General features: G+C 35.7%; 104 protein-coding genes and 1 tRNA gene (1 of these 105 only partly in view). 55 read left to right on the top strand and 50 right to left on the bottom strand.

Annotated features, from left to right (window positions below):
• The first annotated feature begins 146 nt into the window (after positions 1–146).
• From DSM00_RS01520 to DSM00_RS01530, 3 genes are all read left to right on the top strand, one after another.
• Positions 147–638 carry a GNAT family N-acetyltransferase gene (locus DSM00_RS01520; protein ID WP_128756256.1) on the top strand — a complete coding sequence of 164 codons (492 nt, stop codon included), beginning with the start codon at positions 147–149 and terminating at the stop codon, positions 636–638.
• A gap of 6 nt (positions 639–644) precedes the next feature.
• Complete coding sequence (locus DSM00_RS01525) at positions 645–1,901, top strand: aspartate kinase (RefSeq protein ID WP_128756257.1); 1,257 nt, start codon at positions 645–647, stop codon at positions 1,899–1,901.
• Positions 1,902–2,040: 139 nt separating this feature from the next.
• Positions 2,041–3,852: a lysophospholipid acyltransferase family protein gene (locus tag DSM00_RS01530; RefSeq protein ID WP_128756258.1), complete on the top strand. Its 1,812-nt coding sequence runs from the start codon at positions 2,041–2,043 to the stop codon at positions 3,850–3,852.
• An 82-nt stretch (positions 3,853–3,934) separates the two neighbouring features.
• On the opposite strand, the gene DSM00_RS01535 is transcribed toward DSM00_RS01530, so the two are convergent.
• The 14 genes from DSM00_RS01535 to DSM00_RS01600 form a co-directional block, all read right to left on the bottom strand.
• The gene (locus DSM00_RS01535) at positions 3,935–4,282 is read right to left on the bottom strand and encodes a TM2 domain-containing protein (protein ID WP_128756259.1); all 348 of its coding nucleotides are present in this window, start codon (positions 4,280–4,282) and stop codon (positions 3,935–3,937) included.
• Positions 4,283–4,314: 32 nt separating this feature from the next.
• Positions 4,315–4,710 (bottom strand): VOC family protein, encoded by a 396-nt coding sequence (locus tag DSM00_RS01540; RefSeq protein WP_128756260.1) that lies wholly within the window; start codon positions 4,708–4,710, stop codon positions 4,315–4,317.
• A 67-nt stretch (positions 4,711–4,777) separates the two neighbouring features.
• Positions 4,778–5,710 (bottom strand): 2-hydroxyacid dehydrogenase, encoded by a 933-nt coding sequence (locus DSM00_RS01545; RefSeq protein WP_128756261.1) that lies wholly within the window; start codon positions 5,708–5,710, stop codon positions 4,778–4,780.
• Positions 5,711–5,731: 21 nt separating this feature from the next.
• Positions 5,732–6,139 carry an acyl-CoA thioesterase gene (locus DSM00_RS01550; protein WP_128756262.1) on the bottom strand — a complete coding sequence of 136 codons (408 nt, stop codon included), beginning with the start codon at positions 6,137–6,139 and terminating at the stop codon, positions 5,732–5,734.
• 89 nt (positions 6,140–6,228) lie between these two features.
• On the bottom strand, positions 6,229–7,578 hold the full coding sequence (gene mgtE / locus DSM00_RS01555; RefSeq protein ID WP_128756263.1) for a magnesium transporter: 1,350 nt from the start codon (positions 7,576–7,578) through the stop codon (positions 6,229–6,231).
• Between the two features lie 197 nt (positions 7,579–7,775).
• Positions 7,776–8,633: a 16S rRNA (adenine(1518)-N(6)/adenine(1519)-N(6))-dimethyltransferase RsmA gene (gene rsmA, locus DSM00_RS01560; protein ID WP_128756264.1), complete on the bottom strand. Its 858-nt coding sequence runs from the start codon at positions 8,631–8,633 to the stop codon at positions 7,776–7,778.
• A gap of 29 nt (positions 8,634–8,662) precedes the next feature.
• A complete protein-coding gene (locus DSM00_RS01565; RefSeq protein WP_128756265.1) occupies positions 8,663–8,989 on the bottom strand; it encodes a DUF4286 family protein in 327 nt (108 codons plus the stop codon).
• A gap of 35 nt (positions 8,990–9,024) precedes the next feature.
• A complete protein-coding gene (locus DSM00_RS01570; RefSeq protein ID WP_128756266.1) occupies positions 9,025–10,809 on the bottom strand; it encodes a tetratricopeptide repeat protein in 1,785 nt (594 codons plus the stop codon).
• Between the two features lie 63 nt (positions 10,810–10,872).
• A complete protein-coding gene (gene serS / locus DSM00_RS01575) occupies positions 10,873–12,141 on the bottom strand; it encodes a serine--tRNA ligase (protein WP_128756267.1) in 1,269 nt (422 codons plus the stop codon).
• Between the two features lie 91 nt (positions 12,142–12,232).
• Complete coding sequence (locus DSM00_RS01580) at positions 12,233–13,588, bottom strand: HTTM domain-containing protein (RefSeq protein ID WP_128756268.1); 1,356 nt, start codon at positions 13,586–13,588, stop codon at positions 12,233–12,235.
• Positions 13,581–14,516: a bifunctional riboflavin kinase/FAD synthetase gene (locus DSM00_RS01585; protein ID WP_128756269.1), complete on the bottom strand. Its 936-nt coding sequence runs from the start codon at positions 14,514–14,516 to the stop codon at positions 13,581–13,583. The genes DSM00_RS01580 and DSM00_RS01585 overlap by 8 nt, the downstream gene beginning before the upstream one ends.
• 1 nt (position 14,517) lies before the next feature.
• Complete coding sequence (gene pth, locus DSM00_RS01590; protein ID WP_128756270.1) at positions 14,518–15,141, bottom strand: aminoacyl-tRNA hydrolase; 624 nt, start codon at positions 15,139–15,141, stop codon at positions 14,518–14,520.
• Between the two features lie 229 nt (positions 15,142–15,370).
• Complete coding sequence (locus DSM00_RS01595) at positions 15,371–15,994, bottom strand: 50S ribosomal protein L25/general stress protein Ctc (protein WP_128756271.1); 624 nt, start codon at positions 15,992–15,994, stop codon at positions 15,371–15,373.
• Between the two features lie 26 nt (positions 15,995–16,020).
• Positions 16,021–16,962, bottom strand: coding sequence for a ribose-phosphate pyrophosphokinase (locus DSM00_RS01600; RefSeq protein ID WP_128756272.1), 942 nt, complete (start codon positions 16,960–16,962; stop codon positions 16,021–16,023).
• A 134-nt stretch (positions 16,963–17,096) separates the two neighbouring features.
• On the opposite strand from DSM00_RS01600, the gene DSM00_RS01605 reads away from it, so the two are divergent.
• Positions 17,097–17,176: transfer RNA gene (locus DSM00_RS01605), tRNA-Leu, on the top strand.
• A gap of 53 nt (positions 17,177–17,229) precedes the next feature.
• Here DSM00_RS01605 and DSM00_RS01610 read toward each other — a convergent pair.
• Positions 17,230–19,380, bottom strand: a complete 2,151-nt coding sequence (locus DSM00_RS01610; RefSeq protein ID WP_128756718.1) for a TonB-dependent receptor — start codon at positions 19,378–19,380, stop codon at positions 17,230–17,232.
• Positions 19,381–19,436: 56 nt separating this feature from the next.
• Positions 19,437–19,748, bottom strand: coding sequence for a hypothetical protein (locus tag DSM00_RS01615; protein WP_128756273.1), 312 nt, complete (start codon positions 19,746–19,748; stop codon positions 19,437–19,439).
• Positions 19,749–19,901: 153 nt separating this feature from the next.
• Between DSM00_RS01615 and DSM00_RS01620 the strand changes: the two genes are divergently transcribed.
• The 12 genes from DSM00_RS01620 to DSM00_RS01670 all read left to right on the top strand — a co-directional run bounded on the left by DSM00_RS01620 (position 19,902) and on the right by DSM00_RS01670 (position 29,845).
• The gene (locus DSM00_RS01620; protein ID WP_128756274.1) at positions 19,902–21,005 is read left to right on the top strand and encodes a formylglycine-generating enzyme family protein; all 1,104 of its coding nucleotides are present in this window, start codon (positions 19,902–19,904) and stop codon (positions 21,003–21,005) included.
• 196 nt (positions 21,006–21,201) lie between these two features.
• Positions 21,202–21,807, top strand: a complete 606-nt coding sequence (locus tag DSM00_RS01625) for a hypothetical protein (protein WP_128756275.1) — start codon at positions 21,202–21,204, stop codon at positions 21,805–21,807.
• A 60-nt stretch (positions 21,808–21,867) separates the two neighbouring features.
• Positions 21,868–23,169 carry a Na+/H+ antiporter NhaA gene (gene nhaA, locus DSM00_RS01630; protein ID WP_128756276.1) on the top strand — a complete coding sequence of 434 codons (1,302 nt, stop codon included), beginning with the start codon at positions 21,868–21,870 and terminating at the stop codon, positions 23,167–23,169.
• An 89-nt stretch (positions 23,170–23,258) separates the two neighbouring features.
• Positions 23,259–24,338, top strand: coding sequence for a sensor histidine kinase (locus tag DSM00_RS01635; RefSeq protein WP_241652337.1), 1,080 nt, complete (start codon positions 23,259–23,261; stop codon positions 24,336–24,338).
• Positions 24,339–24,344: 6 nt separating this feature from the next.
• The gene (locus DSM00_RS01640) at positions 24,345–25,670 is read left to right on the top strand and encodes a sigma-54-dependent transcriptional regulator (protein WP_128756278.1); all 1,326 of its coding nucleotides are present in this window, start codon (positions 24,345–24,347) and stop codon (positions 25,668–25,670) included.
• A 217-nt stretch (positions 25,671–25,887) separates the two neighbouring features.
• Entirely contained in the window at positions 25,888–26,040 is a 153-nt protein-coding gene (locus DSM00_RS15595) for a hypothetical protein (RefSeq protein ID WP_206633777.1), read from the top strand.
• A 33-nt stretch (positions 26,041–26,073) separates the two neighbouring features.
• Positions 26,074–26,436 carry a hypothetical protein gene (locus tag DSM00_RS01645; protein WP_128756279.1) on the top strand — a complete coding sequence of 121 codons (363 nt, stop codon included), beginning with the start codon at positions 26,074–26,076 and terminating at the stop codon, positions 26,434–26,436.
• A gap of 10 nt (positions 26,437–26,446) precedes the next feature.
• On the top strand, positions 26,447–27,760 hold the full coding sequence (locus tag DSM00_RS01650) for a Glu/Leu/Phe/Val family dehydrogenase (protein ID WP_128756280.1): 1,314 nt from the start codon (positions 26,447–26,449) through the stop codon (positions 27,758–27,760).
• A gap of 14 nt (positions 27,761–27,774) precedes the next feature.
• Complete coding sequence (locus DSM00_RS01655) at positions 27,775–28,191, top strand: GreA/GreB family elongation factor (RefSeq protein WP_128756281.1); 417 nt, start codon at positions 27,775–27,777, stop codon at positions 28,189–28,191.
• 20 nt (positions 28,192–28,211) lie between these two features.
• Positions 28,212–28,637 (top strand): hypothetical protein, encoded by a 426-nt coding sequence (locus tag DSM00_RS01660; protein ID WP_128756282.1) that lies wholly within the window; start codon positions 28,212–28,214, stop codon positions 28,635–28,637.
• A gap of 18 nt (positions 28,638–28,655) precedes the next feature.
• Entirely contained in the window at positions 28,656–29,036 is a 381-nt protein-coding gene (locus DSM00_RS01665; RefSeq protein ID WP_128756283.1) for a hypothetical protein, read from the top strand.
• A gap of 314 nt (positions 29,037–29,350) precedes the next feature.
• Positions 29,351–29,845 carry a GreA/GreB family elongation factor gene (locus tag DSM00_RS01670; RefSeq protein ID WP_128756284.1) on the top strand — a complete coding sequence of 165 codons (495 nt, stop codon included), beginning with the start codon at positions 29,351–29,353 and terminating at the stop codon, positions 29,843–29,845.
• Here the strand turns inward: DSM00_RS01670 and DSM00_RS01675 are convergent.
• The 3 genes from DSM00_RS01675 to brnQ form a co-directional block, all read right to left on the bottom strand.
• Positions 29,826–30,446, bottom strand: coding sequence for a DUF2652 domain-containing protein (locus DSM00_RS01675; protein ID WP_128756285.1), 621 nt, complete (start codon positions 30,444–30,446; stop codon positions 29,826–29,828). The two genes, DSM00_RS01670 and DSM00_RS01675, sit on opposite strands and share 20 nt — an antisense overlap.
• A 62-nt stretch (positions 30,447–30,508) precedes the next feature.
• Entirely contained in the window at positions 30,509–30,658 is a 150-nt protein-coding gene (locus DSM00_RS15495) for a hypothetical protein (RefSeq protein ID WP_164916277.1), read from the bottom strand.
• The gene (gene brnQ, locus DSM00_RS01680) at positions 30,658–31,950 is read right to left on the bottom strand and encodes a branched-chain amino acid transport system II carrier protein (RefSeq protein ID WP_128756286.1); all 1,293 of its coding nucleotides are present in this window, start codon (positions 31,948–31,950) and stop codon (positions 30,658–30,660) included. The genes DSM00_RS15495 and brnQ overlap by 1 nt, the downstream gene beginning before the upstream one ends.
• A gap of 37 nt (positions 31,951–31,987) precedes the next feature.
• Here brnQ and DSM00_RS01685 point away from each other — a divergent pair, with 37 nt between their 5' ends.
• Together DSM00_RS01685 and DSM00_RS01690 are read left to right on the top strand one after the other, a co-directional pair.
• Positions 31,988–32,755 (top strand): alpha/beta hydrolase, encoded by a 768-nt coding sequence (locus tag DSM00_RS01685; protein ID WP_128756287.1) that lies wholly within the window; start codon positions 31,988–31,990, stop codon positions 32,753–32,755.
• Positions 32,756–32,908: 153 nt separating this feature from the next.
• Positions 32,909–33,151 (top strand): hypothetical protein, encoded by a 243-nt coding sequence (locus tag DSM00_RS01690; protein WP_128756288.1) that lies wholly within the window; start codon positions 32,909–32,911, stop codon positions 33,149–33,151.
• On the opposite strand, the gene thiL is transcribed toward DSM00_RS01690, so the two are convergent.
• Positions 33,148–34,206, bottom strand: a complete 1,059-nt coding sequence (gene thiL, locus DSM00_RS01695; RefSeq protein WP_128756289.1) for a thiamine-phosphate kinase — start codon at positions 34,204–34,206, stop codon at positions 33,148–33,150. The two genes, DSM00_RS01690 and thiL, sit on opposite strands and share 4 nt — an antisense overlap.
• 307 nt (positions 34,207–34,513) lie before the next feature.
• On the opposite strand from thiL, the gene DSM00_RS01700 reads away from it, so the two are divergent.
• The 10 genes from DSM00_RS01700 (at position 34,514) to DSM00_RS01745 (ending at position 42,784) form a co-directional block, all read left to right on the top strand.
• Positions 34,514–34,843 carry a HesB/IscA family protein gene (locus DSM00_RS01700; RefSeq protein WP_128756290.1) on the top strand — a complete coding sequence of 110 codons (330 nt, stop codon included), beginning with the start codon at positions 34,514–34,516 and terminating at the stop codon, positions 34,841–34,843.
• 45 nt (positions 34,844–34,888) lie between these two features.
• On the top strand, positions 34,889–36,334 hold the full coding sequence (gene sufB, locus DSM00_RS01705) for a Fe-S cluster assembly protein SufB (RefSeq protein ID WP_128756291.1): 1,446 nt from the start codon (positions 34,889–34,891) through the stop codon (positions 36,332–36,334).
• A gap of 188 nt (positions 36,335–36,522) precedes the next feature.
• Positions 36,523–37,278, top strand: a complete 756-nt coding sequence (gene sufC / locus DSM00_RS01710) for a Fe-S cluster assembly ATPase SufC (RefSeq protein ID WP_128756292.1) — start codon at positions 36,523–36,525, stop codon at positions 37,276–37,278.
• Positions 37,279–37,326: 48 nt separating this feature from the next.
• The gene (gene sufD, locus DSM00_RS01715; RefSeq protein WP_128756293.1) at positions 37,327–38,640 is read left to right on the top strand and encodes a Fe-S cluster assembly protein SufD; all 1,314 of its coding nucleotides are present in this window, start codon (positions 37,327–37,329) and stop codon (positions 38,638–38,640) included.
• Positions 38,641–38,755: 115 nt separating this feature from the next.
• Positions 38,756–39,994, top strand: a complete 1,239-nt coding sequence (locus DSM00_RS01720; RefSeq protein ID WP_128756294.1) for an aminotransferase class V-fold PLP-dependent enzyme — start codon at positions 38,756–38,758, stop codon at positions 39,992–39,994.
• A gap of 62 nt (positions 39,995–40,056) precedes the next feature.
• Positions 40,057–40,458: an META domain-containing protein gene (locus tag DSM00_RS01725; protein ID WP_164916278.1), complete on the top strand. Its 402-nt coding sequence runs from the start codon at positions 40,057–40,059 to the stop codon at positions 40,456–40,458.
• 5 nt (positions 40,459–40,463) lie between these two features.
• Entirely contained in the window at positions 40,464–40,895 is a 432-nt protein-coding gene (locus tag DSM00_RS01730; protein ID WP_128756296.1) for a SufE family protein, read from the top strand.
• A 6-nt stretch (positions 40,896–40,901) separates the two neighbouring features.
• Positions 40,902–41,231: a DUF59 domain-containing protein gene (locus DSM00_RS01735; RefSeq protein WP_028377354.1), complete on the top strand. Its 330-nt coding sequence runs from the start codon at positions 40,902–40,904 to the stop codon at positions 41,229–41,231.
• A 15-nt stretch (positions 41,232–41,246) separates the two neighbouring features.
• Complete coding sequence (locus DSM00_RS01740) at positions 41,247–41,750, top strand: DUF2480 family protein (protein WP_128756297.1); 504 nt, start codon at positions 41,247–41,249, stop codon at positions 41,748–41,750.
• Positions 41,751–41,836: 86 nt separating this feature from the next.
• On the top strand, positions 41,837–42,784 hold the full coding sequence (locus DSM00_RS01745; RefSeq protein ID WP_128756719.1) for a DUF3078 domain-containing protein: 948 nt from the start codon (positions 41,837–41,839) through the stop codon (positions 42,782–42,784).
• A 79-nt stretch (positions 42,785–42,863) separates the two neighbouring features.
• Here the strand turns inward: DSM00_RS01745 and hflX are convergent, their stop codons facing one another.
• On the bottom strand, positions 42,864–44,096 hold the full coding sequence (gene hflX / locus DSM00_RS01750; RefSeq protein WP_128756298.1) for a GTPase HflX: 1,233 nt from the start codon (positions 44,094–44,096) through the stop codon (positions 42,864–42,866).
• A gap of 77 nt (positions 44,097–44,173) precedes the next feature.
• On the opposite strand from hflX, the gene DSM00_RS01755 reads away from it, so the two are divergent.
• Entirely contained in the window at positions 44,174–45,127 is a 954-nt protein-coding gene (locus DSM00_RS01755; RefSeq protein WP_128756299.1) for an endonuclease/exonuclease/phosphatase family protein, read from the top strand.
• Here the strand turns inward: DSM00_RS01755 and DSM00_RS01760 are convergent.
• From DSM00_RS01760 to DSM00_RS01775, 4 genes are all read right to left on the bottom strand, one after another.
• The gene (locus DSM00_RS01760; protein ID WP_128756300.1) at positions 45,124–45,420 is read right to left on the bottom strand and encodes a DUF1456 family protein; all 297 of its coding nucleotides are present in this window, start codon (positions 45,418–45,420) and stop codon (positions 45,124–45,126) included. The two genes, DSM00_RS01755 and DSM00_RS01760, sit on opposite strands and share 4 nt — an antisense overlap.
• Before the next feature lie 15 nt (positions 45,421–45,435).
• Positions 45,436–46,104: a peptide deformylase gene (locus DSM00_RS01765; protein WP_128756301.1), complete on the bottom strand. Its 669-nt coding sequence runs from the start codon at positions 46,102–46,104 to the stop codon at positions 45,436–45,438.
• 76 nt (positions 46,105–46,180) lie between these two features.
• Positions 46,181–47,587: a DUF5689 domain-containing protein gene (locus DSM00_RS01770; protein ID WP_128756302.1), complete on the bottom strand. Its 1,407-nt coding sequence runs from the start codon at positions 47,585–47,587 to the stop codon at positions 46,181–46,183.
• Positions 47,588–47,623: 36 nt separating this feature from the next.
• Positions 47,624–50,464 carry a carboxypeptidase-like regulatory domain-containing protein gene (locus tag DSM00_RS01775; protein WP_128756303.1) on the bottom strand — a complete coding sequence of 947 codons (2,841 nt, stop codon included), beginning with the start codon at positions 50,462–50,464 and terminating at the stop codon, positions 47,624–47,626.
• A 124-nt stretch (positions 50,465–50,588) separates the two neighbouring features.
• On the opposite strand from DSM00_RS01775, the gene DSM00_RS01780 reads away from it, so the two are divergent.
• A complete protein-coding gene (locus tag DSM00_RS01780) occupies positions 50,589–51,611 on the top strand; it encodes an endonuclease/exonuclease/phosphatase family protein (RefSeq protein ID WP_128756304.1) in 1,023 nt (340 codons plus the stop codon).
• On the opposite strand, the gene DSM00_RS01785 is transcribed toward DSM00_RS01780, so the two are convergent.
• A complete protein-coding gene (locus tag DSM00_RS01785; RefSeq protein ID WP_128756305.1) occupies positions 51,608–52,621 on the bottom strand; it encodes a YihY/virulence factor BrkB family protein in 1,014 nt (337 codons plus the stop codon). The genes DSM00_RS01780 and DSM00_RS01785 overlap by 4 nt on opposite strands.
• Complete coding sequence (locus DSM00_RS01790) at positions 52,614–53,063, bottom strand: hypothetical protein (protein ID WP_128756306.1); 450 nt, start codon at positions 53,061–53,063, stop codon at positions 52,614–52,616. The genes DSM00_RS01785 and DSM00_RS01790 overlap by 8 nt, the downstream gene beginning before the upstream one ends.
• Before the next feature lie 139 nt (positions 53,064–53,202).
• Between DSM00_RS01790 and DSM00_RS01795 the strand changes: the two genes are divergently transcribed.
• The 4 genes from DSM00_RS01795 to DSM00_RS01810 all read left to right on the top strand — a co-directional run bounded on the left by DSM00_RS01795 (position 53,203) and on the right by DSM00_RS01810 (position 56,194).
• Entirely contained in the window at positions 53,203–53,787 is a 585-nt protein-coding gene (locus tag DSM00_RS01795; RefSeq protein ID WP_128756307.1) for a HupE/UreJ family protein, read from the top strand.
• Positions 53,788–53,871: 84 nt separating this feature from the next.
• Positions 53,872–54,312 (top strand): deoxycytidylate deaminase, encoded by a 441-nt coding sequence (locus tag DSM00_RS01800; protein WP_128756308.1) that lies wholly within the window; start codon positions 53,872–53,874, stop codon positions 54,310–54,312.
• Positions 54,312–55,901, top strand: coding sequence for a S41 family peptidase (locus DSM00_RS01805; RefSeq protein WP_128756309.1), 1,590 nt, complete (start codon positions 54,312–54,314; stop codon positions 55,899–55,901). The genes DSM00_RS01800 and DSM00_RS01805 overlap by 1 nt, the downstream gene beginning before the upstream one ends.
• Positions 55,901–56,194, top strand: a complete 294-nt coding sequence (locus DSM00_RS01810) for a hypothetical protein (RefSeq protein ID WP_128756310.1) — start codon at positions 55,901–55,903, stop codon at positions 56,192–56,194. The genes DSM00_RS01805 and DSM00_RS01810 overlap by 1 nt, the downstream gene beginning before the upstream one ends.
• On the opposite strand, the gene DSM00_RS01815 is transcribed toward DSM00_RS01810, so the two are convergent.
• The gene (locus DSM00_RS01815; RefSeq protein ID WP_128756311.1) at positions 56,189–56,392 is read right to left on the bottom strand and encodes a hypothetical protein; all 204 of its coding nucleotides are present in this window, start codon (positions 56,390–56,392) and stop codon (positions 56,189–56,191) included. The genes DSM00_RS01810 and DSM00_RS01815 overlap by 6 nt on opposite strands.
• Positions 56,393–56,402: 10 nt before the next feature.
• The gene (locus DSM00_RS01820) at positions 56,403–56,975 is read right to left on the bottom strand and encodes a MarC family protein (RefSeq protein ID WP_128756312.1); all 573 of its coding nucleotides are present in this window, start codon (positions 56,973–56,975) and stop codon (positions 56,403–56,405) included.
• Between the two features lie 115 nt (positions 56,976–57,090).
• Between DSM00_RS01820 and DSM00_RS01825 the strand changes: the two genes are divergently transcribed.
• Positions 57,091–57,663 carry a DUF3109 family protein gene (locus DSM00_RS01825; RefSeq protein ID WP_128756313.1) on the top strand — a complete coding sequence of 191 codons (573 nt, stop codon included), beginning with the start codon at positions 57,091–57,093 and terminating at the stop codon, positions 57,661–57,663.
• On the top strand, positions 57,663–58,799 hold the full coding sequence (locus tag DSM00_RS01830; RefSeq protein WP_128756314.1) for a methionine aminotransferase: 1,137 nt from the start codon (positions 57,663–57,665) through the stop codon (positions 58,797–58,799). Before DSM00_RS01825 ends, DSM00_RS01830 begins: the two co-directional genes overlap by 1 nt.
• On the opposite strand, the gene DSM00_RS01835 is transcribed toward DSM00_RS01830, so the two are convergent.
• Both DSM00_RS01835 and DSM00_RS01840 read right to left on the bottom strand, forming a co-directional pair.
• Positions 58,796–60,967: an FUSC family protein gene (locus DSM00_RS01835; RefSeq protein ID WP_128756315.1), complete on the bottom strand. Its 2,172-nt coding sequence runs from the start codon at positions 60,965–60,967 to the stop codon at positions 58,796–58,798. The genes DSM00_RS01830 and DSM00_RS01835 overlap by 4 nt on opposite strands.
• A 45-nt stretch (positions 60,968–61,012) precedes the next feature.
• The gene (locus tag DSM00_RS01840) at positions 61,013–61,522 is read right to left on the bottom strand and encodes a DUF1440 domain-containing protein (protein ID WP_128756316.1); all 510 of its coding nucleotides are present in this window, start codon (positions 61,520–61,522) and stop codon (positions 61,013–61,015) included.
• Positions 61,523–61,906: 384 nt separating this feature from the next.
• Here DSM00_RS01840 and DSM00_RS01845 point away from each other — a divergent pair, with 384 nt between their 5' ends.
• Positions 61,907–62,389, top strand: a complete 483-nt coding sequence (locus DSM00_RS01845; RefSeq protein ID WP_128756317.1) for an ankyrin repeat domain-containing protein — start codon at positions 61,907–61,909, stop codon at positions 62,387–62,389.
• The gene (locus DSM00_RS01850; protein ID WP_128756318.1) at positions 62,373–62,948 is read left to right on the top strand and encodes a hypothetical protein; all 576 of its coding nucleotides are present in this window, start codon (positions 62,373–62,375) and stop codon (positions 62,946–62,948) included. Before DSM00_RS01845 ends, DSM00_RS01850 begins: the two co-directional genes overlap by 17 nt.
• Here DSM00_RS01850 and DSM00_RS01855 read toward each other — a convergent pair.
• Genes DSM00_RS01855 through DSM00_RS01865 form a run of 3 tightly spaced genes read right to left on the bottom strand, consistent with a single transcriptional unit; the run spans position 62,945 to position 65,982 of the window.
• Positions 62,945–63,607 carry a 3'-5' exonuclease gene (locus DSM00_RS01855; protein WP_128756319.1) on the bottom strand — a complete coding sequence of 221 codons (663 nt, stop codon included), beginning with the start codon at positions 63,605–63,607 and terminating at the stop codon, positions 62,945–62,947. The two genes, DSM00_RS01850 and DSM00_RS01855, sit on opposite strands and share 4 nt — an antisense overlap.
• Before the next feature lie 3 nt (positions 63,608–63,610).
• On the bottom strand, positions 63,611–65,521 hold the full coding sequence (locus DSM00_RS01860; protein ID WP_128756320.1) for a DUF294 nucleotidyltransferase-like domain-containing protein: 1,911 nt from the start codon (positions 65,519–65,521) through the stop codon (positions 63,611–63,613).
• 5 nt (positions 65,522–65,526) lie between these two features.
• Positions 65,527–65,982, bottom strand: a complete 456-nt coding sequence (locus tag DSM00_RS01865) for a nucleoside deaminase (RefSeq protein ID WP_128756321.1) — start codon at positions 65,980–65,982, stop codon at positions 65,527–65,529.
• A gap of 174 nt (positions 65,983–66,156) precedes the next feature.
• Between DSM00_RS01865 and dxs the strand changes: the two genes are divergently transcribed.
• The gene (dxs, locus tag DSM00_RS01870) at positions 66,157–67,923 is read left to right on the top strand and encodes a 1-deoxy-D-xylulose-5-phosphate synthase (protein ID WP_128756322.1); all 1,767 of its coding nucleotides are present in this window, start codon (positions 66,157–66,159) and stop codon (positions 67,921–67,923) included.
• A gap of 5 nt (positions 67,924–67,928) precedes the next feature.
• On the opposite strand, the gene dgt is transcribed toward dxs, so the two are convergent.
• Positions 67,929–69,260 carry a dGTP triphosphohydrolase gene (dgt, locus tag DSM00_RS01875; RefSeq protein ID WP_164916295.1) on the bottom strand — a complete coding sequence of 444 codons (1,332 nt, stop codon included), beginning with the start codon at positions 69,258–69,260 and terminating at the stop codon, positions 67,929–67,931.
• A gap of 187 nt (positions 69,261–69,447) precedes the next feature.
• Here dgt and DSM00_RS01880 point away from each other — a divergent pair, with 187 nt between their 5' ends.
• A complete protein-coding gene (locus DSM00_RS01880) occupies positions 69,448–72,252 on the top strand; it encodes a TonB-dependent receptor (protein ID WP_128756324.1) in 2,805 nt (934 codons plus the stop codon).
• A gap of 30 nt (positions 72,253–72,282) precedes the next feature.
• The gene (locus tag DSM00_RS01885) at positions 72,283–73,431 is read left to right on the top strand and encodes a multidrug transporter (protein ID WP_128756325.1); all 1,149 of its coding nucleotides are present in this window, start codon (positions 72,283–72,285) and stop codon (positions 73,429–73,431) included.
• Positions 73,432–73,553: 122 nt separating this feature from the next.
• On the opposite strand, the gene aspS is transcribed toward DSM00_RS01885, so the two are convergent.
• The 5 genes from aspS to DSM00_RS01910 all read right to left on the bottom strand — a co-directional run bounded on the left by aspS (position 73,554) and on the right by DSM00_RS01910 (position 82,396).
• A complete protein-coding gene (aspS, locus tag DSM00_RS01890) occupies positions 73,554–75,302 on the bottom strand; it encodes an aspartate--tRNA ligase (RefSeq protein WP_128756326.1) in 1,749 nt (582 codons plus the stop codon).
• Between the two features lie 411 nt (positions 75,303–75,713).
• Positions 75,714–79,235, bottom strand: coding sequence for an efflux RND transporter permease subunit (locus tag DSM00_RS01895; protein ID WP_128756327.1), 3,522 nt, complete (start codon positions 79,233–79,235; stop codon positions 75,714–75,716).
• Between the two features lie 4 nt (positions 79,236–79,239).
• Positions 79,240–80,400 (bottom strand): efflux RND transporter periplasmic adaptor subunit, encoded by a 1,161-nt coding sequence (locus tag DSM00_RS01900; RefSeq protein WP_128756328.1) that lies wholly within the window; start codon positions 80,398–80,400, stop codon positions 79,240–79,242.
• A gap of 11 nt (positions 80,401–80,411) precedes the next feature.
• Complete coding sequence (locus tag DSM00_RS01905) at positions 80,412–81,791, bottom strand: TolC family protein (protein WP_128756329.1); 1,380 nt, start codon at positions 81,789–81,791, stop codon at positions 80,412–80,414.
• Entirely contained in the window at positions 81,791–82,396 is a 606-nt protein-coding gene (locus DSM00_RS01910; RefSeq protein ID WP_164916279.1) for a TetR/AcrR family transcriptional regulator, read from the bottom strand. The genes DSM00_RS01905 and DSM00_RS01910 overlap by 1 nt, the downstream gene beginning before the upstream one ends.
• Positions 82,397–82,556: 160 nt before the next feature.
• Between DSM00_RS01910 and DSM00_RS01915 the strand changes: the two genes are divergently transcribed.
• Positions 82,557–83,531: a polyprenyl synthetase family protein gene (locus tag DSM00_RS01915; protein WP_128756330.1), complete on the top strand. Its 975-nt coding sequence runs from the start codon at positions 82,557–82,559 to the stop codon at positions 83,529–83,531.
• A 6-nt stretch (positions 83,532–83,537) separates the two neighbouring features.
• Positions 83,538–83,879: a hypothetical protein gene (locus DSM00_RS01920; RefSeq protein ID WP_128756331.1), complete on the top strand. Its 342-nt coding sequence runs from the start codon at positions 83,538–83,540 to the stop codon at positions 83,877–83,879.
• Here DSM00_RS01920 and DSM00_RS01925 read toward each other — a convergent pair.
• On the bottom strand, positions 83,860–84,375 hold the full coding sequence (locus DSM00_RS01925; RefSeq protein WP_241652338.1) for a hypothetical protein: 516 nt from the start codon (positions 84,373–84,375) through the stop codon (positions 83,860–83,862). The genes DSM00_RS01920 and DSM00_RS01925 overlap by 20 nt on opposite strands.
• A 161-nt stretch (positions 84,376–84,536) precedes the next feature.
• On the opposite strand from DSM00_RS01925, the gene DSM00_RS01930 reads away from it, so the two are divergent.
• Together DSM00_RS01930 and odhB are read left to right on the top strand one after the other, a co-directional pair.
• Positions 84,537–87,311, top strand: coding sequence for a 2-oxoglutarate dehydrogenase E1 component (locus DSM00_RS01930; RefSeq protein WP_128756332.1), 2,775 nt, complete (start codon positions 84,537–84,539; stop codon positions 87,309–87,311).
• Between the two features lie 72 nt (positions 87,312–87,383).
• Positions 87,384–88,676 carry a 2-oxoglutarate dehydrogenase complex dihydrolipoyllysine-residue succinyltransferase gene (odhB, locus tag DSM00_RS01935; protein WP_128756333.1) on the top strand — a complete coding sequence of 431 codons (1,293 nt, stop codon included), beginning with the start codon at positions 87,384–87,386 and terminating at the stop codon, positions 88,674–88,676.
• Between the two features lie 68 nt (positions 88,677–88,744).
• On the opposite strand, the gene DSM00_RS01940 is transcribed toward odhB, so the two are convergent.
• A complete protein-coding gene (locus tag DSM00_RS01940; RefSeq protein ID WP_128756334.1) occupies positions 88,745–89,044 on the bottom strand; it encodes a hypothetical protein in 300 nt (99 codons plus the stop codon).
• Positions 89,045–89,195: 151 nt separating this feature from the next.
• Between DSM00_RS01940 and polA the strand changes: the two genes are divergently transcribed.
• Complete coding sequence (gene polA, locus DSM00_RS01945) at positions 89,196–92,048, top strand: DNA polymerase I (RefSeq protein WP_128756335.1); 2,853 nt, start codon at positions 89,196–89,198, stop codon at positions 92,046–92,048.
• Between the two features lie 59 nt (positions 92,049–92,107).
• Here polA and DSM00_RS01950 read toward each other — a convergent pair whose 3' ends face one another.
• The 4 genes from DSM00_RS01950 to DSM00_RS01965 all read right to left on the bottom strand — a co-directional run bounded on the left by DSM00_RS01950 (position 92,108) and on the right by DSM00_RS01965 (position 100,707).
• Positions 92,108–92,905 (bottom strand): hypothetical protein, encoded by a 798-nt coding sequence (locus DSM00_RS01950; protein ID WP_128756336.1) that lies wholly within the window; start codon positions 92,903–92,905, stop codon positions 92,108–92,110.
• Between the two features lie 177 nt (positions 92,906–93,082).
• Positions 93,083–95,713 carry a DUF5916 domain-containing protein gene (locus DSM00_RS01955; protein ID WP_128756337.1) on the bottom strand — a complete coding sequence of 877 codons (2,631 nt, stop codon included), beginning with the start codon at positions 95,711–95,713 and terminating at the stop codon, positions 93,083–93,085.
• 338 nt (positions 95,714–96,051) lie between these two features.
• Positions 96,052–97,536, bottom strand: a complete 1,485-nt coding sequence (locus DSM00_RS01960) for a RagB/SusD family nutrient uptake outer membrane protein (protein ID WP_128756338.1) — start codon at positions 97,534–97,536, stop codon at positions 96,052–96,054.
• Between the two features lie 9 nt (positions 97,537–97,545).
• Positions 97,546–100,707 (bottom strand): SusC/RagA family TonB-linked outer membrane protein, encoded by a 3,162-nt coding sequence (locus DSM00_RS01965; protein WP_128756339.1) that lies wholly within the window; start codon positions 100,705–100,707, stop codon positions 97,546–97,548.
• A 616-nt stretch (positions 100,708–101,323) separates the two neighbouring features.
• Here DSM00_RS01965 and rplM point away from each other — a divergent pair.
• The 4 genes from rplM to tsf all read left to right on the top strand — a co-directional run bounded on the left by rplM (position 101,324) and on the right by tsf (position 104,229).
• A complete protein-coding gene (gene rplM / locus DSM00_RS01970) occupies positions 101,324–101,779 on the top strand; it encodes a 50S ribosomal protein L13 (RefSeq protein ID WP_128756340.1) in 456 nt (151 codons plus the stop codon).
• A complete protein-coding gene (gene rpsI / locus DSM00_RS01975) occupies positions 101,780–102,166 on the top strand; it encodes a 30S ribosomal protein S9 (RefSeq protein ID WP_128756341.1) in 387 nt (128 codons plus the stop codon).
• Between the two features lie 202 nt (positions 102,167–102,368).
• Entirely contained in the window at positions 102,369–103,166 is a 798-nt protein-coding gene (gene rpsB, locus DSM00_RS01980) for a 30S ribosomal protein S2 (RefSeq protein ID WP_128756342.1), read from the top strand.
• A gap of 97 nt (positions 103,167–103,263) precedes the next feature.
• Complete coding sequence (gene tsf, locus DSM00_RS01985) at positions 103,264–104,229, top strand: translation elongation factor Ts (RefSeq protein ID WP_128756343.1); 966 nt, start codon at positions 103,264–103,266, stop codon at positions 104,227–104,229.
• 109 nt (positions 104,230–104,338) lie between these two features.
• Here tsf and DSM00_RS01990 read toward each other — a convergent pair whose 3' ends face one another.
• The 4 genes from DSM00_RS01990 to DSM00_RS02005 form a co-directional block, all read right to left on the bottom strand.
• Positions 104,339–104,974, bottom strand: a complete 636-nt coding sequence (locus tag DSM00_RS01990; protein WP_128756344.1) for a hypothetical protein — start codon at positions 104,972–104,974, stop codon at positions 104,339–104,341.
• Positions 104,975–105,506: 532 nt separating this feature from the next.
• Positions 105,507–105,998 (bottom strand): hypothetical protein, encoded by a 492-nt coding sequence (locus DSM00_RS01995; RefSeq protein WP_128756345.1) that lies wholly within the window; start codon positions 105,996–105,998, stop codon positions 105,507–105,509.
• 338 nt (positions 105,999–106,336) lie between these two features.
• Positions 106,337–106,903 carry a DUF6705 family protein gene (locus DSM00_RS02000; protein WP_128756346.1) on the bottom strand — a complete coding sequence of 189 codons (567 nt, stop codon included), beginning with the start codon at positions 106,901–106,903 and terminating at the stop codon, positions 106,337–106,339.
• A gap of 25 nt (positions 106,904–106,928) precedes the next feature.
• Entirely contained in the window at positions 106,929–108,278 is a 1,350-nt protein-coding gene (locus DSM00_RS02005) for a hypothetical protein (RefSeq protein ID WP_128756347.1), read from the bottom strand.
• A gap of 191 nt (positions 108,279–108,469) precedes the next feature.
• Here DSM00_RS02005 and pyrH point away from each other — a divergent pair, with 191 nt between their 5' ends.
• From pyrH to asnS, 5 genes are all read left to right on the top strand, one after another.
• A complete protein-coding gene (pyrH, locus tag DSM00_RS02010) occupies positions 108,470–109,177 on the top strand; it encodes a UMP kinase (protein ID WP_128756348.1) in 708 nt (235 codons plus the stop codon).
• A 47-nt stretch (positions 109,178–109,224) separates the two neighbouring features.
• Complete coding sequence (gene frr, locus DSM00_RS02015) at positions 109,225–109,788, top strand: ribosome recycling factor (RefSeq protein WP_128756349.1); 564 nt, start codon at positions 109,225–109,227, stop codon at positions 109,786–109,788.
• 156 nt (positions 109,789–109,944) lie between these two features.
• Positions 109,945–112,053 carry a DUF5686 family protein gene (locus DSM00_RS02020; protein WP_241652340.1) on the top strand — a complete coding sequence of 703 codons (2,109 nt, stop codon included), beginning with the start codon at positions 109,945–109,947 and terminating at the stop codon, positions 112,051–112,053.
• Positions 112,054–112,118: 65 nt separating this feature from the next.
• Positions 112,119–114,530 carry an efflux RND transporter permease subunit gene (locus tag DSM00_RS02025; protein ID WP_128756351.1) on the top strand — a complete coding sequence of 804 codons (2,412 nt, stop codon included), beginning with the start codon at positions 112,119–112,121 and terminating at the stop codon, positions 114,528–114,530.
• A gap of 106 nt (positions 114,531–114,636) precedes the next feature.
• Positions 114,637–115,343 carry the 5' end (the start) of an asparagine--tRNA ligase gene (gene asnS, locus DSM00_RS02030; protein WP_128756352.1) on the top strand. 733 nt of this gene lie beyond the right edge of the window, so only the first 707 of its 1,440 coding nucleotides appear in the window; the start codon lies at positions 114,637–114,639; the stop codon falls past the right edge of the window.

Consider the following 115,343-nt stretch of genomic DNA (forward strand, 5'->3'; position numbering starts at 1 on the left):
CATAATTAGAATATTAATTACTACCCGCACAAGTTTATTGTAGCGGGTATTTTTATTTATACCCGGTAGAATTATAGGTAACCCTAAGAGATTACTAATTTTCTTCTTTTATTAAAAATGTATCTTTATCCGCAAATTAATTAGGTATGAATGCACAAATACGTATAGCCGAATCTAACGATATGGCTCAGGTTTTAAGACTTATAACAGAACTTGCAGTGTATGAGAAAGAACCAGATGCGGTAGAAATTACGGTAGATGATTTAATTGCTTACGGAACCGGAGAAGATCGCGATTTTACCTGTTTTATTGCTGAACGCGATGGAGACATATTAGGTATTGCGTTAGTTTATTTTAGATTTTCTACATGGAAAGGACGCACGGTACATCTAGAGGATTTAATTGTACGAGAGCAGTACAGAGGTCAAGGTATAGGAATGGCCTTATATACCGAAGTAATTAATTACACATATAGCTTGGGCCTAAAACGCGTAGAGTGGGTGGTGCTGGACTGGAATACGAATGCTGTTGATTTTTATAAGAGATCGGGTGCAATTGTAATGCAAGAATGGAATACGGTGCAGATGGATACACAGGCTATGAAGCAGTTTCTAGTTTCAAAAGGAAAAATCGATTAACAGCTTATGAGTTTTGAAGTTTACAAATTTGGAGGAGCTTCTGTATCTACTGCAGACGGAGTGCGTAACCTTATTGCTATCCTAAATAAAAGCACTTCTAAAGATATAATCATTGTAGTCTCTGCAATGGGAAAAATAACAAATGCATTAGAGCGCGTCGTAGCATCTTATTTTGAATCTAAAGAATTATGTGTTGAAGCCATTCAGCCAGTTATAGAATATCATTTTTCACTTGCTGAAGATTTATTTGAAAACCACGCCACACCGGTTTTTAAAAAATTACAGCGACTATTTGAAGAGTTAAACGGTTTTCTAAATCGAAACAAGTCTCCAGACTATGATTTTGTTTATGATCAAGTCGTGAGTTACGGAGAGTTATTGAGTACTACCATTGTAAATGCTTATTTAAGTGAAAATGGGTTTGCGAGTGTTTGGCACGATGTGCGCGAGTATATTAAAACAGATGCTACGTATCGAGAAGGCAAAGTAAACTGGGAGTTAACAATGCAAAATCTTAGTACGGAACTTCCTAAAACTGGAATACACCTAATGCAAGGTTTTATAGGGTCTGAAGCAAATGGCTTTACCACTACATTAGGGAGAGAAGGGAGTGATTATACTGCAGCAATTATTGCCTACTGCTTAAATGCAAAAGCTGTTACTATTTGGAAGGACGTCCCGGGAGTTTTAAGTGCAGATCCAAGGTATTTTGACCACGCAGTTTTACTTCGGTTTATATCTTATCAGGAAGCGATAGAGCTTGCCTTTTACGGGGCCTCGGTCATACATCCTAAAACATTGCAGCCCCTACAACGTAAAGAAATACCCTTATTTGTAAGGTCATTTAATGATCCTGATGCACCCGGAACTCAAGTGAGTTTAGGTCAAGCTATTGAACCAGAAGTTCCTTGCTATATTTTAAAAAAGAATCAAGTGTTGTTAGAATTGGCCTCTCTGGATTTTTCCTTTATGGCAGAAGAAAATATAGGAGAGATTTTTAAGCTTCTTGGCATTTATAAGATGAAGGTAGATTTGATTCAGAATTCTGCAATTAGTTTTTCGGTTTGCGTCGATAATAAATTTAAGAACCTGGAAGTTCTTGTAGCTAAATTACGTGCAGATTTTAAAGTGACTGTACATCAGAATGTAAATCTGTATACTTTAAGACATGCCACTTCAGAATCTATCGAGATACTGGAGCTAAATAAAGAGATTTTATTAAAACAAGTTGCACAAAATACCGTTCAACTCGTTACATTATAGGATGCTTGCTTCGTTTTTGCTTATATTTGTTTTCTACCTTTTTTGGTTGTCTGTAAGTAGTAGGCCCTACCTTTAAAATAATTGAGTTAAAACTATATACCTTTAGTATTTTTCAAAAGGTCTTGAACACTAGAAATTAATGGGATTAGTTACCGCAAAAGAAGTCGCAAAAGCAATTAACGTAGATAAATTTGGTTTTGCGGGTACATTTATGGGTTGGACACTTATGAAAGTGCTAAAAATCTCAAAAGCAAATGAAATTTACAATCGTAACAAGCATTTGAGTGATCTGGAATTTCTGAATGAGATATTAGGCGAATTTGAGATTGATTTTGATATTCCGGAAGAAGATTTAAAGCGCCTCCCCAAGAATGGAAGTTATATCACCATTAGTAACCACCCTCTTGGAGGAATAGATGGTATTTTGCTTTTGAAACTTATGATAGAGCAGCGACCAGACTTCAAGATTATAGCTAATTTCTTGCTGCACCGCATCGAGCCGCTTAAGCCCTATGTAATGCCTGTAAATCCTTTTGAAGATCACAAGGACGCTAAGTCAAGCATTGCAGGTTTTAAGCAGGCAATTACGCATTTACGGGAGGGGCATCCTCTAGGGATATTTCCTGCCGGTGAAGTTTCTACATATAAGGATGATAAACTTATTATAGATAAGCCTTGGGAAGAAGCCGCTATGAAACTGGTTCAACGTGCTGAAGTTCCTATTGTACCCATTTATTTTCACGCAAAAAATAGTAGGCTATTTTATCAATTATCACGTATTAGCGATACGCTGCGTACTGCAAAATTACCATCAGAATTACTTACTCAGAAAAAGCGAACCATACACGTGCGCATAGGAAACCCTATAAATGTTGCTGCTCAAAAAGAGCATACTACATTAGAGGAGTTTACAGAATTTATACGTAAGAAAACCTATATGCTTGCTAAGACTTTTGAGAAAAAGTCAATTTTAAGTACCATTCCGCAATCTTTAAAAGTTCCTAGAGAGCCCAAGAAAATTGTAAAAGGAGTGAAGTCTGAACTTATTGAACAAGAGGTCAATAACCTTAGAAATATTGAGCGTAGACTGCTGCAAAGTAAGAATTACGAAGTGTTTTTGGCATCCGCCGAAATCATTCCGAATATATTAAATGAGATAGGTCGTTTGCGGGAAATTACCTTTAGAGAAGTAGGCGAGGGGACAAACGAGCCTACAGATCTCGATAAATATGATCATCACTACCACCACTTGTTCTTGTGGGATGAAGACAATAAAAAAATTGCAGGAGCTTACCGTATGGGTCTAGGATCGCAAATTATGCCACAACACGGTATAAACGGATTTTATTTACAGAGCCTCTTTAGATTTGAGCCCGAGTTGCATAAGATGATGGGAGAAAGTATAGAGATGGGGCGTGCATTTATCATTAAAGAGTATCAGCAAAAACCTATGCCACTGTTTTTACTTTGGAGAGGTATTGTACATACCACATTACGATTCCCGGAGCATAAATATTTGATAGGTGGAGTAAGCATCAGTAATCAATTTTCAAATTTTTCAAAGTCATTGATGATTGAGTTTATGCGCTCGCATTATTATGATCCGTATATAGCACAATATATTAGGCCTAAAAAAGAATTTAAGGTAAAGCTTAAAGATGCCGATAAAGAGTTTGTTTTTGATGAAACTGAAGCAGACTTAAACAAGTTTGATAAAATCATTGAAGAGATGGAAACCGGTAACCTGCGTCTTCCGGTTTTAATTAAAAAGTATATTAAACAAAATGCTAAAGTGGTGGCCTTTAATGTAGACCCACTTTTTAATGATGCTATAGATGGTTTAATGTATATACGTATAGAGGACCTCCCGGAAAGTACTGTAAAACCAGTATTAGAAGAATTTCAGGCAGAACTGGAGCAAAAGCTAGAGCAGGCTAAAAAAGAAGAATAGTAGCTTTTGTATTAAATTAAAAAACTAAAAAAGCTCAACATATTTTTATGTTGAGCTTTTTAATTATATAGCAACTGGTTTCTTAGAACCAGGGTTTTCTTCCCACTTGGTATGTCTGATAAAATTCTTCATCAGATTTTGTTAAATAGATAATCCCTTCAATAAAGCCAATAATTCCTCCTATTCCACAAGTAACAATCGAAACTATAATCTGAATAATTCCCTCCTTAGTATAACCAAGGATAAATTTGTGAATACCTAAGTATCCGAAAAGAATTCCTAAAATTCCGCAAAGAAGTTTTTTGTTTTCGCCGTGATTAGTAGTTTGATTCCAGCTTTCTTTAAAGTCGTTAGCTGAATTTTTTGCACCATCACTAAAATTATTTGCAGTTTCTCTGGCTTGATCTCCGAAGTTTTTATCTTCATTCATAGAATAACGGTTGTTAGGTTGTTTTTTAAAATTTATTTATTTTCTAAAAATACAGAATCATTAGGTTCCCACAATTCAATTTTGTTGTTTTCGGGATCCAAAATCCAACCAAATTTTCCGTAGTCGTATTCTTCAATATCCCCTACCACAGTAACTCCTTCTTCTTTAAGAACTTTAAGTAATTCAACTAGGTTTTCAACTCTAAAGTTCATCATAAACTGCTTTTCACTAGGTTTGAAATAGCTGGTGCTTTGTTGAAACGGACTCCATTGTGTTGAGCATTTCTCACCATTTTCATCATACCACCAGAATGTCCATCCATATTGATCTGTAGGTATTCCTAAATGAGTTTTATACCACTCTTTAATTTGATCTGGATTTTCTGTCTTGAAGAAAAATCCGCCTAATCCGGTTACTCTATTTTTCATACTTGATTATTTTAAGCTCTCTTAGAAACGATGCTCGAACGTGCCATTATAACATTTTAAGCTATAACTAAAGCTTTAAAATCTTGTCCACGATTGTCTGTGAGAGTTTTATTTTACTTTCTACCGTCCATCCTGCAATGTGAGGAGTAAGTACAACCTGATCTGCATTGATCAAATAATGTAAAGGCTCGGGCATATCTTCGGCTGTAAAAAGATTTTCAAAGGATAACTTTTCATATTCCAGGACGTCTAGTCCGGCACCCTTAATTTTACCTGACTTTAAGGCTTCAACTAGATCTGCGGTTACTACACTTTTACCACGCGCAGTATTAATAAGCCAAAACGGTTTTTTAAATCCGCTGATAAAGCGGGTATTTACCATTTTATCAGTTTGGGGTGTCCACGGCGTATGCAGACTTAAAACATCTGATTTTTCTTGCAATTCTTCTAGTGATACCTGTCGTGCATTTGCGTTACCCAATCCCGGTCTAATATCGTAACACAGGACCTCGCAATCAAAACCTTGTAGCTTTTTTGCAAAAGCATTTCCCATATTTCCATATCCTATTAAGCCTACGGTTTTACCTTCAAGCTCCAGACCTCTGTTTTTCTCTCTATTCCATTGCCCCGCTCTAACCTCAGCGTCGGCTAGTTTTAATTTATTAAAGAGCATTAAAAGCATTCCCAGAGCGTGCTCACCTACAGCATTTCTATTTCCTTCGGGAGCAGCAATTAGATGTATCCCTTTTGACTCTGCATAGGGGATATCAATACTTTCTAAGCCTGCACCTACACGAGCTATGAATTTTAGGTTACTTGCTTTATCAATAAACTGTTTGTCTATTTTAAACCTACTTCTTATAACCACACCATCATACTCATCTATTTTAGCTTCGATATCCTCTTTAGAGGAAGAGTAGTCTTCGTGATTTATATGGCCGGCTGTTGCTAACTGTTCAATCATCAATTCATGATTGCTGTCAATATGTAAAATTTTCATAGGGAATAAATGTGAGTAATTTTATTGATTTACTTCTTCGTAATAAGCAGCAAAACCTTCTGGAACACGTAGTGGTTTACGCGTTTCCATATTGAGTAAACACCAGTTTGTTATTGCAGTTGCGAGAACTTTTTGATCTGCGGGGCGGTAAATTCTTGTACGTCTAAATGACCGAACCCCTTCAAACTTTTCTATCCAGGTTTCTATAGTAATCTGTTCTCCTTCAAATGCTGGCGCGTGGTATTTTATAGTATGTTCTAGAGCTACCCACGCATATATTTGTAGCATTTCATCTGTAGAATTATGCTGCCAGTGCGCTTCTGCGACATCTTGAACCCATTGCAAGTAGATGACATTATTTACATGACCAAGATTATCTATGGCTTCTGGAGGAACAGTTATGTTAAGTTTGAAAGTTTTTGCATTCATTCTTCAAAAATACTAAACTAAAATCTGCAAGCAGATTTTAGAATCTATTTTGAGAATATTTTGGGAAGATTTTTATATTGAAGTGCTTTCTAAAAGCCCAGCATAAGTTTCGCTAGACTGAAATAAATTAAAATCCCAAAAATATCATTGCTGGTAGTTATAAAAGGACCAGTAGCTATCGCAGGATCAATACCTTTCCAATTGAGTAATATAGGCACAAATGTACCTACTAATGCAGCTACTATTATCACCGATAGCATGGCTGTTGCCACGGTCAAACTAAGCATCCATCCAAAACCGAATATTAAACCAAATGTAATTACTAGAATTCCTAGAGCTATACCATTTATAAGACCTATGCTTATCTCCTTAAGTAGTCGTAACCAAAGACTACCGGTAACATTATCATTTGCTAGACCTTGTACGATAATTGCACTCGACTGAACGCCAACGTTTCCTGCTACCGCAGCGACTAACGGAGTAAAGAAAAATAGTTCGGGATGTACTTGTAAAGCGCCCTCAAAACTCTTCATGATATTTACTGCCCCCAGACTTCCTACAAGTCCTAAAACCAACCACGGAAGACGTGCACGTGTAAGTTCCCAGGTGGTATCATCTGCTTCAGCGCTTTGTGATAAACCAGCTGCCATACGATAATCTTCATCGGCCTCATCTCGTATAAAATCTAAAATATCATCGATCGTTATTCTACCCAATAACACTCCAGAATCATTTGTAACAGGTACAGCTTCCAGATCGTATTTCTGCATTAAACGAGCGACATCTTCACCAGAATCATGAACATTTACAGAGTCTACGTTGGGAATATAGATATCAGAAATTTTTGATTTTGCTTCTGCTGTAAGTAAATCTTTAAGTGAGAGTCGTCCTATAAGATGATCTTTTTTATCAACTACATAAACCGAATGCACGCGGGTTACATTTTGTGCTTGTGCTCTCATTTTACGTACACAACCCGCTACAGTCCAGGTTTCACGAACCCTTACAAGCTCTTTTGCCATTAGACCCCCGGCTGAATCTTCTTCATAAAGAAGCATTTCCACAATATCGCGGGCGTGCTCTTCATCTTCAATAGCGTCAATTACCTGCTTTTGGATCTCATCAGACAGCTCAGATAAAAAGTCTACCGCATCATCAGTATCAAGTTCATTAAGCTCATCTGCAATTTCCTGAGGGGAAAGATTATCAAGAATATCTTCTCGCAAATCTTCATCCAGCTCCATAAGAGCTTCAGAAGTAGTTTCACTATCAAGAAGTTTTACCAGATAGGTAGCTTCTTCGGTAGTAATCTCATCAAAAATCTCTGCAATATCTGCGTGGTGAACTTCATCAAGAAGTTCTAAAATAGCAACATCATTACGAGCCTCGATTAAGTTTTCGATTTGCTCTATAAGGTCTTCGGTAATTTCAAAAGCCATAGTTGCTCACTTATCGGGTTATTGCATTCTTTTTTGAGTCTGGCAAATATAAATAAACTAGTGTGAGACAAGAGTGAGTTTGTGACAGATTTACGGGTCATAACGCATTTAAAATACTTCCTACATCAAGGATATGCTTTGTATTTTTAAAGCGAAAGTATGAGGTTTTCTTCTTGGGTAATCTGTAGTAATTGCAGCTATTCTTCGGTATTCAAATCTTGGTTAATAGCTTGAGTAAGTGCAATAAATTGTGCGACATCTAACTGCTCAGGACGTTTATCGAATAGGTCTTTTGCTCTTAGTGTGTCGCTTAAATCTAATTGTTTTAAACTGTTTCTAAGCGTTTTACGACGTTGTTGAAATGCCATTTTCACAACTTTAAAAAGTTCGTCGGGATCACATGCAAGCTCTTTATAATTTGCTTTACGAGTAAGTTTAAGAACGCCGCTATCTACTTTTGGCGGCGGGTTAAAAACTTCCGGGGGCACTGTGAATAAATATTCTGCATCGTAGAAAGCCTGTGCCAGAACAGAGAGAATACCATACGTTTTACTCCCAGAAGGTGCGCAAATACGCTGTGCAACTTCCTTTTGAAACATTCCGCTAAATTCAGGCACCTGATCCCGCCATTCAAGCATTTTGAATACAATTTGGGTAGAAATGTTGTACGGAAAGTTTCCAGTTATGGCAAATGCTTTATCTGCATATAGTTCACTAAGATTACATTTTAGAAAATCTGCTTCAAGAACGGTCAATGAGCCAGTTTCAAATAATGCCGGATATTCTAACGGGAAGCTGTGGTTGAGATAAACTATAGATTCACTGTCAAGATCCATTGCAGTGATATGACTTTTCTCGCGCAAAAGGTATTTTGTTAAAACACCGGTACCCGGACCTATTTCTAACACATCATCATAACCAGAATGCGATAAAGTATCTGCGATCTTCTGGGCAATACTCTCGTCTTTCAAAAAATGTTGACCCAGATGTTTTTTCGCCTTTATAGGGTCGTCTGCTGTAGGTTTAGAATGTGATCTGGTAAACTTTTTTTTCATCTGAGTTCTGTGAATGGTTTTATCGAGTACTATTGAGCCTTGAATTCTGTTTGCTCAGAAACGATTTCAAGTTCAGTTCTAAAGGCAACAATTTTGTCTCCAAAGCGAGCAGCAGCCTGTCTAAGTCGCGGAGCGTCTTCTTTGTAATATCGCGTTAAACTGTCTTTGCTTTTAGCAGTGTATTGTACCGAATAGGTTTTTCCACCCATTTCTTCTTCTACTAAAACTTTTGTCATTAAAGCTTTTAAGAATTTTCCGGTTTCTAATATCTCAGGAATATGCTCATTGCGCATCCAGTAGAGCCAATCTTCGTGAACACTATCGTCAACATTTACGGTAACATTATATATAATCATAGGAGCTTTTTATTTTGTGCAGGCAAAGATACGCCTCAGTTGATAGCGTCTCCTCTTAATTTGCGATATTTCTGTTGGGCTTCTACATAAAAGATACTATCTGCAAAATTAAAAATGATTTGCTCATACTGAATTTTAGCTTTCTCCGGCTGGTTAAGTACGGTAGCATATAGGTTGCCTAATCTATAAAATGCATCATCAGCTAAAATATCCTCTTTATGTAGGGTAGTAATTTTTATATAATTCTGTTCTGCTTTATTAAATTCTTTGTTTTTTTCAAATAATATAGCCTGAGCTAACAGCGCTTCATCTTCAATAGATTTGCCCTTTTGTGAGATGAGGAGGCTGTCGTAAGCCGCAAGAGCTTCAGTATTTCTATTTTGATAGTGTAGCAATTCTGCTCGGGCAAAAGCTTTTAAGCCCGTATACGTAGAGTCTTCTATTGCATTGTCTGTAATGAGCAGATAAAGATCTTGAGCGTCATTTGCAATAAGTTGAGTTGCCGAAGACTTTAAAACTTTTAATTGGGTCTTTGCCCATTCAAAATCTCCTTTATAATAGCTGGCCTTTGCCACTTTAAACCGGGCTTCTTGAGCTATGGGATTATTGGGTAATAATTTTTGAATTTGAGAATAATATATAAGAGCTGCATTAAAACGTTCTTCTAGAAGTAGAATATCTGCAAGTTCCATTTTTATACGTGCCTGCTGAAAAGCATCTAATGGAAGGTCAAGAGTTTCTTGTAAAAATAGAGATGCGGCAGTATATTCTTTTTTATTGAACGCAAGAAAATGAGCATAATCTGTCTGAAGATTTAATGTGGCTAGTCCTTTGCCATATTCAGCAAGTAGATTTTGGTAAGCCGTTTTTATAGTTTCAAGTTCGTTTGGTTGAGCTGTTTTGATCTGTAACTCTAGAATTTTTTGGCTGGCGTGTAATTTTAGCTCGCTAACAGTTGTTGTTTCGATAATATAATTCAGAATAGATACTGCCAGATCATCCTCTTCATTATCTAATGTCACATCTGCAAGTCTCAATATCCCCAATAAATTATTGTTGCTTCGCTTTGCAATAGCTTTTTCCTGTAAAAATGCTTTGTTGTATTCTTTCTGCTGAATAAAAAGCCAACTTAATTTGCGGTTGTATAGTAAGTTGGGGTCTTCTTGCATTCGTTTTAGAAGTATTTTTCTCAGGATTTGATTAGCGTCATTTTCGGGATCTTCAGTAATAAACTCATTAAAATAACGCTGTACAATTCCTTCCTGTTTTTCGTCTTTTAAAATAAGATCGAGATAAGCATTAAACATCTCATCAATTTTACCTTGTTCGCCGTAAATGCGCGCTAAGGCCGACTCAAAATTATATCGGGAATCCTGTAAAGAAGCTTTTGTATAGACTGTTGTGGCTTCATCAAGTAAACTATATTGCTGAAAAGCATTTCCTACTTGATAGGCAAAAGCTGTATTTTCTGCAATGCTGGCGATAGCAAGATCATAGTATATTTTTGCCTCGTGCTTCTTTCCTTGTAATTGATAGGTGTACCCAAGGTCGACTAACAACGTTTTGTTGTTTTTAATTTTTGAAATTGACTCAATAAGTAAGTTTTCTGCAGCCTCAAATTTTTTTAACTGATGATAAACTCCTGCCAGTGATCGTATGTAATTAGAATTTAAAGGAGCCTCTTTTAAAAGCTCCTGATAGCTTAAAGCCGCCTTTTCATAAGCTCCTTGTTCTACATAGTTACGAGCCGACTCATCTTGTGCAATACCGTTTAAAGATGTGCAAAGCAAAATAAGTAAGACTAAAAGGGCGCGTATCATGTAGTTATAATTTTAATAAATATACTAAAGTTGCGCTAGTATTAGTCTGGGTAGCTATAGGCTTTATATTCTTTCAAAACCACAATACGGAATCAAAACCTCAGGGATTTCAATACCAGTTAATGTCTGATAATTTTCTAATATGCCGGCTAAAACTCGAGGTAAAGCTAGAGCACTTCCGTTAAGAGTATGTGCTAGTTGCTTGTTACCATCTGCATCGCGGTAACGTAATTTAAGTCGGTTTGCTTGAAATGTTTTAAAGTTTGAAACACTACTTATTTCTAACCAGCGATCCTGAGCTGTAGAAAAAACCTCAAAATCATATGTTAGAGTAGAAGTAAACCCTAAATCTCCACCACAAAGTCTTAAAATACGGTACGGTAATTTAAGTTCGTCAAGAATAGATTTTACGTGTTCCACCATTCCATCTAGAGCGGCATCACTATTCTCAGACTTTTCAAGTCGCACAATTTCTACTTTGTCAAACTGGTGCAGACGATTTAAACCGCGTACGTGAGCCCCGTACGAACCAGCCTCTCTTCTAAAGCAAGGTGTATAGGCAGTACAGGTTATAGGTAGGTCTTTTTCTTCAAGAAGACTATCGCGATACATATTTGTAACGGGTACTTCTGCGGTAGGAATTAAGTATAAATCATCAATGCCCGCATGATACATCTGTCCTTCTTTGTCTGGTAATTGTCCTGTTCCAAAACCTGATGCCTCGTTAACAAGGTGTGGAACTTGATATTCCATATAGCCGGCAGCAGTATTCTTATCTAGAAAGTAATTAATTAATGCGCGCTGGAGGCGGGCACCTTTTCCTTTATAAACCGGAAAACCTGCACCGGTAATTTTATTTCCCAACTCAAAATCGATAATGTCATATTTTTTAGCCAGTTCCCAATGTGGTAAACTACCCTCATCTAAAGTAGGAATAGCTCCCTTACGGAAAACCTCTTCATTATCATCTTCACTTTTGCCTGCCGGCACACTGTCTTGAGGTATGTTAGGAATTGTATATAACAATTGATCCAGCTCAGCTATCGTAGTAGCTAGAGCATCCTGCAGGTCTTTAGAATCTTCTTTAAGTTTTACGGTACGTTCTTTTAAAATGTTAGCCTTATGAGCTTCACCATTTTTAAACATCATCCCTATTTCTTTAGAAAGCTTATTGCTTTCTGCAAGAGTATTGTCTAAAGAAGTTTGTGTGCTACGACGCTTGTCGTCAAGAGAAATTACCTGATCAAATATAGATGAGGCATCAAAATTACGTTTTGTAAGCGCTTTAATATATTCATCTTTGTTCTCACGAATGTCTGCAAGGTGTAGCATATCTAAAATTTTAGACGGCAAAAGTACGTAAACCCGATTTAAAAACGGAGCCTAAAATTTCTCGAATATGAACTTAGGTTGAGTAGCTTTATTAATTGCGTACTTCGTATTTATTTGAAGTTTCTGAAGAAGAGTTGAGCGGAGATGGCAATATCCATTCATTATGCCAGAAATAATCCCATTTTGCAGCAGCCATGTCGACCTCGGGGTCAATAAGAGTATGGTATTTACTGTCATTCACGCGTATTTTGCAATTAACGTATATAGCTACATCCTTACCTTTTGCGGCAAAGTCTTTTTTTATACGTTGACAAAATTGCCAGATTACATCGGGTTTTGTGCCTACTGCGCGTTGTTGTTTTCGAGAAAGCATTTTTGTATGATCAAAAGGGATGGTTAGTCCGGACTCTTTATCAACCACTTTGAAACTTATTCTGCCACCTTTTGAGCGTAACATCATTCGCCAACTGAGTCTGTGACCTTCTTCAGTCCATAAAACATCATCACTAATTACCCAATGACGCAATGGTAAACCTATTTGTATTATAAAATAGATTGCGGCAACAACAAGTATTAGTTTATAATTTGCCGGTTTGATAATTTCCCCTGCTGTATAAAGCTCTTTCTGAGGAAGAAAAATACGCTGTATGGTTTCCGAAGGAAAAAAGAAAACGGTAAATGCAAGTGACATATATGGGAATATGCCTATTTGAAATACAAAGGAGTTAAATAGATGAAAGAAAATTGAAAAAATAAAAGCAAACTTTCTGGTGGGCTCCCAGAGTAATGCGGGAATTATAAAAAGGTCAAAAAATATACCGAAGTAAGCAATGGACCAGTGCACCCAATTTAACTGAAGAAAATCACCTATAAGCCAGTAATTAGACTTTGTAAGCATAAGCTGCGCTGCCATACTCGCATCTAGCCAGTCTGGGTAAAATTTCGCTGCAGATGCATAGGTGTAAACAATCCATAATTGAGCGATTATCACGATATACACCCAGCGCGGCATACTTATCTTTTTTAAACCTGGGTTTTGCTTTACATCAAGAGATAAGTATCTATTAGCGGGCATACAAGCCATTATCCCCAGTAAAAGCATCAAAAGGTAATAGTGATTATTGTAAGAGGATTTTTGCATAAGATAGACGGCAGACCACATTATGCTGTATACAATGATACTAATGCGGTACTTGAAACCGAGCATAACAAATACTCCAAACAGCCCCATAATGCCGTAATAATATAGCATCCCATTACCCGGCAGTGGTTGTAAAAAATCTAATCCTATAAAATTAAAGGTAAATTCGCCTTCCATGAGCGTGGTGCGAATCCACCCGGTAGCGATAGCGCCCCAAGCTTCAACAGTAATTAAAAAACCAAATAACACTCTAAAAACGATAAGTGCGCTGTTGTCTACACGTTTAAAGAGATATTGGTTAAGCATTTAAAGTTTTTATAAAGTTTTTAGAATAATACTCATCTTCTTGCATCGCTGTGATTAGCTCATCTACAGATTCAAATTTTTTCTCGTCGCGTACGCGTGTAAGTAATTCTATCTGCAAATGCTTGTCATACAAATCCTCATCAAAATCAAAAAAGTAAGTCTCTACAGTTAGATCGCTTCCGCCTACTGTGGGATTTGTACCTATGTTCATCATCCCATAAACCTTTTTGTTACCAATAATAGAACGCACTACATAAACCCCTTTTGCAGGAATAAGTTTGTAGTTTTCTTCGATTTTAAGATTTGCTGTGGGATAATTGAATTTTCTACCCAGACCTTTGCCACGTGTAACTATGCCGTTAAGCATAAAGGCATAACCTAAATATTCATTTGCACGGCCGATATCGCCTTCTAGGAGTGCTTTCCTTATTTTTGTAGAGCTTACAGCAACATCGTCTACATCTTGCTTTGAAATTTCTTCAACTTCAAAATTGTACTGCTTACCGTACTCCTTTAAGTCGTCGATATTTGCGTTACGATTACGTCCAAAATGATGATCGTAACCTATTATTACTTTGTGAGCTTTAAGTTGGTCTACTAAAATTGTCTTCACAAACTCCTCTGCGGTCAATCTCGAAAAATCTTGAGTAAAAGGATGAATGATAAGATGGTCTAGCGTAGTTGCTTCTAGTAATGCTTTACGTTCTGCAATTGAGTTTATCAATTTTATTTGAGTGTCTTTTTGTAGCACCATACGAGGGTGCGGAAAAAAAGTAAGCACTACAGACTCCAGGTCGTTGTTGTATGCGCTCGCCAGTAGTCTATCTATTATTTTTTTGTGGCCCAGATGAACTCCGTCAAAAGTACCTATAGTTACTACGGTATGTTTTGAGCCATTAAAGCTTTCTGCAGATGTATGTTGTTCCAATTTATTTACCGTTGTACTCGTTCATTGTATTTGTAATTCCCGAAGCTATAAAACTTTCTATAACTTTACAGGACATATCTAACCTTTCGGGCATATCAAGTTGCTCTTCTTTCACCCATTCACCAAGGACATAATCTACTTGTCTACCTTTACTGAAACGATCTCCAATCCCAAAACGAAAGCGATTATAGTTTGATGTGAGCAATTGATTTTGAATATCTTTCAAACCATTATGTCCGCCGTCGCTACCTTTAGTTTTTACTCTGATTGTGCCAAAATCTAGATTGAGGTCATCTGTGATAACTAACAAATTCTCCAGATTAATTTTTTCTTTCTGCATCCAGAAATTCACAGATTTCCCACTAAGGTTCATATAGGTATTTGGCTTCAATAAAATTACTGTTTTGCCTTTAACCTTTGTATATGCTACATCACCTAATTTTTCGGTAGTCCAGGAAGTTTCTTTTAATTCTGCGTATGCGTCCACTACTTTAAAACCTATATTATGGCGGGTTTCTGTGTATTTAGGACCTATATTTCCCAAGCCTACTATTAAGAATTTCTTCATAGGGTCTACTATTTCTTTTTTTGATGAGCCAAAAAGATTGCTAAAGAATGTACTCATAGTTATTGTGTGATTTAATCAATGGCACACTTAATTGATACTTGTGTTGTTTGCAATTTATTTACTAACGCAAGCACAACAAATCCCTGCAAATTTATGATTTTGAATGTATAGATGATTAATAATAGGCAAAGCTTCTCAGAAAAATTGTTCGAATTGTAGTGGGTTAGGAAATGAGCAAAAAAAAACACCCACAAAGTGGGTGTTTTCTATTGAGTTTTGAATAAAACTATGCTTCAGGATTAGCAGCTTGTTCAGTTGCTTCTGTTTCAGTTTCTTCTTCATCATCATCTTCAAGATCTTCAACCATATTACGTGAAGTTCTAACTTGACAAACAACGGTGTTGTCTGGGTGAAGGTATTTCCAATCTCCTTGTTCAACTTCAGTAATGTACAATTTGTCACCAATTTTAAGTTTAGTGATATCTGCAATTACAAAATCAGGAAGGTTTTTAGGCAATGCCTTAACGCGTAATGTACGGAATGTCTTACGTAGAACACCACCATTACGTACACCTCTAGAGTTACCTTCGTAGTGTACAGGGATTGTCATTGTAACTTCTTTACCTTCAAAAATCTGATAGAAATCTACATGAAGAATGCGATCTGTTACCGGGTGAAATTGAATGTCTTGAAGAATTGCCATGTAGGTAGTTCCGTCAAGCTCCAAAGTCGCGGTATGCGCATCTGGAGTGTAAACCAAACTTTTAAACGCTAATTCTGGTGCGTTAAAGTGTACTGGCTCATCCCCTCCGTATAATACGCAAGGAACCTCTCCAGCATTACGTAGGGCTTTTGCAGCTTTCTTGCCCACGCTTTCTCTTTTAGATCCTGTGATCGTGATTGACTTCATTTAATTATATATTAAGTATTAATAAATTACATTATAAATTTTGATGCAATTGAAGTGTTGTTGTGAACACGGTGCATTACATCTGCAAATAAATCTGCGCAAGTTACTATACGCACTTTATTGCTTTCTCTTCGAGGAGGAATACTATCTGTTACAATAAGCTCTTGCAGCTTGCTATTTTCTAAACGCTCGTAAGCATCACCACTTAATAAGGCGTGAGTACAGATAGCTCGTACGCTAATAGCGCCCCGCTCCATCATTAAATCTGCAGCTTTAGTAAGTGTTCCTGCAGTATCTACCATATCATCAACTAAGATAACATTGCGCCCTTTTACATCACCTATAAGCTCCATATAGCTTATAACATTAGCTTTTTCCCGTTGTTTATAACAGATAACGACATCACAATCTAAAGCTTTTGAATACGCATAAGCTCTTTTTGATCCGCCCATATCTGGTGAGGCGATTGTAAGATTCGGTAAATTTAAAGAACGTAAATAAGGTAAAAACACGGTTGATGCAAACAAGTGATCAACAGGACGTTCAAAGAATCCTTGTATTTGATCTGCGTGCAAATCCATAGTAATTATACGGGTTGCTCCTGCAGTTTCTAATAGGTTAGCCACTAATTTTGCGGCTATAGGAACTCTTGGTTTGTCTTTACGATCTTGTCTTGCCCATCCAAAATAGGGAAGTACTGCTGTTATATGTCTTGCTGAAGCACGTTTTGCAGCGTCAAGCATAAGCAGCATTTCCATTAAGTTTTCACTGCTAGGCATTGTTGAGCCTATAATAAAAACCCGTGTACCCCTTATAGATTCTTCAAATGAAGGCTGAAACTCGCCGTCACTATAAGTTGAAGTGATAATTTTGCCTAGCGGTTGCCCGTAAGCCTCAGCTATCTTTTCTGCTAAAGCCCTGCTTTGTGTGCAGGGGAATATTTTTGCTTCGGGTTCTTGTAAAGGCATCTGTATCTTATGTTTAGATTAGCTAAATTTATAAGAGGCTGCAAAAGTATAAATTTAATTGTCTAGTGAAGTTTTTTTAATGATAAATTTTAATGAAAGATTGGTATTTTTTACTAATTTTGACCTCCACATTTGCCTCGGTGGCGGAATTGGTAGACGCGCTGGATTCAAAACCCAGTTCTTACGAGTGCGGGTTCGATTCCCGCCCGGGGTACAAGAAGCCGCATATTGCATAAAAGCGATATGCGGTTTTTCTTTTCTAAGCATTTACAACTTTATCTTGAATCCGCCATTGATCACAAATCCATCAACTGGTGCATAGATATCTCTAAACTGAGGATCCTCTAAAGTCCCCGTATAAATAGTGTCAAATCGAGTTTGACGCGCGTCTAAGAAATTTTCAAAGTTTAAAAAGATTGAGAAAGTATCACCTAATTTTTTCTCTGTCATAAGTCCTACTATCCAATAAGACTGGCCTGTAGTCCCGTCGTTTAGCTTTTGCGGACTATAATAATATCCTTCGAGACCTACCCAAAAATTATCGTGCTTTTCATACATCAAAACATTATTGAGTCTATGTGTAGCAACTAGTGGATATTGCTCGCGTTGCCCGTCATAGTGTTTATCTACATCTGCAAGAGTATAGCCTACAAAAAGTTTAAAATCTTTATAACTCCAGCGCATATTTGCTTCAATACCTTTAGTGTCTAGATGACCGTTAGGTTGAGTAAACTCATAAAACATATTTGAAGTACTGTTTAATAATAAAGGGTCATCTATCCTCGTGTAGAATAATAAAACATTAGTAGATAAATTAAGATCATCTGTAATCGACCATTTATAATTACCATCAACATTGAAGCCTATTGAGCGCTCCGCATCTATATCATCAACAGATAAAGGCATTATATTTTGAAATTGAAGTCGTTCTACATCTTCTGTAAATAAGGTAGGTGTTTTGTAACCGAGACCACCACCGGCGCGTAATGTAAATTGTGATGAAGGTTTATACATAACAGAAAAACGCGGAAGTAAATAAAACCCATAATCACTCTGGTAATCACCTCTCAACCCAGTTTCTAAAACTATATTTTCTTGTATATCCCATATATTCTGAACAAACATACCAACTGTATAATTAGAGTAGCTCAAATCCTGATTAGGGTCACCTCGATATTGATCAAAATTTTCAGTCCATAGATTAAGTCCGGCAACCCATTCTATATTTTTTTCAACTGCTGAAAGATTAAGCTCTGAAAATGATGAGATTTGTTTACCGGCAAAATTATAATCTGGTATTTCTATTTTACGGTCAAAAAAGCTGATGCTGTTTTTTGCTTCAAGAGATAATTTTTCAGAAAAGTTGTGTCTCCCTAATAATTGAGTAGATAATCTATTTGTGATATTTTCTTCAAAATAACCACTTTCGGTAGTGTTTTCAATAAAATCTATAGAACCACCCAGGCGTTTTTCAGTAACATAATTAAAGCCTAAATTAAAATTTGTCTGATCATTAAGATAAACATAGAATTTAGGATTTATGGTAAAACGATCAAACTTAGGTATCGCTGTAAGCCCTATGTCTGCCGGATCATAAGGAGTAGAAGTATTATAACTGGCAAACACAGTTGCTCCTGTATTCTCATATTTTTCAGAATAAAACCCGCTAAGGTCTAATCCCAATGCAGAAGTAGCGTTAGCCATAAAACTTAACTCCCGCTCTTCTTGTGGCGTTCTAGAAATAAGATTTACTAATCCTGCAATCGCACCGCCTCCATATAATGTAGAAGAGGAACCTTTAATAACTTCCACTTGTTTGAGGTCTAGCGGAGCTATTTGCATAAGGCTTAAACCTCCAGAATACCCTGAATATAAAGGTAAACCATCTCTTAAAAGTTGGGTGTACTTACCGTCTAAACCTTGAATTCTAATACTGGAGTTGTAACTGGTAGCAGATGTCTGCTGTGTTTGAATACCCGTACTTTCATTAAGTAGCATACGTATGTCACCGGGCTTCATATTTCCTTTTTCTGACAGTTCTTCACCAGCAATAAATTCTAGTCGTGTCGGGGTATCTTGAAAGGTTCGTGAGCTACGTGTTGAGGTAAGAATGATCTCCTCCATTTCTTCGTGAGATTCTTCAAGCTGAAAAATTTCATTAAGCTGATTATTCTCTAGTGGGAATGTACGTATGATTTCTAGTGTTTGAAACCCCACATAACGTATTTCAATTTTAAATTGACCGTTAGGAATATTCTGTAATTGTACAGCGCCATCCATATCGGTAACGGCACCTTTGTTAAGTTTTTTTATAAATACGGAGACTCCATATAACGGTTCATTTGTTTCTGCTTCTTGTATGGTGGCTTTAAAAGTATTTTGCGCCAGAGTAGCGCTATAGACAAATAGCACTAACATCAAAAGAGTATATTTCAATGTGATAATCGCGTAAACGAAAAAAATCTGAATTTTAATTATCCCTTTGGAGGCTTGAAAAACGAGGAATTAAAAGTATCCTGAATAGTCTGATTAATGGATAGTATTTTAGTAGATACTAGTTTATACTGAATAAGATTAAGTGAACCAGAATTAAGTACAATAAATCCTGAACAGCTTCCGCAATTAAAAAAAGGCGAACAAGGTAAATGACTTTTTTCAGTATCATTTCCAGAAGCACTCCCGCAAAGTTCTGTGCTCTCTGAATCACATACAGACTCGTCTGAGCAGCATGGCGTCACCGAAGCAAACAGCGTAATAAAAGAAAGTAGTATTACCAGAAATCTCATCGCGGCAAAAATACTATTAATGTAAATAAGGCAATACAGTTTTAATCTAAGAATTATCAGTTTTAATACAAATCTTATATCCTGATATTCTAATGAGATTTTAGAAAAGTGTTTAATTTCACTAATCTTAATAAAATATTTCTAATTCATTTTATGCACTTGAGTAAACCTTTTTATTATATCATCCTTATTTTACTAGCATTCGCAACGGGTTGCAAACAGAACTCTGAGAAAAACACAGAGGAAACTGTTGAGATGCGTGAACCTTTAAAATTAGTAGTCATACAGCCAGATACAGTTGCTACTCCACAGGGGATGGTTTGGGTTTCTGGAGTAAACTTTACACAAGGAGCTGCAAGTTCAGACGTGCTGGCTTTGCCCCGAGAAAAGCCGGCTCATCCTGTTGCTGTAGATGGATTTTTTATTGATCAAACCGAAGTAACAAATGCTCAGTTTAGAAAATTTGTTGAAGCAACCGGTTATATTACAGTGGCAGAGCAGCCTGTAGATTGGGAGCAAATGAAAAAGGAATTGCCTCCAGGAACTCCAAAACCGGCAGATAGTCTTTTACAGCCCGGATCACTAATTTTTAATAGATCTGTTGAAGGTGTGTCTGATTTAAGTAATTATGCGCAATGGTGGGAATGGAAAACAGGTGCCAACTGGAAACATCCTCAAGGCCCCGAATCTTCAATTATAAACAAAGATAATTATCCAGTAGTACATATTGCTTACACTGATGCTATGGCTTATTGTAGATGGGCTAACAGGCGATTACCTACAGAAGCAGAATGGGAAGCAGCCGCCTTCGGTAAACTACACGGGGGTGTTTATACCTGGGGAAATGATGAAAATAGTCTGGTAACTAAAGCAAATACTTGGCAAGGAGATTTCCCAAATAGAAATTCTGCTCAGGATGGTAATTCTTATCTCGCTCCAGTTGCCGCCTATGACTCTAATTCTTTAGGGATATATGATATGGCAGGGAATGTTTGGGAGTTTACTGCAGATTGGTTTTCGGTGTCTTATTACGAAAGCCTACCATTAGATAAAATCACAGTAAATCCTCAGGGACCTTTAAAATCTTATAATCCTCAAAATCAATTTCAGCCTGAAAAAGTAATTAAAGGTGGATCTTTTTTATGCGATAAGTCCTATTGCGCCAGTTATCGTATATCTGCTCGTATGGGGCAAACCATAGATTCTGCTTCAGACCATACCGGTTTTAGAACAGTGGTAGATATCACAATGCTATAATTCGCTGTAATTATTGGGTAATTATTACCCTATCGGGAATTAATAGACCAGCATTTATTTTTATAAAAATTATCTTTATGTAATTAAAATGCTATAAATCAAAGAAATAAATACGTTATAACGATGTAGTTGTATATTTGGAAAAGACTTTGCAGAGCTTAGTTATGTATTCACATCCTTCAATCTCTTCAAATTTATGTCTAGAAAAATATCTATATCAAAACGCATTAACGCAATACTTGCGTTGTTAATTGTATTTTTATTAGTTCTTGCTACTAACAGAATAGATCAACGAAATTTTGATGTTGCTCGGGAGTGTGTTACAGAAGTCTATAAAGATCGCGTTCTGGTACAAGGATATATATTTTCTATATCTAATGTAATTACAAACAAAAAACTTTCTTTAAAAGATTCTAGTAGTCAAAACTTTAATCCCAAAGAAAATGAACGCATTGATCAGCTTTTAGACAATTTTGAAGCCACCAAGCTTACCATTTCTGAAGGTAATCATCTGAAAAAATTGAGGGAGAGTTTTGAGACCTTAACCAAACTTGAAGCACAGCAAAATGTTACAAATTCCACAGATTTAAAGAAAAAAAAAGACACGACTCTTAAAGAAATGAGTGCTAGCTTAATAGATCTTTCAAAAATTCAAATTAGCGCCAGTAAAGATCTTACGCATAGTGCGCAGAAGTCACTTGAGGTAAGCGAACTTTTATCAAATCTTGAAATTATATTTTTAATAATTACAGGAATTGCAATTCAATTTATTCTTTTCTATCGCGTACGGAAAACGAACTAAAAAACTAATGTCAGTCATTTGATTATATCTATTTAGTGATTTGATTAAATGTTATTTAATATGGATAAAAAAATACTTCGTAGTACCCCTTTTCAAAAATTCGTAAAAATTGAAGGCTTCGGTGGGATATTGTTATTGATAGCTACACTTACCGCCTTAATTTGGGCAAACTCTGCATTGGGAGCTAGTTACACTTCAATTTGGAATTATAAAGTGGGTATTAAAACAGAAAGTTTTGAACTTTATAAGCCGCTCTTGCTTTGGGTTAATGATGGTCTAATGACTGTCTTTTTCTTTTTAATAGGTCTAGAAATTAAACGGGAAGTACTTATAGGAGAATTGAACTCGTTTAAAAAAATGGCATTTCCATTATTTGGTGCAATAGGTGGAATGATCATACCAGTATTATTCTTCCTTATTCTCAATCAAAATGAATCTACATTTAAAGGTTGGGGAATTCCTATGGCTACAGATATTGCATTTTCACTAGCAATTTTAAATGCCTTGGGGAAAAGGGTGCCTTTAAGTCTCAAGATCTTTTTAACGGCATTTGCTATTGTAGATGACCTGGGAGCAGTTCTTGTAATTGCAATTTTTTATAGTGGAACTATATCCATGTCTTTACTAGGAACGGCGATAGTACTATTACTTTTCTTGTATTTTCTTTCTTACAAAAGATATTATTCAAAATTTGTGCTGGTTACAATGGGTGTTATAATCTGGGTTTTGTTTTTAAAATCTGGAATTCATCCTACACTAGCAGGTGTTTTATTAGCGTTTGCAGTTCCTATAAGGCAATCTATAAATACCCCGGCATTTATAGAAAATCTTGTTACAATTACTAATAATATCAAGGATGCTTCTATATCTAAAAAGCCTATCTTAAGTAAGGAGCAAATTCAGGAAATTGATGAACTTCAAGAATGGACCGGTAAATATCAATCTCCCTTACAGCACATGGAGCATAGTCTTCACGGCTGGGTTGCTTATTTAATTATACCCTTATTTGCACTAGCTAATGCGGGAGTTGTAATTACCGGAGGAGACAATCTAGATACCATGTTGATAATAAATATTGTGGTATGTCTGGTGCTGGGTAAGAGTATAGGTATTACATCAATAGTAGTACTGGCGCAAAAATTAAAACTTTTAACTGTACCTAAAGAAATATCCCTACAGCATATTATAGGCACTTCCTTTTTAGCAGGTATCGGTTTTACAATGGCAATTTTTGTGTCTAATCTGGCTTTTTCAGATGATCCTTCTTACAATCTGTCGGCAAAAATGGGAATTTTAATAGGCTCATTAATTGCAGCTATTTTAGGATATTTGATTTTGAGAATAAAACGTACAGCTAATTAAATGCTTTTTTCGAAGGTGTCTGCACTTAGAATTTTAGCAATTTTAATGGTAAGTTTTATATATTCAAATTAATCAAAATGCTAATAAGGATGAGTAGTAGTCTTGAAGATGCGCTAAGAGAACGTATAAAAGAGCTTACCTGTTTGTATGAAGTGTCTTCAATTCTAGTTAATGCTAATCTTGATGAACAGAAAGAAACTTTTAAAGCTATAGCGGTATGTTTAAAAAAAGCTTTTCAGCACCCAGAATTCACTGAAATATCTATTAATCAAGAAAGTGCTCAAATTCATACCGGTAAAATCGATATTAATAAATCAATAAGCGCGCCTATAATTTTGTTTAACAAACAAGAAGGTGAGTTGATTGCTTATATCACAAATCCCAAATTGGGTTTTTTACAAGAGGAACAACAACTTATAGATAATATAGCTCTTAAAATAGGTGATTTTTTAGAGCGGGTGGCCATTCGCCGCAGTGAAGCCCTATTAAAAAGGCAAATGGAGCACGCAGACAGGTTATCTATACTTGGAGAATTAACAGCTGGTATCGCTCACGAACTCAACACTCCCTTAGCAAATATTCTAGGATTTTCAGAGCTTCTTCAAGATAGTCTTTCAGAAGATAAAGGTGCTGTGGCAGACCTTGATAAAATAATCAAAAACGCTATTTTCTCACGGGAGGTGGTTAAAAAGTTGATGTTTTTTGCCTGTGCTATGCCGCAGGAAAAGATGAGTATAAATATTGTTCCGCATATAAATGATGCTATTAATTTACTGGATGCCACTTTTAGAAAGGAGAAGGTTAAGTACATTGTGAAAATTCAGGAAGAAGAAATGTATTTAAGGGCAGATACCGTACAGCTCACACAAATAATTTTCAACCTTATTATAAATGCTATTTATTTTTCTCCGGAAAATGGACTGGTAACTATTGAAGCTTTTCAAGATAAGAAAACTATAATTTTAAAGGTAATTGATGAAGGCCCAGGACTGTCTGATGAAACTTTAGGTAAGATCTTTCAGCCATTTTTTACCACAAAGCCTACTGGAGCCGGTTCCGGTTTGGGACTTAGTGTGGTACACGGGATTGTTGCAAGTCATCAGGGAGCCATTGTTGCTTCTAATAATAGTGATAAAGGAGCTACATTTAAAGTAAGCTTACCTAAATAATAAGTTATGCAATTACGTAGAGAAAATATTCTTATTGTAGATGACGATCTAAATATTTTAGAACTTTTACAGCGTCATTTAAATTCGTGGGATTATCATACCTATAGAGCGGTGTCAGTAAAAGAAGCTGTAAGTATTTTAAGCGATAGCTCTATAGATCTTTTAATAACAGATCTTAAAATGCCTGAGATTGATGGTTTTGAGCTCCTGAAATTTGTCTCTGAGCATTATCCAACTATTCCGAAGCTTATTGTAACTGGTTTCCCGTCTGTACAAGACTCATTGGCAGCAATAAAATCTGGAGTCATCGAATATTTAACTAAACCTTTTACAAAAGAAGAGCTTAAAACTGCTGTTATTAAAGCGCTCCCAATACGTAATAATGAAGAACCTCCAAAGCCTTCAAATTTTAATAATGAAACGACCTTTAATGAAATCATAGGGAAATCTGAGAAAATTGAAGAGGTTTTACAGCTAATAGGTCGTGTAAAAAATAATAAGGCAACTGTGCTAGTAACTGGGGAGAGCGGCACTGGGAAAGAACTTGTCGCACGCGCAATACATTACAGTGGGAAATTTTCTAATGCACCATTTATCGCAGTAAATTGTGGAGGAATCCCCGAAAATCTTTTAGAAGCAGAGCTCTTTGGTTACATGAAAGGCGCATTTACAGGTGCCGATAAAAACAGAAAAGGAGCTTTTCAGGCAGCTCAGGGAGGCACCCTATTTTTAGATGAAATAGGAAATGCATCTTTAGCCGTTCAAGTACGATTATTACGTGTATTACAAGAAAAAGAAGTCGTGCGTATAGGTTCGCAGATTCCTGAAAAAATAGATTTGAGGGTCGTTGCTGCAACTAATAGCAATTTGCACGAGATGATTAAACAACAAACTTTTAGGGAAGATTTATACTACCGTTTAAGTGTTGTAGAAATAGATGTTCCGCCTTTGCGAGAACGGGTTGTTGATATCCCATTACTGGTAGATAAATTTTTATTCAAATATGGGATAGAATACAAGGATCGGTTTATAAATATGGATACAGATGCTTTAGAAGTATTAAAGCGTTATCACTGGCCGGGAAATATTAGAGAGCTAGAAAATGTGATACAGCGTGCGGTAATTATGTGCGACAAAAAGGTTAGTTTAAGCAATCTGCCAGATCATTTGAAATATACTTTAGATTTTCCTGATGAGGCATTGACAACTCTTGCCAACATGGAAAAGAACTATATTTTAAAAGTTTTAAGAGCTACAGGGAATAATAAAACTAAGGCTGCTGAAATTCTTCAAATAACTAGAAAGACACTCCGGGAAAAACTCAAAGATTAAAATTTAATAAGAAGGGAGATTACAATGTGCCTTGTAGGCTACTATTCACTGGATAGTATTTACCCGCCAGGGTAATAATAGCCTACCTGCAAACTTTCACAAAAGTTTAGAAAAATACATAATGCACTGTATAACAGAATTTTGAAATTTGTATATGTTACTTGATTAGTAGTTGGCATTAGTATTGCCATTATGGGTATAGTTAAAGTAATATATTATGAAAATTAATTCATTTAATATTTGCCCGAGTTGCGTTCATATTACAACCTGCGTATTAACTATGCAAAAAGAGCTTGTATGGTCTTGCAGTGAATATGACTACGCAACAACTTTAAACGATGTTCAACTAGATAAAAATCAAGAGAACTAAGTAAATTTGCTATTAATTAAAAAATATAAAACTATGAAAGCTATTTTATTTACCGTAATCCTCGCTCTGGGAACTTTGAATATTCAAGCTCAGAGAAATTGTGAAACTCCAAAAGTAAAAACCGGGGATATTTTAAAATTATCTGGAGCAACAAACACGCAATTTGAGCATATAAATTTTCCGAAGAAAAATTTTATTATAAAAAAAGGAGGGATTGTTAATTACAAAAAACTACACAACAAAGAGGTTGAAGTGACAGATATCGAAGTTGTTGAAGGTTGTATTTCTAAAATTGACGTTAAACTTGCAGATGGATCAAAGTTTTTCAATGCAGTTGAAGTAGTTAGCATAAATTTGGAGGGTGCTTTATCATCTGGTGAAGTAACCTTGAAATAATATATTTTATATGACAAGTCTAGAAAAAGATACAACTGTAGTTGTAAACCGTCCTGCAAAGTCTAATGCTACCGGGATGGTAGAAAATGTTCTTGAGCAGTTTAATACTGCTGCAGACATTATCAATTTAAATCCTAATATACGCAGGATATTAAGCGTTACAAACAATGAAATAATCATACATTTTCCTGCAAAAATGGATAATGGTGATGTGCAAATTTTCACGGGTTATCGTGTACAACATAACAACGCTTTAGGACCTTATAAGGGTGGATTGCGTTACCACGATACAGTTGATATTGATGCTGCAAAAGCATTAGCGATGTGGATGACGTGGAAAACATCTCTTGCCGGCTTACCGTATGGTGGTGCAAAAGGTGGTATTCAAATTAATCCTAAAAACTATTCTCAAGCAGAATTAGAGCGTATTACACGTAGATTTACCTATGCTTTAGGTGAAAATATAGGACCTGAACATGATATCCCAGCCCCAGATGTTAACACAGGAGCGCAAACGATGGCGTGGATTGCAGATACTTATATGTCTACAAAGAGTCCTTCTGAGCGTTCTACACATCAACATGTAGTTACGGGTAAGCCAGTTGGTTCTGGAGGTCTTGAAGGTCGTGATCGCGCTACTGGTTATGGTGTTTACTTATGTATTAAGTTATGGGCAGAAAAGAATAATTTTCCGCTTAAAGGTAAAAAATACATCGTCCAAGGTTTTGGAAATGTTGGATACTGGGCTGCTTATTTTATGGAGCAAGATGGTGCTCTAATGGTAGGAGTTCAAGATGCTTTTGCTAGTATTTATAAAGAAGAGGGTATAGGTGTTAAAGATTTATTTAACCATATCAATGCAAATGAAGGAAGTGTACAAAACTTCCCGGGTGCTTCAGAAATAAATAAAAATGAATTTTTTGCATTAGACTGTGATTTAATAATTCCTGCGGCTTTAGGTAATCAAATTACAGAAGAAAATGCCGGTGATGTTAAAGCTAAGCTTATTGCAGAAGGTGCCAACGGTCCTACAAATGTAGAAGGTGAAAAAATACTTCTTAAAAAGGGTGTGACCATTATACCAGATATTTTATGCAATTCTGGTGGTGTTATTACTAGTTATTTTGAATGGCTTCAAAATCGTAACGGAGAGTTATGGCAACTTGATGAGGTTATGGAGAAGTTAGAGAAAAAACTGGGTGCCAACTTTAATGATGTAGATGACGCTGCTAAAGAACGTAATGTTGATATGCGTACTGCTGCGTATATTTTAGCTATTGAACGTATTGAAAAAGCATACGTACAACGTGGGATTTTCCCATAAATGAGATAATCGTTGTGAAATACGGAAGCTTAATTTTAGAGAAGAAAGAATACGTTCTTTTAAAACGTATTATGAACATCTCCTATCATTTAGACGATCCTATCATACGCAATTCGATTAATAAATTGAATGAAGAATTACAACTGGCCATGATCTGCGAGGATACAGAAATCCCCGCAGATGTGGTTCGGTTTAATAGTAAAGTCACTATAGATAGTGATACAGGTACACAAGAATTCTTTATTGTACCTCCTGCAAAAAATGATCTTTTAAGAAAAAGAATTTCTGTGATGTCTTCACTAGGAGCTGCACTTATTGGGTGCTCTGAAGGAGATAGAATTGAAGGTGATTTTAATAATGGTTTTGAAAAAATATGTATTAAGAAGGTTCTTCAGTATGATGACGCCATAGATAGCGGTGTTTTATATTAAACAAATCAAACTAGAATAGTATGAATACAAGTGCTTACAATCATGACAATGAGTTTGATCTATTTCAGAAAAATACTCACGCAGAATTACAAACCTGGATTAAAGTTTTAGAAGCTTTACATCAAGAGCTTGATGCTTTCACAAAGTGGATGAGTTATGCAAATACAACAGATTCTGCTTTGCTCCAGAAAGTCTTTGACAAAAGAAATGAAACACGTTCACAGCTTAGTATTTATTACAAATATGTAAATCAAGTACAAGATAACAGAGAATGTGATGATATGGATTGTGAGATCTATTACCAGCGTCAACATGAACAATTGAGACGGCTATTTAATTACCATATAGAGCAGTGCTCAAAACTTAAATGCAACGTTTTTAATACTTTAAACGTTGTCAATATTTCCCTTAAGCCTTCAGGGAATATTCAATCAAGATTGAAATAAGATTCGGGAATTTTAATAATGAACAAATCACAAGATCACTATTTTACAATTCAGCTTTTTAATAAAGATATTAAAGAGCTCAATTTCTGGATGATGCAACTCGAGCAGATCACACTCGAGATAAATCAACTAACACCAATTGAAAAGAGACTTATAAAAAACAACTCACTCAATTATAATCTTTTGGCTTTTAGACGAAAAAACACACTGTTTCTAGCCACGCTGTTTAGACAAGAACAAAGATTGCAAAAAGAAAAAGATTACGGTTCGCAGGTCTATAGTCCAGATTGGAATCACGAGCAAGATATGCAGCGTAATCAGTTTCTGAATCATTTTAGAGAGTTCAAAGCACTACAGAATTTAGTATATGAACGACTAACTCATATAGAAGTGAGTTAGGTGTGTAAAAACTAGAATTTAAACTTATTATTAATCAAAATTCAGAAAAGTGAAGGAAAATGATTTTAAATTTTACTTACAGATCTTGATTCTTTGTGTCATTTTCTTCGGCCTTCTTTTTGTATTCAATGAGGTTGTTATGTACCTCTTTTAATAGCTTTTTATTATCGTTTGTCTATTTGATAATGAATGATAAATGGTTGAAAAATCATTGAATATTTTGCTTGGTACTTTTTGTAGGGTCTAGTATTTTATGTTTTTGTTATAGATGGTTTATATATTTTATACCTACCTTATTCAGAATAGAAATAAATATGAGCAGAGGATTTGTAAAAGAAGATGATCAGGAAGAAGCACCAATAATTCCGCCTCGGGCAGCATTGCCTGAAGGTGTTCTTAATTATGTGACACAAAATGGACTGCAAGAATTAAAGGACGAAAAGAAACATTTACTTGCCCAAATCGCAAATCTTAATGAGGCAGACGATCGTGAGCAAAGACGTTCTAAAGCAATTCTGGTGGGAAGATTACAATTGCTTAATGAGCGTATTCTCAGCGCACGTGTAATTGATGACATCGATGAGAGCGAAGTGCGTTTTGGAGCTACAGTACGCTATAAAATAAACAACCTCACAAATGTGCTGTGTATTGTAGGTGTAGACGAGGCTGATGTAAAAAAGAATAAAATTGCTTTTACAGCTCCTATCGCTAGAGTACTTACAGGTAAAAAAGTAGGTGATGTAGCTAAATTACAATTGGGTAATGAAGTAAGAAAATTATTAATCCTTTCTATAGATTACGTGCATTAGAATCTTTTAGCGGTAATAAATCTATATAATGATATTTAATTGTCCCCAAGTGTTCGACATCTATAGCTTCATTGCGTAATGCACTCCAATTGCATTTTTCTATAAACTCTTGTTTATTGTAATTTTTCAAAAGTTGGTCAGATATCAGCAAATACTCATCTGTTTTGATGGTGTTTTTCAAAAGTCTATGAGCTGTTATAACATCTTCGCCCATAAGCTTTATTCTATTCCCTATAGGAACCATAGCAATCTCTTCTCCATAATGCAATATGATTTTTAAACCAAGAATTTCAGGAATACTAGCTGCGTCTTCTGTTTTTTTGTGCTTTTTGTAAAGAAGATCCATCCGTTCATAAAAGTCAAGGTAAAAGCGAATGCATTGATCTATCAGATCATTAAGATTGGGTAATTCACCGCTTCTAAAAAACAGTACAGCATCACCTTCAATTTCAGAAACCTTTAAATCAATAGTGTTCGAGTAAATAATCTCGTTAAGTAGAGCGGGGATAATTTGTGAAGTAAGTTCAAAATTTGCCTCACGCATAAATTGCGTAAAACCACTAATGTCTGGAATGCAAATTAATGTAGGTTCAGCTTTCATACTGGTAAATATCTAGCAATTAAAATATACCACGCTGATTTTAGTAAAAATTTAAAACGGCTTTAGTTATTATCTTGGGTAGATTTTAAAATAGCCTTTAATTTTTGAGCACGTGTTTCCTTTTCATCGCGCAGCTTGTCTTTTTTGCGTTTGAGTAGCATGGTGTGCTTTGCTTTATTTTTTCCGTTTTTTGGTGTGCCTTTTTTTGCCATCAGTTTTCGGTCTCAGATGAATCCTTCTTGAATATTAGGGGTTCGATAATTTTCGCAAGTACAAAAATAATCAATGTAGGTATAACCCAGCTAATTCCATAATTAATAAAAGGGAGGTGGTCATCTGCAGCTTCCAGAGTTAGAAGATTCAGACTGATTAAAAAATCTGGAATACTAAAGAGAAAGGTGGCAATGGCAACGGTGCGAAAGATAAACGGAGAAACCATTTTAGGTGGAAAAATATTGAGTATGATCAATACAATTACCAGTGGATATATAAAATTTAAAGCGGGTACTGCAATACCTATAATGTAGGCAACGCCCGTTTGACCTATTATAATTCCTAATATACTTGCTGAAAAGGCAGTGATTAAATAAGCGGCTTGAGATCCTTTAAATAAGCCTTTTACAAAATCTGCTGTTCCAGCAACAATACCTATAGCTGTTGTAAAGCAAGCCAGACTTATTAAAACCGAAAGTAGAATTCTTCCGCCTTTTCCAAGAGTTTCATAGCTTAGAATGGAAAGTAAATCTGTACGGGAAGAAGTCTCTACAAATGTGCTGAATAATGCGCCTACATAGATAAGACCAAAGTAAATAAGAGATAACCCAATCCCTGCAAAAATCCCAGCTCTATAAAGTACTTTTTTGTTTATTTCGGGAGATTCTTGATTTTTTAAATTCAATGAAACTACTAAAATTGCTCCAATTACAATTGCTCCAATAGCATCAAAAGTCTGATAACCTTCTATAATCCCTGTGAATAAAGCGGTCTCATTTGTAGACCCCTTTGGAGTGGGTAACTCGGCAAAAATAGCTACTCCTATAATCGTTGCTAAAATTAAGAGAAGTAACGGAGTTAGATATTTTCCGAGTACATCAATGATTTTTGACCTGTTAAGTACAAATAATAAAACAAGTCCAAAGTAAATACTACTTGACGTTAAAGAAGTTATATCAAAGTAGGGTTGTAAGCCTATTTCATAAGTAACTGAAGCGGTGCGTGGTCCTGGTAGTGTAACGGCAATGAGATACACGATGATACAGAAAACCAGACTGAAGATAGGATGTACTTTTTTTCCGAAGTCGAGTAAAGTACCTTGTAAACGTGCGTGAGCAAATATTCCTAAAATCGGAATAATTACTGCCGATAAAGCAAAACCTAAGCTGGTTAGAAACCATTCGTTGCCAGCTGTGTACCCTAAGTATGGAGGGATAATTAAATTTCCGGCACCAAAAAACAGAGAAAATAGTGCAAATGAAGTAATTGCGGTCTCTTTGGTAAATCTCATATGCAACGTATCTTTCGGGGGTGAAAGATAAAATAAAATGACACCAACTATTAATGTTAAGTCGCTAAATTATTCAGAAAACGGTGAGGGAGAAGCTCTGTGTTTATTGCACGGATTTCTAGAGGATAAATCCATTTGGAATCCGTTTATACATTTACTGGCAAATAAGTACCGCGTGATAGCAATAGATTTGCCGGGGCATGGTAAAAGTGAATTACTGCATACAGAAAATACAATGCTTGATATGGCGAGAGCTGTTCACAACACTTTAAAAAGTTTAGGTGTCGAGAGTGTGAATTTTATAGGCCATTCTATGGGAGGATATGTGGCTCTGGCTTATGTAGATTTATTTCCGAAGAATGTATGGGGAATTGTATTACTCAATTCTACTCCAGAAGCAGATACCGAGGCGCGAAAAAAATTGAGAAAACACGGTATCAAAGTGGCGCGTAGTAATTATGAAGCGCTAATATCGATGTCTGTCGTAAATCTTTTTACAAAAAACCTTCGAGAAGAACTTAGGAATGAGATAGCTAAGACCAAAGAAGTAGCACTTACGACATCACCAGATAGTTATATTGCCTGTCAAAATGGAATGGCTGCTCGTAAAGATTATACTACAATGTTTAAACAAGGCGCATTTAGAAAAAAAATTATTTTAGGATCGAGCGACACATTAATAAACGCGGATGATTTGCTAGAAAAGTGTGATTCTAGTTCTATAGATATACACATTGTGACCGGTGGGCATATGCTTCACTTAGAAAATCGGCAGGCGTTAGAAAATATATTTCTAAACTTTTAACGGGGAGTATTAGAAAATTTTTAGTTTAAGCCATTTCTTTTAAAATTTCTGTAACAGACTGATCTATAATTCAGAATGCTGTAAAAATTAAAGGGAGTTGATGATTTATACAATATTTTGTTAAATTCAGCGTATGAATTTCAAATGTAATTTATGAATGCTACCCCGTCCGCTATGAGTTTCATCAAAAGTTTAAAGTGTCGTGTCTTTGGACATAAATATCAAGTGTCTAAGTCCTATAAAACGGAACAACAAGAATATCAATGCTTACATTGTCAAAGAGAATTCACTACAGATGATAATGGTGAAATACAGCCACTTACTCCAAAGTTAAAACGTATTAATGAAGTTATGGAGAAGTTTTATATAATTAAGCAGGAGCGACAAGCCGCTTAATCTTCAGTTTCATTACTTAATGCATTCCAGCCGCGCGCTACAATAGGTATAGACGTGTTAGCTCGTGTAATAAGATTCATACCATCTCCCTCTGGTGTAATATGACCGATAACAGTAAAATTAGGATTCCCCTTTATTTTTTCATAATCAGTTTGAGCAATAGTGAACAATAGTTCATAATCTTCACCACCACTAAGTGCAACAGTTGTACTATCTATTTTAAATTCCTCACAAACATTGATCATTTGTGGATCTAATGGAATCTTATCTTCATAGAGGCGAACACCAGTTTTTGAGTTTTTACATAAATGAATGATTTCTGAAGAAAGCCCATCGCTAATGTCTATCATCGAAGTGGGTTTAATCTCAATCTTTTTAAGTAGATCGATGATATCTCGGCGTGCTTCTGGTTTTAATTGGCGCTCTATCAAGTAAGAATAGGGCTCTAGATCAGGTTGCGAATTAGGATTTACTTTATGTACTTGTTTTTCTCGCTCAAGAATTTGAAGTCCCATATACGAAGCACCTAAGTCTCCGGAAACAACCAGTAAATCACCATCTTTTGCACCATCTCTTCCTGTAATTTGATCGGCATCTGCAAGGCCCAGAGCAGTAACACTTATAAGCAGACCCTTTGTACTTGAAGTAGTATCACCACCCACAAGATCTACATTATAAATTGCGCAAGCAAGTTCGATACCAGCATACAATTCTTCAAGAGCCTCTAATGGAAATCTATTTGAAACTGCAATAGAAACAGTAATTTGAGTGGCTTCAGCATTCATTGCATAAATATCTGAAAGATTTACCATCACAGATTTGTAGCCTAAATGCTTGAGCGGCATAAAGCTTAAGTCAAAATGAACACCTTCAATAAGTAAGTCTGTAGATATAACAAGCTGTTTTCCCTTTGTATCAATCACTGCGGCATCATCACCTATACTTTTTACTGTGCTGGATTGTTTTACAGCAAAATCTTTGGTCAAATGATTTATTAAACCAAATTCACCAAGTTCACTTAGAGATGTACGGGATTGATCTTTATTGTCAAACATAACTGTTATTATTTTTCAGCAAAGTTAGTTTGAATATATCAAAAGGAAAATTAGAAGAATAGATTATTGTTTTTTATAAATTTAGGAAGGTTGTAATTTTATAATTCATACGATTAATAATTAATAAAAGTAAAAGAATAGGAAGGTTCTAAAACTGTATTGAATTTTAGAATACGCTATCAATAAGTAGAACTGATGAGTAATTATTTTACTATATATAGAAGCTATACAACCATAGTATAGTTTAATGTAAGGATGTATGGTAAAACCCTACTTAAATGGTATATTTGCACTAATTTAGAAGGATATGATTAAAGTAAGTGAAGATGCTAAAAAGAAAATAGCCACCTTAATGAATGAGGAGGGTTATGACGCTGGTGTTGACTATGTTAGAGTAGGTGTGAAAAGCGGCGGATGCTCTGGTTTATCTTATGAATTAAAGTTTGATAAAAGCTTAGCAGAAGAAGATAAGTTGTTTGAAGACAATAACATCAAGCTTATTGTGGATAAAAAGAGTTTTTTATACCTCATAGGGACTGTTCTGGAATATAGCGGAGGTCTTAATGGGAAGGGATTTGTTTTTAATAATCCTAATGCGCAGCGTACCTGCGGTTGTGGTGAAAGTTTTTCACTTTAAAAAGAATTTTAAATAGCTGTTTTTTAAACAGGTTATAAAGATTATATGGCATATACAGAAGACGATTTAGAAAAGGAATTAGCCACCAAAGAATACAAGTACGGGTTTTATACAGATATTGAGTCTGAAACATTTCCTATTGGATTAAATGAAGATATAGTACGGGCAATTTCTCTGAAGAAAGAAGAGCCGGAGTGGATGACTAATTGGCGATTAGAGGCGTTTAGACATTGGCAAACAATGGAAGAGCCGGAGTGGGCAAATGTCCACTATGAAAAGCCAAATTTTCAAAGTATATCATACTACTCTGCACCTTCAAAAAAGCCGAAGTTTGATAGCCTTGATGAAGTAGATCCAGAATTGCTTGATACGTTTAAGCGTTTAGGTATCTCTATAGATGAGCAAAAGAAATTAGCGGGAGTTGCTGTTGATATTGTGATGGATTCTGTATCTGTTGCAACAACTTTCAAGAAAACTCTTGCGGAAAAAGGTATAATTTTTTGCCCTATTTCTGAAGCAATTAAGGAGCATCCAGAGTTAGTGAAAAAGTATTTAGGTACAGTGGTTCCTCAAAAGGATAACTTTTATGCTGCATTAAATAGTGCTGTGTTTAGTGATGGCTCTTTTTGCTACATTCCAAAAGGGGTTAAATGTCCTATGGAACTTTCTACTTATTTTAGAATCAATCAAGCAAATACCGGTCAATTTGAGCGTACACTTGTTGTGGCTGATGCGGGTAGCTATGTAAGTTATCTTGAAGGGTGTACAGCGCCATCAAGAGATGAGAATCAATTGCATGCTGCAGTTGTTGAGCTAATTGCACTTGACGACGCAGAAATTAAATATTCTACTGTACAAAACTGGTATCCTGGTAATGCAGAAGGAAAAGGTGGAGTTTACAATTTTGTAACAAAACGAGGTCTTTGTGAGAAAAATGCAAAAATTTCGTGGACACAAGTAGAAACAGGTAGTGCTGTAACCTGGAAATATCCAAGTTGTGTATTAAAGGGTGATAATTCTATTGGTGAATTTTACTCCATTGCTGTAACTAATAACTTTCAGCAAGCAGATACGGGTACAAAAATGATTCACTTAGGTAAGAACACTAAGAGTACGATTATATCTAAGGGTATTTCTGCAGGAAATTCACAAAATAGTTACCGTGGCTTAGTACAGATTAATAACCGAGCAGAGAATGCGCGTAATTTCTCTCAGTGCGATTCGCTTTTAATGGGTAATAAATGTGGTGCGCATACCTTCCCTTATATCGAAGCAAAAAACAAATCTGCTAAAATAGAACACGAGGCAACGACTAGTAAAATTGGTGAAGATCAAATTTTCTATTGTAATCAGCGTGGTATAGATACAGAAAAAGCTATTGCTTTAATTGTAAATGGCTTTAGTAAAGAAGTGCTTAATAAACTTCCGATGGAGTTTGCTGTAGAGGCTCAAAAGCTTCTGGAAATTTCATTAGAAGGTTCTGTAGGATAATACAGAATAGCACTATTGGCGTGATTTTATGGAGATAGTACTCCTAATGCTGTAAATAATAGTTATTACTGAACAAGTAGATTCAGTATTTTAAAATGCTAGTTTAAAGTGATTGTATAGATTTTAAACTAGGTAATAATTAAGAAATTAAAGTACGGTTGCTGCGAGCAACTAATAGAACTGAGATTATGTTAGAAATTAAAAACCTAAGTGCAGGTATAGAAGGAAAAGATATTCTTAAAGGAATAAATCTGAAAGTTAATGCGGGAGAAGTACATGCTATTATGGGCCCTAACGGCTCTGGTAAAAGTACGTTGTCTTCTGTGATAGCGGGTAAAGAGGAATATGAGGTAAGTGCGGGAGATGTATTGTTTGAAGACGAGTCTATCTTAGACTTAGATGCCGAAGTTCGTGCGCATAAAGGGGTGTTTCTTTCATTTCAGTATCCTGTAGAAATACCTGGAGTTTCTGTAACTAACTTTATCAAGACAGCAATTAATCAAATACGTAAAGCTAAAGGTCTAGAAGATATGCCGGCTAGCGATATGCTTAAAATGATTAAAGAAAAATCTGAACTTCTTGAAATAGACCGTAAGTTCTTATCAAGATCTTTAAACGAAGGTTTTTCTGGTGGTGAGAAAAAGAGAAATGAAATCTTTCAAATGGCGATGTTAGAGCCAAAATTAGCAATCCTCGATGAGACCGATTCTGGTCTTGATATTGATGCATTGCGCATTGTTTCTAATGGCGTCAATAAATTAAGAAGTAAAGACAATGCAGTAATTGTTATTACGCATTACCAAAGATTATTAGATTATATCGTACCAGATTTTGTTCACGTGCTTGTTGATGGTAAAATAGTGAAGTCTGGAGGTAAAGAACTTGCTTTAGAATTAGAAGAAAAAGGATACGACTGGGTGAAGGCAGAATTAGCTGCAGGATAATAATTATCATTAAACGAGATAATTATTAACATTGAAAATTGAACGATTATGAATCTTAAAGATAAATTACTTTCTTCTTACTTAACATCTCAGGAGCATCTTGATTTAGATAACAGCCTTCACGATATTAAAGATGAAGCTATAAAAGTATTTGAGGAAAAAGGCTTCCCTTCTAAAAAACAGGAGGATTGGAAATATACTTCACTCAACAGTATTATTAAGCAGGATTTCAGTTTAGTCTCTAAACAAGAGGATACTATTGAGTTTAAAGATGTGAAGAAATATTTTATACACGATCTTGACACGTATAAAATTGTCTTTATAGATGGTGTTTATAGTTCTTACTTGTCTGAAACTACTCATGATGGTGTAGATGTTTGTCTGCTGAGTGCAGCGCTTACAAAGCCTAGATATAAAGCGGTTATTGATGTATATTTTAATAAAATAGCACCTCAAGATAGTTTGACCTCTTTAAATACTGCATTTGCTAAAGAAGGAGCATACATTTATGTCCCTAAAGGAAAGGCCGTAAATAAACCTATCCAGATTTTACACTTCTCAACAGGAAATGAAGCTAACTTAATGCTTCAGCCTCGTAACTTAATTGTTGCAGAAGAAAATGCAGAAGTACAAATAATCGAGCGTCACCAGAGCTTAAATGGAAATGCAGTCTTTACAAATAGCGTTACCGAAATTTATGCAGGTAAGCGTGCAATGGTTGATTATTATAAAATCCAGAACGATAAAGAGAATGCATCTTTAATAGATAATACACATATAGATCAACAAGATTCTAGTGAAGTATCTGTGCATACATTTTCTTTCGGCGGAAAATTAACACGTAACAATCTTAACTTCTACCAGAATGGAGAGCATAACAACTCTATTTTAAAAGGAGTTACTATTATCGAGGATAAGCAGCACGTAGATCACAATACATTAGTGCATCACAAGCAGCCTAATTGCGAAAGTCATCAAGATTACAAAGGTATCTTTGATGATAATGCTACGGGAGTATTTAATGGTAAGGTTGTTGTAGATAGTATTGCTCAAAAAATCAATGCGTACCAGTCTAATAATAATATTCTAGTAAGTGATAAAGCTTCGATTAATTCTAAGCCACAATTAGAGATTTTTGCAGATGATGTACGTTGTTCTCACGGGTGTACTATAGGTCAACTAGATGAAGACGCATTATTTTATATGCGTGCAAGAGGAATTGGTGTAAAAGAAGGACGTGCACTGCTAATGTATGCATTTGCAAATAATGTATTAGAGAGTGTTAAAATCCCTCAGCTTAAAGCTCGAATTACAAAATTAATAGCCAATAAATTAGAGGTGAATTTAGGTTTTGACGTGTAGTACACACATTGCGTTTTTAACTAACGTAATCTGGAACTTAAAATAGCTTTAAAATTTAATTGAAAATGTTCCTTATGTATAATTAGTACTTGGGAATAGAAAACAAGAAATGCTTATGGCTTCTGCTACCGCAAAAACTACATTCAATATTGAAAAAATACGCAAAGACTTTCCTATTCTTGATAGGAAAGTCAATGGGTATCCACTAGTGTATTTTGATAATGCGGCAACCTCGCAAACACCTAAGCAGGTGATTGACGCTATTGTTGATTATTACTCAAATTATAATGCTAATATACACAGAGGTGTACACGCATTGTCTCAAGAAGCTACAGATGCTTATGAGCAGGCACGTATAAAAATTCAGAGGCATTTTAATATTCCTAATGCGTATCAGACACTATTTACAGCGGGCACTACTCACGGAATAAATATGGTAGCTTCGGGGTATGCATCTATTCTAAAGGAAGGTGATGAAGTATTGGTATCTGCTCTAGAACACCATTCTAATATTGTTCCTTGGCAAATGCTGTGCGAAAAAACCGGAGCAAAGCTCAAGGTTATTCCTATGCTAGAAACAGGTACCTTAGATATGGAAGCTTTTGACGCATTACTATCTGATAGACTTAAGGTTGTTTTTGTAAATCACGTAAGTAATGCCTTGGGAACTATAAACCCTATTGCTGAAATAATAACAAAAGCACATCAGAAAGGGGCGGTGGTCTTAGTAGATGGGGCGCAAGCTGCTCCACATATTAAAGCAGATGTACAGGAGCTGGATGTAGATTTTTATGTAGTTTCGGCTCATAAAATTTGCGGACCTACAGGTGTGGGTATGTTATACGGTAAAGAAGATTTATTAAAATTATTGCCTCCCTATCAAGGTGGCGGAGAGATGATAGATCAGGTTACTTTCGAGAAAACTACCTATGCGGGATTGCCACATAAATTTGAGGCAGGAACTCCTAATATTTGTGGGGGTATTGCTTTTGGTGTTGCCTTAGATTACATGAATGAAATAGGATTTGATGCTATAGCGAAGTACGAACACCAATTATTAGAATACGCTACTTCAAAGCTTCAAGAAATAGAAGGCCTGCGTATTTATGGGGAATCTAAAGATAAAACTGCTGTAGTTTCTTTTAATATTAATGGTATACATCCCTACGATATGGGAACAATACTTGATAAATTAGGAATTGCTGTGCGTACGGGACATCATTGTGCGCAACCTATAATGGATTTTTACAAAATTTCCGGTACAGTAAGAGCTTCATTTTCATTCTATAACACATTTGAAGAGATAGATACTTTTGTTGCTGCGGTCATTAGAGCCAAAGAAATGTTGAGTTAATTTTAACCTTACATTTGGTACCTATATAAATGATTACTAGTAATTTCATAAAAATTTTAAATATGAAAACAACAGCAGCTTTTTTACTTTTGATCATTATAGGTTTTAGTTCGTGTAAATCTTCAAACAGAAAAATAGAGGGTCCTAAAGGGAAATTTATAGTAAATACCATAGGGAAAGATTCTGTGGCCGATAAAGAAATTTCGATAAACTTCAACCCTGAAAAGGGACAAATAAATGGAACAGGCGTTTGCAACTCGTACAGTGCAACGTATGTAGTAAGTGCAGAAAATATTAAGTTTTCTCCTGCTATGGCGACCAAAATGATGTGTCCGGAAGGAACATCAATCGAATATAATTTTTTTCAAGCTCTTTTAAAGGCTGAAAATTATAGAATTAAAAAAGGCATTTTAAGCTTTTACACTGCTGAAAATAAATTGATATTGACGGCAAAAGACGATTAATATATATGAGTAGTATACAAGAAATACAGCAAGAAATTGTTGAAGAATTTGAGATGTTTGATGACTGGATGCAGCGCTATGAGTATATGATAGAACTGGGTAAATCTTTGCCATTAATAGACGAAAAGTACAAAACAGAAGAATATATTATAAAGGGTTGTCAAAGCAAAGTGTGGGTGCATGCAGATCTTAATGATGATAAAATAGAATTTACAGCAGATAGCGATGCCATAATTACTAAAGGTATTATAGCTATTTTAATACGCTCATTTTCTAATCAACCTCCACAAGAAATATTAGATGCAGATACCTCTTTTATAGATAAAATAGGTTTAAAAGAGCATCTTTCACCTACTCGTGCAAATGGATTGGTGAGTATGATTAAACAAATTAAATTATACGCTATAGCTTATCAAGCTAAGGCAAATTCTAAGTAAAAAACTATGAGCGATACAAAAGAAATAGACACAAAAGAACTTGGAGAGAAAGTCGTTCGTGTTTTAAAAACAATATACGATCCTGAGATTCCAGTTGATATCTATGAACTAGGACTTATCTATGATGTTTTTGTTAATGAGGATTATGAAACTAAAATCCTAATGACATTAACCACACCTAACTGTCCTGTAGCTGAAACGCTACCGGTTGAAGTAGAGGAGAAGGTAAAAACTATTGATATGGTTAAGGATTGCGAAGTTGAAATTACTTTTGATCCGCCTTGGACTCAAGATCTTATGAGCGATGAGGCTAAGCTAGAATTAGGATTGCTTTAAAATTTCAATTTCTCAATGGAAGAAATAGTAAACAGAGTTGCTAACAGTAAACTTATTACGTTTAATCTGGAAGATCTTTATCTTCCGGGTAAACGTGATGTTATTGATATTTCCCAGTGGCTGACTGAAGGTTTTATTTTACGTGAAAAAGATTTTCGCGAAAGCTTAAAAAACCACAATTGGTCGGTTTATCAAGATAGTTATGTAGCCCTTTTTTGTAGCACAGATGCGATTGTACCAGCCTGGGCATTTATGCTTGTTTCTACTTATTTACAGCCTGTCGCTAAGCGAGTAGTTGTGGGATCATTATCAGATCTGGAAACCGTTTTATATACTGAAGAGATTTATAAAATTGACAGCTCAAAGTATAAAGAGCAATATGTAATTATAAAAGGCTGTTCTAACAAGCCCGTTCCTCAAAATGCTTACTTACTTCTTACCCAAAAATTACAGTCTGTAGTAAAGAACCTCATGTTTGGTGAGGCTTGCTCTTCTGTACCGCTTTATAAAGCTCGATAAAGCCATTTTCCAAACTTTTGAGATTGCAGACGGCCCATGTTTTATGCGTGCTGTATCTTTGCTGCGTAAAACAACAATTTTAAATGATGAGAAAAATTATTTTTATGCTACTGGCTGTCAGTAGCTTTGGGTTGGTGCAAGCACAAGAAAAGACAGAAGAAGAGCTAAAAGTAGAAATGGCTCCTAAAAAAGCCGAAATCGCAAAACTTCAAAAAGAGGTTAGTGCCTTGCAAGCGCAGATTGATAATATGCCTGGTTGGAAATTTGGTGCATTTGGTACAGTAGGTGCAAATTTTAGTCGTTTCAGTAGCTGGTATTCACAAGGTACGCCTAATGTGTCATCTGCAAACGCAGCTATAACTGTAAACGCATTTGCCAATAAGAAAGAAGAAAAATATTTCTGGCGTAACGCATTAAATTTAAATTTAGGATGGGTAAAGTTTGATGACCGTGATGATCCTGAAGATGATGATAGTTTCCGTAATGCTACAGATGTGTTTAATATCACCTCGCTATATGGCTATAAATTGAGCGAGAAACTAGCTGTATCTACACTCGGTGAGTACCGCACAACGATACTTGATAATTTTAATGATCCTGGCTATTTAGACTTAGGTCTTGGTATGACGTGGACACCTGTTACAAATCTTACCGTGGTTGTTCACCCTTTTAACTACAATTTTGTTTTTAGCAATGGTGAAAGCATTTATGAGTCGTCATTAGGAGCTAAGATAGTTGCAGATTATACCCGCCAAATAGGCAAAATCGCATTCAAATCTAACCTCTCTGCTTTTCAAAGCTACAAGAGTAGCGATTATTCAAACTTCACGTGGATAAATTCTTTCAGTTATAAATTATTCAATAATATAGGTGTTGGTTTTGAAGTTGGTCTAAGAGGCAATAAGCAAGAAAACCTCGAAAATGCTATAGCAGAAAATGAGGCATTGTTAGTGCCGGGAGCGACACCTACTTTTAATAGTATTGATAGCCAATTACAATCTTACTATATACTAGGTCTAACGTATTCATTTTAGATTAGAAGTTGATATAAAATGCAAAAATCCGATATGCAAGTATCGGATTTTTTGTTACTTATAAATTCCACTTATAAATTTATTCTTCTTCATCGTCATTTCCGGTATATTGATCATATTCCGGATATAAAAAACTATTATAAGGAAAACGTGTAATGTGTATTTCTCGCACACGCTCATATACCTTTTTCTTAAAAGCCTCCATATTATCTTTATTCAAAGCTGAAATGAATATGGCGTCCCCATCTGCTCGAGACATCCAGGTGCGTTCCCACTCCTCTAAAGTAAAATGTTCTTCGGTGCGCTCTGTAACCAGATCATCGTCGTCGATTGTTTTATGTGTATAAGCATCAATTTTATTAAATACCATAAGCATAGGCTTTTCAGACCCGCCTATTTCATCCATAATTTGATTTACAGATGCAATATGATCTTCAAATTGTGGATGCGAAATATCTACGATATGCAGAAGTAAATCAGCTTCTCGTACCTCATCGAGTGTGCTTTTAAACGACTCAACAAGTTGTGTAGGTAACTTTCTTATAAATCCTACCGTATCACTAAGCAGGAAGGGGAGATTGCGAATGACAACTTTGCGCACAGTCGTATCAAGAGTTGCGAAAAGTTTATTTTCGGCAAATACTTCACTCTTGCTAATTACATTCATCAATGTTGATTTTCCTACATTGGTATAACCTACTAAGGCTACACGAACCAGCGCCCCACGATTACCACGTTGTACCGCTTGTTGACGATCTATTTTTTCTAATTTCTTTTTCAGTAAAGAAATACGATCACGTACAATACGTCTATCGGTCTCAATCTCTGTCTCACCGGGACCACGCATACCTATACCACCACGTTGACGCTCAAGGTGAGTCCACATACCTGCAAGACGTGGCAATAAATATTCATACTGGGCAAGCTCTACTTGTGTGCGAGCATAGCTCGTTTGTGCTCGTTGTGCAAAAATATCGAGTATAAGATTTGTACGATCTACAACCTTACATTTTAATATTTTCTCAATGTTTTTTTGCTGAGCCGGGCTTAGTTCATCATCAAAAATTGCTGTACCTACTTCATACTGCTCTACATAAGCCCGCACTTCTTCCATCTTCCCTGTTCCTAAAAATGTTTTAGGGTTAGGAGATTCCATTTTCTGAGTAAAGCGCTTGAGCACCTCACCACCGGCAGTGTATGATAAAAATTCGAGCTCATCAAGATATTCAGCAGACTTTTCTTCGTCCTGATACTGGGTGATAACACCGATTAAGACGGTTTTCTCGTATTCTATAGTATTCTCTTCAATCATAAAATTAAGTAAGCTGTAAAGATAACGATTTAGACGCTAAGCTTTTCTTAAATTGAGCCTACCAAAATCATAACATAATGCTTAATAAATTTGCCATTGGTTTTTATAATCTCGAAAATCTTTTTGATACACAAAACGATCCTAATATTTTTGATGATGATTTTACATCAACAGGTGATTTGAAATGGAACAACACACGCTATGATAAAAAATTAGCCGATTTATCAACTATAATTGCTGAAATAGGAAAAGAAGAAACCGGCATCTCTCCCATCTTAATGGGTGTAGCTGAAGTTGAAAATAAGAAAGTTTTAAATGATCTTATCGGCACTGCCGCTTTAAAAAATCTCAATTATGACTATGTACACCATAACTCACCAGACGAGCGAGGCATAGATACAGCCTTATTATTCAACAAAGAACGGTTTAGCGTATTAGAGTCTAGAAGCTATTCTTTACAATTGAAAAATACTGAAGGAGCTCGGGATTTTACAAGAGATATTCTTTATGTAAATGGAACAATTGATGGGATACCGGTTTATGTATTAGTAAATCATTGGCCCTCGAGAAGAGAAGGTGTCGAAGAATCAAACCCAAAACGTATTCTGGCTGCAAATAGAAATCGCGAAATCATTAAGGAGATCCAGAGCAAAGATCCTGATGCGCGTATTCTAATTATGGGTGATTTTAACGATGACCCTCAGAGTATTGCAGTGCGAGAAAATCTAGTTTCTACAGATTTATATAACCCAATGGTTTTTTTACTTACACGTTATGCGGGTTCATTAACTCACCGTGGAGATTGGTATTTATTTGATCAAATAATTTTATCACCCAACTGGATGAAAGCATATGAAAATCCTTTAGAATACGAAAAATCTGCGATTTTTAATCCGGCTTATTTAGCAGAAGCAGAAGGGAAATATAAGGGGAATCCATTGCGCACATATGCCGGTGATCATTATCTGGGTGGTCCCAGTGATCATTTTCCGGTCTATGTAATTTTTAAGTCTGGAAACAGCAGCTATTAGTCCTTTTTCGGAGAACGTTTATTTGGCGTAGATTTTTTAGAAGAATCAGTAGTTTTTGCTTTTTTTGGAGGCATAGGTCCACGCATATGGATAACGAGGCCATTTAGAAAATTCCGGAGAAATTGATCTCCACACTCTACATATTTAGGGTGATCTTCACTTCTAAATATAGCACCCAATTCACTTTTAGTTACCGCAAAATCTACCAGTGCACATATCTTTACGATATCATCATCACGTAGTTTAAGTGCTACTCTTAATTTTTTAAAAACGTCGTTATTTGATAAGGCCATGACCGCAAAAATAGTTTAATTCTTTAGATTATCTAGAGTTTTTAGACCTTGAGCATCTTTGATTTCCTGTTTTAAATGGTCCAAATAGAGAATGCCGTTTAAATGATCTATCTCGTGCTGAAAAACTACAGCTGTAAAATCTTCTACCATTTCTATTTTGTGAGTTGCATCTGGCTTGTCGTATTCTACCAAAATTGCATACGCTCGACTAGATAGGGTATCGCGTCTTCCCGGTATTGACAGACAACCCTCGGGGCAATCTTGCTTTTTCTTAGAGTATTGTTTAATTACAGGATTAATAATTACCTCAAAAGGAAAACCCTCCTTATCAAAACGCTGAACCCAGGCTATATTTTTTAAAATACCTACTTGTGGCGCTGCTATTCCTGCACCTAGAGACAAACTATCTCGTACTGTAGCATACATTCTGGCTATTAAATTTTTTAGTTCGGGATCATTTGGATCTACAATGACCTGCTGGCTTGGCGTTCTTAATAACAAGGAATCACTGGCATTTGTAATTTTAAACACGCGCATAGGTGTTGCGCCATTATTTGCTCCAATCAATAATTGTTCACTCTGAGTAAATTGAGAACCTTTCTTGTTATTCTGTAGATCTTTTTTAGTGCTGGTGCAACTAAGGCAACTTAGAATTAGGATAGTTGTAAGTAGTAGGCGTATCATAAAAGCAGTGTTAGTAGCTATAAAAATAAGACTTTATAGGTCACATACTATAGAACTTATAAACCCTTCTAAGAAGTTAATCTGCGGTAATCATTATATTATCTAGCTGATATGTGCCGTCAAAGGCATCCTTGGTACTTCCTGTATATTTAAAAGCGATATAACCTTTAAGATTTGCTTCACAAGATATAGTTACAATCCCAGAACTGTACCAATCACCAAAAAAATCCTGATCACGTATTATAAATGCATCATCTAGAACAAGCCAGTTTGCTGCTGTGATTGTAGCGTCGTCACCATTCCAATCTGAACTAAAAAGCACTTCTAAATCACTACCATCTGCAAAACTACTACTGGTTTCAAATCGTATCTTAACATTTGAATTTGTTTCTAAATCGATCGCAGGTGTGATAAGCCAGCATAGCGTAAGTGCATCACCAGATTGATATGAATCTATACGTGCCGAAACGCCTTGTGAGGCATTAGTCCCGGTCGCGGTATAAGCTTCCCACACTTGATTTCCGTATTCATTAAAATTTGTCCACCCTTTCCCCTCTATAGGTTTATTCCGTTTTTGTGCGCTAAAATCTTCTTCGAATAAAATTTTAGTTCCCTCTGTTGCGCTTATGCCACATTTCAGTAAATTAGGGTCGCATCTTATTTCTGGATTAAACGTAATATCCTCTGGTGTATTAAGACGTAGAATATAAAAATCATCATAAAAATCCCGACTTAAAATCCCGGTAATATTTCCGCTTCCAGATGGCAGTTGTACAGATTTAAAGCGAGCAAAAGTACTGGTGCTAACGAGTGTTCTTCCTGGGGTATTGCAGGTTTCTAAAATACGAATTCCATCAAATTCATCTGTGGATTCTCCAGCAAAGGTTTTTGCAGCTGTAGCTAAAACTTCATTGCGGTTAAACTGTGCATTAGCTAAACTCACAAATAAGTTTTCTGTATCATCAGAAAAATCGGAAATCGCAATAGGAAGGGGTATGAGTGTAGCAATTTCTGAACTACGGTTTAAGTGCTTTGAAATAAGAGAAGTTGGAATTTCTGAAATAGAATTGCCGTCTCTGATTCCTAATTGTACCGTACCATTTTCTGTAGTGACTGACAATCCATCAAGGTGAATATACACTTTTCTTCCAGGTTCAAAGTAAGTATAAATTGCATTTTGGTTAATTTGAACGCTGATGCCACTACTGGGATTTTCAGGTTTATCTTGTAGTATCAATTCCTTAAAAAAATTACCGGCAGCATCACTACTAATTACATAACCAATAAAATAATTATCCGTATTTGTAAAACTTACAATGTCTTCCGTGCTTTGTCTAAGAGCATTTTTAACCGAAGCTATAGATACTTCTGTACCTGTAATTGTTGGGTCAACAGAAGATTCTTCGGGTATGTCAAACTCAGATTCTACACAAGAACTTAAAAATATAAAGATTAAACCCGAAAAATAAATAAGTTGTTTCATAAGGTTATTTTTGCGCTTCCGCGAAAGCATTAATAGTTAAAAACGTAAATAAAGGTTGGCATAAATGGTGGCGCCATAACCTAAGAAATAGCGATTTCCGAATAAGGGTTGCTCTCGCTCGCTCTCCTCTTTTAAGCTGCGATAATCACCTACACGAGAATCTTCAAAACCTCCAGTTTTATATCGGGTATTTAAGACGTTATTTATAGTTGCAAAAAAACCAATAGATTTGCCGTTTATCAACCAGGATTTTCCGCCTACGATATTTAATAAATAGTAGGAATCTAGTTTTTCTTGTTGTAATAATGTTTTGGCGTTTTCTAGATCATAATCGTTAAATGGAAGTCCGTCGTAATCTGTAGCAAATGCTCCAGATCTGCGAAGGTGGCTAATATCTACATAGGCATTTGAAAACCTATTTATACTAGCTCCTAGCCACCAAAAATCTGGATCTCTATAATCAAAACCCAGTTGTATAGCTTGCTCAGGCCCTCCGGAAACGTGGTAATTCTTAAGATTGGCTTGATTATTTCCAAATGATATTTGCTCATTTGCCAAAGTTGTAGTGTAATAAATATTAGGATTATTTCTGAACGTATTTTCGGCAATTGCCGCAGCTGTTTTTAAAGTAAGTGTGGGGAGTAGCTTATATTCCAGACCAAACTCTAATCCTATATTTCTTTTTGAGATATTTGTTGTGACTTCTTGAACGAGTGCATTACCCTTGTCTATAAGGCTGCTTTGTAAGGATTGAGTATAAAAAAATGAAAGATCACTACCCTCTGAAAAGTTAATATAATAAGCAGATAATTTTGCTTTTAAAACCGTGCTGCGATAAATATAGCTGGCATCTAAGCTTATAATTTGTTCCGCTGAAGCATCTTCAAGTATTGCATTATTTTGTCTAGAATTCGTAAATACGGTATTTGAAGGAAGTTCTAATCTTTGTAATGATCCATTTACAAGTGCAAAATGTTTACCATTAAATTTATAGGTAAGTCCTCCTTTTAGGCCGTACGTATTAAAAGTGACCTTGTCACTTTTACCAAAGGATAAGTTGCCAGGATAGTAGCCATTTTCATACAGGCCATTTCGTTGATAATTAGCAAAACCGCCTTGTATTGCGGCATAAAAATCAAGATGGTTATAAGTGGCTTCTAATTGAGAAAATACAGATGCTTTTGTCGAGGTTATCTTAAAATTATATTTATATCGCTCTCCCGCTTTAACAAGTCTGTTCCTATTTCGTAAGTCGGTTTGAGCGAGGTTACCGCCGGTTGAAGCATCGTCTTCTGCAAAATTATCTATATCTAGCCACTGATCACCTCCTAATAGATCATCTAATTCTGCATAATTTTGACTTTTTAAAAAAGAACCGGAAATACCTGCAGTTAGTTTATAATTTTCAGATAGAGAACTTGCAACGAGGGAGGATACATGTATAATATCATCCTTATTCACATCATTTTGCACAGCATAAATAGGATTTAACCTGCTATTTTCAGCAGATGAATTTGCTTTATATAATTGATCCCAATTGAGCTGGCCGTTATTCTCAAAAGCTTGCTGGGCTAAATAGGCATTTTGATAATTTGCAGCTGTAGGATTAGTAAACCGTAAAAAATAACTTGGTAGATTCTGATAATAATTAGGAGCCGGATTACGGGCACCGCCTACGAAACTTTCTTGATTATCATCGCTTGTAATTAATGTACTGCCCGTATAATCAATTCTAGAATTTTTTGTTAAACCTGACTGATAAGCGAAATTAGTGTTGACTGTTGTTTGATCAGATATTTTAAAATTATGACTTAAAATAAAGATAGGTTCTCGTATTTCACGCAAGCGGGAATTTCTGATATTTCCATTTTGTAAACCCCAGTTGGGGTTATAGGTATATCCTTTTAAGTCAATAAGCTCTTGAGTTAGTGCAGTACTGCGACCTCTACGATTAGGTGTATAAAAGGCAACTAAATTTAAACTATGCTTATCACTCAGTTTCTTTTCAATACTTAAAAATACAGAGTTAGCATCATAAGAAGTACCTTCTATTGAGCCTTCGTTACCAAATCTTCTTGATGCTAAAACGGTATATGCCCAGCCAGATGAGCCTAAGCCGCTACTATAGCTGGCCATTACTCTTCCTGTATAGGTGCGGTTAGCATAAGCATAAGAAATTCTTCCTCCTCGTCTGTATTTTGAGGCCAACATATTAAAGTGCAAAACTCCGGCCGGGGCTCCAAAGCTGTAAGCGCTGGGCTCAGTAGCTTTACTAAACTCTCTGTTGCGCATCACATCATTAAGACCGCCCCAGGTTCCCCATTGCGGTCTGCCCGTATTTATTTTGTTTAACGTTATTCCATTAATTAAGACTTTACTGTATTTGCTATCTAAACCTCTTGGACGAAAAAATGTGGCACTAAAATCATAGGCAGCTGCATTGCTAAATACATCATTCGTGGCGCCAAGAAGTCCAGAGACAATATTATCTTGCTGGTCATCTTCTGAGTTCAATTCGCTTTCTGTAAGGCTAATACGATCTAGCTCTTTATTTAATTCTTTTAAATCGACACTCATAGGGATGTACAATAAATCGAGTAGTTTATTTCCTTCAAGAGTTATAGAAAGATTTAAAATTTGATACCCAATTTTACTAAATACTAATTGCTGTTTTCCTTCAGGAAGCATTCCATTAAGATTAAATACACCTTCGGCATTTGTTGTTGTAAGAAGATTAGTACCTCTAAGTTTTATCTCGACATTCGGAATTGATTTAGCAGTATTAGCATCTCGTACACTTCCAGTAATTCTATAGTCTTGAGAATAACTTTTTTTAATGCAAATAACTAATAAACAGAGTAATATAATTTTATGCAAATTGAGAAATATAAGATTTATTGTGAGTACGTATATTTTCAATATATAATTTAATGTAACTTAATCGCCTGATAATAGATGAGTTATGCGAAAAAATCGATTAAGTGCACACATTTTAATATTTATGCTACATTCAACCTTATTGTTTTGTCAAAAAAGTAATGATTATCAGGTGGTTACTGTAGGTTTTTATAACCTAGAAAATCTATTTGATACAGAAAATGATCCCATTACATTTGATGATGATCGTACTCCTGAAGGAAAAGATCGATGGACGGTAGCTATTTATCAAGATAAGCTTCAGAAAATGGCCGAGGTAATTGTACAAATTGGATCTGATAAGGTTAGAGTTCCACCTGTTATTCTGGGAGTTTCGGAAATTGAAAATCGAAGAGTTCTAGAAGATCTCATAAGTGAACCCGTTTTAAAAAAGTGGGAATATGGAATTATACATTATGATTCACCCGATCGTAGAGGAATTGACACTGGTCTTTTATATCAAAAGAAATATTTTCAAGTTATAAGTAGTAGCGCTCACGAATTAGTTTTATTTGATCCTGAGAATAACAACAAGCGCATTTATACCCGTGATCAATTGCTTGTAACAGGGATGCTGGTAGGTGAGAAGATACATATATTAGTGAATCATTGGCCATCTCGAAGTGGTGGTGAGGCAAGATCTCAACCCAGAAGAGAAGCTGCGGCTTCTTTAAATAGAAAAATTATCGACTCCATTTTGTCTCAAGAACCTTATGCAAAAATTATAACAATGGGCGATCTCAATGATGATCCTAATAATAGCAGCGTAAAAAAGGTTCTTAAAACAACCTCGAGATTAAAAAATATAAAAAATAACTCCCTCTATAACCCAATGGACGCTTTTGCTAAAAAAGGATTAGGAACACTTGCTTATCGTGATGGTTGGAATCTTTTTGATCAGGTAATTCTGAGTGCTTCCTGGTTAGAAAAAGAGTATTCTTCCTTTAGATTTTATAAGGCAGGGATTTTTAATAAACGTTTTTTGCAAACTCCAAGTGGTCAATACAAAGGCTACCCATTTAGGAGTTTTGCAAACGGGAGTTATACCGGAGGTTACAGCGATCACTTTCCGGTATATGTGAGTCTAATCAAAATATATAAAGATTAAGATTTCTTCTTCTTGGGAGCTTCTTCCGGGTTGTTTAAAAGCCTAAGAGCGTTCCTCCTGTCTTGATCTAACTTCTTTTTTTTTTCATTAAGCGCAGCCATCTCATCACTATGTGCAAGTTTTGCGTGTTTATTAGGGATGATCTTGTGCCGTTTTATTAAGGCATATTGAACTGTTATCTGTGCACCAAAAAATAAAATAAGACACGTATAATTAACCCATAATAAAATTAAAACAATAGATGCAGCACCACCATAAACTGAAGCAGGATTACTGCTTGTAAAGTAATAGCCAAGTAAGCTTTCACCTATCAAAAATAATACTGCTGTAATACTTGCGCCTAGAAATGTAGTCCTGTAACTCATAATTACATCTGGCAAAATTTTAAACATAGCGGCAAAAAGCCCTGTTATAAATATGAATGAAATTAATAGGCGTAGAATTTCAGCAAACACAATTGTTATTTCTGGAGCATATTGTCCCAGATATTCGGTGAGTAAGTTAAGACCAAGGGTTACTACAAAGGCTACAAGCAACATGAATCCTAAAACTAAAACCATCCCAAAAGCGATTGCTCTATTGATGAGCATTCTTTTGAAATTCTGCTTCTTTTCAGTGACATTCCATATAAGATTCATCGTGATTTTCATTTGAAAAAATACCCCGGTTGCCCCATAAATTAATGCGGCAATACTTATAATTAGAGTTATCCAATTGTCATTCTCTAAGGTTACGTTGCCTATCATATCTTCAATAGCAAGAGCGACATCTTTTGAGATAAAACGTTCAATTTCTGTATGAATACGTCCTTGTACGGCTTCTGCGCCCACAAAGTAACTCGCAATTGAAGTGATTATCATTAAAAGAGAAGGCAACGAAAACAAGGTGTAATATGCTATGATTGCGCTTCGAGCAAAAGGATCTGTACTATCCCAAGCTTGATAAGTTTTTTTAAGAAAGTTAAAGAGTTGCAGCCCTTTTTTTACAATGGGATTTTTCGAATTACTCATCTTTCAAGAATGGTTTTAAAAGATAATTCAGGTCTTGAACACCTTCTTTACTTAGTGTTACACTTTCATTTTCGGTTGAATTTTGCACAGAGAGCGTAGGGATGACAAAGTCTGTATTTGCTGCACGCAAGTCTTCTTGTGATATATTAAGTTGCTTTTTACACGTAGCAGCTATTTTTGAATACTCATTTAAAGATATATTTAATTCTAAATGATATCCCTGATCTTTTATTCCATCTGTGGTGTTTTCCTCAGATGCAGGATCGTAAATTAACTTATTTGCAGAAATAACATAGGTGTTACCGTCTGAATCCAGATAGGTATATATAGGAAGATCTTTTTCTACCGTATTGCTCAAATTGGTTAAACCCGGTGTAGCCCCACAGGTTATAAAAAGCATCGAGCAAAAAACGAATGCAGATAGTAAGCCTAATCTTTGCATAATTAAAGTTCATTTTAATGAAGTCAAATTACAAAAGGTAGAATTTTTGTAATTTCTGTTTAGGCTTAGTTTAACGTTTTTCTGAACAACTTTCAGAAATAGTTGTAGTTTTGGGTAAATAGTAATGATCCCCTCCCTTATGTCAGATTTCTGGTTTTATTTTAAGATAGGTCTTGAACACGTACTTGACTATAAAGCTTATGACCACGTTTTATTCTTAATTGTTCTCACAGTTCCTTATGTTTTTAATGATTGGCGCAGAGTTCTGCTGCTAGTAACTTTATTTACATTAGGACACACTGTTTCTTTATTATTGGCGGTATATGGTGTGGTTAAGGTAGATAGGGGTTTTATAGAATTTTTAATTCCTGTTACAATTTTTATAACCGCATTATATAATGTATTTACGGCTGGTAAAGGGGCTAAGAAAGATAAGTTAGGAGTATTGTTAATTACTGCTTTATTTTTTGGACTCATACACGGATTAGGCTTTTCTTCGTTTTTTAAATCATTAACTGCACATTTATCAAGTAAATTATTGCCGCTTGCTGAATTTGCTTTAGGGATTGAAAGTGCTCAGATAATAATTGTGATTATCGTTCTCATTATAGGATTTATCTGCCAGACGATATTTAGATTTTCACGTAGAGACTGGATGATGTTTATATCTGCTGTTGTAATAGGTATGGTTATTCCTATGTTGATCACAAATTATCCTTGGTAATGTCTTTCTTTTCAGAATATAAGCACGTTAAGTTTTTTTATATTCGCACACCACTAAGTTTTATTTACGCCTTGTAAACCTTCTATGTCATCTATATCTTCAGATAAACAACTTACTTATGATATCGCTTATTTACGCATGGCGCGTGAGTGGGCAAAACTTTCTTACTGTAAAAGAAAACAAGTAGGCGCTCTTATCGTTAAAGATAAGATGATAATATCAGACGGTTATAACGGGACACCTACAGGTTTTGAAAATGTTTGCGAAGATGAGGAGGGCTACACAAAATGGTATGTTCTTCACGCAGAGGCTAACGCCATTCTAAAAGTGGCATCTTCTACGCAGGCTTGCGCAGGTGCTACTCTATATATCACCCTGTCTCCTTGTACAGAATGTAGTAAGTTAATTCATCAGGCAGGTATAACGCGTGTGGTGTATCATAAGGGATATAAAGACCCTAGCGGACTCGATTTTCTTTGTCGGGCAGGTGTAGAAGTGATATGTATCGAAAATATTGAAGAGTAATGGGGGGCTATCAAAAAAAATATCTTCCTATATTTTTTGCAATTGCAATTGCAATAGGCATTTTTATAGGTAGTAAGCTTAACTATAGCAGTAACACTACAAGTTTATTAGGTGGAAACGCAAAAAAAGAGAAGCTAAATCGTCTTATTGACTATATCGATTATGAATATGTAGATGCTATTAACACAGATAGTATTGTAGATGTTACCGTAAATAGTATTCTCGAAAACCTCGATCCGCATTCGGTTTATATACCGCCCAGCGAATTAGAGCGCGTTAATGAAAGTATGAAAGGTGACTTTGTAGGTATAGGAGTAAGTTTCTATAATTATAATGATTCAATTACAGTAAGTTACCCTATCGCAGGAGGTCCTAGTGAAAAGGCCGGCATTAAAGGTGGAGATCGAATTATAGCAGCAAACAATAAACCATTAACCGGAGTAAATCTTATTGATGATTCTATTACATCCCAACTGAAGGGTAAGATAAATACACTAATTGATCTTAAAGTAAAACGCCCCGGTGTTAAGAATATTCTTGATTTTAAAGTAAAACGATCTACTGTTGCTTTAAAAAGTGTAGATGCTGCTTATATGTTAACTGATACATTGGGTTATGTAAAAATCAACAGATTTGCAGAAAGTACTCCTGTAGAATTTAAGAGTGCATTAAGTAGTCTAAAAAGGAAAGGTGCCACTCAGATAGTTTTGGATTTGAGAGATAATCCCGGAGGATATATTTCTGCTGCAGAGCAAGTAGCAGATCAGTTTTTAGAAGATGATAAGCTTATATTGTTTACCAAGAATAAAACCGGAAAAATTGAAAAGGCATTTGCTTCTGACGAAGGTATTTTTCAATCAGGACAGGTTTATGTTTTAATCAATGAGAATTCGGCTTCTGCTAGTGAGATTGTTGCAGGAGCTCTTCAAGATAATGATCGTGGGGAAATCGTAGGGAGGCGTTCTTTTGGGAAAGGACTTGTGCAACGAGAAATGGAGTTGGGAGATGGCAGTGCAGTGCGACTTACCATAGCTAGATATTACACGCCCACCGGTAGAAGTATACAAAGACCTTATGGTGAAGGTAATCAAGCGTATTATGAAGATTATCTATCTCGCTATAAAAATGGCGAAATGCAAAGTATCGATAGCATCAGTGTTGCAGATAGCTTGCGATATGTAACTCCTAAAGGTAAAATCGTTTATGGAGGCGGAGGTATCATACCTGATATATTTGTGTCTAAGGATACTAATTATGAGAAAGAGGCTATCAACTATGCACTACGCACCGGTTTTATGAATCGATTTGTTTTTGAACTTCTGGAAAAAAACAGACCTTACTATAATAAGCTTACTTACAAACAATTTACCGAAGAGGTAAGTATTACAGATTCAGATATATTAGCATTTGTACAATATACTGGCAAGCGGGATCTAAAAATACGCGTAAGAGATTATAAAGAAGATTTAAAGCGGTATATTAAAGCTGTATTTGCACAACAATTGTTTGGAAATACTATATTTGAAAAGTTGATTAACGAGGAAGATCCTGCTATTCAAAAAATTAAAGCATTGAGTCGAGAGAAATAATGGTTATAATAGCTTCAATATTTGTTTTTTGCATTGCTGCAATTTTTAGATTGCTAGATAATAGTGCAGGTATTCTTATCTCCAATGGAATATCGGTAAGTCCGTTTTATCTTAGTGAATCTGAAGTAAAGGAGCAGATAAAAAAGATAGAAGACAGCAGTCTGCGATCGCAATTAAAGCGAACACTCATCTACCAAAAACTACACAAAATATTTCTCGTGCTTTCAATAGTAACCTTTGTAGGTGGAATTGTTTATGAGTTTATAAATCCCACACTTGTAGAACTTTTATAATCTACGTTTTTTCTTCTCTACAATCTTTCTTGAGATAAGCAGTATTATAAGCAATAGCATTGCACATAAGCAAGCAAGTACAGAAATAACGGCTACTGCACTATTGCCTTCTAATGGAGCTGAATAGTCTATTTTAGTAAAGTTAAAAATAAGCAGTGCGCCTGCAAGACCTAGGATAATATAGAGCGCAATTTTCATAAAAAAAGGTTTAAAAAAGTCCTTGAATATTTGTTGTGAATAGCTTTACAGCCATTGCAAGCAAAATTACGCCAAAGATTTTTCGAATAAGACTAATTCCTTGTTTTCCTAGCAGTCTTCCTATTTTTCCAGAAGATTTTAAAACCAGATAAACAAACAAACAGTTTATAATTATAGCTACAATAATATTTTGTACGGCATATTCAGCACGAAGAGATAACAAGGAGGTCATTGTTCCCGCACCTGCTACTAATGGAAATGCAAGAGGAACAATACTAGCAGTTTCTGGAGCATCATCCTTATATAATTGTATTCCGAGAATCATTTCTAGAGCTATAAAGAAAATAATAAAAGCACCGGCAACTGCAAATGAATTTACATCAATGCCAATTAAGGTTAATATCTCTTTACCTATAAACAAAAACACGACCATTAATATAGCTGCCACAATTGAAGCCTTCTCGCTTTGTATGTGTCCTACTTTTTCTCGCAGACCTATAATTATAGGAATACTTCCTATGATATCTATAATTGCAAATAGAATCATACTGGCAGTCGCAATCTCTTTAAAATCAAATCCCATAATAAAAACTTTTTTAAAAGGTCGGCAAAAATACTGTTATTTGTATGATTTTCAGGCTTTCTTATCTGTAGATTTAACGCATTGTTAACCTGATCAAAAATGTATCTTTGCAGCTATGTTTCAGATAGGAAAAACCATAGTTTCAGAAGAGGTAATCCAAAAGGATTTTGTTTGTAATCTCTCCTCGTGTAAGGGAGAATGTTGTATTGCCGGTGAGGCAGGAGCGCCATTAGAACCACAGGAAGTAGAGATTTTAAAAAACATCTATCCTAAGGTTAAACCTTTTTTACGCCCCGAAGGTATTGCCGCAATAGAAGCGCAAGGCACTCATATTACTACAGATTTAGATGAGTTAGAAACACCATTAGTTAATGGAGCCGAATGTGCTTATGTCACTTTCACAAAAGAGGGTGTTGCTTCTTGTGGTATTGAGGACGCGTATAATGCAGGAGAAGTAGATTTTAGAAAGCCTATTTCGTGTCATTTATACCCCGTACGCTTACAGGAATATTCAAAATTTACAGCTGTAAATTATCATAAATGGCCTATTTGTGACGATGCATGTAGTTTGGGAAAAGAACTCCAAGTTCCTGTTTATAAATTTACAAAAGATGCTTTACTTCGTAAATTTGGTGAAGAATGGTACGAAGAGCTTGAGGCTGTAGCAGCACATTTCAGAAAAGATTAATGCAAAGTAAGCTGCCTAATACTACCTTGTCTATTTTTGCTTTAATGAGCAAAATGGCTACGCAGCACAATGCACTTAACTTATCTCAGGGATTTCCTGATTTTAATACAGATCCTGCGCTTATTGATTTAGTAACTAAAGCAATGCACGATGGATACAATCAATATGCGCCATTAGCGGGAGATTTACGCCTACGCGAAAATATCTCGGCTATGATTAGTCATTTACACGGAACAACATACGATCCGCAAAATGAAATTACAATAACCGCGGGTGCTTCGGAAGCATTATATGCAAGTATAACTGCGTTTATTAATCCGGGGGATGAAGTAATTATTCTCAAACCGGCGTATGATACTTATGAACCTACTATTAGACTTCAAGGGGGCATTCCCGTTTTAATACAACTGCAGGCGCCATATACCAGTATTGATTGGGATGAGGTAAGAAGTAAAATATCTTCTAAAACCCGAATGCTTATAATAAACAATCCGCATAATCCTAGCGGAAATGTATTTTCTCATGAAGATCTTAGTAAGCTTGAAGAACTATTAGCAGGCACTAATATTCTATTGCTGAGTGATGAGGTATATGAGCATATTATATTTGATGACAGAAAGCACCTAAGTGTAGCTGCTTATGATAAACTTGCTCAGCAGTCAATTATTACGGCATCATTTGGTAAGACTTTTCATACTACCGGTTGGAAGGTGGGTTATTGTTTAGCTCCAGATAATTTAATGCGTGAAATATACAAGGTGCACCAGAATGTTATTTTTTGCGTGAGTCATCCATTGCAAAAAGCACTGGCAACCTATCTTGAAGAACCGAAACGTTACTTAGGATTGTCAAAGTTCTATGAGCAAAAACGTGATCTCTTTTTAAGAGGAATTGAAGGCTCTAGATTTACCTACAAACCAGCTATGGGAACGTATTTTCAAATGCTTGACTACTCTGCTATTTCTCAGGAAAATGCCAGACTATATGCAGAGGGACTTATTAAAGAAAATGGCATTGCGAGTATACCTGTATCTGTATTTAATTGCGACGAGCAAGATCATAAGTTTTTGCGTTTTTGCTTCGCAAAATCGGATGAAACTTTAGAAAAAGCTGCAGCGATATTACGATCTATCTAAGAGTTAAGTTGTTTTAGCTGCTTATTAAAATCTTCACTCAAATTTTTTAACCACCTCAATTGAGCTGTTAATATATGAGCTTCATTTCGTTCGTCGGCTACGTAGGTTGCAGCGACAGTATCTTCGATAGATTCAACACTAAAAGAAGACTCTAAGGGAGCATTATTTTTTTGTATTAGGAATATAGCAGCGTCAAGATTTTGTAGTATTTGACTTTTATAGCTAATAAAAACATCTTCAATGTGAGTCGTATTGTGATTACGCAAATAAGCGCCCATCGATGCTAATGCACCTAGAAAAGCGTGATTGAGAACCACAAGTTCATATAATTTGCCAGTAAGTTGTCCTGAAGAAGCGGGTTCCTGCAATAAGCGTTGTATAGCGGCATTTAAGTTTGCTGTAGCTAAAAATGCTTTTTTACGAGCCAGTTTATATTGGGTTTGTATTTGTTCTTTTGTTTCATAATGAGAGGAGATGACTTCAAGATAATTGCGATTAGCGATTAGACTATCTGCCAGATTATTTTTTAAACCTTTTACTTCTCGTGTAGGCCAGAAGAAAAAATTTGCTAATGCAGCTAGTCCTGCACCGGCTAGGGTATCTACAACTCTAAACTGGATCACATTAAGAATATCTGGGCGCAGTAATGCATATCCAAAAATGATGCTTAATGTTATGAAAAACGCTGCGGTACGGTAGTTTTTTTGAAGAGTAGCGAGTGCCATTGTAAAACTACATACCGCCAGGATGCGATAGAGCATTACATCTCTAATAAAATACACAATAAGAGTGGCTAATACGGCACCTATTAATGTGCCAATAATTCTGTTTTTTGATCGCTCTTTAGTAAGCCCGTAACTAGGGCGCATAATAACAATAATTGTAAGTAGTATCCAGTAAGGGTTTTGAAGTTTGAACAAACTGCCCAGACCAAACCCAAGTACAGTTACTACAGCAATACGCAAAGCGTGCCTAAATATAGGGGAACTCCTAGTAAAATTATTTAGTAGAATTTGAAAACTGTAATCCTGTTTTGTGATAAACCCTTCTAATTCCTTGGGATTGGTAGCTATGTTTTTAGTATCCGTTTTGTTTCGGTCTAAAATCTGTGCAATATTTAATATACGTTGCGTCTGGTTTTCCTGAAGTACAGATAGATTTTGGAATATTATGTAATCTTCGGATTCAACCTCTTTAGAATTCATTTTAGATACAATTTCCTGAGATTGTCCTAATGCATTTTTAAGATTACTTAAATCAACTTTTTTCTTTTTAAAGTCTGTATGTGCAATTTGTTTTAGAGCTTGGGTTTGCATCCTATTTAAGTGCACAAACGCTTGAAGCGAGTGCTCATACTTTCCTAATATCTCGTGCATTTTTACCGGAGGAATGGGGCTTGTAAGTGCGAGCTCTGAAAGATCTACAAGTTCTCCTAAAACTAAAAATCGATTTCTGTAATAGCTCGAGGTTCCTGAGGAATGTCTGCTGTCTAATAATATCTCCCTTAATTTTTCTAGATGCTCATTAAATTCACTTTGTACAGCAAAGAGTTTTTTTAAACCGGCGTCTCGTTTTACACTTCGGTTGAGAAATTTTCCGCGTGCCTCAATGTAACCAGCGCATAAGTCTATAGCGGTTTCCAGAAGTTCATCAACTTGTTTTTTTGGGGCAAGAATATCGTATAATGCAGTAATTACAAAGTAGAGGACACCTCCTAATCCTATTAATAATGAGCGCTCATAGGGAGCCATATCTACTGATGAGATATTTGCAAAACTCAAAACCAGAGCAAACAATCCTGAAAACCCTACAAGTGAAGCTCTAAAACCATATACCGCTAGAAAAGCCAAAATAAAGGTCATTAGACCGAGATAGGGAAGCTGAAAAAGTAGAGAGTGGGGGATATAGGCCCCTGTAAAACTTACTAATGTCGCAATTAAAGCAGAGAGTAAAATACCTATTCTTTTATTACGTAAACTTCCACTTATAGAACTGGGAGAGCTAAAAATAACACCGGTGCCAACTGCTATTCCCATACTTAGATGGTCAAGATAGTAGCCTAGCATCATTGGAGCAATAACACCAATAGTAATCAATAAAGCCTTCGAGAAGTCTGTACTTCTAGCGAAGGCTTTGATTTTGATAAATGGCTGCAAGTAATTAGACATACAGCAATTTAGAATGAATTTTTAGCTTTGAGATATATTTTGTTTTTAATCACGTAATTTTTTTGCAACTAAGCCCCGTACTATTTCTGTAGTAACACCAAAAGCCACGTGTGCGATTAGTTCGTTAATTTGTATGTTCAAAGGGATTTCTTTGGGACTTTCTTTAAGTCCTAAGAGTGGTAGCGAAGTTTCGTGTGTTCCTATCCAGGTTGTTGCACCGTAAGCAGCGCCTTCAAATATATTTGTTTCTAGTTTGTCTCGCTTTGCATACCCATATGTAGCTCCTAAACTAGCTCCAAAAGGGATATTTACGAGTTGTTCTGCTAACTCTTGATTTGAAGAGCTTATACGATCGCCAGTGAGTTTTACAGATAAATCATCGACCATTTTTAATTGTGCAGATCGTGTATTGGGTTTTCTTACCGGTAGAACTTTCTCAATTGCACTTTTAACGACTGTCCCCGCAATACCTCCTAATAATCCGGAGATTAAGCCACGGCTTACATTAGAAGTGAATGTATCTTTTTCTAACCAAGCTTCAAGTGAGTTGCTCATAATTGTAAATTTTGATCTAAAGTTAAAAGTTCCGGTGAAGCTGAAGAAAGGTTTAACACTGCTTTGACATCATTAATAATAATGTCTATCATTAATATGATTTTATGTGTAAAATGATATTTGTGTTATATAATTTTTATGACCTTATTCTTCAATATTTAAATATTCCCTAACAGTTTGGCCTTACTTCAATAGATATATTTGAATCAAAATTTTAATACTCACATTAATTTCTACGGAAGCTTTTTAATTGATTATAGTAAGGCTTATTGAAAGTAAAGTAAACTTTTAAAAAAACTTAGCTATTGGGTGAGAAGCACACAATTATTGATTTATATTTAAAATAATTCAATATTATCTCGAGAAATTTATTATTTTAACAATATGAATTCAGATTTATTATTTGACAGCATTCGCTTAGGAAATGATCAGAAAGTTAAAGACCTTCTTGAACAGAATCCCGAGTTAATATCTGCGACAGATCAACGTGGTTCTACACCTTTACTTTTAGCTACGTATTACGGTTTTGAAAAACTTACTGAAGTTTTAGTAGCACATAATGCAGATGTAAATGCTAAAGATGCATCAGGAAATACAGCGCTAATGGGAATTTGCTTTAAGGGTTATCCTAAGGTGGCTAGAATATTATTGGCAAACGGTGCAGATGCTAACGCTCAAAATTCTAACGGCGGTACCGCCTTAATATACGCGGCAACATTTAATCAAAAAGAATTAGTAGAAATTCTCCTTGAGCACGGCGCTGATACCACTATCAAAGATTCAAAAGGCTTAACGGCTAAAGATCATGCAAAAATGCAGGGCTTAGACCAGATCGAGCAATTATTAGGATATGCCCAAAAATCCTAACATATTAAATGATTTGCATTGTGTGCGTTTTAGAAATGTAGGTTTCAAACGCACTATGGTGCTATCACCATCTGCCGAGAAATCTTTTAATAGGTTTCTCGTAGATTCGTTAGGACAAGATGTATTTTTAATAAGCACGGCTTTAGGCTTAGATGTTTATTATTGTTACCCAGCTAGTAAAACTGATTTCATAGTAAAAAACCTTTGGCTTTTTCAAGAAAATACCGAATTAGTAAACAAACAGATTGTTCATGAGCATCACAAGGATGAGGTTCTTTTGTACTTTACAACAGTTGTAAATACACTTCTGAAACATCCTCAATTGTTTTTGTCTACCTGCAAAAAATTTGTGTTTCAGTATAAAAGGACATTAATCAAGAACCAACTTATTACTTTATTATTTTCCTCATTTGAATTGCACTTGCAAGAACTTATAACGCAGAATAGATTGCCTTATATTTCTAAAATTGAAAGAATTATGCAGGAGATTTATATTCCTTCCTTTCAAAATATAAATTCTTTAGGCGTTTTATATCACAGTGATGAAAGCCTCAATTAAATTAGAATTTTTTTAAGGCTAGTTTTCTTAGAACTCTTAAGTCGAGTAAGAATTTTAAGAAATGCTAAGGCTGTAATTAATGCATCTCCCATTGCTTTATGTCTGTCATTTTTGGAGATATTGAGCGCTTCACAAAGTTCATCTAAACTATAGACTTTATCAGGATTGGTGATATTTACAAGATGAACACTGCGCTTAAACAATACACTTGTATCTGTAAATTTATTTCTCAATTTAGGAGCACCCAGTCTTTTGAGCGCATAATTTATAATGGCGATATCAAAGCCTACATGGTGGCCTACTAAAACGGAGTTGCCGGCAAAAAGCAAAAATTGTTTTACAGCTTCTTCTTCAGTGATTTTAACCTGATTTTTATTTTGCCGTAGAATACCGTGAATTGCTACTGCTTCTTCGTTAAATAACTCCTGTTCTATATATACCTCCAGACTATTAGCAATTTTTATTTCATTATTTTTTATCTCTAGAGCGCCTAAACTTAGCATACGGTCCTTACGCGCGTTTAAACCAGTAGTTTCTGTGTCAAAAACTACAAATCTGGTGTCTTCTAATGTTGGAGATGTGGTTTCAGAAAATTTTCTGACATACTCTTTATAGAATTCAGGTGGATCGGGTTTCTTCTTTATGAATGGAATATGCATATCTTATTTAAGTTGATAACGCAGTGTTAGCAATTCTTGAATATCGTGAATAGATTTAAAACAACGTTTCAGTTTTAATTTTTCGGCTTTACTTAATGTTGAAAGTTCTATAAACCTCCCAGAATCGTCGTGTAAAATACCTTGTCTGGTTCTGAATTTTAATAGCGCTTTAAATGCATACGAGCAGCTCTCGTAAATTTCTTTGTTATTATCTTCTACTTCTGCGAGACGCTCAAACCTGCCGGCTGTATTGTTAATGTTTCTAAGCTTATGTTGCAAACTCAAAACTCGGGCTGCATCAATTAAAGGCATAAGCCCTCTAGCTTTAATGTCGAAAAAGTCTTTGTGATCACCACTTTCTTCAACCAGAAATTGTCTAAAAAAACCTAAAGGTGACGGACTGCGAATGGCATCTTTTGCTATCACCCGGTAAAAGTTTGTATTGCGATCTAATTTCTGCAGAATACTGTCAGAAAGGTTCGTGACCAGTTGAGTATCTCCATAAACATAGCTGTAATCAAAAAATATAGCTGAAAGAAGCTGGCTTTCAGGTGACGGCTCCAAAATCCATACACTAAATTGTTTTTGCCACTCAGATAAAGATTGACACCATCGTGGGTTACTCGCCATCATATCTGCCGGGCAATACGCATAACCTATTTTATGCATTGCTCGTGTTACCAGCCTAGCTAAATTAATAAAATACGCTTGCGTGCGCTCGTAATCCTCTTCTACAACATTCTCAAAAACGATCGCATTATCTTGATCTGTATATAAAAGTTGCTCTTTTCGACCTTGACTTCCCAGTGCTAGCCAGGCAAATTTACACGGAGGCGGAGTCTCCATCTTAGTCAATGCCAGTTCTATTGCCCGAACGGCTATAGCGTAATTAATTTCATTTAGAATATTTAGAATTTGAGATAATGGCAGGTTTTGATCTAAATACTTTTTGAGTAGTTGCGCAACTTTTAGCCGCACTTCCCGAAGCCTCTTTGTGCGTTTTGCCAGTTTAACTTCTTTAAGTAACACAACGGGATTATTTGCGAAGGAAACAACAAGATCGTGTTCTGATAAAAGGCCTAACAATTTACTGTCTGGAGTGCCATCTTCGGTAATACACAAATGATTAATATCATTTTTAAGCATAATTAACTGTGCCTGTGCAACACTCAAATCCTTTTGAAAACACCGTACAGGAGCACTCATAATCGAAGTAACCTCATCACTAATAGGAAATTTACCGGTCGCTATTTTATCTCTAAGATCTCTATTAGTAATTATGCCCAGTGGTCTGTCATCTTGAGTAACAACAATAGAGCCTACTCCTCGATGTTCCATTTTTAAGGCTGCGATTTTTATAGTTGTATCTGATGTGCAGGTTAGTATATTTTTTGAGTAGCGCGCTTTTTGAAGATCAAAAATCTCACTATTGCGCTCAACAGAATATTCTGTAAATAGTTTTCCGCTTTCTTCTAAGGAGTAAGGGTCACTTACGTTAGAAGCAAATGACGCAATTAGAAAGTTACTCACATCTCGGTGTTCAAGAGCAATTGGTAAAAATAGATCTATGGGGATTCCGTAGAGAATAGACTCTTCATTTGCAGATGCCGACAGCTCATAATCTTCCTTGGTAATAAGAGGTCTGAGTCCAAAAAGATCCCCTTCATCACAAATATCTACGATTTTAGGTTCACTGTCTTGGGTTCTGTAAAGCCGTACTGCACCATCTTTAACCACGTAAAACATACCATGGTTTTTCTCACGCTCTTTAAATATAGATTTATTTTTCTCATAGTATAGGACACTCACTTGACCGGCAATTTTAAGCAGACTCTCTTCTGCAAGAAATTGAAACGGAGGATAGCGTTTTAAAAAGTCGGCTACGCGTTCTACTATTGTATTTTTTGTAGTCATAAGACTTAATTTAGATTCCGTTTTTCTATAAAAAAACGTTTTAATAGAGCAGCAGCTTCCATTTGCATAATTCCGCTGCTAACGGTGGTTTTAGGATGCAAGTGAGTTCCCATATTTTTAAAACCTCTAGAAGGATCAGATGCTGCATAAACAATACGAGATAACTGACTCCAGTATAGCGCGCCAGCGCACATTTGACAAGGCTCTAGTGTCACATATAGAGTACAGTCTTTAAGGTATTTTCCTCCTAGATAATTTGCTGCTGAGGTGATAGCTTGCATTTCAGCGTGAGCAGTAACATCATTCAAACGCTCTGTTAAGTTATGCGCTCTTGCAATAATTGTATTGTTTATAGTGATTACCGCACCCACGGGTATTTCTCCCAGGTCATATGCAGTCTCAGCTTCCTGCATTGCTTTTTTCATAAAGTAGTAATCATCAAAGGGTTCTAATAACGCCATTGCTTTAAATTTAGAAAGGAAAGATAAAAAGTTTTGAGAACTATAACATACATAATTCTAGATCAGAAAGCCAATGTATATTCTAGGATATAGGTTTTAATTCGCTTAGTCATTAGCAGCATCATTTTTACAGCGAGAACTTAATATTAATTCTACTTCGGCTACCTTTGTTTTATGAATTACCCACTTCTAGATACGCTTAACGATCCTTTAGATTTACGGAAACTTTCCGCGGCAGATCTAACTCAGGTTGCTGCAGAACTACGTCAGTTTATCATAAATATTGTTGCTACAAAAGAAGGGCATCTTGGAGCTAGTTTGGGTGTGGTAGAACTTACTCTGGCACTGCACTATGTATTTAATACGCCAGATGATAAATTAATCTGGGATGTAGGGCATCAAGCCTACGGTCATAAAATTTTGACAGGGAGAAGGGATTTATTTGAAACCAATAGGCAGTATAAAGGTCTCAGTGGTTTTCCTAAACGAGAGGAAAGTATTTACGATACATTTGGAACCGGTCATTCTAGCACTTCTATTTCTGCAGCCTTGGGTATGGCAATTGCATCAAAAATTAAAGGAGAATTTAATAGACAGCATATTGCTGTAATAGGGGATGCATCTGTCGCAAGCGGAATGGCATTTGAGGCGCTTAATCATGCAGGAGATAGTGATGCTAATATTCTCGTTATATTAAATGATAATGCAATTGGTATAGATCCTAGCGTGGGTGCTTTGAAAAATTACCTTACTAATGTAAAAACCGGCAGTCAAGGACAGGATAATATATTTGAAGCCTTAAACTTTAAATATTTTGGTCCTGTAGATGGTCATGATATCGATAAGCTGCTTGAAATATTTAATACCTTAAAAAAAATCAAAGGTCCTAAATTCCTACATGTTATCACCACTAAAGGAAAAGGTCTAAAACAAGCTGAAACAAATCAAGTAGTTTATCACGCTCCTGGGAAATTTGATGCGCTTACCGGTGAATTATCACCAAAAAATACAGCAGTACAGCCGCCAAAATATCAAGATGTTTTTGGACTAACACTTGTTGAGCTTGCTAAAAAAAATGAAAAAATTGTTGGTATTACTCCGGCAATGCCAACAGGCAGCTCCTTAAAATATATGATGCAACAATTCCCTGAAAGAGCTTTTGATGTAGGTATTGCAGAGCAACATGCAGTTACATTAGCTGCAGGTATAGCATGTGTAGGATTAATGCCATTTTGTACAATTTACTCTACATTTTTACAACGCGCGTATGATCAACTTATACATGATGTGGCTTTGCAAAAATTACCGGTTATATTCTGTATTGACCGTGCGGGACTTGTAGGAGAAGATGGTGCAACTCATCACGGGATTTTTGATCTGAGTTATTTACGATGTATTCCCAATCTAATTATCTACGCTCCGCGTAATGAGATCGATTTACGCAATATTCTTTATACAGCACAGCTGGGATTAGATTTGCCTATAGCCATTCGTTATCCTCGGGGAAGAGGAAATCTGTTAAAATGGAAATTGCCATTTTCAACAATAGAAATTGGAAAAGCCCAAAATCTAAAAGAAGGTAATCGTATAGCTATTTTAGTAACGGGTCATTTTACAGACAGAGCACTTGAAGTAGCAGAATCATTTACAGATAGAATTTCGGTTTACTATTTTGGATTTGTAAAACCACTAGATCGTATTATGTTACAAAGAATATTTAGTAAATATGCTTCAATTGTAACTTTAGAAGATGGGGTAAAAGCTGGAGGTTTTGGTAGCTCCATTGTGCAGGAAGCTGCTAAATATAACTATAAGGGAGATATAAGGATATTGGGAATTCCAGATCAATTTATAGAACATGGAGCTACCGAACAATTATATGAATCTGTAGGACTTGATACAGAAAGTTTAAGGCAAGAAATTATTAGTCTCTTGCCTTAACTAAACTATTTTACATCTAAACCTTTAATTTTCTTGTAGTTGCGTAAGGCTTTACCATCTGTCATTGTAGAGACTTCTGCGCAAATCTGAATAAGATTGGTGTAAAGGCTCTTGTCAGATTGATCTGCCGGAGATAATAATTTTTGAATAAGTTTGTTATAATGCGTGTCGTTATTATCTAAAGCTCTGCATCTCGCTTCTAATAAAGTGGATAGAATCTCATACCCTGCAATTTCTTTTTCTACAACTTCTCTACTATTATAGATGCGATTTATGCTTAAATTTATAATATCGGTTATTTGAGCTTGATATGCACTTTTATCAATTATTGACTGACTGAAGGTGCCTGCTAGAATTTCTTCTTCATATTTCATAAAAGTTTCTACACTTTCATTAATGAGAGTCCCTATTGCTAATGCACGCAAGTAGCTTACACGATCTGCAGTATCTTGAAGCGCGTTGTATTTATTGCGATCTATAGTGTTACCTACCAGTTTCACCATGTATTCTAAAGCGTACTCTTCTGGAATCAATCCTAAGTTGATACCATCTTCAAAATCTATAATTGTATAGCAAATATCATCGGCAGCTTCAACAAGAAATGCGAGTGGGTGTCTTGACCAGCTCAAGTCATTTTCGTTCGACCTATTTAGCAATCCGAGTTCTGAAGCGACATCTTCAAACAAATCTACTTCAGATTGAAAGAAACCGTATTTTTTATCAGATATATGATCTGTAGGTTTATGGGGTAGCGATTCTTTAGGGTATTTTGTGAAAGCCCCCAGTGTTGCGTAGGAAAGTCGTAAACCACCTGGTGCTCCCGGCTTGCTTTGGGATAATACTTTAAATCCGTTTGCATTCCCTTCAAAGGTTACAAGATCTTGATATTCTTTTTCGGTAAGAGCCTCTTTGTAGCGTTTACCATAACCGGTTTTAAAAAATTCGCCTATTGCTTTTTCACCAGAGTGACCAAAAGGCGGGTTTCCTATATCGTGTGCCAGAGCAGCTGCGGCAACAATTGCCCCAAAATCGTTAAACTGATAGCCGTGTATCTGCTCTAGGTGTGGATACTTTTCTAGTATACGCTTACCCACCATTCTTCCTAATGAGCGTCCTACGACTGAAACCTCCATACTATGAGTAAGTCGGGTGTGAATAAAATCTGTTTTAGAAAGTGGAATTACTTGTGTTTTATCTTGTAAACTTCTAAAAGGTGCCGAAAATATAATTCTATCATAATCGACTTCAAAGCCCAATCGGGTATCATCTTGCTCTATTCTTAAGCGTTTTGCAGCATCGCCTTGACGTTTTAGAGACAGTAATTGCTCCCAGTTCATCATAGTTTTCAATTTTCAGCAAGATACATTTTTTGTGAAATTATAAGTTGATGATTTACAAAGGCTACGTATTCTAGTTAACATTAAGTTAACCATGATGTAACTCTCAGCTTACGAATTGATAACAATGGATTAACTCCCTAGCTATTCTTTAACGACATCTTTGCAGCGATAAATAAATATATAAATGAAAAGTTTTTTAAGTGTTGTCATTTTAATGTTTTCGGCAATTGTTTGGGGACAAACTGGAACAATTGAAGGGGTTTTAAGTGATAAAGAGGTTAATAATGAGCCGCTACCTTTTGCTAACGTAGTAATAAAAGGAACTACAAAAGGTGCTACGACAGATTTTGATGGAAAATATATTATTGAAAATATTCCTGTAGGAACTTATGACGTCGAATTTAGTTTTGTGGGTTATGAGCCGGTAACTGTTCCCGGGGTAAAAGTTGAAGCAAATAAGTTTACAAATGTTAGCACCGCTTTAGGAGCTAGCGCTGCAGCACTTGACGAAGTAATTATACAAGTTCAAACTAGTAGAGAGCGTGAGTCTGCTTTATTATTAGATCAGAAAAAGTCTATAGAAATTAAACAAAGCATTGGTGCAGAAGAATTGACTAGAAAAGCAGTAACAAACGTTCAGCAGGGTCTAAGTAAAGTATCTGGTATTACAAATGTTCAAAACAGAGGTGTTTTTGTAAGAGGTCTTGATGATAGATATAACTTCTTATTAATGAATGGTCTTCCTATAGCTTCTTCAGATCCAGACAACAAGATTATACCATTAAATTATATAGCTACAAATATTGTAAGTCACGTTGATGTATTTAAAACATTTGATGGCGCATTGTACCAAGATTTTGCTGGAGCAACTTTCCAAATTAATACTAAAAGTGTTCCAAAGAAACCGGAAACAGTGGTGAGTTTTGGAGCAGGATTAAATACAAATACGACATTTAAAGACTTTAGTACAGACGACAGCGGAAGCTCAGAATACTTCGGGTACACAGGGTCAGGTAGAAATTTGCCAGGAGTTTTTGGTAAAAACGTAGGTAGAGGGTATACAGCCACTTCTGCAGAATCTGCAGATTTATTTAACACTTCTTGGACTCCAGAGCGATCTACAGCTCCATTATCTACACGATTTGGTATTTCTCACGGGCAAGGTTTAGTTGATACCGATAAGCATCAATTAGCATTTTATTTTAGTCTTAACTTCAGAAATGACTATCAGATTAATGAAGGAGTTGAGCGTGCATTAAACTCAGAAGGTACAGCGCAACAAGATTTTAGTACTACAAACTATGAGTACTCTACTCAAAAATCAGGTATTTTATCTCTTGATTATGATTATGGAGATAACCTGAATTTAAAATTTAATACTATATATCTTCAGAATACTTCTAATTTCATAAGAGAAGCTCAAGGTTTAAATGATGGGTTTACGCAGTTAAACAATGAAGACTTTTATATTAGAGATATAAAATACACGCAGAATGACCTTATATCTTTTCAGTTATTAGGAGACTACAGCTGGAATGATAAGAAGCATGAAATATCTTTTGCAAGCTCATTAGGTTTAGGTAAAAACAACATTCCAGACAGACGCGTATTAAGAGCAGCAGGATCTGGAGAAGATGCAGAGTACATTACTACAAATGGTATTAATCCTTTTAAATTTTATCAGGAATTAGAAAACATAAATATCAATGGTAAAGTAGAGTATAAGTTAGGTTTAAATTATGATGATGCAGAAGGTCGTTACCTATCCCATCTGCGTGTAGGATACAATGTTGATTTAATTGAATACGACTTTTTTAATAGAATTATAAATGTAGGTGAGCGCTCTTCTTCTACGCAACCATTACCTAATTTAGACACAAACGATCCGCAGTCATTTTTTGAAACAGGATTTGCAGAAGGGTATTTATTTTATACAAATACAGCAGACCCTGCAGCAACAAGTACTATAAATCAATATGTAAACGGATTTTACCTAGATTACTCAAAAGAGTGGGATAAATTATTTGTGAATGTAGGTGTACGTGGGGAATATGCTTTTAGAGAAATACTTTATAGAGAGCCTTTAAATTCTATAAATGATGAGTTCTTATCATTACAATACGATCCAGTTTTTGCTAGCCCTTGGTTTAATGTTAAATATACACTAAATGATAAAACAAACTTACGTGTAGCAGGATCGCAGACGGTGACACGCCCTAGACTTCGTGAGATATTACCTACTGTTTACCAGGATGGTGATGGTAACCAGGTGATAGGTAACCCAGATTTAGAAAACTCAAAAAATTACAATCTTGATTTTAAATATGAGTATTTCTTAAGTTCGTCAGAATTACTTTCAGCAACTGTTTTTGGTAAATATATCAAAGATCCTATTGAGCGTTTAGCAGAAGCAACCTCTGTAGGTTACCGTACAAAATTTGGAAACTTTGACGAGGCTACTATTTACGGAATTGAGCTTGAGGCAAGACTTAGTCTTGGTGAGCGTTTTGATAATGAAAGCTTTGATCCTTTTAGTTTAGGAGTAAATGCAATCATTATGAGTTCAAATGCAACTGCAGAAGAAGGTAATCCAGAATTTGCTGCTGTAACTAATCTTGACCGTAAACTTCAAGGAGCTTCAGATTGGGGTATAAACGCAGATTTTGAATACAAGTTCTTAGATTCAGACAAAGTAAACTCTTCGGTAAACTTCATTTTCAACACATATGGTAAGCGTATTTATGCAGTAGGTGTAGAAGGAGCAGATGAGATTTATGAAAAGCCTATAAATCAATTAGACATTTCTTGGAACACAAGTTTCAATGATAAAATAGGTGTTCAACTGCGTGCATTGAACATACTTAACGAAAAAACTTTATTTACCCAAGACCCAACTGCAACTGTACGATTCCCTGAGCGATTCTCTAATGTGATAGAGCAATTTAATCAAGGTGTGAATTTTAGTGCAACAGTGTCTTATAAATTTTAATTAACTCGAAACTCAATAAATCTTTAAATTATGAAATTAAATTTTTTAAAAACAGCCTTTATTGCTGCTTCATTAGTAGCAGTATCTTGTGGTGATGATGATTCTCCGGTAGATCCAGGAACTGGAAATGAAGGGGTATTACAAGGAACTGTATTAGAGGGTCAAATTACAGAAGATCTTTTAGTTCCTGCGGGACAATATACATTAAAAGGCGCTGTAAGCGTTGAGGATGGTGCTACGCTTACTATTGAAGCGGGTACTACTTTTACTGTTACAGCTGCAGATCAAGAAGCTGGTGTTAACGTATTATTTGTGAAGCAAGGTGGAAAGCTTATCGCTAATGGTGATGCAAACAATCCTATTGTTTTTACATCTGAAAACAAAAACGCAGATGGTGGTGATGGTGACTGGGGAGGTCTAGTACTTCACGGAAAAGCTCGTATGAATGCTCCAGGAGGAACTTCAAACTCAGAAGCTGGTCAATTCCCTTACGGTGGTACTGATGATAGCGATAGCTCTGGTTCATTAAAATATGTGCGTGTAGAATATGCTGGTCAAGCTTCATCTGATGGTGAATTTGAATTTAATGCATTTTCTTTCTTTGCTTGTGGTAGCGGAACTGTTGTAGAATACTGCGAAGCTTTTGAAGGAGCTGATGATGGTTTTGAATTTTACGGAGGAACTGTAAACGCAAAAAATTTATCTGCTGTAGGTATGGAAGATGATTCTATCGACTGGGATGAAGGTTTTAGAGGATCTATCGACAATGCTGTATTATATCAGTATGATGGTGTAGGTGACTTCGCGTTTGAATTAGCTAACAGAAGTGGTGAAAACAACGCTAGCCCAAGATCTAAAGCTACAGTAAGCAATGTTACTGTAAGAGGTAGTAACCGTTCAGGGAAAGCTGCTTTTGACTTAAAGCAAGGAACTGGTGGTATCTTCAATAACATCGTTGTTACTAATGTTGAAACTGTAATTTTCTTAAACAACCAATTGCAAGAAGTTGTAAGTGGTGACTTAGAATTTACAAACGCTAACTTTACATTTGGTACAAACCTTATCGTAAATAACGTGGATGGCACTAATGTTACTGCATCTTTAATCTCAACTAATGCAACTGCTACAGGTGCAGATGTAAGTGCATTCGCTGGATGGTCAAACTACAGCAGCCTATAAGAATTTATTTGATTGCCAATAAAAAACCCGGACCTTTGAGTCCGGGTTTTTATATTTTATAGAAAGCCAAAAAAAGGGAAACTCGAAGAGTTTCCCTTTTTCGATTTACTTATAGACTGAATTTATAAAGTAACTTTTAAATTCAGTTCTTTTAATTGCGCTTCATCAATTTTTGCGGGTGCATCAATCATTACATCACGACCTGCATTGTTCTTAGGGAAAGCTATAAAATCACGTATAGTTTCTTGTCCGCCTAAAATAGCAACTAATCTGTCTAATCCAAAGGCAAGACCACCGTGTGGAGGAGCACCATACTGAAAAGCATCCATTAGGAACCCAAACTGCGCCTGTGCCTCTTCTTTAGAGAATCCCAGGTAGTCAAACATTTTAGATTGAGTTTCTTTATCGTGAATACGTATAGAACCCCCACCTATTTCATTACCATTTAATACAAGATCGTAAGCATTTGCTTTTACAGCGCCGGGATCTGTATCTAATAATTCCATTTGTCCTGGTTTAGGAGACGTAAATGGGTGATGCATGGCATGATAACGATTTGTTTCTTCATCCCATTCTAGTAGCGGGAAATCTACTACCCATAAAGGTGCAAATTCGTTAGACTTACGTAAGCCTAATTGAGTTGCGAGCTCCATACGCAGTGCGCTTAATTGGGTACGTGTTTTTGAAGCTTCGCCAGAAAGCACACAAATTAAATCTCCAGTTTTTGCACCTGTAGCCTCTGCCCATTTAGCCAGATCTTCCTGATCGTAAAATTTATCTACGGAAGATTTAAAGCTTCCGTCATCATTACATTTAACATAAACCATTCCTAATGCACCTACCTGTGGTCGCTTCACCCAGTCGATTAGTGTATCTATTTCTTTACGTGTATAGCTACCGCCATTAGGAACAGCAATCCCTACAACCAGTTCAGCATCATTAAAGACTTTAAATTCTTTGTGTTGAGCAACAGCATTTAATTCTCCAAATTCCATCCCAAAACGAATATCTGGCTTATCATTCCCGTATTTAGACATCGCTTCATCGTAAGTCATTCTCGGAAAGTTTTCAATCTCAAAACCTACTACTTCTTTAAGCAAGTGCTTTGTTAAGCCTTCAAATATGTTCAAGATATCTTCTTGCTCAACAAAAGCCATTTCGCAATCTATCTGAGTAAATTCGGGTTGACGGTCTGCTCTTAAATCTTCATCTCTAAAGCATTTTACAATCTGAAAGTATTTATCCATACCACCTACCATAAGCAATTGCTTAAACGTTTGTGGTGATTGTGGTAATGCGTAAAACTGTCCTTCATTCATTCTGCTAGGAACCACAAAGTCTCGAGCTCCTTCTGGAGTAGATTTTATTAAATAAGGTGTTTCTACTTCTATAAAATCTTTTTCAGAAAGATAATTGCGAACAGCTATGCTCACTTTATGTCTAAATATTAGCTTCTCTTTTACTGGATTACGACGAATATCCAAGTAGCGGTATTTCATACGTAAATCTTCTCCACCATCTGTAGTATCTTCTATAGTAAAAGGAGGAGTTTTAGCTTGATTTAGTACTTCTAGCTTTTCAACTAAAAGTTCAACGTCGCCAGTTGGCATTTTAGGGTTTTTAGATTCGCGCTCAATCACAGTACCGGTCACTTGAATTACAAATTCGCGACCCAGAGTTTTAGCGAGTTCCATTACTTCCTTAGGAGTGCGCTCTTCATCAAATATAAGCTGTGTAATTCCATAACGATCACGTAGATCTACCCAGATCATAAAACCTTTATCTCGAGATTTTTGTACCCATCCGGCAAGAGTTACAGTTGAATTTATATGTTCGGCACGTAAGGCCCCATTATTATGCGTTCTGTACATTATGATTTATTTGAAGTGCAAATTTAAGAAGTTATCTTACTAAGAATTACAAAGTATAGTTTTTTTAAACCAATTGTATATTATTTAGTATTTGAGGAATATAGATTAGAATTTGATAATTTATGGATTGTGTATTTAATGAATTCGGCATATTATTAAATTTAGAATGCATATATCTAAATTTATATTGTTCAATTTTTAAACAGTATTGTGGGTATTAGCTTGTTTAGTAGATAAGTCAATTCAAAACTGAATAAGCATTAGTTTTAAATTCTTATTTACAGATAAGAGGTTTTTTAGAACTGAATGCTGTTAGGAATCATTAAATTTAATTGAGCTGTTTTGCTGTAGTTGGATTAAAATAAAAAATGCTGCCCATTGGGCAGCATTTTTTTTAAAATAAATTAATCGTTACTCCGTAATTTCAGGGTGAACTTCTGTTTCTGTAGATTCTTCATTTTTAGTTCCGCGAATGCGTAACTTAAATTTATGAACCATTAAATACAGAAGCGGAACTATGATAAGCGTTAGGAACGTTGCGATTATCAATCCGTAGATTACAGACCAGGCTAATGGACCCCAGAAGATCACGTTATCCCCACCTATATAGAAACCGGCATCAAACGAACTAAACAAGCCAAAAAAGTCGATATTAATTCCTATTGCTAGCGGAATAAGACCTAGGACAGTCGTTATTGCGGTAAGTAAAACCGGTCGTAAACGAGCTCTACCACTTTCCACAACAATCGCTGTAACTTCATCTTTAGGAAGAAGTGCATCATCATCAAGATCTAGTTGTACAATACGACGATCTACAAGCAATTGTGTATAATCGAGAAGTACAACCCCGTTATTTACTACAATACCTGCCAGAGAGATGATCCCCATCATCGTCATCATAATTACAAACGATGCTCCTGTTATCAAAATCCCTCCAAATACCCCGATGAAACTCAGGAATATTGCAATCATTATGATTGTAGGTTTTGATATTGAAGAGAACTGGAATATTAATATAAAGAATATCAATGCAAGACCACCAAAGAATGCACCCATTAAAAACTGCATCTGTTTGTTTTGCTCTTCAATTTGACCTGTATAATCAATATGAATATCATCTGGTAAAGCAGTAAATGACTGCATTTCTGCCTGTATTTTAGTTACAACCGCTGTCGCATCTACAAAGCCGGGGGCTAACCCAGAATAAACAGTTACCACACGTTTTGTATCTCTATGTTTAATAGCACTAAAAGAAGAGGTGTTCTTTTTTGTAGCTACTGCAGACACAGGGATTTCTTTAATTACGCCGGTAGCAGCATCTCTAAATGTGATGTTTTGATCAAAAAGGGCGGAGGTATTATAGCGATCGTCTTCTTCAAAACGAACATTAATGTCATAATCCTCACCATCTTCTTTATAGATACCCGCTTTTTCACCAAAGAGTGATCTTCGCAATTGATTACCAACTTGGCCGCTGGCAACGCCTAAGGCTCCTGCCTTTTCACGATCTACCACAACTTGCATGGCAGGTTTAGCTCGGTTTACATCAATTTTTAATTCTTCAATTCCGGGAATATTTCTCGAATTAATAAAACTGCGCATATTTTCTGCAGTCGCAATCAAAGCATCATAATCCGGACCTTCAAGTTCGATATTTATAGGATATCCTGCCGGTGGGCCACTTGCATCTTTTTCTACTGAAATTGCCACACCCGGGTAAGCATCTGTTAGCTCTGCCTGAACTTTTGTACGTAATTCTTCAGAATCTGCACCATTACGGAATTTGTATTCGCGCATGGTTGCTGTAATTTTTGCTCTATGGGGCATTTCTGCAGTACTACCACCATCTGTTTGTGGATTTCCTGCACCTTCACCTACTTGCGATACAGCACTTTCTACAAGAAAATTAAAATCTCCGTTTAGATAACTATCATCATTTAAAATTGAATACACGCGCTTCTCAATATCTTTTGCAATAGCATTGGTTTTTGAGATATCTGTACCTTCAGGATATTCTATATAAACAATTATCTGATTTGGCTTATTATCTGGAAAGAACTCAATACTCGTACGCTGAGATCCTACCGAAGCTCCAAAGCCCATAAAAACTAGAATAAGAAGTATAAAAGTACCACCTACAAGTAGTGAAGGTTTTCTTCCTCTAAGTGCCCAGCTTAAAAAAGATTTATATTTTTCTTCTAGCCATACCAGTGTACGTTTCTGAAAATATTCTGCAGCACCTTTAATACTGTATTTATAAAGCCAAAATATAATCGCCGTAACGATCATTACAGAACCTATACCGCGAATTGCACCACCTACTATAAGGATCAAAATACCTAATGGTACTAAAACCAGCGTTAATCGTATGAGTTGCTTTCTAGTAAGTATTTTCTGATCAACATCCATAAATTTACTCACTAACATGGAGTTGATGAATATGGCTACGAAAAGAGATGAACCAAGTACAACCGAGAGGGTTATAGGAAAGTAAATCATAAACTGACCCATAACTCCAGGCCAGGTTCCCAGCGGAACGAACGCAGCTACTGTAGTAAGGGTAGATATAATAATAGGAAATGCTATCTCGCCAATACCTTTTTTAGCGGCTTCAATGCGAGACATGCCCTCTTCATCCATAAGACGATACACATTCTCTACAACCACAATTCCATTATCCACAAGCATACCCAGACCCATAATAAGGGCAAACAAAATCATTGTATTCATCGTGTAGCCTAGCGCATTTAATATCATAAATGACATAAACATCGACATCGGTATTGCAAACCCTACAAACAATGCATTTCTGAAACCTAGGAAGAAGGTAAGAACTCCCACCACTAGGATGATACCAAAAATGATGTTATTAACAAGATCATTAACCTGATTAATTGTTTTTTCAGATTGATCGTTTGCAGTAGATATTTTTACATCTGGCGGAAATTCATTTGCCTGAGCTTCTGCTAAAATCACTTTGATTTTCTCAACAGCTTCTACCATGTTTTTCCCCGAACGCTTTTTAACATCAAGCATTACTACATTTTCTCCCCATTCGCGGGCAAAAGTAGTTTTGTCTTCTTCTTTAAAAGTTACATTAGCAATATCCCTAAGGTAAACAGCTCCATTCTGAGATTTTACTATAAAATTTTCAAGTTCTGAGGGCTTCTCAATTTCTCCAAGTATACGTATTGTACGACGTTGACCACTCGTAATTAAATTACCCGCAGCCATTGTCATATTTCCATTTCTGATGGTATTTAAAATATCATCAAAACTTACTTGAGCAGCATTCATTTTAGTAACATCTACAGCTACTTCAACTTCTTTGTCTTGTGCTCCACGTATAGAAACCTCTTTGATTTCCGGAAGGTCTTCTATCTCATCTTGTAAATATTCACCATAGCTTTTAAGCTGCTGAACCTGGTAATTACCTTGTATATTAACATTGAGGATAGGTTGTTCTTCAGAAAGACTCAGGTCAAACACATTTGGCTCGACCTTTACGCCATTAGAAGTAGGCCAGTCTTCGTTTGCTTTTTCAGAATCTACCTCATCTTTAACTTCTTGCTTCGCGCTTTCTACTGAAATATCGTCTTCAAATTCAATAGTAATTAAAGCATAGTTCTCTTGAGACGTAGAGGTGATTTCTGTAACCCCTGAAATGTTTTTTAATCGGTCTTCAAGCGGATCTGTAATTAATTTTTCTACATCTTCGGCCGTGTTTCCGGGATAGGGAGCAGAGATGTAGATTTTAGTTTCATTAATTTCAGGAAAACTCTCTCGTGGCATTACATAATATGCAATACCACCCATAACCAAGAGCAAAGCCATTATGACATAAATAACTGTGGGGTTGTCAATCGCCCAGCTCGATAAGCCAAATTCTTTGTCTACCTGATTTTTTTTCTTGCTACTTTTCTTTTCGCTCATCGTACTAGTTATTTAAAATTCTAATCTCTTGATTGTCTTGAACGCTACGTGCACCTTGTACGATGATTTCATCATTCGCATTCAGACCAGATAGAATCTCTATAGAATCTCCTTGTGTTTTTCCAGTTTCAACTATTACGCGCTTAGCAATTAGTGTGTTGTCTTCGCCTTTAGTAGCAACATAAACATATTGTTCACCTTCAGCATTCTCTGAAATTACACTTAATGGTATTAGAATAGCATCTTCGCTTGTATAGTCGTTAATTCTAAGCTTAGCGGTAAGATTAGGTTTAATACTTTTTTCTTCATTAGGAACCGCAACTTCAATAGTAAACGAGCGGTTTGCCGGATTGATGAAGTTACTTGTCTGGCGTATTTTTGAATCTATTTTCTTATTTAAAACAGGGAAATTAACTTCTACAGACTTACCAACACTTACAGTACCTAAATAACTTTCAGGTACTTCTGCGGTAATATACATATCGGTAAGGTTTACAATACGATAAAGTTCTTTACCCGGCATAACAGCAGAACCTTGCTCTGTTAAAACCTGATCTATTGTACCTGCAAATGGAGCCGTAATAGTAGTTTTACCTAACTGACTTCTAAGTTGATTTACTTGACTTTGCGAAGCCTCATAGCTTGCTTTAGCTTGTAGGTATTGAATTTCTGAACCTATGTTCTGATCCCATAATCTTTTTTGACGCTCAAATGTGGTTTTATTAAGTTCGGCTTGCGTTTGTAATTGAGTTAATTGTGAACCTAAACCACCATCATCTATACGTGCTAAGACTTGACCTTTTTTAACTTTGTCACCTTCTTTAACATATACACGCGATAATACGCCGCTATACTCAGCACTTATTACAATATTTTGTTTTGTTTCAACATTACCTTGAATTTCAAGAAAATGATCAAAAAGTGTATCTCCTATTTTTTGTGTAGATACGAGCGGTCCGTTAGTTTTCTTTTCGGCATTATCAATAACGGTGTTTAGTTTTTTCAACTTCATTTGCAAAGCAGTATTCTCATCTTTTAGTTGAGTTTGAGCTTCTTTAATTGCCTGCATATCACCAGATGCAATAAGCGCATCAACATCTACTTCTTTATCACCACAAGAAATTAGCATAGTAGTGAATACAAGTAAGGATAATATATTTTTCATAGTAGTGCGTATTAATTTTGTTGTGGTTGGTAAGTGGTAGTATCTAAGGTTTTTTCTAGAGCTGCTTTGTTTGCAATTACTTCATACATTGCTTGCAAATAGTCCTGCTGTGCTTGATATAATTGAGTTTGTGCCTCGCTTAATTCAAAGCTGCTGGCAATACCTTCAAAAAATTTAATGGAATTTTTGTTCTCTATACGCTCTGAAAGCGCAAGGTTTTTTTCTTGAGTAGCAAAATTGTCCAGTGCAAATTGATAGTCATTACGAGCTGATGCAATTTCTAATTTAACTTGATTACGCGTCTGCTCAAGATCTTCAAGGCTCTTTCTATAAGCGAGTTCTTTCTGAGCCGTTCTTGCAGCACGCATACCACTGCTAAAAATAGGAACACTTAGAGACACTCCAACAATAGATTGCTCAAAATAACGCTGTTCATCATCAAAAAACGTAAACGAATTACTTGCTCCTGCTGTACCGTAATTAATATAAGCGCTTAAACGAGGCAAAGCTTTACTTTTTTCAAGTTTAACTTCAGTTCTGGCGAGATTCGTTTGATCTTCAGCAATACGAAAATCAATATTATTTTCAGGACTTATACTTTGTGTAAGCAAGTTTAAATCATAATACTGCATTGCGAGATCTTCTAGAGAGTCTGTAACTTCTAATTTGCTGTCTATGGAAATCCCTAAAGTAAGCTTTAGCATATCATATGCTATTGCAAGTTGACGAACTGTATTGTTAAGTTGAGTTTCTAGACCAAGAAAAGTAATTTGTAATTGCTCAACATCTTCTTCTTCGGTAAGACCGTTCTCAAATATTTTTTGAGTATCAGAAAGGTTTTTGTCAAGAGTATTGAGGTTCTTTTGAAGGATAGAAACGCTCTCTCTGGCAAGTAATACATTGCCATAAGCTTCAATAATTCCCTGCTTCACCTCTAAGTCTGTCTTTACTTTAGCATTTTGAGAGATCTGAAGAAGCGTTTTTGAAGATTGTACTCCTACTATATAGGAACCATCAAATAATAACTGATTCCAGGTAGCAATTGCAGAAGCATTTTGCTTTTGACTAAACTGAACTGGAATAAAGCTCCCGGGATCTGCACTAGGATCAAAAACGACAGCAGGAATAAAAGACGTAGGTTGAATTAACTGATTTTGATAGGTAATCTCACCTCCAATTTGCGGTAATCCCTGAGCTATAATTTCCCATTTTTGTTTGAGCGCTATCTCTACATCTGTACGTGCATTTTTTGTAGTATAACTATTTTGTAAGCCATAAATAATGGCGTCTTCTAGGCTTAGTGAGAAAGTTTGAACCTCTGTACTATCTTGAGCCTGACTATAATTTATAGTCCCCAAAATACACACTAAGAGGATAATGATTTTTTGCATTAGTCTTGATTTGAGTGAATTATTTGATTGAGAATTTTTCTGCCTTCGGGAGTTACGATTCCACGTAAATGATATTCTAGATACATCTCATACAATTTTGCGTGTGGAAATTTCTCGTGAGGGAAAATACTATCGTCTTTAATATTTGTCATGCCCACATGATACATTCTGGAAATAAACTCTACATCCAGATTGTCTCTAAACAGACCCATATTAATTCCTTTAGTGATATTTTTTTCCATACAACCCTTCATAAATTCAAACTGGTGTAGTTTAAGTTCGTTAAATATTTTAGGGTAGTATTTTAACAGCTGTTGTATAGAAGATGTTTTTTCTCCATGTAAATGTTCTATTACATATTTCTTAATCTCATAAAGTTCTTGAATAGGGTTTTTTTGAGTTTCAACTAATTGGGTGACGGCACATTGAATAACATTCATCATTTGATGTGCTACAGCATATACTAATTCTGTTTTGTGAGAATAACTAGCATATATAGTTTTCTTTGATATATGCATATGTGAAGCAATATCATCCATTGTGACGCTTTTAAACCCTTGTTTAATAAAGAGTTCTGTTGCTGTATTTAATATATCTGCTTTCATAATTTTGCGCAAATATACTCCGGAAACTTTAAAAACGTATTTAGTTTCCAAAGTTTTTTGTCAATTTAATAGAATGGTAACATTGGTTTTAATAAAGCTTCTGAATTAATGAGAGTACTGTTAACTAAGAGAGTGGTATTTTAGCCGAAAATTTTCAAGTATGTTGCGCATTGATCAATACACAGATGTATTTATTGACTATTTAAATACAAAAATCAAGACGAGAGAGCCTAAAAATCTTTACGACCCTATTCTGTATATTTTGCAGCTAGGAGGTAAGCGTTTACGCCCTTTGTTGACCTTAATGGCTGCAGACATATTTGAATCTGATTATAAAAAAGCCTTAGACGCAGCTTTAGCTATTGAGGTTTTTCATAATTTCTCATTAGTACATGATGACATTATGGATGATGCCCCATTACGTCGTGGTAAGGAAACAGTACATGAAAAATGGGATATTAATACCGGGATTCTTTCGGGTGATGCAATGCTTATAAATGCCTATCAGCTCTTTGAAAATTATGACGGAGAAACCTTTAGAAATCTAGCTAAATTATTTAGTAAGACAGCAATCGAGGTGTGTGAAGGTCAGCAGTATGATGTAGATTTTGAAACTCGGGATGATGTTACATTGCCAGAATATTTAAAAATGATTGAGTATAAAACTGCAGTTCTTGTAGGTGCAGCCTTAAAAATGGGGGCAGTAGTGGCTAATGCTTCAGAATCAAATTGCAATAAAATTTATGATTTTGGGCGAGATCTGGGAATTGCGTTTCAGCTGCAGGATGATTATTTAGATGCATTTGGAGATCCAAAAACATTTGGAAAACAAGTGGGTGGCGATATTATTGAAAATAAAAAAACCTTCTTATACTTAACGGCATTAGAAAAATTAGACCCGGCGCACAGTATTCAGCTAAGTCATTTATACAGTATTAATCCGCAGGACCCATCTGGGAAAATTGAAACGGTTAAGCAACTATTTATAGAGTCTGGTGCTGCTGAAGCAATTCAAAATGAAATTGAACTGTATACCAATAAAGCGCTTAGTACTCTAGAGGAGTTAGAGGTTAAGGGAGAAAAGAAACAAATTTTACGTGAATTTGCACAGGCATTGATGCGTAGAAAAGTGTAAAAAAGAATGGATACTTCATTAGCTATTTTAAAATCAGCTAAACAACAATCGCTTTACGATTCTTTGATACATCAGTTAAACAAAGACTTTGCAAGAGCGGGTGTAGATTCAAATTTTAGCACTGAAGATAAACCCGAAGCACTCGCCCGCAATCTGGTTGCTTGTATTTATGAAGTGATTATTTCAGACTTTGAGAAATATCTCAATTTACTTTATGCGATAGATGTTTCTGAAGCTAGAATTAAAGAGATTCCAGCTCAGTTTGTGCATGAGCTTGCAGAAGAAGTTGCTATTTTAATTTTGGAGCGCGAATTTCTAAAAGTTTCTTTTAAAAATAAACACGAATAAATGGCTGAATTGCGCTTGTGTAAATAGCGTCATCATCATCGTAAAGTACATTGTACCTAGCTCCAATTGTTACCGAGCCAGATCGATATCCTAATCCTAAAAAAAGTGCTGCATTCCAGAAGTCACGTTCAAAACTTCCTCCGTCATAATTTGCAGTTTGCGAAACATAAAGTTCTTCAAATTCTGCAGAGAATTGTATAGCCGGTAACGGGTTTATAAGTGTGATAATGCTGCCGCCCAAAATCGATGATTTTAAATCACCATCTCTAATATAAGAGTAGGATAGGCCCGGTCCCGCTGCAAAGTAGGGATTAAAATTGTAAATCGCACTAGGTGAGACACTTGCGGCAAAATATTCTTCACCAAAATTGAGGCCTAAACCTCCACCAAAATCGACGTTATCCCAGAAGTAGGTGCTTTGTGTTTGTGCTGTTATTAACTGGCACGTCATAAAAAGTATCGCACATAAACCTAGAGTGTTCTTCATTAATTTCATAATAATAAGGTTGATTGGGTACTACTTTAACGCGGTCTAAAATCTGAATTTTAAAATGTTAATGATAAGCATAAAATTGGAAAACCAAAGCCGTTGTGCCAGCGAAATATTGTATTTTTGACAAATTATTGCTTAAAAAATCGACAGATTTAAACTATAAAATGGATAGATTTTCATTTCTCAATGCAGCTAACACTGCATATTTCGCAGAACTTTACGATAAATACCTACAGCATCCTGATAGTGTGGAGCCTAGTTGGCGTGCATTTTTTCAAGGATTTGATTTTGGTATGGAAGAAAGCGGTGTTCAACCAGACTTTGCTCCAGCTGAGGTAAAAACTACAAACGCAGCAGTTTCAGTGCCTGATAATCTTCAGAAAGAATTTCAGGTTGTAAAACTTATAGATGGTTATCGTACACGTGGACATTTGTTTACAAAAACAAATCCGGTACGAGAGAGACGTCAATATACCCCAACATTAGCGTTGGAAAATTTTGGCCTCAGTGAAAACGATTTAGATACTACGTTTTCTGCTGGTGAAATTTTAGGAATAGGTACAACTACATTACGAGAAATTGTAAATCATTTAGAGAAGATTTACTGTGAATCTATAGGTGTAGAATATATGTTTATTCGTAAGCCAGAAGAAATTCAATGGATTCAGGATAAACTTAATATCAATGATAATCACCCGTCGTTCTCTGGTGATGTAAAGAAGAAAATTCTAAGAAAACTGAATGAAGCAGTTTCTTTTGAGACCTTTTTGCATACAAAATATGTAGGCCAGAAGCGTTTTTCCCTAGAGGGAGGAGAAAGTTTTATTCCGGCTGTAGATGCGATTATTGAGGCAGCAGCAGATCTTGGAGTAAAAGAATTTGTTATGGGTATGGCGCATAGAGGGCGCTTAAATACTTTGACAAATATTTTTGGCAAAAATGCTAAAGATATTTTCAGTGAGTTTGATGGTAAAGATTACGATCAGGAAGTTTTTGATGGGGACGTAAAATATCACCTAGGCTGGACTTCAAGTCGTCTTACAGATAGCGGCAAGGAAATAAACATAAATATTGCACCTAACCCTTCTCACTTAGAGACAGTAGGAGCAGTAGTTGAGGGTATTGCTAGAGCAAAACAAGATTTGCATCATGCAGAAAAACCCAATCAGGTTTTACCTATAGTGGTTCACGGTGATGCGGCAATTGCAGGCCAGGGTATTGTTTATGAAATAATACAAATGGCTCAATTAGAAGGTTACTCTACTAAGGGAACTATACATATAGTAATTAATAACCAAATAGGCTTTACAACAAATTATCTAGATGCACGATCATCTACATATTGTACAGATGTTGCAAAAACGACGCTTTCTCCAGTTTTACACGTTAATGCTGATGATGCGGAAGCAGTTGTGCACGCATCTCTGTTTGCATTAGATTTTAGAATGGAGTTTGGGCGTGACGTATTTATAGATCTGTTGGGATACAGAAAATATGGTCACAATGAAGGTGATGAACCGCGTTTTACCCAGCCAAAATTATATAAAGCAATTGCTAAGCATGATAATGCTCGTGATCTTTATGCAAATAAACTTATTGCAGAAGGGATCATAGATGAAAACTATGTGAAGCAACTTGAAGAGGAATACAAAGAAAAATTAGAAGAAAAATTAGAGAAATCTAGAGAAGAAGAAACTACTCGTATAACTGCTATTATGCAGGATGAGTGGGAAGGTTTTGAGCAAGCTACAGAGGTAGAAATGATGAGTCCTATAGACACAACATTTAACCTTGAAGCGCTTACTGAAATTGCAGATGTAATTACAAAACTACCTGAAGATAAAAAGTTCATGCGCAAGATCTTGAAGATTATTGAGGGGCGTCGCGCAATGTATTTTGATGACAATAAAATCGATTGGGGACTTGCAGAATTACTTGCATATGGTTCACTACTAAAAGAAGGTTTTGATGTACGTATGACGGGTCAAGACGTAGAGCGTGGTACATTCTCTCATAGACATGCAGTTACGAAAGTAGAAGAAAGCGAAGAAGAAATCATGTTGCTTAATAACCTCAAAGGAGATCAAGGGCATATGTATATATACAATTCCTTACTTTCTGAGTATGGTGTTGTAGGCTTTGATTATGGTTATGCTATGGCGAGTCCAAAAACATTACCTATTTGGGAAGCTCAATTTGGAGATTTCAGTAATGGTGCGCAGATAATGCTAGATCAGTATATTTCTGCTGCCGAAGATAAGTGGAAACTACAAAACGGTCTGGTAATGTTATTGCCACACGGTTATGAAGGTCAGGGAGCAGAGCATTCTTCTGCTCGTATGGAGCGTTATCTGCAACTGTGTGCAGTAGATAATATGTACGTTGCAGACTGTACAACACCTGCAAACTTTTACCATTTATTACGCCGCCAACTAAAAACGAATTTTAGAAAGCCGCTTATAGTTTTCACACCAAAAAGTCTATTAAGACATCCAAAGGTTGTTTCTACAAAAGAAGAACTGGCAAATGGAAGTTTTAAAATGACCATTGACGATGATTTTGTACAAGCAGATAAGGTGAAGACTTTAGTGTTTGTTACCGGTAAGTTCTATTATGATTTGTTAGAAAAACGAGAGGAATTAGAAAGAGATGATGTTGCACTTGTACGTGTAGAACAATTATTCCCACTTCCTAAAAATGAAATTCGGGCTGCAATAGATAAATATAAAAATGCAGATGATATTGTATGGGCGCAAGAGGAACCACGCAATATGGGTGCTTACGGGCATTTATTAATGCATCTTCCAGAAGCACAGAAATTCAGAATCTGTAGTCGTAAGTTTTATGGTGCGCCTGCAGCGGGTAGTTCTGTACGATTTAAGAGAAGACATCACAAAGTCATCGAGGATGTTTTTGATAAAAATATAAATAACCAATAAAAAGAAATTTTACATTAGGAATTCAACTTTATTACCCTAGTGTAAACATATAAAAGTTAATAAAATAGAAATATGGCTTTAGAAATGAAAGTCCCTTCTCCGGGAGAATCGATTACAGAAGTTGAAATAGCACAGTGGCTTGTAGAAGATGGCGACTATGTAGAAAAAGATCAGGCTATTGCCGAAGTAGATAGCGATAAAGCTACTTTAGAACTTCCGGCTGAAGCTAGCGGAATTATTACGCTAAAAGCAGAAGAAGGTGATGCTGTAGCGGTAGGGCAAGTGGTATGTCTTATCGATACTGATGCTCCTAAACCAGGAGGAGATTCTAAAAAAGCTTCTGGAGATGAAGGTAGTGGAGGTGATGCAGAAAAAGAATTAAGTAATAAAAATAAAAATTCTGCTGATACTAACGAGAAAGGTGATTCAAAAACCGAAGAGCCATCTAAATCAAGCACTCCAAGCCAGTCTCAGGATTCAAAAACATATGCGACAGGAACTCCATCTCCTGCAGCCAAGAAAGCCTTAGACGAAAAAGGTATTGATGCTAAAGATGTAAAAGGTAGTGGCCGTGATGGTCGTATTACTAAAGAGGATGCTGTAAATGCACAGCCATCTATGGGAACTCCTGGTAATGGAAGCCGTGGAGAAAGCCGTTCAAAAATGTCTATGTTACGTCGTAAAGTAGCAGAGCGTCTAGTAAGCGTAAAAAATGAAACTGCGATGTTAACTACTTTCAATGAAGTAGATATGTCGGCGATTTTTGCATTGCGCGATAAGTACAAAGAAGATTTTAAATCTAAGCATAGTGTAGGTTTAGGTTTCATGTCATTCTTTACATTAGCTTGTGTTCGCGCATTAGAAATGTATCCTGCTGTAAATTCTATGATAGATGGTAAGGAAATGATTACTTATGATTTTAAAGATATTTCTATTGCGGTATCAGGACCTAAAGGTCTTATGGTTCCGGTAATAAGAAATGCTGAGAATTTAAGTTTTCGAGGGGTAGAGTCTGAAGTAAAACGTCTTGCACTTAGAGCACGTGATGGTCAGATTACAGTAGATGAGATGACGGGTGGTACCTTTACTATTACAAATGGTGGTGTATTTGGAAGCATGCTTTCTACACCTATCATTAATCCTCCGCAATCTGCAATATTAGGTATGCATAATATAGTTGAGCGTCCTATTGTACGAGATGGAGGTATAGCAATTGCTCCTATTATGTATGTAGCACTTTCTTACGATCACCGTATTATTGATGGTAAAGAGTCTGTAGGATTTTTAGTAGCCGTTAAAGAGGCTCTTGAAAACCCAGAAGAATTGCTAATGAGTAACAATGTTTTAAAAGCACTAGAGCTATAAAACTATTCTCGCATAAGCGAAAAGATTAATCAAAATCCGTTAGACCTTAGTCTAACGGATTTTTTGTTTTACGATATAATTAGATTTACTAATTGTTTCAACTCCTCTTCTAAAGAAATCTCTGGGAAAGATGTTCCAGCTTGTTTATACCAGTATGTAGCATTCCATTCGTCGCCTTCAACCCTATGTAAATGTGCGTGAATTAGATTTCCCATTGATCCTTCAATATCCTGAGCAATCGTATGTGAGGCATCCCAATTGTTATTAGCAAGAAACCATAGGGACTGCAATGTAGCAGGCCAAGGTTGTGGCGGATTCTGTAATTCTAAATAATCTTGAAATTCTAAATAGGTGGTAGGTATATTCATTGCTCTTAAAATTTACGCATACACGATATATGTAATCTATAGCTGTCTAAAGCGAAATTTACTATTTTAAAAATGCCAACTTATAAAAACCATATCAATGTAGTAATTCTTATTTTTGATACTTCAATTTCCGAATAAAAAATAATCCCATATGTCTGTTCAAAAACGCTTATTTCTTTTAGATGCTTATGCGCTAATATTTCGTGGTTACTATGCTCTTATAAAAAATCCCAGAGTAAACTCAAAAGGGCAGGATACCTCTGCAGTGATGGGTTTTGTAAATTCTTTGTTTGATGTGATTAAACGCGAAAAGCCAGATCATCTTGCGGTGGCATTTGACAAAGGAGGCAGCTCAGAGCGTGTTGAATTGTATGGAGATTATAAAGCTAATAGAGATGAAACACCAGAAGCTATTCGCATAGCAGTGCCTATAATTCAAGAAATTTTGAAAGCAATGCATGTGCCCTTCGTTCAGATAGAAGGTGTAGAAGCAGACGATTTGATTGGGACTTTGGCCAAGCAAGCAGAAAAAGAAGGCTATCAGGTTTTTATGGTTACTCCAGATAAGGATTATGCCCAACTGGTTTCAGAGAACATATTTATGTACAAGCCTGCCCGAATGGGTAATGGAATTGAAATTTGGGGAATTCCTGAAGTGCAAAAACGTTTTGAAGTAGAGCGCCCAGAACAAGTAATTGATTATCTGGGTATGATGGGGGATGCTTCTGATAATATTCCGGGATTGCCGGGTGTAGGTGATAAAACTGCTAAAAAATTTATTAAAGAGTACGGCGACTTAGAAGGACTTCTTGCAAATACTGATAAGCTTAAGGGGAAGATGAAAGAGAAAGTTATAGAAAGTGCAGAGTTAGGCCGTCTATCCAGAAAACTCGCGACTATTATGACTGATTGTGATGTGCTGTTTCACGCTGAATCTTACGAACTTTCACAACCCGATGCAGATAAGGTACAGGAAATTTTTGATGAGTTAGAATTTAGACGACTTAAAGACCAGTTTATAAAAATATTTTCGGGTGAGGCAGATAGCGATACAGGTGCAGCAGTGAGTAGTACAGAAACTGCAAAGAAACTGGTACATTCTTCTGAGCAAGCTGCAAATGCAGGTGCAGGCCAATATAATTTATTTGGAGGTGCTGCGGCAGACGCAACTATTGAGGAGCGCAATACCAGAAATACAATTAAAGATGTTTCACATTTTTATCAAAGTGTGGCGCCCGGAATGGCAACAAAATTATTTCTAAAAAATCTTTTAAATCAGCAAGCAGTCTGCTTTGATACAGAAACTACTTCGCTAGATCCCTTAAAGGCAGATTTGGTAGGAATAGCATTTAGCTGGGAAAAAACAAAAGGTTTTTATATTCCATTTCCTCCAGAGGCTGCGCAAGCACAGCTGTTAATAGAAGAACTAAAGCCTTTCTTTGAATCTGAAACTATTCAGAAGATAGGACAAAATCTTAAATATGATATTAAAGTTTTAGCGAAGTATGGAGTTGAGGTAAGAGGTAAACTTTTTGATACGATGATTGCACATTATCTAATCAATCCCGATATGCGTCACAATATGGACGTTCTAGCGGAAACATATCTTAATTACACTCCGGTTTCAATCGAAGAATTAATAGGTAAAAAAGGTAAGAATCAAAAGTCGATGGCAGATGTTCCTGTGGAGCAGCAAACAGAATATGCTGTTGAAGATGCAGATATAACGCTTCAACTTAAAGAACATTTTGAAAAAGAAATGGGCGAAGCAAATACGCAAAAGCTTTTTGATGAAATTGAAATTCCATTAGTGCAGGTGCTTGCAGATATGGAACTCGAAGGTATAAATCTTGATAAAGAGTTTCTAGCAGGTTTAGCTACAGACTTAAATTCTGATATACTTTCATTAGAAGAAAAAATCTACAGAGATGCAGGTGAAGAGTTTAATATAGGTTCGCCAAAACAACTTGGAGAAATACTCTTTGACAAATTAAAACTCGTAGATAAGCCTAAAAAGACACGTACAGGACAATATTCTACTGCAGAAGATGTGCTTTCTTATTTAGCTCCAGATCATGAGATAATTCAAAATGTTTTAGACTATAGAGGACTAGCGAAGTTAAAAAGTACCTATGTAGACGCACTTCCTTCTCAGGTTGATGAGAATACAGGTCGTGTGCATACCGATTATATGCAAACTGTGGCCGCAACGGGTCGCTTGAGTTCAAATAATCCCAATCTACAAAACATCCCGATACGTACGGAGCGGGGTAGGCAGGTGCGTAAAGCATTTGTTCCGCGAAGCGAAGAGTATATTTTACTAGCGGCAGATTATTCACAGATAGAATTACGAATTATTGCTGCGCTTAGTCAAGAAGAAACAATGATGCAGGCTTTTCAAGATGGTGAAGATATTCACGCTTCTACTGCCGCAAAAGTATTTAATGTTCCCTTGGCTGAAGTGACCCGCGAACAGCGTAGTAATGCAAAAACAGTAAATTTTGGTATTATCTACGGGGTTTCAGCATTTGGATTAAGTAATCAGACAGATTTGAGTAGAGCAGAGAGTAAAGATCTTATTGACACCTATTACAAGACTTATCCGAAGTTGCGTAACTACATGAGTGAACAGGTTGATTTTGCACGTGATAACGGGTATGTTTCTACCGTTTTAGGTCGTCGTCGTTATTTAAAGGATATCAATAGCAGTAATGCTGTTGTACGTGGTGCAGCAGAGCGAAATGCTGTAAACGCTCCTATACAAGGTAGCGCGGCAGATATTATTAAAATCGCTATGATCAATATTCATAAAAGGTTAAAAGCTGAAAAGCTGAAAACCAAAATGCTACTTCAGGTACATGATGAACTTGTTTTTGATGTGTACAAAACTGAGTTGGAACACGTAAAAACCATGATTAAGACTGAAATGGAAAATGCCTTTAAGATGGATGTTCCGCTAGATGTTGAACTGGGAGTTGGAGAGAATTGGCTTGAGGCTCATTAATATATAGACTAAGGGTTTCCATTTTTGGAAGCCCTTAGTCTTTTACTTACTTCACTATTTTATCTATAAGCTTTATAAATCACAACCATTTGATTTGTGCGGTTACTGGTTGTTGAACCAGCGAGAAAGTTGTCAAAATTTAAAGTAAAACCATCATCATCAAATGACTGTAACGAGGCGCTTATTAAACCGTTTTGAGTGTCACTACCAGAATTTGGTGACCCGTCATCATGTATAGGTTCTCCGTTATTATTCACAAAATAGGCAGCAATACAGTGTGATGAGGAGGAGTATGTACCAATGTTATTTATACTAGACCCATTAAAGCCATTAGAAATTACTTGCTGGTCGATGCTACTGCCGGTATTCTGAGCATAACCTATTGTTGTACCACCTGCCATTCGTATATCATTTGTATTGTTGCCGTTTGCTCTATAAGTGTTATTATAGCCTTCGATTCTGTTGATTGCCACAAATTCTACAGACTTGGGAGAAAACCCTACACCGGTCACAATTACATCCCCAGAAGCATTTACAAGAATTTTCCCAAAGTGAACCTTTTTTTGACTGTTTGACGATATGTGATTCCATTGATTGTTTTGCCAAAAATAAAAGCCAGCAGGTGTTAAGCCACCAGTAGCATCGTTATATACAAGTGTGCTCTCTGCGAGGGGTGTGCCTGTAGGATTAACTACAGTAGTAATATCTGTTAAGCTCAACAGTGCAACGCGCGGTACGAGTATCCCATTTGAAGAGACAATATCTAAACCAGCTTCTGGATTTACAGTGCCGATACCTACTTGAGCGATTAAAGAATAGGAGAATGTGAGGAATAATATTATTAAATAATTCTTCATTTCTAATAATTTGGTAGTGCTAAAATAACCTAATGAGTAGTTTTATACCAGTATAATTAAGTATTTTATCTAACTTTCAGGTATTTATATAGATTTAAATTGAATGACGTTCAGTAGAAACAGCAACTGGCTTTTGTTCTGGTGATAAATCTTTCAGTGAACACTTATAAAAACTCTTTATAAAAGAAATCTGTAGGTTGCCTTAATAAGAAATGTATTATTCAATTGTTTCTGAATAACCTGATTATCTAGCGCATTAAAAAGCGTATTGTCTGGATCGTTATTACCATTTGCGCCTTGTGACCAGACAAAAAACAATTCTGAACCGGGAACATATTCCCAGCGTACAACAAGATTTGTTCTTAATTGTACAACAGAAAAATCGGGATTACTAAATCTATAATCTGTTGTACCATCAACATTCTCATCAATTTCATAACCAGTTTCAGTTTCAGAAATTTGATTAGGAGCAAATAAAGTTATGCGATTATTTAAATCTTTTGCTGTCGAATTATTAATGCGATTAAAATTTGTGTATTCTCCTTTTGAAACAAAAGGTTGTGCGTAGTATTGTATGCTTAAATTGGGATTAACGCTATAGTTGAGGCGTAGTGTGGCACTTAGGGTTTTTTGATCTATATTACCTAAAATGTATCTCTTTGTGCCATTGTAGTTTGTGGTGCTTACATACTGGGTTTTGTTAGGACTTAATTCGTATTCTGGAAAAAAGGAAAGACTCAATGCGTCAAGAGGCTGATATTCTAGACCTGCCTCTAGTCTGAAATATGAAAAATTATTTTGGGTTGCTTGTGAAAATACGTAGCCTGCCCCATAGGTGATTTTCTTTCTGGTATCTGAGTTAATGAATAGGAAATGAACATTTTCTTGATTAAAACGCAGACGTGGTCCACCTCTTAATTCGGTATTACTAATTATTCTAGGTTTGTGATTTATACCGAAACTAGCTTCCCACGTATTATTAAACCGAAGAAAAGATTCTAGATTATACTGTATGCGATTATAATTGCCTTCAAAATCAAAGACACTCTGTTGCTCAAGCTCTACGTTAATATTTCTGAAAGTTTGTGTAGGATTCAAAAGTGTGTATTGAAGATTAGCGTATTGCGTAATTAAATCTGCCTGTCTAAGAAACCCTACATCATTTAGTTCAAGTTCTGGTGATTTCCAAGATGTTCCTAAACTTCCTGTAAAGTTTCCGCCCGAAGCTTTACCTATTTCCAGATTTCCACCAGTACCGGTAAGAGAGGTTCTTGTTGTATCGATTGATAAGTGAGTTGCATCTGCGCGATCAAAAAGATGTGTAAGGGATCGTTGAGTGCGGGTTATAGCTTCTTCGTTTCCTTGTACATTACTAATGATTGTATTTCCTTCAATATAATACTTACGAGCATTCCAATTATGTTTAAAATCTATACCTCCAGTAAAAGCATCACGATGAAGAAATTCAAGTTGAGGTTCTAGTTTTCGATTAGTAGCTGTTGCAATAACTCCTATATACGAATTGCGATCATTAAAATCTTTTTGAGCTCTACCTATTATGTAATTAGTGAGAGGTTCTACCAGCACTTCCTGCTCTGTATTATCTGTTCTAAGAATATTTGCAAACTCCTTATCGGTAAGACTTTCTAAAAGCCCTAATGTCCAGCCATTTTTAGTCTTTCCGCTAAATTTTGCTGCTCCTAAAATGGTTGAATTTTGTGGTGAATCTGTATAAACAACTTCGGGATCTCTAACAGAACGCTGCGGGCTGCGGCCAATACGTCTGGAATAAAAAAGATTATCAGAAGTTTGATCATCCAGATCGTAATCAAAAATATTACTGTTTGCTACAAAAAACGGACGCTGTTCTTTAAAAAATATCTGAAACCCGTCTAATGCAATAGCTGCTGGATCTGCTTCTACCTGCCCAAAGTCGGGATTTAATGTAAGATCTAGAGTAAGATCATTAGTGATTCCTATTTTTGCATCAAGACCTGCATTTAACCGAGCATCGCTTCCATCCCGGTAAGGATTGCCAGCCTGAGATTCATAAGTGTCTAGTTGGGTAACTACATAGGGTTGTATTTCTAATTGTTTTTGAGGGGTGAGATCATTTAGGCCTCTTAATTCACCAAATTCACTCACATACCCCGGTGCATTCGGTACAATTTCTTGCCAAAGAGAACGCTCTCTGTTTCTAAAGTAAAAGCGTTTTGATTGCAAGCCCCATACTTGATCCTTATCATTATTAAATCGTAATTGACTTAATGGTATTTTGATTTCTGCTGTCCAGCCAAAATCATCAATTCTTGTTTTAGTATACCATATTGGATTCCAGGTTTCATCAAATCGGGTGTTGTTAGATATAAACTCATCAGCTTTTACTCCTGCAGCGGTAAGCGTAAAGGAAAATGCGGTGCGGTCATCATTGTAACTGTCAAAACTTATTTCTACCCAATCACCAGCAAAACCATCTCGCCGGGAAAGTCGCTTTTCAATACCATCAGGATCCTGATCAAGACAAACAAATGCCACATAAATATAACTTGCATCGTAAATGATTTTCATTTTGGTTTGTTCGGTAGGAGGAGCACCTATATCTGGCTGAAGTTGGGTATAATTAGTTGTATAAGGAACTAGATCCCAAATAGGCTCATTTATATATCCATCGATTTCAGGAGGATTGGCATTTTCAATTCTCTTAGTTGTGTAAGAACGCTTAGGAATCTCTTTTTTTGAACTTTGAGCTATACCTTTAGTAGTAGTGATTATTAAGAATAAACAAATGAGGGGTATTAAACAGCGCATCTAGGAATAATTGAATCTTAAAAAATGATAAATTGTCAGATAATCGAACAAATATTTTAATTTTTATTCAATTTGATGTTAGGTTAAGCGCTAATATTTGAAGAATCGAGAAAAATTAACAAATTGCTATTTGAAATTTTTTTTCTATAAAGGATTAATAGGATATAATGTTTACCCACATATTTTATATGCAGTGTATTATATAACAAGACTATCTGCGTAGTTATCTATATTCATGATAAAATCATTATAAATTGAAATGTTTGAAATCTGTTCCTGTGAGTAAGTATTTACAATTTAAAAAACCCCCGTTAAACTCATTTAACGGGGGTTTGTAATTATGATGGGTTTTGTTCTACCAGTGGGTTTGAGTTTATCTCATCTTGTGGTATCTGCCATTGCCATCTGTTATCTCCTGCAGGCACCTCAAATAACTGACCTACTAAGGCAGGGTCGTGATTTGCACCTGTACGATCTAAAGGCTGGTTTAAACGCTTTAAGTCATAAAATCTGAAACCTTCACCCCAAAGTTCTATACGACGCTGAATGTATATTTCATTTTTAAGAGCTGCTCCTGTATTTGTAGATAAAGTATAGTTAGGATTGCGATTTTGAGCAAGTGTAAACAGTACCTGTTTAGCAGCGGCTTCATTTGTATATGATAATGCTTCTGCTTCAATCAAATACATTTCTGCAGCTCTCATATACGGTACATCCATTCTACTATCTCCAGTACCTGCGGCTATAAATTTCTGACTTGTGTATGGTTTACGTACAAAATTTGATGCAAGTGTAACTCCTGCAGGCAAATTGTTATGCGCCCCCGTTGGATCAAATAGTTGAGCTCGTATATCTGTACTTGCAATTTGATTGTATAGTTTAGAGTTTATCGCTTTAGGATTTGTTCTAATATTTGTAGAACTAAAGTTACGCGATACATAAGCTCCAAAATTTGCAAAGAATATAGTCTGATCTTCCTGAACAAAGCTTCCCCACATCCACTCTCTATTTGTGTATGTGTTAAATGAATTAAAATATTCATCATTTGTCATTAAAGAATATCCCTGTCTAGCTTGATTAGCTAATGAAGCAGCTAAAGGATAGTTTTGCTGAACCAAGGCAACTCTAGCTTTAAGACCTATAGCTACACTCTTATCAAAGTGAGATTTATTAGGTCTTTCATAACCATCTAAAAGAAGAGTCGCTTGATCTAAATCTGCATTTACCTGAGCATAAACTTCCTCTACAGTAGCTCTTGCTAGAGGCTCATTACTTGCAAATAAACGTATAGGTACGCCTGGCTGGCTATTAACCGAACCTGACTGATAACGTTTACCATAAAGCTGCACGAGTTGAAAATGACAATAGGCTCTGTAAACTAATGCTTGACCTAAAGCTGCATCTCTATCTATCGTAGGACCTGTAGCATCTTCAGCGCCATTAATGATTACGTTTGCATTTCTGATAATTCGGTATAATACTCTGTACGGAAATAAATCGTCTGCATCAGAAGCATTTGTATGATCTACCCATTTGTACGTGTTATTAAACCAGCCATTACCAGCAGAAGTCATTACTGCATCTTCGCCTAAAACATCTGCCTGAATCATCATAGAGCCTATACCGCCCTCACCTTGTGAATTATAACGAAGGTACAGTGATCTGTGAATACCATTTACAACTAAAAATAAGTTGTCTGTGGTCGTAGTAGCAGTTTCAGAAGGTACATCCTCTGTAGGAAATCTGTCTAGGAAATCTTCGCTACAGCTACTAATAGATAGCATAGCTAGTAGCGCAAGTGAATATTTATATAAGTTTTTCATAGTAGTAAATTATAGAGATAAGTTAAATCCTAAACTTATAGTTCTTGAAGGAGCAAAACGGTTTTGAGTAGTTCCGTTAAAGTTTTGACCTACGTCAAGACCATCAACAGAAGTCCAGAAATGAAGGTTTTCTCCGTTCAAATAAATTTTAGCATTAGTTAAACCAATACGATCTATAAGTTCTGAAGGTAATTGATAAGAAAGTGAAACTTGACGTAAACCTAGGAATGTAGAACTTACTAAGTATCTATCAGAAGCTGCTTCAAAAGCAGTACGTTGATCTGTATCTAATCTAGGGATATCTGTGATATCTCCCGGTTGTTGCCATCTGTCAAGTATGCGTGTACTAAGAGCAGAACCGTAGCTTCCAGAGTGAAGAAGACCAGCAAGGTTAGTATCATATGTATCTCCACCTATACTGTAAGTAAATAATGCTCTTAACTCAATACCTTTATAATTCCATGTACTGGTGAAGCTTCCGAACAAATCTGGAAGAGCCGTTGCAGTAGAGTTATAAAGTGCTTTATTTTGATTTGTAGTAACAAGATCACCATTTACAGTTCTTACGTCTGCATCTGTAGCTGTTCCTAATTCTGGATCAAAAACATATAATGCAGAACCATCAGCAGGGTCTACTCCGTAATATTCACGTAACCAGTAATCAAAAATTGAACCACCTACTACGTACTTTTTAGTTCCGTTTATGATTTCTTCCTGTGGAAGTTCGGTGAATTCATTGTGAATTGTAGAAGCATTAATGTTTAAATTCCAATTGAAATTTTCATTACGTACAAGGGCAAGATTTAAATCTAGTTCTAAACCTCTGTTAAACATATTACCAATGTTAGCAGGGTAGCTATCTAATCCTGAAGACACAGAAAGTGGTACATCAAAAATAAGTCCGTCTGTAACTTTTTTATAATATGCAAAAGATCCACTAATGCGGTTGTCAATAAAGCCAAAATCTAAACCTAAGTCGGTTTGTTTTTGAGTCTCCCATTCAAGAAATTCGTTTCCTGGAGCACTAATTAAAATTCCTGGCTCTCCGGCGTTATTGTTACCTAGTCCTAAAAGAGACTGGCTAGCATAAAAACTTAAAGATGCGTTGCTTAAGTTAGAATCATTACCTACTTGACCGTAAGAAGCTCTAAGCTTCAAGAAATTAATCCAATCTTGACCTTTTAAGAAATTTTCTTGATCCATTCTCCAAGCTCCGCTATAGGAGTAGAAGTTACCCCATCTTGCATCATCAGCAAATCGAGATGATCCATCTCTTCGGTAAGAACCTGCTACAAAATAACGGTTGTCGTAGTTATAATTTAATCTAGAAAAATAACCTTCTTTTCCATATTCTCTACTGAAAGATTCTAAATCAACAGTTGTAGCGAAATTGATTAATTCAGTATTACCATCAACTACTTGATTTTGTCTAAATCCATATAAATACTTAAGATCGTAATCAAGACTTTCATGTCCTAATAAGGCAGTAATGTTATGATTACCAAAAGATTTATTCCAGTTTAAAAGTTGATTATAAGTAATAACTGTAGTGGTTTGCGTAGTTCTACTTGCGCGACCATCAGGAGCACCATCACCTACAATCTTGTTGTCATAGCTTTCGTTTTCATAAAAGTTCTTGTCTATACCAGCATTAAATGTAAATGTGAAATCGTTCAGAAAATAAAATTCTGCGTAAGTTCTAGCGTTAATTGCAAAACGATCATCTTTATCAATATTTAATAGGTTTTCTTGTATTGCATGTCTACCAGGTGAAGCGCCAGCAGGTCTAATCTCTGTATAATCACCTGTGTCATAAATACGATTTCCAGCATCATCCAAAATGTACTCTCCAGTTGTAGCATCGTGTAAATAGACAGGATAGATAGGTCCAATAAATCTAGAAAATCTAAAAGGGTTAACAAAAGAAGAACTACTTGTAGCACCATCAACAGCCTGATTTGAAGCTGAAGTTGCACCGGTAATATTAAATCCTGTTTTAAACCAATCTTTAAGTTTTGAGTTTAAATTAATTCTACCTGTAATACGCTCAAAATCTGAATTGATAACATTTGCAGATTGATCTAAATAACTTAATGAAGCAAAATAATCTGTTTTCTCAGTCCCTCCCTGATAAGAGAAATTTAAGTTTTGTATGATTCCAGTGCGTTCTAAAGCATCTTGCCAACTTAAATCATCTGGATATTTTAATGAGGCATTTGGGTTGATAGATCCATCATTCAAAACGATCTGATCATTGCTTACATTGAATGGATTATAGCCTAAAAGACCTGCGATATCCTGAGAAGCTTTAATATTAGCATCTGCAGTAGATAGAGGATTAGAATTTCTAAACGCTAAGCTGTTTCTGTAGGCCTCCCACATCAATTCGTAATACTGTGACGCATTTACACGGTCATATTCTGGAATAGATCTTGTTGCCATACCTTGACTAACTTCAAGGCTTATTTGATCTTTGCCTTTTTTACCTTTTTTTGTAGTTATTACAACAACACCGTTAGCTCCCTGAGAGCCATAAATAGCAGTGGATGCAGCATCTTTTAAAACGGTAAAGCTTTCAATATCATTAGAGTTTAAACTTGCAAAACTTCCTGAATAAATTACCCCGTCTACCACATATAATGGCTCTTGACTAGAGTTTACAGAACCAAATCCGCGAATACGAATGCTAGGTGCAGAGCCTGGTTGCCCGCTGCTTGTAGCAATTTGAACGCCAGAAGCAGTTCCTTCTAGAGCAGAAATTACGTTTGTTAAGGGTCTGTTTTCAATTGCATCCCCAGCAACAGTACTTACAGAACCTGTAACTTCACCGCGTGTTGTTGTACCGTAGGCGACTACAATTACCTCATCAAGAGATTCTGTACTTTCAGCAAGAACAATATCTACTTTAGATAGAGTGCCCACTTTCTTTTCTTGGTTAATAAAACCTACAAATGAAAAAACTAATGTTTCTTCGGGTTTTGCGCTCAATGAATACACCCCATCAAAATCTGTTTGTGTACCTCGGTTTGCGGTGCCCTTAATAATTACATTAACTCCCGGTAAGGGAATACCATCAGGTCCTATGACGGTACCGGTTACGGTTTTTTCTTGAGCATAGGAGCTCAACGCTATCAGACTTAATAGCAAACTAAATAATAGTCTTTTCACCATTTAATTTATGTTTTGGTTATAGAGGTGAAATTTATATTAAATGATTATTAAGTTTTTTGAAAATTTTAAGTTAAACTCATTATTTTATTAAATGTATTTCGAGTGTATTAAATGATTCATTTTTTAGATTTAATTCAATAAAAATTAAATATTAACGATTTTAAAATAATTTTTTAACAGAGTGTGTCTCAAGAATAACGCCGCTTAACACGCTTTTAACGGAGTGTGAAATTCTTTTAATTGTCAATTTTATATTTAGATCGAGATAATATGAATTGAATATTTGATTTTATAATTATTAAATGAAGCATTATTCCTCAGAACAATCTATTTATTTAATTGTGGGACTAGAATGTCTAAGTATTGTTAAATTTTTATGCGCGAGGCCTTTAAGATTTTCCGACTTTTTTGCTGTAAATCTTATAGAACTAACGATGACAACTGAATATTTTAGTTTAAGATGAAGTAGTATATTGATAAACAGCTATTAAAGCGCAAATAAATTATAGTAATACTTGGTTTGTCATATTCAATTATAATTGTACATTTGCACCCCTGTTTTCCCGTGTGAACGAGATAGCAGGAAATGGAATGTTTAATAATTAAATAAAACAGTGTGGACACATTAAGTTACAAAACAGTATCTGCCAACAAGAACACCGTTAACAAAGAGTGGGTTGTTATTGATGCTGAAGGACAAACGTTGGGTCGCATGTCTACTATCGTTGCAAAATTTTTGCGCGGAAAGTACAAGCCTAACTACACACCACACGTTGATTGCGGAGACAATGTTATTGTTATCAATGCCTCTCAAATCAACTTAACAGGAAAGAAGTGGGATACTAAATCTTACATCCGTCATACGGGTTATCCTGGTGGTCAAAGAAGCCTAACTGCAAAAGAATTGTACGGTAAAGACCCTGCGCGTCTTGTCGAAAATGCAGTAAAAGGTATGTTGCCTAAAAACAAATTAGGTAGCGCGATTTATCGCAATTTAAAGGTTTATGCCGGTGCAGATCACGGGCAGGAAGCACAGAAGCCTAAAGTAATCAACATTAACGAACTTAAGTAAATGGAAGTAATTCACAAAATTGGTCGTAGAAAAACGGCTGTTGCTCGTGTTTATTTAGCTCCGGGTTCTGGTAACATCACCATCAATAAGCGTGATTTAAAGACCTACTTCACTACAGGTACTTTACAGTACAAAGTTAATCAGCCATTAGTAATGACTGAGAATGAAAATAACTTTGACGTTAAAGTAAATGTTTACGGAGGTGGTATTACTGGTCAAGCTGAAGCTGTACGTCTTGCTCTTTCTAGAGCTATGTGCGAATTAGATGCAGAGAACAGACTTATCCTTAAGCCTGAAGGTTTGTTGACAAGAGATCCAAGAATGGTAGAGCGTAAGAAATTCGGTCAGAAGAAAGCGCGTAAGAAATTCCAATTCTCAAAACGTTAACAACTATTGTATTTCAATATGGATGTTCGCTTTTGAATATTTTTCAATTGAAATCAAAAAGAAATTAATTTTTAATTAAATAGTCCTTGTTTTCGCGAAAGCGGAAAAATTGGTTTAGCATCTAAATAGGTGAGGCGACGTGCCACAGGCAGGAACCACTTACTTATTGCTACTAAAACGGGAACGTAAACTAAATTTAAAAATGGCAAAAACAGAAAATGTAAAGGATTTACTGGATGCAGGTGTACATTTTGGTCACCTTACCAGAAGATGGGATCCTAACATGGCACCATATATCTATATGGAGCGTAATGGTATTCACATCATTAACCTATACAAAACTGCTGCTAAACTTAGCGAAGCTTCAGAAGCTTTAGCTAAAATCGCAGCTTCAGGTAGAAAAATACTTTTTGTAGCTACCAAAAAACAAGCAAAAGAAATTGTTGCTGATCACGCAGGTCGCGCTAAAATGCCTTTCATTACAGAAAGATGGCCAGGTGGTATGTTAACTAACTTCGTAACTATACGTAAGGCGGTTAAGAAAATGCAAACTGTAGATCGTATGAAACAAGACGGTCGTTTTGATAGCTTGTCTAAAAAAGAGCAATTACAAATGAACCGTATGCGTGACAAATTAGAGAAGAACTTAGGTTCTATCGAAGATATGACGCGTTTACCAGGTGCTTTATTTGTAGTTGACATTAAGCGTGAACACATTGCGATTAAAGAAGCTCAAAAATTAAACATTCCAATCTTTGCGATGGTTGATACTAACTCTGACCCACGTCAGGTTGATTTCGCTATCCCATCTAATGATGATGCTTCTAAATCTATCGAGAAAATCATAGCTAACGTTGCTGATGCAATTGTTGAAGGTCTTTCTGAGCGTAAAGCAGGAAAAGAGAAAGATAAAGAAGACAAGCCAAAAGCTAAAAAAGCAGAAGGAGCTAAGCCAGCAAAGGCAAAAGCTAAAGCTGCAGCTAGCGACGAAGAAGAATAGTATTTAACAATTTGATAATAGCTGAAGTCGTTTAGTATATTGCAATTTTGCACTAAGCTAAACGACTTTTTGTTTTAACTCATAAATTCTAAATAAAATGGCAAAAATAACAGCCGCAGACGTAAATAAACTTAGAAAAGCTACCGGTGCCGGTATGATGGATTGTAAAAATGCATTAGTTGAGGCAGAAGGTGATTTTGACAAAGCGATTTCTGTTCTTCGTAAAAAAGGACAAAAAATTGCAGAAAAACGTGCAGATCGTGACTCTAGTGAAGGAGTTGTTGTAGCAAAGATTAATGATGCAAATAACAGAGGTGTTGTTTTCTCATTAAACTGCGAGACAGATTTCGTTGCTAAAAACGATACGTATGTAGAGATGGCTAATGAATTAGGTGACGTTGCCTTAAATTATAACAGCAAAGAAGAATTTTTAGCTGCTGATTTTCAGGGTATGACTGTTGCTGAAAAATTAATCGAGCAGACAGGTGTTATTGGTGAGAAATTAGAAATAGGTGGTTTTGAAGTGTTAGAAGCTCCATTTGTAGGTGCTTATGTACACGGAAACAAAATTGGTGCATTAACTGGTCTTTCTAAAGCTACAGACAGCGCAGAAGAAGTTGCTAAAAGTGTTTCTATGCAAGTAGCTTCTATGGGAGCAACTACATTATCTTACAAAGATTTTGATGCAGATTTCGTGGCATCAGAAACTGAAGCGCGTATTGCTGCTATTGAAAAAGAAAATGAAGAGTTAGGTCGTTTAGGTAAAACACTTAAAAACGTTCCTCAATATATCTCAATGTCTCAGTTAACTCCAGAAGTTATGGCTAAGGCAGAAGCAGATATCAAAGAAGAATTAAAAGCAGAAGGAAAACCAGAGCAAATCTGGGATCGTATTTTGCCAGGTAAAATTGACCGTTACGTAGCCGATAACACGACTATGGATAATGAGAAAGCTTTACTTGATCAAGTATTTATTATGGACGAAAGCATTAACGTAGCTAAATATGTAGCTAGTAAAGGTGATGCTGAAGTTGTAGGTTTTAAACGTGTAAGCTTAGCTTAATATTAAAATAATAAGTTTTAAAAAGGCTGCCAACTGGCAGCCTTTTTTAATTCTAATAACGTATGATTAAAACCTAAACCTTGTCAATCACCTGAATATTGATGCATTTTTATAATTTTAAAAAATTGATTGTTTGATCACCATCTTTTAATTTAAGTTGATTGTTATCTTGTTCTAAAATTTGATATTTAATGATCTCATATTTTATTGCTGTAGGAATAATAGGCGCTTCTGGTAAATAAATAGTAATTTCATAATTAAGCTGTGTGTTGATATTTAATGAATAGTTTCCGGAACATACATTCGAAACTGTAATTGTTTGATATCCTTTATCCTTTTCAAAATTTAAAACAGCATTTCCTTCCTCATTAGTTAAAGTCCCGTAATTCCCTTCGGGATCAAATACTGAGACATTTGAGAGTTTTCTCTCTTTTTGATCCAAAACAGTTATTTTCACCTCGATTGAATGTAAAGTATTATTATAGGTCTTGTATTTGTGGAAAGTATTTCCTTGGAGTTCAGTTAAATCATAGTCTAATATCAGAGAATCATTTTTTATTAGATAATGGCCTTTACCATATAGATCATCTCCCAAACTCGCACCCGAGTGGTATTCAAATGTTCCATTTTTAGAAAATTTAAAATAGTTATATGCTTCCTGATTAGGTGCTAAACTACTGTAAATTCCTTCTAAAATATTTTGACAGTGTATTTGCTGACAAATGCAAATGACTACTAATGACATTAAAATTGATTTAATCACACTCGGTTCCTTTTTATTCTTTTATTATAACGCTTCGCTATTATCAAAAATACTAAAAGTGAATAATGCAAATAGATAATATTATGATGTGAATTAAGATAATTAAGCTTTACTGATTATCATTTTTATCGTCGCTAATTTCTATTGCGGGAGAAATCTCTCGAAATATTAATCGTTTATTCGCAGAATCCCTCTTGATTAAATAAACTTTATAATCACTCTTTCCATTTTCAAATAAATGATTTTTGTTTGATTCAAAAATTTCAAAAACAGAATCTAATGTTATAGTTTCATATTTTTTAAGTTTTGATAGTGGTTTATAAGTTATTTTTTGGCTTAGGTTGACAAATAAGAGTTTGTCATTGTTTTTGTAAAGCTCCGGTCACCATATAGTTTTGATTGTGGCTGGATTTGAGAATAATCGATATATAAGTTTTTAATTGTGTCTTCTTTTAAGACTAAATACGCTGTAGCGATTATAGCAGCTATTACCAGGAAATAAAATAGTTTAGTTTTAATTTTCATTGCAAGTCTGATCTATTTCTTTTGCATTTTTTTTTAATCTTGCAAGTTCTTCTTTTTTGTCATCGTTCATTTCAAACAATTTTTGTGCTGATAACAATTTATAATCATCTAAAACTCCAAAAACTGAAGGATTAAATTCTTGTAGAACTCTAGCCATTCTATCCACAAAATAATCATTCATTATATCGTGACTATAATTACCCAAGCCATTTTCGTTTATATATTTCTGATAAAGCTCCCTAAAGGAGGCATTGAACAAGAAATAGCGTTTTCCTAAATATGCGTGACTTATTTCGTGAATAAGCACTGTAGCAATTTCAATACTTGAACTATTCTGCATTATAGGGCTTATTGTAATTAAAAAATCACCATTGCCCAAATATTCAGTCTTACCTCCTGTATAACCTATATCTCCTATTTTAAAAGAAATATTTGCTTCTCCGAGGTTATTGCTTCTAAACTTTACAAAAAGTTCAGTCATTAGATTGTAATAATTTTGTGCATTTACTCCTACGCTCTGTAATTTATTAAATACACAATCAGCTTTGCCGGTCAGTTGATTATCAATTTTATCTTCAGTATTATTTGTAAAACCCCCGCCACCACTATCGTTTCCAAAATTCCAATAATTGTCGCAACCTACTTCGCAGCCATCAGCTGTACCATGAGACCCTTGTGAGTAAAGCCAGTCAATTAAGCGCGTAATGCTCCATTCTTACAGTAGCTGCTAGGCAAAATTAGTAATCCTACTCTAGAAAATAGCTTTATTAAAATTCTACATCAAGCAAGCAATAACCTTTCTAACATTGCGATTTAAAATCATTGTTTAGTCAATCCAATCCAATCCAAAGGCAGAATTTGTTCAGCAGGACCTGTATCACAAATTGGGTAGCTTTCACCCTGAACAGAAAGGAATAACTTGGCTTTATTCGTTGTGTTTTTTGTCTGGTTGAAAAATACCCAGCCGTTCTGCCCACATTTATTGTTTCTGCCTATATATGAAAAGACATAACTACCGGTTTCGGCAATATATCCGCTTTTTAATACGAAAGGACTATCATTAGGAAGTGATAGGGTATTCTCGGTAAGATTACCGTTAGCGTCTGTGATCTTATAACGCATCAAAAGCTCGTCCTTTTGAATTCCTAGAATGCTCTTTGTATTTTTAACAATACGAAATTCATAAAAATTTGAATTATAAGAACCTTTCCAAGTACCTAGAAATTTTGTAAACAGGTTGTTTACGTCCTTTAAATAGGCTCCATCTGGTATTTCAATTCCATTTTTTTTGTAATAGCTGTGATGTTGTTCTACAGGTATAATCTGGGCCTTACAGCCCCATAGTGAAACGGCGAGTAAAACGATAGTCAAATATTTAGTTTTCATTTCTTCTTTCTTTTAAATGTATTAATTAAATGCAATCTTGGGAGTCAACTTTACCTTTATCGTCAAGAGTTTTTGCTTTAACCTCATAATCGTTGCTGAATAAGGGTTTTGTGATCTTAAAAAGTTGTATACCATCAACCTTGATGTGGTCTTTCAAAAAATTTAAGAAGCCGCGTTCAAGACTCGAATATCTGTCTAGATACTGTTTATAAAGTTCTAAATAATCATCTGCGCTTTTTAATCCTGTTATACCGCTGGTGTCACCTGTAAAACGCAGGGTATAATCGCCCGAGCTAGTAATTACTGAGGCATATACATCATTTGCGTTTGCAGACTGTTTTGCAATATTGAGAAAGGCAATCACATCTGCGGGGGAGAATATGCGGTAGATTTGATTAATCTCAGGACGCCCATCTATAATTTTGCCAGTTTCAAAGTCATCAAGATGGGTGTGTATAAAGCCGTTTAAATTTTTATAGTCAAGTCCATTCAGGCTTAGGGAATGAGCATTATTTATAGGGTTAAGCTTTGTAAAAGAGCCATCTTTATTTTCTGCATAGCCGGTTTCTTTTTGCTTACCTGTTTCATTATTAAGTTCTTCAAATTTAGCAAGATAAGATGCGTCATCAATTTGTGCTTTTAATTCTTCACAAGGATTATGAATTTTATCTTCAGTATTATTTGTAAAACCACCGCCTCCACCATCATTACTAAAGTTCCAATAATTATCGCAACCTACTTCGCAGCCATCAGCTGTACCATTAGACCCTTGTGAGTATAGCAAATCAATAGAGAGCGTATAATGTTCGGCTGATGGTGTTGCCACAACCACAACAGTTTCAAGTTCACCACACCAACTACATACAGAAAATGGGCAACCATCACCACAATCGTCTCCCTCGTCGTCAGCGATTCTTCTATTTTGTAAATTAGCAGTAATGTCTTTTCTCCTACTAAGGTATTGGGCAGTGATGTTATCTTCTATTATTTCAAAGGCATCTATAAAATTTCCCTCCAGATCAGTAATTAAAATTTCACCAGAGAACGAATTTTTTGTAGAACGGTCGTAGGTTTTTGTACTGAAAACAACACTTTTAACCTTTCCTTCAATTTCCAAAAGAAGAATTCTACTTTTAAAATTACCGTGAATGGTTTTAACCGGAATTACTGCTAATTTTTCAGAACTATTAGTAATGTTCTCCATACTAACGGTATCACCAATAGCTACTAAATAGTTCTTTAAGCTCTTAGATTTTGATTTTTTAAAACTATTGAGATAATCAATCGTATTTTCAGGAGATACCGTTTTTATTTCATTTTGTTCCAGTTGTATTTGAGCTGATGTGTCATCTTTTTCACAGCTCTGAAACAGCAAAAAGCTGATGCAAACCAGTAAAATAACATTTAATTTAATTTTTTTTCATCATAATGTATATCAAGAGTTGTAATGCATTATGCTGTAGGGAGGTTTTTAAATTTAATTGTTTTTTTAATATTCTACACAGGTATGTCTACTTTTATCACAAACCTAATTAACCGTATATTTGCCCAAAATTTTTTAAAATCATGCAGTACAAACGTATTCTTCTTAAATTATCTGGTGAGGCATTAATGGGAAACCGCCAGTATGGTATTGATCCCGATAGATTAGCAGAATATGCAGAAGAAATTAAAAAAGTTCTCGATAAAGGTGTAGAAGTAGCTATTGTAATAGGTGGCGGTAACATTTTTAGAGGTCTTGCTGGAGCAAGCCGAGGTATGGATCGCGTTCAGGGAGATCATATGGGAATGCTCGCAACTGTTATAAATGGTCTTGCGCTACAAAGTGCACTGGAAGAAGCGGGCATTCAAACACGTCTGCAGAGTGCAATTCAAATTAACGAAGTAGCAGAGCCGTTCATTCGCAGAAGGGCTATTCGTCATTTAGAAAAAGGGCGTGTAGTTATTTTTGGTGGAGGTACAGGTAATCCATATTTCACTACAGATTCAGCAGCTGTTTTAAGAGCTATAGAAATTCATGCAGATGTAATTTTAAAAGGTACTCGTGTAGACGGTATCTATACCAGCGACCCTGAAAAAGATGATAAAGCTGTGAAGTTTGATTTTATAAGTTTTGAAGATGTACTTCAAAAAGGACTGAAAGTAATGGATACCACCGCTTTCACATTAAGTCAGGAGAACGAATTGCCAATTATTGTGTTTGATATGAACAAGAAAGGCAATCTCTTAAAGGTTGTTAATGGTGAAGCTATAGGTACAACTGTAAATTTATAATTTAGTATTTTTGATCGATTCTAGAAAATCGGAGAATTTATAAAGCTATGAACGAAGACATACAATTTATTTTAGACGGTACTGAAGAGGCAATGCAAAGTGCTATTACGCATCTTAAAAAACAATTTGCAAACATACGTGCCGGTAAAGCAAGTCCTGCGATGTTAGGAAGTGTTATGGTCGATTATTACGGTAGTCAAACACCACTCTCTCAAGTGGCGAATGTGAATACACCAGATGGTAGAACAATTTCTATTCAACCGTGGGAGAAAGCAATGATCCATGAGATTGAGAAAGCGATTATGAATGCTAACCTAGGATTTAATCCTATGAATAATGGTGAGAGCGTAATTATCAATGTTCCGCCACTTACAGAAGAGCGTCGTAAAGATCTTGTGAAACAAGCTAAAGCTGAAGCAGAAGATGCAAAAGTGGGTGTGCGTAATGACCGTAAGAATGCGAATAATGAGATCAAGAAGTTAGAGAAAGAGGGTCTTGCTGAAGATTTATGTCGTAATGCAGAAGTAGATGTACAAGATTTCACAGATGCTTATATTAAAAAAATAGACGAAGTATTAGCTGTTAAAGAAAAGGAAATCCTTACAGTTTAATTTGATACTGTTTTGCTAGCTAAGTTAAGAATACATTTAGCCAGTTAAACTCATGCTAAGAGCGACCATAAGGTCGCTTTTTTTATATTATTTTTAAATTCTAAGTCACGTATTATAATGGTTAAATCGCTTACGTTCTGCCTACTAGTATTTTTTTTGACACTCAAGAGTCTTTGTGCACAGCAAATTAAAGTAGATGTCGACTCCTTAATGCAGGCTGCCATAAATAATAGCGTTATAAACAATCCTCAAAAAGCACTTGAGCATTATAGTTATACGACTTATGAAAAAACGATAATTACAGATTCATTAGAACGTCAAACAAATTCTCATTCTTTTTTCACAGAGAAAGTAGCTATAAATAATTATGACGCTGCAGATGGTTTTAAGGAAGAAGTTTTAGGTTTTAATATGGCCGGTTTTGAAGAACCGCGCTATGAGGTTTTAGGTATCACGCTTCAGTCCAGGTCATTTTATGATGAGGATTTTTTAATATTTAATTATCGTTATGCGGGTCCGCTTTCAAAGCGCGGACTCAAAAATTATGAGTATCAATTTGTATCTGATACCGTTATCTTAGGAAGACCTGGCTATGCAGTTTCATTTAAACCACAACGACCTGAAACCATACCTGGATTAGTTGGAATACTGTATTTAGACAAAGCATCTCTTGCGTTACAGAAAATGCATATCGCTCTAAAAGATGAGCTCGTAGCCCGTATTGAGCAGGAGTATCAGTATATTGAGAGTAAAGATATCTACCTGCCAAAATCAAGTAAATTATACATTGAAAAAGGCGAGAGTTCTAAGAGGTTGTCGCTTTTTAGAGGAAAAGTTTCAATAGGTACCATAGAAAACAATCCTGTAAAGGAAGCTATTCAGGGAAGGTATATGCTATCAACTTCTTATAATGCCAACTATAATCTTTCCGAAGTGGAGGATTTAGAGCATTCAAATCTGGCTATCGAAGTGATGGAGGATGCCGAAGATAAACCAGAATCCTTCTGGAATAGATATCGTACACAAGCATTATCTCAGCGCGATTTAAATAGTTTTGATTATTTAGATAATGTCGTTAAAACAGAAAATATTGAGAGACGGCTTGCGATGATCAATAATTTTGGTATAGGCTATTATACAGTAGATTTCTTTGATTTTGATCTTACTTACCCCTTGAAATTTAATAATTACGAGGGCTTGCGTTTAGGATTGGGTGGTGTAACTAATGCAGCTTTTTCTAAGAATTATAGAGTTGAGGGCTACGCGGCGTATGGGTTTAAAGATAAGGTTCTAAAATATGGTTTTGGAGGCGGAGTGCTGTTAAATGAATCACACGGCGCCTGGCTAAGTTTGAGTTATAGCGATGACCTGCAAGAAACCGGAAGTTTTAATTATTTAACAGATCGTAGGGTATACTCGTTGTTTGAGCCCAGACTTGTTAATATCACTCAATTTTTTGACTATAAAACGTTCCGTTTAAATCAGGAGTATCAAATTACACCAAAAATACTTTCAGAATTTCAATTTGCTAAAACAAATGTTCTGCAAACTCAAGACTACACTTTTGCTCTGGGAGATAACACCTATTCAGAATATGACATTACAGAAGCAACTTTTGGTGTTCGTTGGAGTCCATCAAGTAAATTTATGCGTTCAGAAAAAGGTACGGTAGAGATCTATGATGGGTATCCTAAAATCACTGCGCAAATATCTAAAGGTATGTCTGGTTTGCTAGACGGAGATTTTGATTTTACACGTATTGGAGCTAAATTTTTCTATCAGGTTGAACGTTTAAATAAATCTACTACAGAATTTTTGATTGAGGGTAAAATGGCATTTGGCGAAGTGCCTTTAACGCATTTATTTCACGCGTATCCTAATGCGCCTACTAAGGAAACTGTAATGCAGCGCTTTTCTGTAGCTGGTGTAAATAGTTTTGAAACTATGTATTTTGGGGAATTCTTTTCAGACAGGTTGGCTACCTTACAAGTAAAGCACCATTTGCGTCCATTTAATTTTGGACCTAAATTTCAGCCAGAAATGGTTTTTATCACGCGTTATGCCATAGGGGATATAAGTAATATAGATAGGCATCAGGATGTGACATTTGGGAAATTAAACAAAGGGTTTACAGAAACCGGTTTTGAAATTAATAAAATCTTATTTGGTTTTGGAACAAGTTTAACTTACCGATATGGAGCATATAGCCTTCCTAACTTCTCAGATAATATAGCATTTAAGTTCACCTTTAACCTACAATTGTAAAAAGGGGTTTTACTAAAGGGATTTCAGTATCAAATAAGTACCTTTGCGGCTCTTAAATTAGGACGATGACCAAGCTATTGGGTTACGGTTTTTGGAATGGTGTCGCGCGCCTCATTCTACGTAACAGACTCTTTATACTGTTTATTATTGCCGGCTTTACGGTTTTTTTAGGAACGCAATGGAAATATATGCGTTTTACCTATACTGAAGCAAATCTGCTGCCGGATGATCACGAGGTTAATTTAGAATACAACACGTTTCTAGAGCAAATTGGCGAAGAAGGGAACTTAGTTGTTTTTGGGATAAAAGATTCTTCACTATTTACACCTCAAATTTTAAATAAATGGAATGCTTTATCAGATAAAATAAATGAATTTGATGCAGTAGCGTTATCTGTTTCGTTAAAAGATTTAAAGCTTTTAAAGAGAGAAGATGATCCTAAACGTTTTGATTTAAAGCCTTTTATTGAAGGTGAAGTAAGCTCTAATTCTGAAGCGCTATCTCTTAAAAAGAAGCTATTTAATGATCTTCCTTTTTATGAAGGTCTAATATATAACAAGAGAACTGGTACAGTACGATCTGCCGTTTACTTAAGAAAGGATATTGTAAACACCGCAGCTCGAAAAGACTTTATAGTTGATGATCTCATTCCTCTTATTGAAGAATTTGAAGAAGAAACCGGGATTACAGTTCATACTAGTGGGATGCCTTATATACGTACTTTAAATAGTAAAACGATAATAGGGGAAATTGGTTGGTTTGTAGGTGGGGCGCTTGTTGTTACCTCTTTAATATTCTTTTTCTTTTTTAGGTCTTATAGAGCGACATTCATCTCTATGATTACTGTGGTAATCGGAGTAATGTGGGCGTTTGGATTTTTAGGACTTTTAGGATATGAGATAACGGTTCTTACTGCATTAATTCCACCCTTAATTATTGTAATTGGAATTCCTAACTGTATATTTTTAATTAATAAATATCAGCAAGAATATAAAAATCACGGTAATAAAATTAAGGCATTACAACGGGTAATAACAAAAGTGGGTAATGCCACCTTGATGACTAATATTACTACTGCTTCAGGATTTGCAACTTTTATACTTACACAAAGTTCTCTACTTAAAGAATTTGGTATTGTAGCATCTATAAATATACTGGCGATTTTCTTATTAAGTCTGCTAATCATTCCTATTGTATATAGTTACATGACTCCGCCTAAAGAGCGTCATTTAAAACACTTAGGAAAATCCTGGATAGAAGGTTTTGTAAACTGGATTGAAAAGATGGTGCGTGATCGAAAAATCACGATTTATATAACTACTGTTTTGCTTCTTATTGTAAGTATGATAGGTATTTATAAAATTAAAGTATCTGGAAGTCTTATTGAAGATATGCCTAAGAATACAGGATTTTATAATGACATTAAATTTTTTGAGTCTGAATTTGATGGTATTATGCCGCTCGAGGTTTTAATAGACACTAAGCGACCAAAAGGAGTAATGAAGCTACCCACTTTAAAAAGAATGGATGAGCTTGCAACTACAATTTCAGAAACTCCAGAACTATCAAAACCGCTGTCAATTGTTAATCTGGTTAAATATGGCAAGCAAGCGTTTTATAACGGAGATCCGCAGTACTACCAGTTGCCAACTTCAAATGAACGTAATTTTATATTGCCTTACGCACAAAGCTTTTCTACCGAGGCAGGTTTGCTTGATAGTTATATAGATTCTACAGGTCAATATGCACGTATGACTACCTTTATGCAGGATATAGGCACAGACCGAATGGAAATAGTAGAAGACAATCTCTACAATAAAATAAATATTTTATTTCCTGAAGATAAATTTGATGTAACACTTACTGGTAAGGCGCTAGTTTTTCAAAAAGGCACAACATATCTCATTAACAACTTAATTATAAGCTTATCATTAGCTATTTTACTTATAGCGATCTTTATGGCTTTTATGTTTCGATCGGTCAAGATGATATTAGTGTCATTAATTCCTAATCTATTACCGTTGTTGATAACAGCCGGTTTGATGGGATTTTTGGGAGTTCCTATAAAACCATCAACTATATTAGTTTTTAGTATTGCTTTTGGTATTTCTGTAGATGACACAATACATTTTTTGGCAAAATACAGACAAGAACTACGCAGTAGTGGTTGGAAAATTAAACGTTCGGTTTACGCCTCAGTTAGAGAAGCTGGAGTAAGTATGTTTTATACCTCAATAGTATTATTTTTCGGCTTTTCAGTTTTTATGATAAGTAGTTTTGGAGGTACAGTTGCTTTAGGAGGACTAGTTTCTGTGACGCTAATTTTTGCGATGCTTTCCAATCTATTGTTACTGCCTTCGTTATTGCTTTCGCTTGAGCGTAACATTGCAAATGAAGAAGATTTTAAAAAACCGGCTATTCAAATTTTAGATGAGGCTGATGATGAAGAAGAGCTTGAGAAGTTAGACAAAGATTAATGTTGAGATATAGGTTTCCGCTTTGCGGGAATAGCCGTAAAATATATATTTGCTTAATATAAAATTGAACTATCACTGCAACCGGTGATTTTAGATAAAAACCATTATGAAAAAAACCATTGTACATATTTTAAAAGAAGAACCAAAAGGACACGAGATTACCGTGAGAGGATGGGTACGATCCTTTAGAGCGAATCGATTTATTGCCTTAAATGATGGTTCTACAATTAATAATTTACAATGTGTAGTAGACTTTGAAAATACAGATTCTGCATTGTTAAAACGTATAACGGTAGGTGCTGCAATTGCTGTCTCGGGTAACTTAATTGAAAGCCAAGGTGGTGGTCAATCTGTAGAAGTTGATGTGAAAGACGTGAAAATTCTTGGAGATGCTGATCCGGAAGAGGTTAAAATGACTATTCTGCAGCCTAAACGTCATTCACTTGAAAAATTACGCGAGCAAGCTCATCTACGCGTACGTACAAATACATTTGGAGCTGTAATGCGTTTACGTTCAAAGTTAAGTTTTGCTGTTCATGAATATTTTCAGAAAGAGGGTTTTTATTACGTAAACACACCTATTATAACGGGTAGTGATGCAGAGGGAGCGGGAGAGATGTTTAAGGTAACTGCTCAGGACTTAAAAAATCCTGCTAAGGATAAAGAAGGTAATATAGATTATAAGAAAGATTTCTTCGGAAAAGAAACAAATTTGACAGTTTCTGGTCAATTAGAAGCAGAAACCTATGCATTAGGTTTAGGTCAGGTATATACTTTTGGCCCTACTTTTAGAGCAGAAAACTCAAACACAAG

Origin of the sequence: Leeuwenhoekiella aequorea (assembly GCF_004104375.1) — a bacterium.
Lineage (GTDB): Bacteria > Bacteroidota > Bacteroidia > Flavobacteriales > Flavobacteriaceae > Leeuwenhoekiella > Leeuwenhoekiella aequorea.

What these genes read in the sequence shown, in the direction of transcription:
- DSM00_RS01855 (WP_128756319.1), bottom strand. Translation starts at nt 63,607, where the DNA reads ATGCATATTCCATTCATAAAGAAGAAACCCGATCCACCTGAATTCTAT.
- DSM00_RS01795 (WP_128756307.1), top strand. Translation starts at nt 53,203, where the DNA reads ATGTCAGATTTCTGGTTTTATTTTAAGATAGGTCTTGAACACGTACTT.
- DSM00_RS01780 (WP_128756304.1), top strand. Translation starts at nt 50,589, where the DNA reads ATGCTACATTCAACCTTATTGTTTTGTCAAAAAAGTAATGATTATCAG.
- DSM00_RS01940 (WP_128756334.1), bottom strand. Translation starts at nt 89,044, where the DNA reads ATGAATATACCTACCACCTATTTAGAATTTCAAGATTATTTAGAATTA.
- rpsB (WP_128756342.1), top strand. Translation starts at nt 102,369, where the DNA reads ATGGCAAAAACAGAAAATGTAAAGGATTTACTGGATGCAGGTGTACAT.
- DSM00_RS01800 (WP_128756308.1), top strand. Translation starts at nt 53,872, where the DNA reads ATGTCATCTATATCTTCAGATAAACAACTTACTTATGATATCGCTTAT.
- DSM00_RS01785 (WP_128756305.1), bottom strand. Translation starts at nt 52,621, where the DNA reads ATGAGTAATTCGAAAAATCCCATTGTAAAAAAAGGGCTGCAACTCTTT.
- DSM00_RS01690 (WP_128756288.1), top strand. Translation starts at nt 32,909, where the DNA reads ATGAATGCTACCCCGTCCGCTATGAGTTTCATCAAAAGTTTAAAGTGT.
- DSM00_RS01720 (WP_128756294.1), top strand. Translation starts at nt 38,756, where the DNA reads ATGGCTTCTGCTACCGCAAAAACTACATTCAATATTGAAAAAATACGC.
- DSM00_RS02025 (WP_128756351.1), top strand. Translation starts at nt 112,119, where the DNA reads ATGACCAAGCTATTGGGTTACGGTTTTTGGAATGGTGTCGCGCGCCTC.
- sufB (WP_128756291.1), top strand. Translation starts at nt 34,889, where the DNA reads ATGGCATATACAGAAGACGATTTAGAAAAGGAATTAGCCACCAAAGAA.
- DSM00_RS01740 (WP_128756297.1), top strand. Translation starts at nt 41,247, where the DNA reads ATGGAAGAAATAGTAAACAGAGTTGCTAACAGTAAACTTATTACGTTT.
- sufD (WP_128756293.1), top strand. Translation starts at nt 37,327, where the DNA reads ATGAATCTTAAAGATAAATTACTTTCTTCTTACTTAACATCTCAGGAG.
- DSM00_RS01640 (WP_128756278.1), top strand. Translation starts at nt 24,345, where the DNA reads ATGCAATTACGTAGAGAAAATATTCTTATTGTAGATGACGATCTAAAT.
- mgtE (WP_128756263.1), bottom strand. Translation starts at nt 7,578, where the DNA reads ATGGCTTTTGAAATTACCGAAGACCTTATAGAGCAAATCGAAAACTTA.
- DSM00_RS02000 (WP_128756346.1), bottom strand. Translation starts at nt 106,903, where the DNA reads ATGAAAACTAAATATTTGACTATCGTTTTACTCGCCGTTTCACTATGG.
- DSM00_RS01620 (WP_128756274.1), top strand. Translation starts at nt 19,902, where the DNA reads ATGCACTTGAGTAAACCTTTTTATTATATCATCCTTATTTTACTAGCA.
- DSM00_RS01910 (WP_164916279.1), bottom strand. Translation starts at nt 82,396, where the DNA reads ATGAAAGCAGATATATTAAATACAGCAACAGAACTCTTTATTAAACAA.
- DSM00_RS01760 (WP_128756300.1), bottom strand. Translation starts at nt 45,420, where the DNA reads ATGGCCTTATCAAATAACGACGTTTTTAAAAAATTAAGAGTAGCACTT.
- DSM00_RS01530 (WP_128756258.1), top strand. Translation starts at nt 2,041, where the DNA reads ATGGGATTAGTTACCGCAAAAGAAGTCGCAAAAGCAATTAACGTAGAT.
- DSM00_RS01730 (WP_128756296.1), top strand. Translation starts at nt 40,464, where the DNA reads ATGAGTAGTATACAAGAAATACAGCAAGAAATTGTTGAAGAATTTGAG.
- frr (WP_128756349.1), top strand. Translation starts at nt 109,225, where the DNA reads ATGAACGAAGACATACAATTTATTTTAGACGGTACTGAAGAGGCAATG.
- dxs (WP_128756322.1), top strand. Translation starts at nt 66,157, where the DNA reads ATGAATTACCCACTTCTAGATACGCTTAACGATCCTTTAGATTTACGG.
- DSM00_RS01905 (WP_128756329.1), bottom strand. Translation starts at nt 81,791, where the DNA reads ATGCAAAAAATCATTATCCTCTTAGTGTGTATTTTGGGGACTATAAAT.
- DSM00_RS01850 (WP_128756318.1), top strand. Translation starts at nt 62,373, where the DNA reads ATGCCCAAAAATCCTAACATATTAAATGATTTGCATTGTGTGCGTTTT.
- DSM00_RS01990 (WP_128756344.1), bottom strand. Translation starts at nt 104,974, where the DNA reads ATGTCATTAGTAGTCATTTGCATTTGTCAGCAAATACACTGTCAAAAT.
- DSM00_RS01520 (WP_128756256.1), top strand. Translation starts at nt 147, where the DNA reads ATGAATGCACAAATACGTATAGCCGAATCTAACGATATGGCTCAGGTT.
- sufC (WP_128756292.1), top strand. Translation starts at nt 36,523, where the DNA reads ATGTTAGAAATTAAAAACCTAAGTGCAGGTATAGAAGGAAAAGATATT.
- DSM00_RS01845 (WP_128756317.1), top strand. Translation starts at nt 61,907, where the DNA reads ATGAATTCAGATTTATTATTTGACAGCATTCGCTTAGGAAATGATCAG.
- DSM00_RS01960 (WP_128756338.1), bottom strand. Translation starts at nt 97,536, where the DNA reads ATGAAAAACTTATATAAATATTCACTTGCGCTACTAGCTATGCTATCT.
- DSM00_RS01615 (WP_128756273.1), bottom strand. Translation starts at nt 19,748, where the DNA reads ATGAGATTTCTGGTAATACTACTTTCTTTTATTACGCTGTTTGCTTCG.
- DSM00_RS01915 (WP_128756330.1), top strand. Translation starts at nt 82,557, where the DNA reads ATGTTGCGCATTGATCAATACACAGATGTATTTATTGACTATTTAAAT.
- DSM00_RS01570 (WP_128756266.1), bottom strand. Translation starts at nt 10,809, where the DNA reads ATGATACGCGCCCTTTTAGTCTTACTTATTTTGCTTTGCACATCTTTA.
- DSM00_RS01895 (WP_128756327.1), bottom strand. Translation starts at nt 79,235, where the DNA reads ATGAGCGAAAAGAAAAGTAGCAAGAAAAAAAATCAGGTAGACAAAGAA.
- DSM00_RS01645 (WP_128756279.1), top strand. Translation starts at nt 26,074, where the DNA reads ATGAAAGCTATTTTATTTACCGTAATCCTCGCTCTGGGAACTTTGAAT.
- DSM00_RS01865 (WP_128756321.1), bottom strand. Translation starts at nt 65,982, where the DNA reads ATGGCGTTATTAGAACCCTTTGATGATTACTACTTTATGAAAAAAGCA.
- DSM00_RS01880 (WP_128756324.1), top strand. Translation starts at nt 69,448, where the DNA reads ATGAAAAGTTTTTTAAGTGTTGTCATTTTAATGTTTTCGGCAATTGTT.
- DSM00_RS01920 (WP_128756331.1), top strand. Translation starts at nt 83,538, where the DNA reads ATGGATACTTCATTAGCTATTTTAAAATCAGCTAAACAACAATCGCTT.
- DSM00_RS01965 (WP_128756339.1), bottom strand. Translation starts at nt 100,707, where the DNA reads ATGGTGAAAAGACTATTATTTAGTTTGCTATTAAGTCTGATAGCGTTG.
- hflX (WP_128756298.1), bottom strand. Translation starts at nt 44,096, where the DNA reads ATGATTGAAGAGAATACTATAGAATACGAGAAAACCGTCTTAATCGGT.
- odhB (WP_128756333.1), top strand. Translation starts at nt 87,384, where the DNA reads ATGGCTTTAGAAATGAAAGTCCCTTCTCCGGGAGAATCGATTACAGAA.
- DSM00_RS01930 (WP_128756332.1), top strand. Translation starts at nt 84,537, where the DNA reads ATGGATAGATTTTCATTTCTCAATGCAGCTAACACTGCATATTTCGCA.
- DSM00_RS01675 (WP_128756285.1), bottom strand. Translation starts at nt 30,446, where the DNA reads ATGAAAGCTGAACCTACATTAATTTGCATTCCAGACATTAGTGGTTTT.
- rpsI (WP_128756341.1), top strand. Translation starts at nt 101,780, where the DNA reads ATGGAAGTAATTCACAAAATTGGTCGTAGAAAAACGGCTGTTGCTCGT.
- DSM00_RS01835 (WP_128756315.1), bottom strand. Translation starts at nt 60,967, where the DNA reads ATGTCTAATTACTTGCAGCCATTTATCAAAATCAAAGCCTTCGCTAGA.
- DSM00_RS01725 (WP_164916278.1), top strand. Translation starts at nt 40,057, where the DNA reads ATGAAAACAACAGCAGCTTTTTTACTTTTGATCATTATAGGTTTTAGT.
- DSM00_RS15495 (WP_164916277.1), bottom strand. Translation starts at nt 30,658, where the DNA reads ATGGCAAAAAAAGGCACACCAAAAAACGGAAAAAATAAAGCAAAGCAC.
- tsf (WP_128756343.1), top strand. Translation starts at nt 103,264, where the DNA reads ATGGCAAAAATAACAGCCGCAGACGTAAATAAACTTAGAAAAGCTACC.
- DSM00_RS01995 (WP_128756345.1), bottom strand. Translation starts at nt 105,998, where the DNA reads ATGACTGAACTTTTTGTAAAGTTTAGAAGCAATAACCTCGGAGAAGCA.
- DSM00_RS01595 (WP_128756271.1), bottom strand. Translation starts at nt 15,994, where the DNA reads ATGAAGTCAATCACGATCACAGGATCTAAAAGAGAAAGCGTGGGCAAG.
- DSM00_RS15595 (WP_206633777.1), top strand. Translation starts at nt 25,888, where the DNA reads ATGAAAATTAATTCATTTAATATTTGCCCGAGTTGCGTTCATATTACA.
- DSM00_RS01610 (WP_128756718.1), bottom strand. Translation starts at nt 19,380, where the DNA reads ATGTTAGTGCTATTTGTCTATAGCGCTACTCTGGCGCAAAATACTTTT.
- polA (WP_128756335.1), top strand. Translation starts at nt 89,196, where the DNA reads ATGTCTGTTCAAAAACGCTTATTTCTTTTAGATGCTTATGCGCTAATA.
- DSM00_RS01860 (WP_128756320.1), bottom strand. Translation starts at nt 65,521, where the DNA reads ATGACTACAAAAAATACAATAGTAGAACGCGTAGCCGACTTTTTAAAA.
- pth (WP_128756270.1), bottom strand. Translation starts at nt 15,141, where the DNA reads ATGAGTACATTCTTTAGCAATCTTTTTGGCTCATCAAAAAAAGAAATA.
- DSM00_RS01660 (WP_128756282.1), top strand. Translation starts at nt 28,212, where the DNA reads ATGAATACAAGTGCTTACAATCATGACAATGAGTTTGATCTATTTCAG.
- DSM00_RS01735 (WP_028377354.1), top strand. Translation starts at nt 40,902, where the DNA reads ATGAGCGATACAAAAGAAATAGACACAAAAGAACTTGGAGAGAAAGTC.
- DSM00_RS01790 (WP_128756306.1), bottom strand. Translation starts at nt 53,063, where the DNA reads ATGCAAAGATTAGGCTTACTATCTGCATTCGTTTTTTGCTCGATGCTT.
- DSM00_RS01840 (WP_128756316.1), bottom strand. Translation starts at nt 61,522, where the DNA reads ATGAGCAACTCACTTGAAGCTTGGTTAGAAAAAGATACATTCACTTCT.
- rsmA (WP_128756264.1), bottom strand. Translation starts at nt 8,633, where the DNA reads ATGAAAAAAAAGTTTACCAGATCACATTCTAAACCTACAGCAGACGAC.
- DSM00_RS01700 (WP_128756290.1), top strand. Translation starts at nt 34,514, where the DNA reads ATGATTAAAGTAAGTGAAGATGCTAAAAAGAAAATAGCCACCTTAATG.
- DSM00_RS01765 (WP_128756301.1), bottom strand. Translation starts at nt 46,104, where the DNA reads ATGATACGCCTACTACTTACAACTATCCTAATTCTAAGTTGCCTTAGT.
- DSM00_RS01755 (WP_128756299.1), top strand. Translation starts at nt 44,174, where the DNA reads ATGCTTAATAAATTTGCCATTGGTTTTTATAATCTCGAAAATCTTTTT.
- DSM00_RS01580 (WP_128756268.1), bottom strand. Translation starts at nt 13,588, where the DNA reads ATGCTTAACCAATATCTCTTTAAACGTGTAGACAACAGCGCACTTATC.
- DSM00_RS01885 (WP_128756325.1), top strand. Translation starts at nt 72,283, where the DNA reads ATGAAATTAAATTTTTTAAAAACAGCCTTTATTGCTGCTTCATTAGTA.
- DSM00_RS01635 (WP_241652337.1), top strand. Translation starts at nt 23,259, where the DNA reads ATGAGTAGTAGTCTTGAAGATGCGCTAAGAGAACGTATAAAAGAGCTT.
- DSM00_RS01950 (WP_128756336.1), bottom strand. Translation starts at nt 92,905, where the DNA reads ATGAAGAATTATTTAATAATATTATTCCTCACATTCTCCTATTCTTTA.
- DSM00_RS01745 (WP_128756719.1), top strand. Translation starts at nt 41,837, where the DNA reads ATGAGAAAAATTATTTTTATGCTACTGGCTGTCAGTAGCTTTGGGTTG.
- DSM00_RS01665 (WP_128756283.1), top strand. Translation starts at nt 28,656, where the DNA reads ATGAACAAATCACAAGATCACTATTTTACAATTCAGCTTTTTAATAAA.
- DSM00_RS01925 (WP_241652338.1), bottom strand. Translation starts at nt 84,375, where the DNA reads ATGAAATTAATGAAGAACACTCTAGGTTTATGTGCGATACTTTTTATG.
- DSM00_RS01830 (WP_128756314.1), top strand. Translation starts at nt 57,663, where the DNA reads ATGCAAAGTAAGCTGCCTAATACTACCTTGTCTATTTTTGCTTTAATG.
- brnQ (WP_128756286.1), bottom strand. Translation starts at nt 31,950, where the DNA reads ATGAGATTTACCAAAGAGACCGCAATTACTTCATTTGCACTATTTTCT.
- thiL (WP_128756289.1), bottom strand. Translation starts at nt 34,206, where the DNA reads ATGTTTGACAATAAAGATCAATCCCGTACATCTCTAAGTGAACTTGGT.
- DSM00_RS01545 (WP_128756261.1), bottom strand. Translation starts at nt 5,710, where the DNA reads ATGAAAATTTTACATATTGACAGCAATCATGAATTGATGATTGAACAG.
- DSM00_RS01525 (WP_128756257.1), top strand. Translation starts at nt 645, where the DNA reads ATGAGTTTTGAAGTTTACAAATTTGGAGGAGCTTCTGTATCTACTGCA.
- DSM00_RS01550 (WP_128756262.1), bottom strand. Translation starts at nt 6,139, where the DNA reads ATGAATGCAAAAACTTTCAAACTTAACATAACTGTTCCTCCAGAAGCC.
- DSM00_RS01825 (WP_128756313.1), top strand. Translation starts at nt 57,091, where the DNA reads ATGTTTCAGATAGGAAAAACCATAGTTTCAGAAGAGGTAATCCAAAAG.
- DSM00_RS01815 (WP_128756311.1), bottom strand. Translation starts at nt 56,392, where the DNA reads ATGAAAATTGCGCTCTATATTATCCTAGGTCTTGCAGGCGCACTGCTT.
- pyrH (WP_128756348.1), top strand. Translation starts at nt 108,470, where the DNA reads ATGCAGTACAAACGTATTCTTCTTAAATTATCTGGTGAGGCATTAATG.
- DSM00_RS01810 (WP_128756310.1), top strand. Translation starts at nt 55,901, where the DNA reads ATGGTTATAATAGCTTCAATATTTGTTTTTTGCATTGCTGCAATTTTT.
- DSM00_RS01670 (WP_128756284.1), top strand. Translation starts at nt 29,351, where the DNA reads ATGAGCAGAGGATTTGTAAAAGAAGATGATCAGGAAGAAGCACCAATA.
- dgt (WP_164916295.1), bottom strand. Translation starts at nt 69,260, where the DNA reads ATGAACTGGGAGCAATTACTGTCTCTAAAACGTCAAGGCGATGCTGCA.
- DSM00_RS01900 (WP_128756328.1), bottom strand. Translation starts at nt 80,400, where the DNA reads ATGAAAAATATATTATCCTTACTTGTATTCACTACTATGCTAATTTCT.
- DSM00_RS01685 (WP_128756287.1), top strand. Translation starts at nt 31,988, where the DNA reads ATGACACCAACTATTAATGTTAAGTCGCTAAATTATTCAGAAAACGGT.
- DSM00_RS01535 (WP_128756259.1), bottom strand. Translation starts at nt 4,282, where the DNA reads ATGAATGAAGATAAAAACTTCGGAGATCAAGCCAGAGAAACTGCAAAT.
- serS (WP_128756267.1), bottom strand. Translation starts at nt 12,141, where the DNA reads ATGCTACACCTTGCAGACATTCGTGAGAACAAAGATGAATATATTAAA.
- nhaA (WP_128756276.1), top strand. Translation starts at nt 21,868, where the DNA reads ATGGATAAAAAAATACTTCGTAGTACCCCTTTTCAAAAATTCGTAAAA.
- DSM00_RS01625 (WP_128756275.1), top strand. Translation starts at nt 21,202, where the DNA reads ATGTCTAGAAAAATATCTATATCAAAACGCATTAACGCAATACTTGCG.
- DSM00_RS01820 (WP_128756312.1), bottom strand. Translation starts at nt 56,975, where the DNA reads ATGGGATTTGATTTTAAAGAGATTGCGACTGCCAGTATGATTCTATTT.
- DSM00_RS01600 (WP_128756272.1), bottom strand. Translation starts at nt 16,962, where the DNA reads ATGCCTTTACAAGAACCCGAAGCAAAAATATTCCCCTGCACACAAAGC.
- DSM00_RS01770 (WP_128756302.1), bottom strand. Translation starts at nt 47,587, where the DNA reads ATGAAACAACTTATTTATTTTTCGGGTTTAATCTTTATATTTTTAAGT.
- aspS (WP_128756326.1), bottom strand. Translation starts at nt 75,302, where the DNA reads ATGTACAGAACGCATAATAATGGGGCCTTACGTGCCGAACATATAAAT.
- DSM00_RS01955 (WP_128756337.1), bottom strand. Translation starts at nt 95,713, where the DNA reads ATGCGCTGTTTAATACCCCTCATTTGTTTATTCTTAATAATCACTACT.
- DSM00_RS01650 (WP_128756280.1), top strand. Translation starts at nt 26,447, where the DNA reads ATGACAAGTCTAGAAAAAGATACAACTGTAGTTGTAAACCGTCCTGCA.
- DSM00_RS01805 (WP_128756309.1), top strand. Translation starts at nt 54,312, where the DNA reads ATGGGGGGCTATCAAAAAAAATATCTTCCTATATTTTTTGCAATTGCA.
- DSM00_RS01540 (WP_128756260.1), bottom strand. Translation starts at nt 4,710, where the DNA reads ATGAAAAATAGAGTAACCGGATTAGGCGGATTTTTCTTCAAGACAGAA.
- DSM00_RS01565 (WP_128756265.1), bottom strand. Translation starts at nt 8,989, where the DNA reads ATGATTATATATAATGTTACCGTAAATGTTGACGATAGTGTTCACGAA.